Here is a 113,316-nt window from a genome sequence, read left to right on the forward strand (position 1 = left end):
GGGCGGTGGGGGTCCGGAGGAGGCGTGAAGCGTGATTTGTGGGCCTGAGGTGAGGGTGCCTGAGGCAACGCCGTTCACGGGCCCGTAAATCATGCAGCCCCGGAGGACCCCCACCGCCCCGCCCCCGACCCGACAACCCGCCCGCACGCGCATCCATCCGCACACGCCCCCTAACCACGGCCAGGACCGCACGAGACGCCTCAGGCGTCCGGTGCCTCCGTCACCCCGACCGGGCAGGACACCCCCGTCCCGCCGATGCCGCAGTAGCCCGCCGGGTTCTTGTCGAGGTACTGCTGGTGCTCCGGTTCGGCGGGATAGAAGGGGCGGGGCCCGGCGGGCAGGATTTCCGTGGTGATGGGCGCCGCATGCCCGGAAGCGGCGAGGGCGGACTGGTAGGCGGCCCGGGAGGACTCGGCCTCGGCGGCCTGGGCCGCGGTGTGGGTGTAGATCGCTGACCGGTACTGGGTGCCCGTGTCGTTGCCCTGGCGGAACCCCTGCGTCGGGTCGTGCGACTCCCAGAAGATCTTCAACAGCGCCCCGTACGACGTCACCGCCGGGTCGTAGAGCACGCGGACCGCCTCCGTATGCCCCGTCATCCCGCTGCACACCTCGTAGTACGACGGGTTCGGCGTGTGACCGCCCTGGTAGCCGACCAGCGTCGTCCACACCCCCGGCGCCTGCCAGAACTTGCGCTCGGCGCCCCAGAAGCAGCCCAGGCCGAAGTCGGCCGTCTCCAGGCCCTCCGGGTACGGCCCCATGAGCGGGGTGCCGAGGACGGTGTGCCGGTCGGTGAGGGTGAAGGCCGGTTCGGGGCGGCCCTTGAGCGCCTCCTCCGGCGTGGGGAGGTGGTTCTTCTGGCGGTGGAACAGCATGGAAGGCTCCTCGGGACCGGACAGGGGCAGGCTCTACGGAGACAACGCTCCCCCGGGAAGGGACATTCCGGCACCCATCAGCAGCCCCGCCAGCCCGGCCAGCCCCGCCAGCCCGGCCAGCCCCGCAAGCTCGGCCAGCCCCGCCAGCCCCGCCAGCCCGGCCACCCCCGTCACCCCCGCGGCGGCAACGTCGCCGGGCTGCCCCCCTGCGCCTCCCAGCCCGCCACCGCGAGCGCCCGGTACGCCGCGTACTCCGCCGCCGGGCTGGCCCCGTACGACCACGGGACGGCGCCCACATGCCCGTCCACGCGCCGCACCTGCTCCATCGCCTCCGCATAACGCTCCGCGCGTACGAGGAACCACACCAGCAAATGGCGTACGTGCGGTAGTACGGCATGGTCGGCGGGGGCCTGCTGAACGGCGTAGAGGGCACCGTCGATCGCCCGCGACACCACCGCACTGCGGTACAGGCCGCGCACCAGGTTGACGTCCGAGAGGTGGTCGTGGACCGCGAACAGCGGCAGCGCGGGCAGCAGGGTGCGCTCCGGCGCGGCCCCGGCGGCCCCCTCCGCGAAGGCGTCGGCCTGCTCGGCCGACCCGTGCCACGCCGCGCTCCAGTAGCGCAGGGCCACCAGATGCGCCCCCATGTGATGCGGCGCGCGCGCCACGACCGTCTCCCACACGGACTGGAACTCGGCCTCGCTGGCGCCCATACCCCGCGCGACGCCCAGCTCGACGATGTACGGGACCGGGTCCCCGGGGGCGAGCAGCGCGGCCTCGCCGCAGACCGTACGGGCCTCCTCCAGGATCATGCGGTAGTCCTGCGAGGACGGGTCCCGCAGTGCCTGCTGGAGGAGGAACTGCGCCTGCACCGCGGCGCCGCCCGGGTCCTTCGGGGCCACCACCCGCCAGTGGCGCAGCCACATGCCGCCCGTGCCGGGGGCCTCGGCCAGTTCCATCGCCGCGGCGCCCGCCAGCGTCTGCACGCGCTGCCAGCGCAGCTCGCTCGCGGCGTCGGTGGCGGCCAGGAGCCGCGCCGCCGGCTGCCAGTCCTGGGTGCGGCGGGCCTCGTCGAGGGCGGCGAGCAGCTCCGGGTCGGGTCCGGGCAGCCGTACGTCGAGCCGGTCGGCCGGTACGAATCCGTACGCCCCCTCGGGGTCGGCGGCGAGCCGTGCGCCCTGTGCGACCTGCTGCCCGACGCGCCGGCGACGCATCGCGGGAACGGCCGCAACGCCGCAGATCAGGACGAGGGCGATCAGGATGAACAGAAACTCCATGGTGCGTCCCGTTGGATGGTCGTAAGGGCGGTCTTATGGGGGCGGTCGTACGGGTGGTAGGAGAGGCGAGCGTCCCGACGAAAGGGACCGGAACCCTTCAACGGACGAGGCCGCCGGATCGTTCACCCACGGTGACAGCCGCCGATCGTTCACCGCCAGGTGGCGGCCGCCGGATCGTTCATCCTCCGGTGACAAGTGAACAGCAGTGTTCCGCGATACGGGGTACTACCCTCGGGCCAATGAGCGACAAGCACTCACAGCCGCACCCGGCCCAGAGCTTCGAAACCCTCGCGATCCACGCCGGGCAGGAGGCCGACCCGCTGACCGGCGCGGTCGTTCCGCCCATCTACCAAGTCTCCACCTACAAGCAGGACGGTGTGGGAGGACTGCGCGGCGGCTATGAGTACAGCCGCAGCGGCAACCCCACCCGCACCGCCCTGGAGGAGAACCTGGCGGCGCTGGAGGGCGGCAGCCGCGGCCTCGCCTTCGCCTCCGGGCTGGCGGCCGAGGACTGCCTGCTGCGCACCCTGCTGACCCCCGGCGACCACGTCGTCATCCCGAACGACGCGTACGGCGGCACGTTCCGTCTCTTCGCCAAGGTCGTCGAGCGCTGGGGCGTCGAGTGGTCCGTCGCCGACTCCTCCGACCCGGCCGCCGTACGGGCCGCGATCCGGCCCCGTACGAAGGTCGTCTGGGTCGAGACGCCCTCCAACCCGCTGCTCGGCATCACCGACATCGCCGCCGTCGCCGACGTGGCGCGCACGGCGGGCGCCCGGCTCGTCGTCGACAACACCTTCGCCAGCCCCTACCTCCAGCAGCCCCTCGCGCTCGGCGCGGACGTCGTCGTGCACTCCACGACGAAGTACATGGGCGGCCACTCGGACGTCGTCGGCGGTGCCCTGGTCACCTCCGACACCGCGCTCGCCGACGAGCTGGCCTTCCACCAGAACGCCATGGGCGCCATCTCCGGGCCCTTCGACTCCTGGCTGACGCTGCGCGGCATCAAGACGCTGGCCGTCCGCATGGACCGGCACAGCGCCAACGCCTCGCGCGTCGCCGAGCTGCTCGTCTCGCACCCCAAGGTCACCCAGGTCTACTACCCGGGGCTGCCGAACCACCCGGGGCACGAGATCGCCGCCAAGCAGATGCGCGCCTTCGGCGGCATGGTGTCCTTCCGGGTCGAGGGCGGCGAGGAAGCGGCCGTCGAGGTATGCGACAAGGCCGAACTGTTCACCCTGGGGGAGTCGCTCGGCGGCGTCGAGTCGCTGATCGAGCACCCGGGGCGGATGACGCACGCCTCCGTGGTGGGCTCCGCCCTGGAGGTCCCCGCCGACCTCGTCCGCCTCTCCGTGGGCATCGAGTCCGCCGACGACCTGATCGCGGACCTCACGCGCGCCCTGGGCTGACCCGGGACCGTACGAAACGCGAAGGGGCCCTGGTTCGTACGAACCGGGGCCCTGATCCGTACGAGCCGAGGTCCCGACCCGTACGAGCGCGCTCACCACCCCTCCAAGGCTCACCACCCCTCCAGGCTCACCACCCCTCCAAAGGAGGCGCCGTGTCCGACGGCGGGGCCACCCAGGGCTGTACGAGCGCGGCCCACACGCAGAAGGCCACCACGGCCACCACCAGCAGCACCCACCCCAGCCGCCGCAGCACCTGGCGGCGGCGCAGCAGTCTGCGGCCGCGCTCGGCGGCCCGTACGGCCAGCTCCGGGCGGACCACCGGATGCGGGGTGTCGAGCATCCGGCGGACCTCGTCCTCCTTGCGGTCGTGGACGCTCACGGGGCCGCCATCTCGGCGCGCCGGCCGGCCGCGGGGGCGTTGCTGCGCATCGCGGCGACGGCGCGGGTGCACAGGGCGCGCACGCGCTCCACGGGGAGGCCGAGCTGGGCCGCGATCTGCTCGTCGGCCACGCCTTCGTACAGTCGCAGGACGAGGATGAGGCGTTCTTGCCGGGAGAGCCCCCCCAGCACGCCGGTACGGGCGGGGCGGCGGTGCCAGGCGGCGTGCGCGAAGCGGGCGGTCAGCTCCTGGCGGGTGCGGTCGTACGGGTCCTCGCCGCGCAACTGGTCCCAGGCCGCGTACGTACGGGCCAGCGCGGCCGTCAGGAGCCGCTCGGCGGCCTCCCGGTGCGGCGCCTCCTCGCCGGTCAGCAGCGCGGCGGCGTGCAGCAGCCGCCCGCCCGCGCCCCCGACGAATGCCTCGAACTCCCGGGCGCGGCGGCGTTCCCGTGCCGCTTGCCGCTCTCCCACCGTTCCTCCCGTGCCCTCCAGCACACGGCAGGCCGCGCACCGGGTCAAGAGGCCGGACGGGGCGGCCCGGGGGCGGGGTCAGGAGTTCGGCGGCTCCTGGGGGAGCGCGTTGTGGATGACGGACAGGGAGGCGTTGAACCGGGTGAGCAGCGTGGTGAAGTCATTCCGCTCCTGCTCGGTCCACTCGTCCGTCACGATCGCCATCAGCTCGCGCCGGGAGGTGCGCACCTCCTCCAGGCGCGCGATGCCGCGCGGCGAGAGCTGGAGGACGACGGCGCGGCCGTCCTCGGGGTGCGAGGTGCGTTTGACCAGGCCGGAGTCCACGAGTGGCGCCACCTGGCGGGTGACCGTCGAGGAGTCGATGCCCATGCCGGCGGCGAGCGCCTTGACGCCCATCGGGCCTTCCTGGTCAAGGCGGTTGAGCAGCAGGTAGGCGGCGCGGTCCATGGAGTTGCGGGCCTGACCGACGCCGCCCAGGCGGGTCTGTTCCGCCCGGCGCGCGAAGACGGCCACTTGGTGCTGGAGCGCGTCGAGGACAACGGGGTCGATGGCCGCGGTGGTCTCTGACTCGGGGGGCACGCCCCGGGTCGCGGCGGTTGTCGTCATGTCCGAAGGGATGGGCATGGCCGGAGGCTCACTTCGTGCGGTGGGCTGAGGATGGGGGACACAGTACGCGGCCCGGGGGCCGCCCGTACCAGCGCTGCGCAAACCAATGGTTACGCACGGGCCGCGGCGGTCGCAGGAGGAGCGAGCTGCGAGACTTGCGGCCATGGCCCTAGAACTTGGTGACGAGGACGGCCCCGAGGGGGCCCCGCTGCCCGCGATCTCCCTCGACGACGTGCGCAGCGCGCAGAAGATGCTCTCGGGGGTGTCGCGGCCGACCGCGCTGGAGGGCAGCCGTTTCCTGTCCGGTCTGATCGGCGCGCCCGTGCACCTCAAGTGCGAGAACCTGCAGCGCACCGGGTCCTTCAAGGTGCGCGGCGCGTACGTGCGGATCGCCGGGCTCGGCCCCGCGGAGCGGGCGGCGGGCGTCGTCGCGGCGAGCGCGGGCAACCACGCGCAGGGGGTGGCCCTGGCGGCGTCCCTCCTCGGGGTGGGCTCGACGGTCTTCATGCCGGAGGGCGCGCCGCTGCCGAAGGTCGCGGCGACCCGCGAGTACGGGGCCGAGGTGCGGCTGCGCGGGCAGGTCGTGGACGAGACGCTGGAGGCCGCCCAGGAGTACGCGCGGCAGACGGGCGCCGTGTTCATCCACCCCTTCGACCACCCCGACATCATCGCGGGGCAGGGCACGGTGGGGCTGGAGATCCTGGAGCAGTGCCCCGAGGTGCGCACCATCGTCGTGGGCATCGGCGGTGGGGGGCTCGCGGCGGGCATCGCGGTGGCCGTCAAGGCGCTGCGGCCGGACGTACGGGTCGTCGGGGTGCAGGCGGCGGGCGCCGCGGCGTACCCGCCGTCGCTGGCGGCCGGGCACCCGGTGTCGATCGAGGCGCCGACGACGATGGCGGATGGGATAAAGGTCGGCCGGCCGGGGGATGTTCCCTTCAAAATCGTTGGCGATCTCGTGGACGAGGTCCGTACCGTTTCCGAGGACGAGCTCTCCAGCGCTCTGCTGCTGTGCCTGGAGCGGGCGAAGCTCGTCGTGGAGCCGGCCGGGGCGAGCCCGGTGGCCGCGCTGCTGTCGGCGCCGGAGGCCTTCGAGGGGCCCGTGGTCGCCGTGTTGTCGGGGGGCAATGTGGACCCGTTGCTGATGCAGCGGACGCTGCGGCACGGCATGGCCGCCGCCGGCCGGTATCTCTCGCTGCGGCTGCGGCTGACGGACCGTCCGGGCGCTCTGGCTGCGCTTTTGGATGTGTTGTCAGTGGTGGACGCTAACGTCCTCGATGTGAGCCACGTCCGGACCGATCCCCGGCTCGGGCTCGCGGAGGCGGAGGTGGAGCTGCACCTGGAGACCAAGGGGCCGGAGCACTGCGTGGAGGTGCGTACGGCGCTGCGAGAGGCGGGCTACAGCGTTCGGGCGTGAGGATCGCATGAGATCGCGCGAGATGCACGAGATGCACGAGATCGCACGAGACCGCATGAGGAGAGCGGCGGAACGTTCGTCGCGCACTCGTGTATCGCGATGTATCGCGTCTGGGGTATGGTCCGGTAGGTGTCGGCTTGAGGGCGGCCTTACGGGGGGACAAATGCCGTGAGGTGCGCCAACTCCGGCGAACCATAAAATCATCGTGGAACCATCCCAAAATCGGGGGTAAATCCATGCCAGGCGCCATTTACGCCGAAGGACTCGTGAAGACCTTCGGCGACGTGAGGGCACTGGACGGCGTCGACCTCGACGTCCCGGAAGGTACGGTCCTCGGCATGCTCGGCCCGAACGGGGCCGGGAAGACAACGGCGGTGCGGGTGCTCACCACCCTGCTCAAGCCCGACCGCGGCAGGGCCGAGGTGGCCGGCATCGACGTCCTGCGCAAACCCAACGAGGTCCGCCGCTCGATCGGTCTCTCCGGCCAGTTCGCGGCGGTCGACGAGTATCTGACCGGCCGCGAGAACCTCCAGATGGTCGGCCAGCTCTACCAGATGAGCGGCCGCGCCGCGAAGGCGCGGGCGGGGGAGCTGCTGGAGCGCTTCCACCTCACCGACGCCGCCGACCGGCCCGCCAAGACCTACTCGGGCGGCATGCGCCGCCGCCTCGACCTCGCGGCCGCCTTGGTCGTCAGCCCGCCCGTGATGTTCATGGACGAGCCGACCACCGGCCTGGACCCGCGCAACCGGCAGCAGCTCTGGGAGGTCATCCGGGAACTGGTGGCGGGCGGCACGACCCTGCTCCTCACCACGCAGTATCTGGAGGAGGCCGACCACCTCGCGCACGACATCGCCGTCGTCGACCACGGCCGGGTCATCGCCCGCGGCACCTCCGACCAGCTCAAGGCCCGTACGGGCGGCGAGCGCGTCGAACTGGTGGTGCACGAGCGCGAGCACATCGCCGCCGCCCAGCAGGTCCTGCGGGGCTTCGGCAAGGGGGAGGCCACGATCGAGGAGCACATCCGCAAGGTCACGGTGCCGGTCACCGGCGGCGCCAAGCTGCTCGCCGAGGTCATCCGGGAGCTGGACTCGCGCGGCATCGAGATCGACGACATCGGGCTGCGCCGCCCGACCCTGGACGACGTGTTCATCTCCCTCACCGGCCACGCCGCGGAAATCGACGAGGAAGCGGCTGACGGGGACGGCGAGGACGCCACCAAGGGCGCGAAGGGCGCCAAGGGCAAGACGGGCAAGGCGGGTAGGACGGGCAAGAAGAACGCCGAGGGCACTGAGAGCGCCGAGGGCGCGGCCGCGAAGGAGGGCACCAAGTGAGCACGGTCAGCGAGGTCTCCGCCCGCGGCGCAGTACCCCAGCCCCGCGGCGGCATCACCCAGTCCGTCCGCGACTCCCTGGTGGTCGCCAAGCGCAACCTGATCCGGATGCTGCGCATCCCGGAGATGGTGATATTCGGACTGATCCAGCCGATCATGTTCGTGGTGCTGTTCAGCTACGTCTTCGGCGGCTCGATCAGCCTCGGCGGCAACACGGACCCGAGCATGTACCGCCAGTTCCTGATGGCCGGCATCTTCGCGCAGACCGTCACCTTCGCCACGGCCGGCGCGGGCGCGGGCATCGCCGACGACATGCACAAGGGGCTCATCGACCGGTTCCGCTCGCTGCCCATGGCCCGCGGCGCGGTCCTCACCGGCCGTACGCTCGCGGACCTGGTGCAGACCGCGCTGACCCTGGTGGTGCTGGCGATCGTCGCGGTGATCGTCGGCTGGCGCATCCACGCGGGCTTCCCCAAGGCGGTGGCCGGCTTCGCGCTGCTGCTCCTGCTCGGGTACGCCTTCTCGTGGATCGGCGCGCTCATCGGGCTGTCGGTGCGGACCCCGGAGGCCGCCACCTCCGGCGGGCTGATCTGGCTCTTCCCGCTGACGTTCATCTCGAACGCCTTCGTGCCCGCCGACAACATGCCGATGGTGCTGCGCAACATCGCGGAATGGAACCCGTTCAGCGCCACCGTGCAGGCCGCCCGCCATCTGTTCGGCAACCTCCCGGCGGACTACCCGGTGGCCGCGGCCTGGCCGATGCAGCACCCCATCTGGGCGTCGCTGATCTGGTCGGTCGTGATCATCGCGATCTTCCGGACGCTCGCGGTGCGCAAGTACCGCTCGGCGACGGCCTGAGCCGCCGCCGCGGCGCGGTACGAGCTGCGGGCCGCGTACGGGCGCTGGGGCGCGTAGGGGCGCTGGGGCCGCGTACGGGCGCTGGGGCGCGTAGGGGAGCTGAGGCGGCGTATGGGCGCTGAGGTGCGTAACGGCTGACGGCGCTCGGGCCACGTGACAGCGCTCGGGCCCGGACCTTCGTGGTCCGGGCCCGAGCGCTGTGCGGTCCGGCGGATCAGCCCTGGTAGGGCTTGGCGGCGAGGATCTTCACCGTGGCCGTACGGCCGTTCGGCAGCTCGTACTCGGCGTCGTCGCCGACCTTCTTGCCGTTGACCCCGGTGCCCAGCGGGGACTGCGGCGAGTAGGTCTCGATGTCGGCGCTCGCGTATTCGCGCGACGCCAGCAGGAAGGTCAGGGTGTCGTCGGGGTCGCCGTCGAAGGCGATGGTGACGGTCATCCCGGGCTCGACGATGCCGTCGTCCGCGGGGGCCTCGCCGACCTTCGCGTGCTGGAGGAGCTGGGTCAGTTGGCGGACCCGGAGCTCCTGCTTGCCCTGCTCCTCCTTGGCCGCGTGGTACCCGCCGTTCTCGCGCAGGTCACCCTCTTCACGGGCCGCCGCGATCTTCGCGGTGACCTCGGTGCGAGCGGGACCAGACAGGTACTCCAGCTCGGCCTTGAGCTGGTCGTACGCCTCCTGAGTCAGCCAGGTGACGTTGTCGCTGGTCTGGGTCACAGGTGCTCCTCGTCGGTGCTGGGAATACAAATGAACGCCCTACTCAGAAGGGTGCGCCTTCAAAGGTGGGCGAAACCACGAGCCTAACAATTCCGGGCGGAAAGGGGGAGGAGGGAAGCCGTACGAAACGCGTCAGCGCAGGTCAACGCCGGGGCGTCGGAACGTCACCCGTTCGTTGTGGACTTGCAGCCGACCAGTTCCGCGGCGGTGGCGCGGGCCGTGGTGCGGATCTTGACGAGCGTCGTCAGATGGCTCTCGCGCTCGTTGAGCGTCACGTCCTTGCGGCCGACCTCGACCTGGTCCTTGTCGAGCGCGCGCACCGTGCACACGGCGGTCGCGTCGCGGTCCTTGCGGAGCTCCAGGACGGCCTGCGTGGAGTCGTCGGAGACGATCTTGGAGCGGATCAGCTCGCCGGTGACGTCGGACGACGTGATGTGGTGGACGCCGAACCAGACGATCACGCCGATCAGGGCGGCGCCCAGCACGGCGCCGATCACCTTCAGCTTCCGGTCGGCGCGCTGGTCGGCCGACCGGCCGTAGCGCCCGGCGGGCAGCTCCTCGCGCACCGCACTCATGATCGTCCTCCTGGTTGTGGAACCCGGAATGAATCGAGCCCCGCTTGGGTCACTATAGGAGGCATCTCTTTTGACCAGTGACTGAGGATCGAGCCTTGACTGAGCAGCTTCGATTGATGGCCGTGCACGCCCACCCCGACGACGAGTCGAGCAAGGGCGCGGCCACCATGGCCAAGTATGTGTCCGAGGGGGTGGATGTGCTGGTCGCCACCTGCACGGGCGGAGAACGCGGCTCCATTCTCAACCCCAAGCTCCAGGGCGACCCGTACATCGAGGAGCACATCCACGAGGTGCGCGCCAAGGAGATGGACGAGGCGCGCGACATCCTCGGCGTCAAGCAGGAGTGGCTGGGCTTCGTCGACTCGGGGCTGCCGGAGGGCGACCCGCTGCCGCCGCTGCCCGAGGGCTGCTTCGCGCTCCAGGACGTCGACGAGGCCGCCGGCGAGCTGGTCCGGCTCATCCGTACGTTCAAGCCGCACGTGGTCACCACGTACGACGAGAACGGCGGCTACCCGCACCCCGACCACATCATGACCCACAAGATCTCGATGGTGGCGTTCGAGCGGGCCGGCGACCCCTCCTACTACCCCGAGGCCGGCGAGCCCTGGCAGCCGCTGAAGCTCTACTACAACCAGGGCTTCAACCGCGAGCGCACGGTCGCGCTGCACGAGGCGCTCCTCGCCCGCGGTCTCGACTCGCCGTACGGGCAGTGGCTGGAGCGGTGGAAGGAGCACGGCCAGCGCGAGCGGACCCTCACCACCTACATCCCGTGCGCGGACTTCTTCGAGATCCGGGACAAGGCGCTGATCGCGCACGCCACCCAGATCGACCCCGACGGCGGCTGGTTCCGGGTCCCCATGGACCTCCAGAAGGAGGTCTGGCCCACCGAGGAGTACGAGCTCGCGCAGTCGCGGGTGCCGACTTCCCTCCCCGAGGACGACCTCTTCGCGGGTATCCGCAACAATTGACTCCATGATGAGTGCGACAGCTTCCCTGGCCGTCACCCACTTGGTGCCGCTCGCCGCCAGTGACCTGGACAAGAACAAGGTCACCCCCGGCGTCCTCGGCTTCATCGTCTTCGCCGTCATCGGCGGAGCCGTATGGCTGCTGATGAAGAGCATGAACAAGCACATGAAGAAGGTGGACTTCGAGGAGCCCGGCGCCGGCGGGACCACGACGCCACCGGGCGAGCCCGGAACCGCGCACTCCGCCGCCGACAGCGCCGCGCCCGCCGCGCCGAAGGGCGGCCCCGCCAAGCGCGAGGCGACAACCCCCACCAAGGGCCCCAAGGGCACCGCGAAGGGTGCCACGGCCTGACGGAGCCTCCCCCTCGCCTGACGGGGACGGGGCTTTCCCCGCCTGACGGACGGGGACGGACAACGGCCCGCCGCCCGCCTCCGGGCTGCCTGCCCCGCTCCGCCCGCCCCAGCCTGCCCGGCAGGGCGGCAGCCCAGCGGTAGCCCTCGGCGGGGCAGCGCGCCCTGGCGGGCCGGCTGCTGGGGGCCGCCCTCCTCCCCGAGGCAGTGGTCCTGACGAGGCCGTCGGCCTACCGGGGAAGCACCGCCATCACCTCGCGGGCGCGGCGGCTGGGGGCCATGCCCAGGCGCCATGCCTGCCAGCCGGTCTCGGGCTCGACGCCGCGCTCCAGGACCAGCGTGAACGATTCCGCACAGTCTTCCAGCGACGGGTCACCGACCCAGTCGGCGCCGCGCAGGTCCTCGCGCAACCGCGCCAGCTCCTCCTGCGCGACCGCCACGCCGACGACCGAGCCGCCGGGCGACGCGAAGGGGAGCAGGGTGCAGCGCAGGAAGCGCGCCCAGCTCTCACCGCGCCGGTCCCCGTATCCGGCGAAGAGCGCCGCGGCCTCCTCCACCAGCTCCAGGGCCTGTGCGGCCCGCCCGTTGCCGCCGTCGATGACCGCCAGCTCCAGGCACGACCATGCCTCGCCGTGCGGCACGCCCAGGCGGTGGAAGTCCTGCCGGGCGTCCTGCAGCAACTGCCGGGCGAAGCCGCTGTTGCGCAGCGAACCCGTCTTCGCCGCCCGCTGATCACGGGTCACCCGCGCGCAGTGGTGCCGGGCGCACGCCAGCCCGTACACGTCCCGCATCCGGCTGAACATGTTGCGGGCCCGCTCCAGCGCCCGTACCGCCGCGTCCTGGTCGCCCCGCTCCTCCAGCGACTGCCCCAGGTAGTACAGCGTCCACGCCTCGCCCCGCGCGTCCTCGTTCTCCCGATGCCGCGACTGGGCCTGCCGCAACTGGTCGACGGCGGCGGCGAAGTCGCCCGCCACCAGCCGGGCCCGGCCGAGCTGCGTCAGCGCCCAGGAGGCGCCCCGGCCGTCCTGCGTACGCCCGTACTGGTCGAGCGCCTCGCGGAACTCCTCCTCCGCCGGCCCCACCTCGCCCATCCGCAGCCGCACCTGGCCGAGCTGGAAGTGCGCCCACGCCTGCCCGTGCACGCTCTCGCTCTCCCGGTGCAGCTCCAGCGCCTCGTGCAGCATGCCCAGGGCCTCGGCTATCCGGGCCCGGTCGCGCTCGACCGCCGCCAGCGCGTGCAGCGTCCACGCCCGGTCGCCGCGCAGCTCCTCGGTGCTCTGAAGATCGAGCGCCTCGCGCAGCTTCGCCGCGGCCTCCTCCAGATTGCCCTGGTGCTGAAGGGTGATGCCCAGGTCGCGCAGGGCGCGGGCGGCACCCGCCGGGTGGTGGGCGTCGAAGTACAGATCCACCACCGAAGACAGCGTCGTACGGGACTTGTCCAGCTCACCGAGCTGACGGGCGGCGACACCCGTGCGCCACTGCACCGAACGCACCAGCAGCCCCCGGTCCGTGGCCTGCGTCAGCTCGCTCAGCTCGCCCAGCCGGTACAGATCGCCGCGCAGCAGGCAGTAGTCGCACAGCGCGCCCAGCAGATGCAGCACAACCGACTGGTCCACGCCCTCCGCGTGCCGCAGCGCGGCCGTGATGAAGCTGGACTCGTCGTCCAGCCAGCGCAGCGCCGCGTCCAGCGACGTGAAGCCGTGCGAGCCGAACTGGTCCGCGCGCGTGGACGTCTTGCCGTCGACCAGCCGTATGACGGAGTCCGCCAGCTCCGCGTAGCTGCGGATCAGCCGCTCCTGCGCGGCGATGCGCTCGCCCTCCTCCTCGTCGTCGCGCAGCCGGGCGAGCGCGAAGTCCCGCACCAGGTCGTGCACCCGGTACCGGCCGCCGCGGACGTGCTCGATCAGCCCGGCCCGGGCCAGCGCCGTGAGCTGCCGGCCCGCCTCCTGTTCCCCCGTGTCGAGCAGCGCCGCCGCGGCCGCGGGACCCAGCGACGTCCGCCCCGCGAGCGCCAGCCGGCGCAGCAGCCGCTGCGCGGCCTCCGGCTGGTCCGTATAGCGCAGCCACAGGGCCCGCTCCACCGTGCCGACCGGCCCGTACGCGTCCAGCTCGGCGGCGAGCGTCTGCGGGGAGCGCGGCCCCAGCGAGGAGCCCGCGATCCGCAGCGCCAGGGGCAGGCCGCCGCACAGCTCCCGTATGCGCGCCATCGACTTCTCGTCGTACGGGCCCGGCAGCGGCTCCTGGGCCGCCGCGCCCAGCAACTCCTCGGCCCCCGCCTCGTCCAGCGCCCCGACCGGCAGCTCGTGCACCCAGGCGACCAGGTCCGACGGGAGGGCCAGCGGGGTGGCCGAGGTGACCAGGACCAGGCTGTCGGAACGCTCGGGGATGAGCGTACGGACCTGGTCGACGTCCGAGGCGTCGTCCAGGACCACGGTGACGGGCAGCCCCGTCAGATGCTGGTCGTACAGCTCCGTCAACCGCTTGACGTGCTGCTCCTGCGAGGACCGCTCCCGGAAGAGGAGTTGGTCGCGGGGCGCGCCGAGCCGGTTGAGGAGGTGCATCAGCGCGTCGCGGGTCGGCACCGGCGGCTCGCCCGGCGCTCTGCCCGCCCGCGCGGCGCCCTCGCCGCGCAGATCCACCACGCACGCGCCGCGGAACTGATCACGCAGATGGTGCGCGGCCCGCACCGCGAGCGCGGTCCGGCCACTGCCCGGCGGCCCGTGCAGCAGCACGACCGTGGGCCTGGTCTCCGTGCTGGCCCGAGCCTGGTGCACCCACTGGGAGATCTGCGTGAGCTGGGCCCTGCGCCCCGCCAACGGCCCGTCTGCCTCCGGCAGATGCTGGAAGGACTGCTCCAGCACGCTGCGCCGCCGGGCCGCCGCGCTGCGGTCGTTGCCGCGCAGCTTGGGGACGCGCGGCGGCGCGGCCGCCGACTGCGGAGCGGTCCCGGCGCTGCGCCGCGTCGCCGCGGACACCATGCGGTGCTGGTCCAGGAACGGCCGGATGCCCCGCACCTCGACGGCCGTGAGCCACTGGAGCCGCAACTGCTCCATGCCGCCCGGCTGTCCGCGCATCCCCGCCCGCCGATGCGCCGCCGGCCAGTGCCCCGCCGTCAGCTTGACGAGCGTCGCCGCCACCCCGGCCACCGCGACGGTCGCCCCCGCGCCGAACGCCGTGCCCGCCGAGGTGCCGTACCCCAGGTCCGCCCCGAAGGCCGCCACCGCGGCCACGATCGTCACCAGCCCCGGCGTGGCCAGCGCGCCCCGCGACAGCCGCGCGGACAACGGCCGTTGCGTAGCCTCCGCCTCATCCAGCGCCCGCACATACGCGCCGTACTCCTCGGCGGCCTTCGCCGCCATCTCCCCCAACTCCGCCCGCCCCCGCCCGAGCAGCACCGCCCCATCGGTCCGCCCGCCCGACCGGCGCACCTCTTCCTCGACCGCCCGCCTCAACAGACCGTCGACTTCCGCCCGATGGCTCTCCCGCAGGGCCACCACTGAGCCCGGCATACGCTCCCCTTTCCGAGGCGACCGTTCAGTTCTCCGGTTCTTCCCCTCAAGTCTTCCGTCTCCACGGGAAATACGGCAGCCCTGTGGATAACTCAACGTGGCGAGCGGGCGGTGTCCGTGTGCGGCGCCCATGTGCGGTGCTGGGCTGGGGAGGCGCGGGATCATGCGCAAGGCGGAGGGCGCGGCGGCTTGTTGGCCGCGGCGGCCTTGTGCCCCCGACAGCGAAGCGTCAGGTCGTGTAGTCGGCGTTGATCCTGATGTATCCATCGGTGAGATCGCAGCCGTAGACCGTGAACTCTCCCGACGCGATGCCGAGGTCGATGGCGATCACGACCTCACTGCCCTTCAGGTGGGCGGTGGCGGCGGCCAGGACCTCGTCGGTCGCGGGCGCCGGGTAGGTCTCCACCTCGCCGAAGCGGATCGCCACGTTCGACGGATCGATGTCCAGGTCTTCCTCGCACTTGCCGATCGCCATCGCGACCCGCCCCCAGTTGGGGTCGGCGCCGTGCACAGCGGTCTTCACCAGCGGAGAGTTGACCACGGTCTTGCCGACCCGTTTGGCTTGCGCGGCGTCACGGGCGCCCGTCACCCGCACCTCGATGAGCTTTCCGGCGCCCTCGCCGTCGGACGCGATCTCGCGTACGAGCCGCAGTGCGGCCTCATGCAGAACAGCCTCGAACTCGGCCTCGTCCACCGGGCCCGCCAGGCCGTTGGCGAAGATCGCGGCGCTGTCGCTCGTGGAGGTGTCGGTGTCGATGCTCAACGCGTTGAACGTCCGGTCGATCACCCGGCGGAACACCCGGTCCAGCGTCGGCTGATCCAACTGTGCGTCAGTGAAGAAGAACACCAGCAGCGTCGCCATATTCGGCTCGATCATGCCGACACCCTTGGCGATGGCGCCGACCACCGCGTCACCGCACGGAAGCACCACATGCTTGGGGACGGTGTCAGTGGTCATGATCGCCTTCGCGGCCGCCTCCAGGTCTACTTCCGGCAGCGGCCACTCAAGGGCCGCGAGCCCGGACCGTACCCGGTCCATCGGGTACTGGCGCCCGATGACGCCCGTGGACGCGATCAACAGCTCTTCCGGCGGGAATCCGGCGGCTTGGGCGACGGACGCTCGTATCTCCTTGGCGTTCGCCATGCCCTCGGCGCCGGTGGCGACGTTGGCGTTGCGGGCGATGACCACGACACCGCGGGCCGTGCCCGCCGCCGTCGACTCGCGGCTCAGCACGACGCTGGGCCCGACAAATCTGGACTGCGTGAAAACTGCCGACACCACGGCGGGAACCTCCGACAGAACGACAGCGAAGTCGTCCGCCTCGTCCTTGATCCCCCATGCCGCTGTCCTACCGCGAAAGCCCCGTGGGCCCGGTGATGACATACCAACACACCTCTCATCCGACGTGCCGCTGTCCGCACGTGCGGCCACGCTATATGCGTAATACGGAAAATCTATGCAGTCCAATCCTGAGGGGGTTCGTGTCGGTGCTCGTTGGGATGACTACTGCTGGAAGTGGTCGTTCTGCGGCAATGGTCGCCCATGGTGCCCCGGGCTGCCCATGCATAGATATGCGTATCCGTGTTGCGGTGTGCGGGTTGTCGGCTCGCAGGCGTGCGACGCGTACGGGGTCCACTCCGCGGGGTTGGGCTGGGCGATCCCCGGTCATGCCACGATGTAGGGATGAATCGACTCGCCGACTCGCAGTCGCCGTACCTGCTCCAGCACGCCTCCAATCCGGTGGACTGGTGGCCCTGGGGGCAGGCCGCTTTCGAGGAGGCGCGGCGGCGCGATGTGCCGGTGTTGTTGTCGGTGGGGTATTCGGCGTGTCATTGGTGCCATGTGATGGCGCATGAGTCGTTCGAGGATGAGGAGACCGCGGCGTTCCTCAATGAGCACTTTGTTTCGGTCAAGGTGGATCGGGAGGAGCGGCCCGATATCGACGCGGTGTATATGGAGGCGGTGCAGGCGGCCACGGGGCAGGGTGGGTGGCCTATGACCGTGTTCTTGACGGGGGATGCGGAGCCGTTTTACTTCGGGACGTATTTTCCGCCGGAGGCGCGGCATGGGATGCCGTCTTTTCGGCAGGTGCTGGAAGGGGTGCGGGCCGCTTGGGCGGAGCGGCGGGATGAGGTGGGGGAGGTCGCCGGGCGGATTGTGCGGGATCTCGCCGAGCGCACGCTGGCCGTCGGCGGGGTGGCGGCGCCCGGGGCTGAGGAGCTGCATGGCGCGCTGATGGGGCTCACCCGGGAATTCGACTCCGTGCGGGGCGGATTCGGCGGGGCGCCCAAGTTTCCGCCGTCCATGGTTCTTGAGTTTCTGTTGCGGCATCATGCGCGGACGGGCTCCGTGGGCGCTTTGCAGATGGCCGGGGCCACGTGCGAGGCGATGGCGCGCGGGGGGATCTACGATCAGCTCGGGGGCGGGTTCGCGCGGTATTCGGTGGATGCCGAGTGGACGGTTCCGCACTTCGAGAAGATGCTCTACGACAATGCGCTGCTCTGCCGGGTCTACGCGCATCTGTGGCGGGCCACCGGGTCGGATCTCGCTCGGCGTATCGCTCTGGAGACGGCGGAGTTCATGGTTCGGGAACTCCGCACGGACCAAGGAGGGTTCGCTTCCGCGCTCGACGCCGACAGCGACGACGGGAGCGGCCGGCACGTCGAGGGCGCGTACTACGTGTGGACGCCCGAGCAACTGCGGGACGTACTCGGCGAGGCCGATGGAGACCTCGCGGCCTCGCACTTCGGGGTGACGGAAGAAGGCACCTTCGAAGAAGGGGCGTCTGTTCTGCAACTTCCCGACACCGACGGGCTCGTCGACGCCGCGCGGCTCGCGTCCGTACGGGAGCGGCTGCTGGCGGCGCGCGAGCAGCGGCCGCGGCCCGGCCGTGATGACAAGGTCGTCGCGGCCTGGAACGGGCTGGCCATCGCCGCCCTCGCGGAGACCGGCGCGTACTTCGACCGCCCGGACCTCGTCCAGGCCGCCACCGACGCCGCCGACCTGCTCGTACGCGTCCACATGGACTGGCACGCCCGCCTCGGCCGCACCTCGCTGGCCGGCGTCGCGGGCCGGCACGCCGGGGTGCTGGAGGACTACGCCGACGTGGCGGAGGGCTTCCTCGCCCTCGCCTCGGCCACCGGCGAAGGCGTCTGGGTCGACTTCGCGGGGCTCCTCCTGGACACCGTCCTCATCCAGTTCACCGCCGAGAACGGCGCCCTCTACGACACCGCCGCCGACGCCGAGGCCCTGATCCGCCGCCCCCAGGACCCCACCGACAACGCGGCCCCCTCCGGGTGGACCGCGGCCGCCGGGGCGCTCCTGTCGTACGCCGCCGTCACCGGCAGCGCCCCGCACCGGGAGGCGGCGGAACGGGCGCTCGGGGTCGTCAAGGCGCTCGGTCCCCGCGCGCCCCGGTTCATCGGCTGGGGGCTCGCGGTCGCCGAAGCGCTCCTGGACGGGCCCCGCGAGATCGCGATCGTCGGCCCGTACGACGACACGGCCACCCGGGAACTGCACCGCACCGCCCTGCTGTCCACCGCCCCCGGCGCCGTCGTCGCGCTCGGCGAGCCGGACGCCGGCGAGGTGCCGCTCCTCGCCGGCCGGCCGCTGCTGGCCGGCCGCCCGGCCGCGTACGTCTGCCGGCACTTCGCCTGCGACGCCCCCACCGCCGATCCCGTCGTCCTCGCGGAGCTGCTGCGTACGGCCGGTGACGAGCCGCCTCGGACCTGATGGGCGGGGGACGGGGACGGCTCTTCGCGGCGCGGCCTGCCTCCCTACACCCCCTCCTCCGTTCCCCTTGAACTTGACGTGCGCGTCAAGTTCTAACGTCATGGCGATCCCTACGTTTCCGCGAGGAGTTCGTACATGACCACCCATCCCATCCCCGCCACCCACCGCGAGGTCCGCCTCATCGCGTACCCGGAGGGGAAGCTGACCGACGAGCACTTCGAGATAGCCGAGGTCCCGGTCCCGCGGCCGGGCCCCGGGGAACTGCTCGTCCGCACCAAGACCATGGCCGTCGCCGCCGTGATGCGGACCCTGATGGCCGCGGAGAGCCCCGTGCCGCTGCTGCGGCCGTTCAAGCTGGGGGAGGCGCTGGAGGGGCCGGCCGTGTCCGAGGTCGTCGCCGGGTCCGGCACCGGGTTCGCCCCCGGCGACCTCGTCACCACGCAGACCGCGGGCTGGCGCGAGTACGCGATCGTCCCCGCGGCCGAGGCCGAGCGCGTCGACGCGGACCTGCTGCCCGACCCGGGCGCGTACCTCTCCCAGGGCCCCACCGCCTACATGGGCATCGTGCGGATCGCCGAGGTCCGCGAGGGCGACACGGTGTTCGTGTCCGGCGCGGCCGGCGGGGTCGGCACGCTCGCCGGGCAGATCGCCCGGCTGCGCGGCGCCAAGCGCGTCATCGGCTCGACGAGTTCGCGGGCCAAGGCGGACGTCCTGATCAAGGAACTGGGCTACGACGCCGCCGTCATCCGGGGCGCGGGCCCGATCGAGGAGCAACTGCGCGCGGCGGCCCCGGAGGGCATCGACGCGGTCTTCGACAACGTCGGCGGCGAGCAGTTGGAGGCGGCCGTGGCCGCCGCCAACCGGGGCGCGCGGGTCGCCCTGATCGGCGCGCTCTCCGGCCAGCTCGGACAGGGCGCGCTCGCCACGTTCGACACGCTCGCGCTGGTCGCGAACAGCATCACGCTGCGCGGTGGGGCCCTTTACGACCACCTGGACGCGATCCCCGAGTGGTACCGCGTGTTCGGCCAAGGGCTGCGGGAGGGCACGCTGACCTTCCCGCACGCGCGGCTGACGGGCATCGAGTCGGCCCCTCGTGCGTTGAGGGAGTTGACCGAGGGACGCCACATCGGCGCGGTGCTGGTGGAACTGTAGCCCTCGGCGAGGGAGGGCCGGATGCGGATCGGCGACGCGGCGGCGGCCGCGGGGCTCACACCGCGCGCCCTGCGCTATTACGAGCAGCAGGGCCTGCTGGCGGCCCGGCGGACGCCGTCGGGCCACCGGGTCTACGGGCCGGAGGACGTGCGGCGGCTGCGCGTCGTACGGGGGCTGCTGGGGGCGGGGCTGACCGTGGGGGACGTACGGTCCTTCGCCGAGGGACTGGACAAGGTGCCCGCCGAGGGGCTGGACACACCGCCCGCCGGCGCGGAGGGCGACGAGCGGTTCTTCGCCGCCACCGGGGCCGACGCCTGTCCCGCCGCGGCGGAGGTGATCAGGCACCGGCTGGCCGACCTCGACGCCCGTATCGCACAGCTCATGGAGTTGCGGCGGCGGCTCGCGGAGCAGGTGGGGGAGGAGACCGTCACCCCGGGCGCTCCGGGAGCCGGGCCGGGGGTCAGCTCGGGCGGCACCCCGGGAGCCGGCTCCCGGGGCGGCCCGAAGGGCGGGGCGGGCGCCTCCCCCGGCGCCGCGGGTGGCTCCCCCGGCGCCGCCTCACCCACTCGCGGTCAGAGAGTGAGCCCGCGGCTGAAGACGTCGAGTGTCTGTTCCATGAGCCCGGTCAGGTCCTCCTGACCGTCGTGGCGTGCCCAGTGCATCAGCGCCGCCTGGAAGCCGCCGAGCACCGCCCCCACGAAGACCGCCACATCGAGGTCGTCGGAGGGGCGGCCGGTGCGCTCGCAGAGCACCTGGGCCAGGATCTGGCCGGACTCGGCCATGCTCTCGTTGGAGCGGGCGCGGATGGCGGGCACCGCCTGGAGGAGCCTGGCGCGCTCGGCCATGTCCTCCTGCTCGTGCTCGAAGGCGTAGCGCAGCGTGGCCAGGACGCTGTGCCGGATCGACTCCATCGGGCTCTCGTCCGGCGGCCGGGCCTCCAGCGCGGCCCTCATCGGCGCGTCGTACTCGTCGGTGAGGACGATGTCTTCCTTGGTGGGGAAGTAGCGGAAGACGGTGCTGGGGGACACGTCGGCGGCGGCGGCGATCTGGTCGACGGGCGTCGCGTCGTAGCCCTGCTCCTTGAAGAGCCGGTAGGCGGCCCGGCGGATCGCCTGGCGGGTCTGGATCTTCTTCCGCTCGCGCAGCCCGAGCCTGGGCTCGGGTCGCGCCTCGGGTGTCGTGGGTACGGCGGCCATGGTGCTCATTGTCCGGCATCCGCGGGTCCGGAGGCCACGTCGTGGCCCGCGGCCCTGGGTGCGCCCGCGCCGGTCGTGGCGGCCGTGGCCTTGGCGCCGGCCGCGGTGGAGGCGGAGGCGGACGAGGCCCCCGCGCCGGTAGCGCCCCCGGCATCCGGTCCGTCCGGTCCATCCGGTCCATCCGGTCCGTCCGGTCCGTCCGGCGTCGTGATGGCCACCGTCCGCCCCGCGCGCCGCGGGTTGGGCAGGAAGGCCGCGATGAGCAGGGCGGCGGCCAGCGAGGCGAGGCCGGTGACGAGCAGCGCCAGGTTCATGCCGTCGATGAACGCGGCGTCCGCCGAGTGCCGCAGTGCGGCGTCGCCCAGCTCGGCGGCGACCACGTGTCCGCCGACGACGGACTCGCCCGCGGCGTGGGCCGCGTCGTGCGGCAGCCCGCCGGTGTCGAGGTGGGCGCGGTACGCGCCGGCGACCAGGGAACCGAGGACCGCGACGCCGATGGCCCCGCCGACCTGGCGCAGCGTCATCAGGAGCCCGGAGCCGCTGCCCGCGCGGTCGCGGGGGAGCGCGCCGAGGGCGTTGCTCATGGCGGGGATGAGGGCGAAGCCGAAGCCGAACCCGGCGATGACCAGCCACACCGCGACCGTGCCGTAACCGTCGCTCAGATGCGTGTTGCTCGCGAGCAGCGCGGCGAAGGCGAGCGCGAACAGCCCGGCGGAGATCACGACGCGCGGCCCGAAGCGGGTGACCAGCGGTCCGGCGCCGCGCGAGGCGACGAGGAGTCCGGCCATCATCGGCATCATCCGCAGCCCGGTGCCGAAGGCGTCGTTGCCCTGGATCACCTGGAGGTACTGCGGCAGCACGAAGAGCAGACCCATGAGGGCGAAGGTCACCAGGGTCGCGGCGATGGCGTTCCACCGGAAGCCGCGGTCGCCCAGCAGCGTCAGGTCGAGCATGGGCCGGGCCATCCGGCGCTCGCGCAGGACGAGGGCGACGAGCAGCACGACGGCCGCGGCGAACGAGCCGAGGACGACGGCGGAGCCCCAGCCGCGCTGCGGGCCCTCGATGACGCCGAAGACGAGGACGCCGAGGCCGAGGGCGGTGAGGGCGCTGGAGAGCGTGTCGACCCTGGGCGAGGCGGGGTCCTTGGTCTCGGGGAGCAGGAAGACGCAGGCCAGGATGCCAATGGCGACCAGCGGCACGTTGATCAGGAAGACCGAGCCCAACCAGAAGTGGTCGAGCAGCCAGCCGCCGATGATCGGGCCGAGCGGCATGCCGAGCGCGGAGGCGCCGGAGACCGCTCCGACGGCCGTGGCGCGCTCGTCGGGTCCGAAGAGCGAGGGCAGTACGGACATGGCGAGCGGCATGATCAGCGCGGCGCCGGCCCCCATGACGGCACGGGCGGCGATGACCAGGGCGGGGTCGTCGACGACGGTGCCCAGCAGCGAGCCGCCGAGGAAGATCACGAGGCCGGTGATGAGCATCCGGCGGCGGCCGAAGCGGTCGCCGAGGAGCCCGGCCGGGAGCATCAGGGCGGCGAGGACGACGAGGTAGGAATCGGCGATCCACTGCTGTTCGCCGGTGTCGGCGCCGAGCTGGGACGCCATGGTCGGCAGCGCGACGTTGAGGATCGTGCCGTCGAAGCCGAGTACGAGCATGCAGGCGACGATGGCGCCCAGCGCCCACCAGCGCCGGGGGTCGGGGCGGGGTTGCGTTGGCACGCCCATGGGAGGTCTCCGAACTTTCGAGAGTTGATGTCAAATGACAGTAGCATCAATTGACAGTAACTCTCAAAAGGGAAACGCTGTCAACTTGGCCGGTCTCGGCGCGCCATGGCGCGCCAGGGGCCCCCTGGCCGCCCCGCATGTCGTGGCGCGCCGGGGATCCCCTGACTGCCCCCGAACAGACGAAAGGCCGCGACCCGGATCGGGTCGCGGCCAACTGAAGGGGGCGGGAGCGGTTACGCGTGCGTATATGCCACCAGGGAGATGCCGACGTAGTGCACGACGAACGCGGCCAGTGTCAGCGAGTGGAAGACCTCGTGGAAGCCGAACCAGCGCGGCGACGGGTTGGGGCGCTTGATGCCGTAGATCACGCCGCCCGCGCTGTAGAGCACCCCGCCGACGATCACGCAGACGAGCACCGCGATGCCGCCGGCCTGGAGGAAGTCCGGCAGGAAGAAGACGGCGGCCCAGCCCATCGCGATGTAGCACGGGGTGTAGAGCCAGCGCGGGGCGCCGATCCAGAAGACGCGGAAGGCGATGCCGGCCAGCGCCGCTCCCCAGACGGCCCAGAGCAGCGCCTGGCCGCGGGTGCCGGGGACCAGCAGCATGGTCAGCGGCGTGTAGGTGCCCGCGATGATCAGAAAGATATTGGCGTGATCCAGTCGGCGCAGGACCGCGTCCACGCGCGGGCTCCAGTTCCCGCGGTGGTAGAGGGCGCTCACGCCGAACAGCAGGCAGGCGGTGAGCGTGAAGATCGCGCAGGCGAGGCGGCCGCGGGCGCTGTCGGCCAGCGCGGTCAGCGCGACCCCGGCGAAGAGCACGGCCGGGAACATTCCGGCGTGCAACCAGCCCCGCAGCCTGGGTTTGACGGCGGTCGGCGGGGCCGCGGGTTCTCCCGGAAAGGGGACGGCGGCGGCGTCGGGAGCGGCGGAGGTCATGCGGGCCATGCTAGCTACGGGACCGTAAGTTACGGGTCAGTTCTGCGTGGCGATGGTCACGAGTGCGCCCCCTGGACAGACGGCATTCCTGGTCGGATGATCAAATGAGTGCGGTCGGCACCGGATGAGCGGTCACGAAGCGTCCGGGTCGCGGCCCCCATGGGGCAACTAACGTCAAATGCGGACATCTTGCGGACATGTGCGGCAAGCGTCCGCTCAACCCTCAACTTCTGACGCCGGAACGACGCCGGAACAGCGTTCCCAGCGTCCCCGGCGGGACGGAGCGATCGTGGCGCGCAGCAATGCGGCTCCCAGCACCCCCACCCACCACCAGGAGCTCCTCTCCTGGGTCCAAGAGATCGCCGACCTCACCCAGCCGGACCGCGTCGTCTGGTGCGACGGCTCCGAGGCCGAGTACGAGCGCCTGTGCGAGGAGCTCGTCGCGAGGGGCACGTTCCAGAAGCTCGACCCGATCAAGCGCCCGAACTCGTACTACGCCGCCTCCGACCCCTCGGACGTCGCCCGCGTCGAGGACCGTACGTTCATCTGCTCCGAGAAGGAGGAGGACGCGGGGCCGACCAACCACTGGAAGGCGCCGGCCGAGATGCGCGACATCTTCACGGGGGAGCGGGGCATCTTCCGCGGCTCGATGCGCGGCCGGACCATGTACGTCGTCCCGTTCTGCATGGGCCCGCTCGGCTCGCCGCTCTCGGCGCTCGGCGTGGAGATCACCGACTCCGCGTACGTGGCGGTCTCCATGCGCACCATGACCCGGATGGGCCAGCCGGTCCTGGACGAACTGGGCGACGACGGCTTCTTCGTGAAGGCCGTCCACACGCTCGGCGCCCCGCTCGCCGAGGGCGAGGCCGACGTCCCCTGGCCGTGCAACTCCACCAAGTACATCTCGCACTTCCCCGAGGCCCGCGAGATCTGGTCGTACGGCTCCGGCTACGGCGGCAACGCCCTGCTCGGCAAGAAGTGCTACGCGCTGCGCATCGCCTCCGTCATGGCGCGCGACGAGGGCTGGCTCGCCGAGCACATGCTGATCCTCAAGCTGACGCCGCCGCAGGGCGAGCCGAAGTACGTCGCGGCGGCGTTCCCGAGCGCCTGCGGCAAGACCAACCTCGCCATGCTGGAGCCGACGATCTCCGGCTGGACCGTGGAGACCATCGGCGACGACATCGCCTGGATGCGGTTCGGCGAGGACGGCCGGCTCTACGCGATCAACCCCGAGGCCGGGTTCTTCGGCGTCGCGCCCGGCACCGGCGAGCACACCAACGCCAACGCCATGAAGACCATGTGGGGCAACTCCGTCTTCACCAACGTCGCGCTCACCGACGACGGCGACGTGTGGTGGGAGGGCATGACCGAGGAGCCGCCCGCCCACCTCACCGACTGGAAGGGCAACGACTGGACCCCCGAGTCGGGGACCCCGGCGGCGCACCCCAACGCCCGGTTCACCGTCCCGGCCGGCCAGTGCCCGATCATCGCGCCCGAGTGGGAGGACCCCAAGGGCGTGCCGATCTCGGCGATCCTCTTCGGCGGCCGCCGCGCCTCGGCCGTACCGCTGGTCACGGAGTCCTTCGACTGGCAGCACGGCGTCTTCCTCGGCGCCAACGTGGCCAGCGAGAAGACCGCCGCGGCCGAGGGCAAGGTAGGCGAGCTGCGCCGGGACCCGTTCGCGATGCTGCCGTTCTGCGGCTACAACATGGGCGACTACATGGGCCACTGGCTCAAGGTCGGCGCCGACAAGCCGGACGCGTCGAAGCTACCGAAGATCTACTACGTGAACTGGTTCCGCAAGAACGAGGAGGGCAAGTTCGTCTGGCCCGGCTTCGGCGAGAACGGCCGCGTCCTGAAGTGGATCGTGGAGCGCCTGGAGGGCCGGGCGGAGGGCGTCGAGACGCCGATCGGCGTGCTGCCGACGCCGGACTCGCTCGACACCGACGGGCTCGACCTCAGCGCGGCGGACCTCGACTTCCTGCTCAGCGTCGACCACGACGTCTGGCGCGAGGAGGCCGCGCTCATCCCCGAGCACCTGAACACCTTCGGCGACCACACGCCCAAGGAGCTGTGGGACGAGTACCGGGCGCTGGTCCGCCGCCTGGGCTGAGCGGGCCCGTACGGACAGCGGGCCCTATGACCCGTACAGCTCGTAGGGCTCGTACAGCCCGTACGGACAAGGGGCCGGGCCGGGACCGCGCGGGGGACGTGGTCCCGGCCCGGCCGGGTGGTGCCGCAGTGGCTCTGTGGGGTCGAGTGTCCTCAGACCGTCTCGGCGAGGCCGAGCGCCTCGGCGTGCACGGCCAGCCGCTCGGCGGCCAGCGCCGTGTTCGCGTCGTCGGCGCGGGAGGTCGCGACGACCAGCGCCTGTCCGGCGAGCATGTGCGCCCGCTGGTGGAGCGCGGCCGTACGGGCCCCGGAGCCGGGCGTCGTGGCCGCGGTCGGGACGGCGCGCAGCGGGGCGCGGCCGTCGCGCAGCCGGGCGGCGGCGCCGGCGATGCGCCGGGCCGCGTCGTCCAGCTCGGCGGCGGCGGGCCCGTCCGACTCGGCGCGCAGCTCGTCGGTCACGGTCAGCAGCGCGGTGAGGTGTCCGGCGAGCCGGATGTCCAGCTCCTCCTCGCGGGAGCGGTGGGGGCCGCGGCCGCGTGCGTCGGCGGGCTCGGCCATGGAGTGGACCGACTTGGTGCGGATCGGTTCGTACATGGGATGGCCTCCTGGCAAGGTTCAGGAGACCATCCTAACTTAGACGCAGTCTAAAGTTGTCCCGCTTACACGGACTGCGGTGACGGACCCCGTCCGTACTGCCGTGACGGCGCCTGTCAGTACTGCCCGTAGCCGTCCAGGAACTCGCCGATCCGCGTCACCGCGTCCGTCAGGTCCTCCTTGGCGGGCAGCGTCACCAGCCGGAAGTGGTCCGGCTCCGGCCAGTTGAACCCCGTACCGTGCACGATCATGATCTTCTCGGCCCGGAGCAGGTCGAGGACCATCTGCCGGTCGTCCTTGATCTTGTAGACCTTGGGGTCGAGCCGGGGGAAGGCGTACAGCGCGCCCTTCGGCTTCACGCAGGTCACGCCCGGAATCCGGGTCAGCAGCTCGTACGCCGTGTCGCGCTGCTCCAGCAGCCGGCCGCCCGGCCGCACCAGGTCGTCGATCGACTGCCGCCCGTTGAGCGCGGTCGCCACCGCGTGCTGCACGGGCATATTGGCGCACAGCCGCATATTGGCCAGGATCGTCAGGCCCTCGATATAGCTGGAGGCGTGCGCCTTGGGGCCGCAGACGGCCATCCAGCCCGCGCGGTACCCGGCGACCCGGTAGTTCTTGGAGAGCCCGTTGAACGTCAGGGTCAGCAGGTCCGGGGCGATGGCGGCGGTCGGGGTGTGCGTGACGCCGTCGTAGACGATCCGGTCGTAGATCTCGTCCGAGCAGACGATCAGGTGGTGGCGGCGGGCGATCTCGGTGATGCCGCGCAGCAGCTCGTCGTCGTAGACCGCGCCCGTGGGGTTGTTCGGGTTGATGACGACGATGGCCTTGGTGCGGTCGGTGATCTTGCGCTCGATGTCCGCGAGGTCCGGCATCCAGTCCGCCTGCTCGTCGCAGCGGTAGTGCACGGCCGTGCCGCCCGCCAGCGAGACCGAGGCCGTCCACAGCGGGTAGTCCGGCGCGGGCACCAGCACCTCGTCGCCGTCGTCCAGCAGCGCCTGCATCGACATCTGGATCAGCTCGGAGACGCCGTTGCCGAGGTAGATGTCCTCGACGGACAGCTCGACGCCCTTGGTCTGGTAGTGCTGCATCACCGCGCGGCGCGCGGACAGCAGCCCCTTGGCGTCGCCGTAGCCGTGCGCGTCGCCGAGCGAACGCAGCATGTCCTCAAGGATCTCGGGCGGGCACTCGAAGCCGAAGACCGCCGGGTTGCCGGTGTTGAGCTTGAGGATGCGGTGTCCTGCTGCCTCCAGCCGCATTGCCTCCTCAAGGACCGGACCGCGGATCTCGTAGCAGACATTGGCGAGTTTCGTTGACTGGATCACCTGCATGACGGCCACCATACGGCCGGGGTCACGGGGCCCGCCCCTCGATATCCCGGTGAGCGGGATCACGGCGGGAGGGCGAGGGGAGGGGCCCGTGGGGCGTTCTCAGTCGGCCGGCGCCCGCCGGACCGTACGGCCCGCCAGCACGTCCGTACGGCGTCCGTCTTCCATCACAAAGCGCCCATTGATCAACACATACGGAATACCGACCGGAAGGGTCCTCGGGGCTTCGAAAGTGGAGCCGGCGGCGACCTCGTCCGGATCGAAGAGAACAAGATCGGCGCGGTATCCGGTCCGTACCAACCCTCGGTCGGCCAGCTTCAGCCGCGCCGCGGGACGGGACGTGAGATGCGCCACGCACTCCTCCAGAGAGAGCACACCCAGCTCGCGCACGTACCGCCCCAAGTACTGCGGGAAGGTCCCGTACGCGCGCGGATGCGGCTTGTCGCCCTGGAGGATGCCGTCGCTGCCGCCGGTGTGCACCCGGTGCCGCATGATCTGCCGCACGTTCTCCTCATGGCCCACGTGCTGGAGGATCGTCGACCCGAGCCGGTCCTCGATCAGCACCCGGCGCGCCGTCTCCCACGGCGACTCGCCGCGCTCGGCGGCGCTGCGCGCGACGGTCCTGCCCACATACCCGGCGAGCGCGGGGTCAAAGACCCCGGAGATCTCGATGGCGTCCCACTCGATCGGCACCCCGTGGCAGCCGTCCGCGCCCTCGACCTCCATGGCGTACCGGATGCGCTCGGCCACGGCGTCGTCCCGCAGCCGCGCCAGGATCGCCTCCGGGCCGCCCTCGCTCGCCCAGCTCGGCAGCATCGCGACGAGCGTGGTGCAGCCGGGGGTGTACGGATAGGTGTCGAGCGAGATGTCGGCGCCGCCGTCCAGCGCGGCGTCCAGCAGCGCCAGCAGCTCGGGGGCGCGGCCCTCGTTCACGCCGAAGTTCATGGTGGCGTGGGCCAGGTGCAGCGGGCAGCGGGCCTCGCGGGTGAGGTCCACCATCTCCGCGTACGCCTGGAGCGCCCCGGCCCCGTACGAGCGGTGGTGCGGGCAGTAGTAGCCGCCGTACTCGCCCACCACCCGGCACAGCTCGGTCAGCTCAGCGTCCGAGGCGTACATGCCCGGCGTGTAGGTGAGCCCCGACGACATCCCGACCGCGCCCTGGGCCATGCCCTCCGCGACCAGTTCCCTCATCCGCTCCGTCTCGGCGGGCGTGGCGGGCCGGTCGTCCCAGCCGAGCGCCAGCATCCGCACCGTCCCCTGGGGGATGAGGTACGCGGCGTTGACGGCGATGCCCTCGCCGCCGAAGCCGTGGTCGAGGCGGTCGAGGTACTCGCCGACGCTCCGCCAGGAGAAGTCGATGTCACAGCCGTCGCCGTTCCACCCCGTGATCTGCGCGCGCACCTCGGCGAGGGTGCGGTCGTCGACGGGCGCGTACGACAGGCCGTCCTGCCCGATGACCTCCAGGGTGACGCCCTGCGCGGCCTTCGCCTCATGGGCGGGGTCGCGCAGCAGCGCCAGGTCGCTGTGCGCGTGCATGTCGATGAAGCCGGGGGCCAGGGCCAGGCCGCCGGCGTCCAGGACGCGGCGGGCGGTGGGCCGCTCGCCGTCGCCCTCGCGCACGACGGCGGCGATCCGGCCGTCGTCCACGGCCACGTCCGCCCGGAACGAAGCGCCGCCGGAGCCGTCGATGACCCGGACGTCGCGGATGACCAAGTCCATGGCCGGTCCTCTCGGAAAAGGTGCGGATCGGAAAGGTGCGGATCGGAAAACGCACGGATCAGAACGTGCGGATCAGAAAACGCACGGATCAGAAGGTGTGGATCAGAAAACGTGCGGGTCGGAGAACGCGCGGGTCAAAGAACGTGCGGACCGATCAGAAGAAGGTGCGGACGTAGTCGACGACCGTGCCGTCCGCCTCGACCAGCGGAATCATCTGCCATTTGTCGAAGGACGTGCAGGGGTGCGACAGGCCCATTCCGATCCAGTCGCCCACCTCCAGCTCCACGCCCTCGGCGACGCGCAGCCAGCCGTGCTGGTCGGACAGGGCGGCGACCTCGATGCCGGTCGCGGGCCGCTGCGCGCCGTCCCGCGCGGACCGTACGACCTGCGGCTCGGGCAGGTCGAGGTCGTACGCCGCGTCCCGCTTGCCCGCGTTGACGAACGCCTGGCCCGGCTCGGGGCGCGAGACGACCTGCGCCCACAGGCGGAACGCGGGGTGCAGCGCGCCCTCCTCGGGCACCCGGTTGAAGGGCGTCACAGCGCGGTAGCGGCCGTCGTCGTGCGAGATGTACGCGCCGGAGCGCAGCACCTTGAGCGCGGGCGCGGACAGCTCCGGCAGCTCGGCGAAGACATCGGCGACCGCGTCGAACCAGGCGCTGCCGCCCGCGCTCACGACGATCTGGTCCAGGCCGGCGAAGCGGCCCGCCTTGTCGAACTCGACGGCCAGCGCGGTCAGCCGGCGCAGCCACGCCCGTACGGTCTCGCCGTCCGCGGCCGGAACCTCGCCCTCGTAGCCGGCGACGCCGACCAGGCGCAGGGTGGTGGTGGCGGCGACCGCGTCGGCGATGGCGGCGCACTCGGCCTCCGTACGCGCCCCGGTGCGCGCGCCGTCGCCCGCGCCCAGCTCGACCACGACGTCCAGGCGGCGGGCGGCGCCCGCGGCGGTCAGCGCCTGGTCCATCAGCTCGACGCCGCGCGGCGAGTCGACGTAGCAGATGATCTCGAAGTCCGGGTCGGCGTCGAGTTCGCCCGCGAGCCAGCGCAGCGCGGCGGCGTCCACCAGTTCGTTGGCGAGGAAGAGCCGCTTCAGGCCGAAGGCGCGGCAGACGCGGATCTGGGCGGGGACGGCGACGGTGATGCCCCACGCGCCGTGTTCGAGCTGGCGCTCGAAGAGCTGGGGGGCCATGGAGGTCTTGCCGTGCGGGGCGAAGACCAGCCCGTGCCGGGCGGAGTAACGCTCCATCAGGGCGAGGTTGTGCTCCAGGGCCTCGGCGGAGAGGGCCAGCACGGGGGTGGTGAACCCGCCGTCGAACAGCGAGCGGCGCTCGGCGGCGAGGGCCTCGACCGTGGCGCCCTCGGCGTCCGGGGGCAGGGCCTTGAAGCGGTGGTCTACGCGGTCCTGGGCCAGGCGAGCGAGAGCGCTGTCGGCGGCCATGGAGCCTCCCGTGGAAAGTTGTGTTGCATTACGTGCAACAGCCATTGCGTATAACGCTTACTGCTGTTTAACATCCCGGCAAGCAGGAGGTCAACGGTGTGCATCACGTCAACGCGGCACACCACGCAGCCGACCCCGGCCCGCCGGCCCGCCCGGCATCCGACGCCACAGGACCCGAGGAGCGAGACAGATCGTGACCGCAGCCCCGAGCAGTCCGGACACCGACGTCGTATGCCTCGGCGAATCCATGGTCACCTTCCGCCCCGCCACCCCGGGGCCCCTCGCCGACGTGCCCTCCTTCGACCGCGGCATCGGCGGCGCGGAGTCCAACGTCGCCTGCTCCCTCGCCCGCACCGGCCACACCGCCCGCTGGATCAGCCGCGTCGGCACCGACGGCTTCGGCGCCCACCTCGTCACCACCATCGCCGCCACCGGCGTCGACACCGCCTCCGTCCAGTACGACCCGCACCGCCCCACCGGAATCTACTTCCGCACGGCGGGAGAGCGGGCCGTATCGGCGGACCCGGGCGCATCGGCCGCATCGGTCGTAACTGCTGTATCGACTGCACCCGCCACCGCGTCGACCGCTCCGGAGGCCGCCGTCGAGCCCGTCTCCGAAGTCGTCTACTACCGCGCCGGGTCCGCCGCCTCCGCCATGTCCCCGGACCTCATCCCCCGCGAACAGGCCTGGTCCGGCCGCGTCCTGCACCTCACCGGCATCACCGCCGCCCTCTCCGACGACTGCCGCGCCCTGCTCCGCGCGCTCACCGCCCGCACGCCCGGCCGCCCCCTCGTCTCCTTCGACGTCAACTACCGCGTCGGCCTGTGGCACGGCGCGGCCGAGGGCCCCGCCGTTCTTCTCGACCTGGCCCGCGGCTGCGACCTCGTCTTCGTCGGCGAGGATGAGGCGGAGGCGGCCTGGGGGCTGCGCGGCGCCGACGCCGTACGGGCCGCCCTGCCCGAACCGGAGATCCTGATCGTCAAGCAGGGCGGCGCGGGCGCCACCGCGTACGCGCGTACCGACAGCGGCGCGGACGACGTCGTCCACGTCCCCGCCCTCTCCGTCGACGTCGTCGCCTCCGTCGGCGCCGGCGACGCCTTCGCCGCCGGCTTCCTCTCCGGAACGCTGCGCGGCCTGCCCATCGCGCGGCGGCTGCGCCACGGCCATCTGATGGCAGCCGCCGCGCTCACCGTCCCCGGCGACCTCGCCGCGCCGCCCGCCCGCCGCCTCGCCGACCGGCTGGCCGCGCTCGACGCCGACGCCTGGGGGAGACTGCGACTCGGCCCCGGCTGGGCGAACCCGCCGGCGGCCGAGGCCGAGACCGTACGGGTGGAGGAGCGCACCGCATGACCGAACGCACGACCAGGCACGCGACCGATGGCACGACCGGCCACGACGGCCCCGGACGAGGCACGGACCGGAACCGGAGCGGGTCCCGCCGCGCCGCCCACGGAAACGGCGCCTCCCGCGGAAACGCCCACGGAAACGCCGCCTCCCGCGGCCGGGCCCCCCGCCCCCGGCGAGCCGCCCTGGGGGCGACATGAGCCAGACCGTCGACCGCGCCCTGTCCATCCTGCCGCTGCTGGCGGAGGGCCCCGCCAACCTCGAACAGGTCGCGAGCCGCCTCGGCGTGCACAAGTCCACCGCGCTGCGGCTACTGCGCACCCTGCATGAGCACGGCATCGTCTACCGCCAGCAGGACCAGCGCTACCGCCTCGGCGCCCGGCTCTTCGCCCTCGCCCAGGAAGCCGTCGAGAACCTCGACGTACGCGAGATCGCCCACCCGCACCTCGCCGAACTCAACGAGAAGTGCGGGCACACCGTGCACCTCGCGGTGTACGAGGAGAACGAGGTCCTCTACATCGACAAGGTCGAGAGCCGCTACCCGGTGCGGATGTACTCCCGCATCGGCAAGCCGGTCGCGATCACCGTCGCCGCCGTCGCCAAGCTGCTCCTCGCCGACCTGCCCGAGCCCGAGCGGCGCGCCGTCGCCGAACGGCTCGACTACCCCATGTACACGTCCCGTTCGACCCCCAACGCCGCCGCCTTCCTCAAGGAGCTGGCGACCGTACGCGAACAGGGCTGGGCCACCGACCTCGGCGGCCACGAGGAGTCCATCAACTGCATCGGGGCGCCCATCCGCGGCGCGGACGGGCGGGCCGTCGCCGCGTGCTCGGTCTCGGCCCCGAACGTCGTCGTCACCGCGGACGAACTCCTCACCCTCCTCCCGCTGCTGCGCCGCACCGCCGGCGCCATCAGCGCGGAGTACTCGGGCACCGCGCACACCCCCGAGAAGCCCCACCCCTCCCAGAAAGAAGACCGATCATGAGCGACAAGACCGCGATCACCCCGGCCACCCACACCACCCCGCCGGCCAAGTTCTCGCACGGCGTGCGCAAGGGGAACATCCTCCAGGTCGCCGGCCAGGTCGGGTTCAAGCCCGCCGTCGAGGGCGAGGCCCCCACCCCGGTCGGCCCCACCCTGCGCGAGCAGACCCTCCAGACGTTCGCCAACGTCAAGGCGATCCTCGAAGAGGGCGGCGCGAGCTGGGACGACGTCATGATGATGCGCGTCTACCTCACCGATGTCGCGCACTTCGCCGAGATGAACGAGATCTACAACGCGTACTTCGAGGCCGAGGGGCTGAAGGAGGCGCCGGCCGCCCGTACGACGGTGTACGTGGGTCTGCCCCCCGGCCTCCTCATCGAGATCGACGCCCTCGCCGTGCTCGGCTGACCGCGGACGGACCGGCCATCGCCGCGTTAAAGCCGCACCCCCGTGTCACGGCACGGCGCCCCGCACCGGCGGGGCGCCGTGCCGCGATCGCCCCTGCCCGGACATCCCTGACTGACAACGGAGTCATCACATGTTGCTCGCCGCGGCCCCCGCCGCCCCCTCGCCACCGCACACCGGCGGACTGCTCGCCCTCATCGGAGGGACCGGCGGGCTGCTGACCGTCGCGGCCCTCGGCATCGCGCTCCTCCTCGTACTGATCATCAAGGTCCGGCTCCAGCCGTTCGTCGCGCTGCTCGCCGTCTCCATAGCCGTCGGCCTCGCCGCCGGCCTCTCCGTCACCGAACTCTTCGGCACCGTCCAGAAGTCGAACGCCGTCTCGCTCATCGAGAACGGCATGGGCGGCACTCTCGGCCATATCGCGATCATCATCGGCCTGGGCACGATGCTCGGCTCGATCCTGGAGGTCTCCGGCGGCGCCGAGGCACTCAGCTCCCGGCTGCTGGGCCTCTTCGGCGAGAAGCGCGCGCCCCTCGCGATGGGCCTGACCGGCCTCATCTTCGGCATCCCGGTCTTCTTCGACGTCGGCATCTTCGTCCTCGCGCCGATCGTGTACGCGGCGACCAAGCGCAGCGGCAAGTCGATCCTCCTCTACGCCATGCCGCTGCTGGCGGGTCTGTCCATGACGCACGCCTTCCTGCCGCCGCACCCCGGGCCGGTGGCCGCGGCCGGTCTGCTCCACGTGGACCTGGGCTGGGTCATCGTGATGGGCATCGCCACCGGCGTCCCGGCCGTGCTGGCGGGCTGGGCGTACGCGGCCTGGATCGGCAAGCGCGTCCACGTGCCCGTACCCGCCGACATGGTCGAGGCGGCCGAGGAGGCCAAGGCCGCCGTCCGGGCGGAGCGGCGCGCGGCCGGCGCGGGCGACGGCGAGGGCGCGGAGAAGCCCGTGTCCATGGGCGCGCTCGCCGCGATCATCGGCACCCCGCTGGTCCTCATCCTGCTGGCGACGTTCTCCTCCATCGCCTTCGACCCCAGCACGGGCCGCTCGGTCCTGGAGTTCTTCGGCAACCCCTTCGTCGCCCTGACCATCGCCCTCTTCCTCGCGTACTACCTGCTGGGCATCCGGCGCGGCTGGTCCCGCAAGTCGCTGGAGACCGTGTCCACCGCGTCCCTCAAGCCGGTCGGCAACATCCTGCTGGTGGTCGGCGCGGGCGGGGTCTTCGGCGCGGTCCTCAAGGGCAGCGGCGTGGCGCAGGCGCTGGCCGACACGTTCGACAGCGCGGGCCTGCCGGTCATCGTCCTCGCCTGGCTGATCTCGGTGGTGCTGCGGGTGGCCCAGGGTTCGGCGACCGTCGCCATCGTCACCACGGCGGGCATCGTCGCCCCGATGCTCTCCGCGGGCGACTTCTCCCAGGCCCACCTGGCGCTCGTGATCATGGCGATCTCGGCGGGGTCGATCTTCGCCTCGCATGTGAACGACGGCGGCTTCTGGATGGTGGCCAAGTACTTCGGCATCTCCGAGCGCGACACCCTCAAGTCCTGGACCGTCCTGGAGTCGGTGCTGTCGGTGGCGGGCTTCGTGGTCGCGGCGGTGCTCAGCGTCTTCATCTGACGCGGTGCCGGGAGCCCGGCGGCGCGTACGGGCCCATGCGTACGCGCCGCCGGGCGGCCGTTCACCGGGTCAGGGGGTGCCCGGGCAGTACTGCTGCTGCTTGCCGATCACGCGGTACACGCAGTCCGCGCTCTCCAGGAGCTGGAGCACCGCGTCGCGGTTGCGGGCCGTCTCCCGGCCGATCACCTCGTCGGGCGGGTAGAAGCCGCCGCCCGCGCCGCTGGAGTTCGGGTACATCTCGAAGGTGTAGCCGAAGATCTTCTGGCTGCCCCAGAGCCAGTCGTCGATGGACCCGTCGGTGATGTAGAGGTCGCTGGACTGCTCGGGCGTGTAGCCGTTGCTCGCGGCCATGGACTTGCCGAGGGTGGCGAAGGCGTCCCGGTCGTCCTGGGTCATGCCGGGGGCGGTGTCGCTGTAGGTGTAGCCGTAGGGCCAGAGCACCAGTTCGCTGTAGGTGTGGAAGTCGATGGCGGCCTTGATCTGCTGCTTGCCGCCGACGACGCGGCCGCGTACGAAGTCCGCGACGACCTTGACCTCGGGCCCCGACTCGGGGGCGGAGCCGCGGTACGTCTCGGAGCCGGTGCTGCCGGAGGAGCCGCCGCAGCAGCCCCACTTGAAGTTCCAGTTGCGGTTGAGGTCGGTGCCGCGGGAGGCCCCGGAGTTGGGCTGGCGGTTCTTGCGCCAGCTCCGGTACGAGCCGGTGGCGATGTCGTACTCGCCGCCGTCCGGGTTCACGTCGGGCACGATCCAGATCTCGCGGCTGTCGACGAGCTTGGTGACGCGCGGGTCGGTGCCGTACTTGGAGCCGAACTCCTTGATCAGGTACAGCGCCATCTCGACGGTGAGGTGTTCGCGCGCGTGCTGGTGGTAGGTGAAGAGCACCTCGGGCTCGGCCTCGTCCGTGCCGGCGTTGTCGCTGATCTTGACGGCGATGATGTCGCGGCCCTCGTAGGACTTGCCGATGACCCGCTTCGTCATGATGCCGGGGTACTTGGCGATGTCCGCGTTGATCTCCGCTGTCGCCTCGGCGTAGTTGTGGTAGTTCGCGTCCCGTGGCGGGAAGTCGAAGGGCCGCGGCCGTTTGCCGTCCGTACGGTCCGGGGGCGCGGCGGATTCCTCGACGCGGTAGCCGAGCGCGCGTACGCGCTGGGCCTGGGCGGCGGTGGCGGTGATGGTGACGGAGTGCTCGCGCACCGCGTCGACGGCCGCGCCGGTCGCGGCGACGGCGGTGCGCTGGGCGGCCGTCGCCGGGCCGGTGACCTCGTAGGAGTGGGTGGCTTCCGCGGCGGGGGAGGCCGGTGGGTCGGGTGCGTCGGATGTCGCGCCGGTCGCGGCGGGGGCGGCGAGGGCGACGGTGAGCAGGGCGGCGAGGGCGCCGGCCCAGTGGCGGCGTAATCGGAGTCTCATGCGGTCTCCTGGGGGGTGTGGGTGCCGACAGATTCGAGCGGTGTCATGAACGGGTCAAGGGTGTGCGTAGGGAGGAAACAGGCCAACTTCCCCGGCACTTCTGTCCACTCGATTGCCGGGCGGCTTCCTGAGCCCCAACAATGCACACGTCAAAAAACGGAAGAACTGATGTACGGAGGGGACCCCCCATGAAGAAGCCTCTCGTCGGTGCGCTCGCGACGCTCCTCCTGACCGGAGCGACGCTCGCCTCCACCGGCGCGGCCTCGGCCCAGCCCGTTACCCAGGAGGCGAAGGCGCGGGCCAAGGCCGCCGTCCAGGCCCCGGTCGCCACCAAGACCAAGGCCGTCGACTTCGCCGGCACCGTCGCCCTCAGCAACTGCTCCGGATCGCTGGTGCGGCTGCCCAACTCGCAGGACAACGACCCCGGCCTCATCCTCACCAACGGCCACTGCCTGGAGACCGGCATGCCCGGCGCCGGCGAGGTGATCGTGGACCGGCCATCCAGCCGTACGTTCAGCCTGCTCAACGCGTCCGCCGGGAAGGTCGCCACGCTCAAGGCCACCAAGATCGCGTACGCGACGATGACCGACACCGACGTCACGCTCTACGAACTGAACACCACCTACGCCAAGATCAAGCAGCAGTACCGGATCGACGCCCTGAAGCTCAACCCCGACCACCCGGTCAAGGGCGCCTCGATCAAGGTCGTCTCCGGCTACTGGAAGAAGACCTACTCCTGCAACACGGACGGCTTCGCCTACCGGCTCCGCGAGGCCGACTGGACCTGGAAGGACTCGCTGCGCTATACGTCCGCCTGCCAGGTCATAGGCGGCACCTCGGGCTCGCCCGTCGTGGACACCGCCACCGGCAAGGTCGTGGCGGTCAACAACACCACCAACGAGGACGGCCAGCGCTGCACCCTGAACAACCCGTGCGAGGTCGACGAGAACGGCCAGGTCACGGTCCGCAAGGGCATCGGCTACGCCCAGGAGACCTACATCCTCGCCAAGTGCGTCGGCACCGGGAACAAGGTCGACCTCGGCCTGCCCGGCTGCTCCCTGCCCAAGCCCGTCGCCGAACGCGCGCGTCAGCACTGACGGGCTCCAGCACATGGGTGGGCGCCCCCGGACCGTGCGTGGGTACGGTCCGGGGGCGCCCGGTCTGATGGCGGTTATGGCAGGTCGTGCACGTGCCCGCCGACCTGGTCCGCGAACGCGTCACCGGCCGCCGCGTCCCAGTTGGTCGACCACGCCATCGCGCCGCGCAGCCCCGGGTACGTCTTCGACGGCTTGAACGAGCCGCAGCCCGTGCCCTTGGTCAGGCAGTCCAGCGCGGCGTTGACCACGCTCGGCGCCACATAGCCGGAGCCCGCGGCCTTGGCGGAGGAGGGGACGCCGATGCCCACCTGGGAGGCGTCGAGGCCGCCTTCGAGCTGGACGCAGGCGAGCGAGGTGAGGAAGTCCACCGAGCCCGCGGCGTACACCTTGCCGTCGCAGCCGTTCATCGAACCGCTGTTGTAGTACTGCATATTGACGACGGTCAGGATGTCCTTGATGGCCAGCGCCGTCTTGAAGTACCCGTTCGACGGCGACTGCATGTCCACCGTCTGCGGCGCCATGGTGATGACCGGGTGGCCGCCGGACTTGGCCGCGAGCGACTTGAGGGCCTGGCTCATGTACGTGGCGTCGAGCCCGTTCTCCAGGTCGATGTCGACGCCGTCGAAGCCGTACTTCTCCATCAGCGCGTGCACGCTGTCCGCGAAGTTCGCCGCGGAGGCCGCGTCGTTGACGGAGACGGTGCCCTTCTCGCCGCCGATGGAGATGACCACGGACTTGCCCGCGGCCTGCTTCGCCTTGATGTCGGCCTTGAACTGGTCCTCGGAGTAGTTCAGCGCGGGGTCGAGGTGGAAGTCGACGGCGCCCGGCTTCGCGGTGGCGTCGGCGAAGGCGACGGCGATGATGTCGTAGTTCTCATGGACATCGCCGAGCTTCTGGACCTTCGCGCCGTTGTCGAAGTTCTGCCAGTAGCCGGTGACGGCGTGTTTGGGCACGTTCCTGGGCGAGGCTGCGGGGGCGGCGGACGGCGGGGCCGCCGGGCCGGTGGGGGGCTGCGCGGCGTGGGCGGTCCCCGCGCCGGCGAATCCGGCGGCGGCCACCACTGCCGCCGCCAGACCCGTGAGGATTCTGCTGGTGAACATGGTCGATCGTGCGCGAACCACGACTGCCTCCGTGGGGGGAGTTGGGGGGTGTGGTGATGGTGCGCGCTCAGGGGCCCCTGGGCTTGCCGTACAAGGTGGTCCAGACCAATACGGTTGTCAAGACCTGTACAACGGAGGGGCCGTTGGGGTAGGGAGGGCGGATACGGCCGTGGCTACGGCAGCCCGTGCACGTGCGGGCCGACCGCGTTGGACCACGCGTTGCCGTTGCTCGCGTCCCAGTTGGTCGACCAGGTCATCGCGCCCCGGATGCCCGGGTAGGTCTTCGCGGGCTTGAAGGAGCCGCAGCCCGTGCCCTTGGCCAGGCAGTCGAGGGCGTTGTTGACGATCGAGGGCGAGACATAGCCGCTGCCCGCGCCCCTCGGGGAGGCCGGCAGACCCAGGCCCACCTGGGAGGGGGCGAGGCCGCCTTCGAGCTGGATGCAGGCCAGGGCGGTCAGGAAGTCCACGGTCCCCTGCCCGTAGACCTTGCCGTCGCAGCCGTTCATCGCGCCGCTGTTGTAGTACTGCATGTTGACGACGGTGAGGATGTCCTTGATGTTCAAGGCTGTCTTGAAATAACTGCCCCCCGTTGACTGCATGTCGATGGTCTGCGGGGCCATGGTGATGACCAGTCGCGGCCCGGCCTTCGCCGACAGGGAGCGCAGCGCCTGCGTCATGTACGTGGCGTTGAGCCCGTTCTCCAGGTCGATGTCGACGCCGTTGAAGCCGTACTTCTGCATCGCCGCGTACACGCTGTTCGCGAAGTTGTTCGCCGAGTTCGCGTCGTTGACGGAGACCGTGCCCTTCTCGCCGCCGACGGAGAGGATGACGGACTTGCCGGCCGCCTGCTTGGCGGCGATGTCGGCCTTGAACTGGGCCTCGCTGTAGTTCAGCGCCGGGTCGAGGCGGAACTCGACCGCGCCCGGCGTGCCCGTGGCGTCGGCGAACGCGACGGCGATGATGTCGTACTGGTTCTGCACGTCGCTGATCTTCTGGACGGTGGCGCCGTTGTTGAAGTTCTGCCAGTAGCCCGTCACGGCGTGCTTCGGCACGGACGGCCCGGGCCCGCCCTCCTTGGTGGTGGCCGAGACGGCCGCGGACTTCGGCGACTCACCGGCGCTGTTGGTCGCCGTCACCTGGAACTGGTACGAGGTCGACGGCGTCAGCCCCGTCACCACGGCCGAGGCGCCGCTCACCGACTGGACCCGGGCGCCGTCCTGGTAGACGTTGTAGCCGCTCGCGCCGGTCACCGGGTTCCAGGACAGGGCCACGGAGGACGCGGTGACCGTACCCGTCGCGAGGCCGCCGGGCGCACCCGGCACCGGCTCGCCCGGATCGCCGCCGCCCGGCCCGTCCAGGGTGAAGTCGTCGGCGAAGTAGGCGGGCTGCCCGTACCAGCCGTGGGTGTAGATGGTCACCGTCCTGGTGGACGGGCCGGTCTTGAAGCCGGTGCTGAGTTGCTGCCAGGAGGAGGCGGAGGAGGTCCACGTCGAGACGTCCGTGGTACCGGTGCCGCTCGCGCCGAGGTAGATGTACGAGCCCTGCACCCACGCGCTCAGCGTGTACGACGAGTTCGGCTGCACGCTCACGGTCTGCGAGCACTTGGCGTTGTCGGCCCCTTCGGGGGTGGCCTTGAGGGCGCCGCTGCCGCCGTGCACGGGGGAGCCGACGGCCGCGCCGCTCCCGCCCGAGCAGGTCCAGTTGTCCAGACCGGACTCGAAGCCGGGGTTCTTTGCGAGGTTGGCGGCGGCGGTGCGGGCGGCGGCGGAGGTGTGGGAGGCCGCGGCGGGGCTCGCGGCGGCCGCTTCGGTGCCGCCGTCGCCGATGACGGTGAGACCGGTCGCGGCGAGCGCGGCGGCGGCCAGCGCGGTGAAGGCGCGCAGGGGGCGCGGGTGGCTGAGGAGATTACGTCCCGTTCTGCGTCTGGATCGGGGGTCTTGGGTGCGGCGTGAACGGTCCACGACTGCCTCCGGTGGGAAGGGTGTTGAAGGAGGAGCTGAAGGGACGGTGGCCACCGCTTGGCCGTAAAGATGGTCCAGACCACTGGGCCAGTCAAGGGTTTGCGAGAACTCCGGCGGGCTGTTCTCTCGCGCCGCATTCGTGGATAAAGTGCTGATGCACCAGCCAAGGGCAGTAGCGAGGAGAGTCGATCTGCGGTCACCGGGGCGCCGGCGGCCGGAGTGAACGGGGAAGCCGACGTGCCCACCGCGATTGCAGTCACCAGCCCCGACCTGGTGCTCGTGCCCCCCGACGGCCAGACCCCGGCCGCCGCGGTGCTCCGGCCCCCGGACGCGCAGCCCCTCGACGACGCGATCGGGCAGAGCGCCGCCCTCCTCGACCGCTGCGGCTACGTCGTCGCGCTCTACCCGGACGCGCTCCCCGGAGCGTACGCGCGCCGCCTGCACACCGTCCGCTCCGTGCTCGAAAGCGACCGGATGGCGCTCCTGCCCATCGCGCTGCCGCCGCTCGCCGTCGCCGTGCTCGCCCGCCAGTTACGCCAGTTGTCGGTGTCCGACCTGAGCCCCGGCGTCCTCGCCTGCGCCGCCCGGCTCCTCGCCCACTACATCCACGCGGGCGCGCAACTCGACAGCGTCGCCGGACTCGACCGGGTCGACGTCGGGCTCGGCTCGCACGTCAAGTCCTGGCTGCCGGGCACCCGGTTCGCGGTGCTCGCCGGGCCCGCGCCGCGGCTCGTACCGGTCGGCGGCGCGGAGCCGCCCGCCGCGCCCGGCTTCGCCACCACCCTCGCCGTCGCCCGCGGCAAGCCGCGCAGGGCGGGCCACGAGGACTGGGTCACGGACGTCCTCGCACCCGCCTGGCGCGTACAGGGCGTCCAGGAGACCGCGCTGCCCGCCGAGTCGGCGCGCTGGTGGGGCACCCGCAGGGCCGTGGAGTTCGCGGCCGCCATCCCCGACGCCACCGTGCTCTACCAATTGGTGGCGTCCGTGCGCAGAGAGGAGTGCCGCTGGTGCGGCCTCGAACTGATCGGTGACCGCTGCGCGTTCTGCTCCGCCGCCGTGCCGCGCGCCGAGCCGCCCGGCCCGCGGGCCGCCGCCCTCGCCCCGCCCGTACGAGCCGCCCTGACCAGCCGGTAGGCCGCCGACCGCGAGCCGGCCCGTGAGCCGGCAGCGCTTCGCCGGCCGACGTCCCCGAACGAGGTTGCCCGTCCCATGAATTCACGCCAGCGCCGCGGAGTCATCCTCTTGCTCCTGTCGGTCCTGTGTGCCGTCGGCGCGTTCGTCGGGGTGTTCTCCGTTCTGCACGACGTGGAGTCGAAGGTGGGGCCGGAGACCACGGCGTACCGCCTCAAAGCGGACGTGCCCGCCTACAAGGCGCTGGACGCCGCCCAGTTCGAGCGGATCTCGATGCCCGAGCGGTGGCTGCCGGCCACCGCCGTCACCGACCTGGCCGAGCTGCACGGCAAGATCACCGTGACCCCGCTGCGCAAGGGGTCGCTGCTCCAGGAGGACATGATCGTCTCGCGGCCCGCGCTCCGGCCCGGCCAGCAGGAGATCGCCATCATGATCGACGCGGCGACCGGCGTGGCCGGGAAGATCAACCCCGCCGACAAGGTCAACATCTACGCGACCTTCGACGGCAAGGAACAGGGCACCAAACCCGAATCCAAGGTCATCGTGAGCGGCGCCCAGGTCCTCGCCGTCGGCAAGCTCACCGCGCTCGACCCCAACGCCGACCGCGGCTCGAACCCCACCACCCGGCGCGCCGGGGAGGCCGTCCCCATCACCTTCGCCCTGGACACCAAGGACGCCCAGCGCGTCGCGTACGCGGAGTCCTTCGCCTCCCACGTCCGCCTCGCCCTCGTCGCCCCCGGCGGCGACGACACGATCAGCCCGGCCGACCGCACCTACACCCTCGACGGCGACAAGTAGAGGCAGGGGACACGGTGACGATCAGAATCCTCGCGGCCGTCGGCGACCCGGACATCGCCCGCGCCATCAGCGGGACCCTCGGCGGGCTCCCCGGCGTCGAACCCATGGCGCCCGCCGCCGACGCCGCCCGGCTCCTCGACGCCCTCGCGGCGCTCGCCGCCGTCGCCGTCGAGGAACTGCCCGAAGTCGTCCTCGTCCACGAACGGCTCGGGCCCGCCCCCGCCCTGGAGACCATCCGGGAGGTCGCGTTGCGCTTTCCCGCCGTCGGCGTCGTCCTCGTCACCGCCGACGCCGGGCCCGCCCTCTACTCCGCCGCCATGGACGCCGGCGCGCGCGGCATCGCCGCGCTCCCCCTCGCGTACGACGAACTCGGCGCCCGCGTCCAGGCCGCCGCCCACTGGGCCGCGGGCGTCCGCCGCCACCTCGGCGGCGGCCCCGAGGCCGCGCCCGCCGGGCCCGGGGGGCGGCTCGTCGCGGTGATCGGCGCGAAGGGCGGCGTCGGCACCACCGTCACGGCCGTACAGCTCGCCCTCGCCGCGCACGCGGGGGGCCGCGGCGTGGCCCTCGTCGACATGGACCTCCAGTCCGGCGACATCGCCTCCTACCTGGACGTCCAGTTCCGCCGCTCCATCGCCGACCTCGCCGGCATCAGCGACATCTCGCCGCGCGTCCTCCAGGACGCCGTCTTCCCGCACCCCACCGGGCTCGCCCTGCTGCTCGCGCCGGCGGAGGGGGAGCGCGGCGAGGAGATCGGCGACCTCGCCTCCCGGCAGATCATCGCCGCCCTGCGCGCCCGCTACGACCTCGTCGTCGTCGACTGCGGCACCCAGATCACCGCCGCGGGCGCCGCCGTCGTCGAAACCGCCGACCTCGCGCTCCTCGTCACCACACCGGACGTGATCTCCGTACGCGCCGCCAAGCGCATGGTCCGGCTCTGGGACCGGCTCCAGATCCGCAAGGCCGAGGACACCACGACCGTCGTCAACCGCCACACCCGCGGCGCCGAGATCCAGCCGCCGCTGGTCGCCCGCACCACCGGCACCCGCACCGCCCGCACCCCGATCCCCGCGGGCTACAAGGAGCTCCAGCCCGCCGTCGACTCCGGCCGGATGCAGGACCTGGACGCCAAGTCGGCCGTCAAACAGGCGCTGTGGACGCTGGCGGGCGAGCTGGGGCTGATCGAGTCGCCGGGCGGCGGCGGGCGCGGCGCGCGCGGCGGCAGCCACGCCGACCGCCCGTCCGTGACGGCCGGGCTGCGGCGCCGGCGGGCCATAGGGGCCGGCAGCGGCGGCGAGGGGACGGGCGCCGACCAGCTCGCCCCGGTGCCCCCCAGTACCACCGGAAGGTTCCGCAAGCGCCTCGGCGGCGACCGGGGGCAGGTCGCCGTGGAGTTCGTCGGCGTGCTGCCGCTCATCCTGGTGGTCCTCGTCGTCGTCTGGCAGTGCGTCCTGGTCGGCTATACGTACTCGCTGGCCGGAAACGCGGCGGACAAGGGCGCGCGGGCCGGTGCCACGGGCGGCGCGGCGGCCTGCGCGGGCGCCGCCCGCCAGGACCTGCCCGGCGCCTGGTCCGCCGCGAACGTCGACTGCGGCCCGTCCGGCGGCATGGCGCGCGCCTCCGTGGACCTCAAGGTCCCCGCCCTCTTCCCGGGCGTCCTCGACTGGCCCTGGCCGGTGCGGGGCTCGGCGGCCGCGCCGAGGGAGGAGCCGCGGTATGGGGAGGGATGAGGGCAGCAAGAGGGGCAAGGGGGGCAAGGGGGGCAAGGGGGGCACGGCCCCGTACCGCCGGCGCGGCGGGGTCCGTGGCGACCGCGGCTCCGCCGCCCTCGAATTCCTCGGGTTCCTGCCGCTCCTGCTCGTCATCGGGCTGGCCGCGATCCAACTGGGCCTGGCCGCGTTCGCCGCCCAGCAGGCCGGGAGCGCGGCGCGGGCCGCCGCCCGTACGGCCACGCTCGACGATGCCGCGATGTCGCCGGAGGGCGCGGGCAAGGCCGCCGTGAGCGGCTGGCTCGCGGGCCGTACGGACGTCGGCGCGGCGCCGTGCGACGGCGGCGGGCAGACGACCGGCAGCGCCACCGTCGAGATCCCCGCCGTCCTCCCCTTCGACGTCGGTTCGGCCACCCGCACCGCCACCATGCCATGCCCCGCGGACCCCAGGAGCACCCCATGAGCCTACGGGCGCGGATCGCCGCCCCCGAAAGCCCCGCGGACGGCCGGGAGTCGAGCCACCTCGTCCCCGTCTACCGCGCCAAACTCCTTGAGGAGATCGACCTCGCCGAGATGTCGTCGCTGGCGGCGGCCGAGCGGCGCGGCCGCCTGGAGCGCGTGCTCGGCCACATCATCAGCCGCGAGGGCCCGGTGCTGTCCACGGCCGAACGCGACCGGCTGATCCGGCGCGTCGTCGATGAGGCGCTTGGCCTCGGTGTCCTCGAACCGCTCCTCGAAGACCCCTCCATTACGGAGATCATGGTCAACGGGCCCGACCAGATCTACGTGGAACGGTCGGGGCGGGTCGAGCCGGTCCCCGTGCGGTTCGCCTCGCACGAACAGCTCATGCAGACCATCGAGCGCATCGTCTCCACCGTCAACCGCCGCGTGGACGAGTCCAATCCGATGGTCGACGCCCGGCTGCCGTCCGGCGAGCGCGTCAACGTCATCATCCCGCCGCTCGCCCTCAACGGCGCCACCCTCACCATCCGGCGCTTCCCGCGCGCGTACACCCTGAACGAGCTGATCGGCATGGGCACGCTGGACCCGGCCATGGTGGCGCTGCTCGCCGCGCTCGTACGGGCCAAGTTCAACGTGGTCGTCTCCGGGCCGACGGGCTCCGGCAAGACCACCCTGCTCAACGCGCTCTCCGGGCTCATCCCCGAGGGCGAGCGCATCATCACCGTCGAGGACGCCGCCGAACTCCAGCTCCAGCAGGCGCACGTCATCCGCCTCGAAGCGCGCCCGCCCAACGTCGAGGGCAACGGCCGCATCACCATCCGCGACCTCGTACGGAACTCCCTGCGCATGCGCCCCGACCGCATCATCGTCGGCGAGGTCCGTGGCGGCGAGACCCTTGACATGCTCCAGGCCATGTCCACCGGCCACGACGGGTCCCTCGCCACCGTGCACGCCAACAGCGCCGAGGACGCGCTGATGCGGCTCCAGACCCTGGCGTCGATGTCCGAGGTCAAGATCCCGTACGAGGCGCTTCAGGACCAGATCAACAGCGCCGTCGACTGCGTCGTCCAGCTCGCCCGCGCCGCCGACGGCTCGCGGCGGGTCAGCGAGATCGCCATCCTCGACTCGCACGGGCACGAGGAGTACCGCATCGCCACCGTCTGCCGCTTCGACGCCGAGCCGCTGGGCGCGGACCGGACCGTACGCGGCCGATTCGGCCACTACCCGCTCCCCGAGCGGGTGGCCCAGCGGCTGCGGCTGGCCGACGAGCCCGTGCCGCCCGGCTTCGGCGTCGCCGCGTTCCCCGCCGAGCTGCACACCCGGCAGGCGCGGCGGTCCGCCGCCCGAGCGGCGGACCACGGGAGCCGGCCATGAGCGATCTCGGCGGCCTCGCACGGCTGACGATCGGCGCCACCCTGGTCTGCTGCGCGCTGGCCGTCGCGGGCGTCCAGGCGTACGCGGCCGGCAAGGCCCAGCGCCGCGCGCTCGTCGACCGGCTCACCGAGACCCCGGCGCCGCCGCCCGCCGGCCGCGTACGGCGCTTCGCGGCGTTCGACCGGCGGCTGCGGGCCACGCGCGCGGGCCGCCGGCTGGCCCGCCGCCTCGCCTCGACCGGACTGGACGTGACACCCGGCGAGTTCACCGTCTATACGGGGGCGGCGGCCGTCGGGCTGTGGCTGGTGGCCGCCGGGGCGCTCGCGCCGTTCTTCGGGCCGCTGGCGGCGGCCGTCGCCGTCTGGTCGGCCTTCGCGTTCCTCGGCTGGCAGCGGCGCAAGCGGATCGAGAAGTTCATCGGCCAGCTCCCCGAACTCGCCCGCATCCTCGCCAACGCCACCCAGGCCGGACTCGCGCTGCGCACGGCGCTCGGCATGGCCGCCGACGAGATGGAGGCCCCGGCCGCCGAGGAGCTGGCCCAGGTCTCCGACAAGCTCGCGATCGGGCACTCCATCGACGACGCGCTGGGCGAACTCGCCGAACGCCTGCCCTCCCGCGAACTGGTCGTCCTCGTCACCACGCTCGTCCTCGCCAACCGCGCGGGCGGCGCCGTCGTCAGCTCGCTGCGCAACCTCACGCAGACGCTGGAGGAGCGCAAGGAGACCCGGCGCGAGGTCCGCACCCAGCTCTCGCAGGTGACCGTGACGGCGTACGTCGTGCCGCTGATGGGCATTTGCACGCTGCTGCTGATGGACCGGATCGCGCCCGGCTCGATCGACCGGATGACCGCGTCGTTCCTGGGCAAGGCGGCCGTCGTGGCCGCCTTCGGGCTGTACGGGCTCGGCTTCTTCCTCATCCGCCGCATGTCGAAGATCGACGTCTGACCCCGAGGAGGCGCCGCCCCCATGGAACTCCTGCTGGCCCTGGTCATCGGCGCCTCCGTCGCGGGCATCTGCTACGGCATCGCGCTGTGCCGCAGCGAGGCGAAGCTCCCCGCCGACCTCGCCCTCGCGCTGGAGGTCGGCGCGACCCGTACGACGGCGGTCGGCTCCGCCGTGGACCGCCTCGGCATGCGGTACGCGCCGCTCGTGCTGCGGCTCATGGGGGCCAAGCGCATCGACCGGGTCCGGCGGCGCATCGACCGGGCGGGCAACCCCGGCGGCCTGACCGTCGACCGGTACGCGGCCCGGCGCGCCGTCTACGGCGCGCTCGGCTTCGGCGGCGCGCTGGTCATGCTCGTACGGGGCCAGCTCCTGCTGGCCCTGCTGCTGATCGCCTTCGGCCTCTTCTGGATCGAGGTCGGCATCTGGGCGGCGGTGCGCGAGCGGCGGGACGCGATCGAACGGACGCTGCCCGACTTCCTCGACGTACTGGCGGTGGTGGTGAGCGCGGGGCTCGGTTTCCGCCAAGCTCTCGACCGGGTCTCCGAGAAATACGAGGGCCCCTGGGCCGACGAATTGCGCATCACCCTGCGCCAGATGGATCTCGGAGTGAGCCGCCGCGAGGCGTTCGAGGAGCTACGCAAACGCAATGACTCCGAACAAGTGGCCCAGTTCGTCACCGCCTTGCAGCAGGGCGAGGAACTGGGTTCACCGATCGTGGAGACGCTCATCGGCATCTCCGCCGACATGCGCCGCACCGACGCCCAGCTCGCCCGCAGGCGCGCGGCACGGGCCGTGCCGCGCGCCACGATGGTCATCACGACCTTCATGGTCCCGGGCACGATGATCCTGCTCGTGGCGGGCTTCTTCCTGGGCTCGGGCATGGATTTCGGCTCCCTCACGGGGGATTGACCGCCGGCACCCACCGAGAGGACCCCACATGCCGCCCCTCGCCCAGCCCCTCGTTCCGTCCCCGCCCCCACCCCGCCCCCGCACCCGTTCGACTTCGGCCGACTTACGCCAAGCACCTTCGCGTCTGCAACCTCATGTGGGACAGTCATGGCCCGAGAACCCCTCCACGGGCGTGGCTGAGCGGGGGTGAGACCGATGAGCCGCGAGATGCGTACGAAACGCATGGGATCTGTGGTGTTTCAACTCCCCGAACGGGGAAGGCAATGGTGCCGGGTGCACTGTTCCGCGCCTGGTGTTTCGGCGTACTTTGCTCGTGTCACGAGCGCCACGACGAGCAGGACGAGTACGACGAGAACACACGCCGCGCACGCCGCGCACACCACGCGGACCGACTCGCCGGACCGGCCGAGGCGGCCCGGCCATGGAGGGGAACACGATGGGCAAGCGCTTCTGGGGAGTCCGAACGATCCGCCGGGGAGCACGGGCGAACCGGGGCCCGCGCCCCACGGCCTGGCGCGGCGACCGGGGCCAGACGTCGATCGAGTACCTGGGGATCATCGCGGTGGTGGTGGCGATCATCCTGGTCCTGACGACGACGGATTTCGGCGGCATGATCGCGAGTGCGATCTCGAACAAGATCTCCCAGGTCACCGGCATCTGACCGGGGCGCGCCCCGCGAGCTGGGCCAGGGGTGACGCCGGGCAGGCCATCCCCCTCTACATCACGGCCGTGGCCGCCCTCCTCTTCATCGCCCTGGCCTTCTTCGCCGTAGGCCAGGCGGGCGCCAGGAAGAACGGGGCGCAGACGGCGGCGGACGCCTCCGCTCTCGCCGCCGCCCAGGACTACCGGGACCAACTCCTCGACGGCTTCCTCAGGGACATCGCCGACGAGAGGGCCCGGGGCGCCTGGCTGAACGGCAGGGGAGCCGACGGGCCTGGCGCGTGCGGCGCGGCGGGGGCCTTCGCTGCGAAGAACGACGCCGAGGTCGATGCATGCGATCCGCTCCCGGACTTCGCGTCCACGGCGTTCACGGTCGAGGTCACCTCCCGGGAATCCGTGGGCCGGTCGGTCGTGCCCGGCACGGAGAACCGCAAGGCCCACGCCAAGGCCAAGGCCGTTGTCGAGCCCCGCTGCGCCATCGCTCCCGAGACTCCTGGCAGGCCCACTCCTGACGCACCTGACGCTTCGGACGCGCCGGGCCGCGGGTCGGAGGGCCCGGGCGGTGGCCCCGAGGCAGGGGACAAGGACGACAAGAAGCCCCTCATCCAGCTCGTCTGCGACGGCCGCCCGTTGTCCATCGACCCGGAACAGCCCGTCCCCCTTCCCCGAGCCAAGGACTTGTTCACCGTCCGCCTCGCCACCTGACGGTCGACCGACGAGCGAAGGAACGCCACTCATGAGCAATCGGCACACGACGAAGGCCCTAAGGAGTGCGGCCGCGGTGGCGCTTACGGCCACGATGGCCATCGCTGTGACCGGCTGTGGCGGTGACAGCGGCGGACAGAAGTCCGACAAGGGCGCGTCCAAGGAATCCACCGGCCCACGGGCCGACGGGGGCAAGAAACCGGCGGCTCAGTCGACCACGGCCATCGGCGAGATGAAAGGGCCGGACGGCATCGTCGTGACCCTCAACTCCGCCATTCGCGAGGACGGCGGATTCATCACGGTCAACGGCACGCTGACGAACCGCGGGAGCAAGGTGTTCAACGCCTACGCGTGGCGCTCCAAGGAAACGGAGATGAGATCGCAGTCATCGATCTCCGGCGCCTCGCTCGTGGACGCCGCCGGAAAGAAGCGCTACCTCATCCTCCGCGACACGGACGGGGAATGCCTCTGCTCGACCGGGCTCTACGGCATCAAGCCCAACGAAAGCCGCCCCATCTTCGCCCAATTCCCGGCACCCCCGCAAAGCGTCACGCAAGTGGATTTCCAACTCCCCTCCATGCCCACCGTCAACATCAAAATCACCGGGTGAGCCGTCCCCATGACCACGCCCCGGAACTCCCGCCACGGCGCGCTCCTCGCCGCCGCCGTCCTCGCCGCCGCCTTCCTGGCCGTGTACGTGCCGCCGCCCGTCGCACAGGCCGACAGCGGCCCCGGAGTGCCGGCCGACTCCAAGCCGCCGGTGAAGCTCGATGCCAACGACCCGGACCTCAAGATGCGCGCCGGCGCCAAGCTGGCTCCCGGGCGGGTGCTCGACATCAAGTCCGTGGTCGAGACCGACAACGGCGACGAGCGCCGCGAGGACACCAACGTCGATGTCACCTTCGCCCTGCAGGCCGAAGTCCTCTTCGCGAAGGACAGCGCCCGGCTCAGCGGCGAGGCCAACACCCGCATCCGGACCATCGCCGACGAGGTGAAGAAGCAGAACGCCACCACCCTCCGCGTCTTCGGCTTCACCGACAACCTCGGCTCCGCCGCCCACGGTCTTGTTCTGTCCAAGCAGCGCGCCGACGCGGTACAGCGCCGCCTCGCCGAATACCTGGGCTCGTCCTCCCTCTCCTACCAGATCCGCGGCTACGGCGAGGCATATCCCATCGCCGACAACTCCACCGAAGACGGCCGCAAGAAGAACCGCCGCGTAGAGGTCAGCTTCCCCCGCTCGAAGAGCTGACCGCGATACCCCGCCCCGTCACTGGGGGCTCTGGGTCGCGCCCGGCGGGATCATGCAGGGGGAATTGATGCCGATGGCTATCTCCTGATAGCCGCCGTTCGTCTTCGCGGATTCGATGCCGATGAAGAACCCTTCCTTGGCCGGCCGAGCCTCCAGGATCATGCTCTGCTTGGGGGGTTTGTACGTTCGCTCGGTGGTGATGGTGTAGCCCTGGTCCACCAGCGTCTTCCGTAGCTTCTTCGCCGCCTCGTTGTGCTGCTCCGGGGGGATCGTCACCCAGGCGCTGTACATCATCACGTACCTGTCGTCGGTGGCCTCCTCGCCGTTCTTTCCCGTGCACCCGAGGAAACTGACGTCGGGCTGACGCGAGTTGACGGGCTTCCCGATCACTTTGGCGAGACGCTTGGTGAAATCGCGCGCCCAGTCCTGAGCGTGCTCCTTGCTCATGCGCGGCAGCGGGTCGTTCTTGCCCTTTTCACCGGCTTCGGACATGCAGCCCCCTAGTGCGATAACGGTGAAAGCCGCTGCGGCAATCGCGCGGAACACTTTGAACATGCCACATCGGCCTGCGCGCTGCTGCGGCTTCATTTAATTCCCTGCGGAACGTTGGGGAAGGGGTTCGGGATGTTACCGGAGTAGCGATCCGGATTTCTGGCCGGGGTGGTGGTGATGGGCTCGCCGGTGATGATGCGTCCCTGATTGGTGAGGCTTTCGCTGGGTTGGCCGTTGATGTAGTCCCAATAGCCGCTGTGTCCGCTGGTGTCCACTTTGAAGTGCCGCGCGCCGAACGTGTCGTTCCGGGTGTCGCTGCCCAGCGAGGCGCCGGCGAAATTGTTGATGATGGGATCGTCTTTCGCCGCGCCGATAAACACGTGCTTGGGATCGATGTTCAGATCACCGGCGTGCTTCACGGTCATGCCGGGGCTGCCGACCGCGATGATGTTGTCGGCGCCGAGGCCATGCCCGCCCGCCGCGCCCGCGCCCACCGTTGTCGATCCGTAACTGTGGCCTATGACGGTGAGGTTGCTGTGGTGGCCCCCCTGCGCGGCTCGCGTCCCCTCGGTGAAGTGCCGAAGCGCCTCCCCGCCCTCCTTGGCCCGGCCCGTGGAGACCACGCCGAGATCGAAGTCGGAGTCGAAAACGTTCTCGTTGGGCGGGTCATAGTCGAGCCAGGAGATCACCGCGGTGGATTCGTTGGGATGGATCTTGCGTGCTGAGGAACGCAGGGCATTGATCCGGTCTATCTCGCCCCCCGCCCCCCTCAAATCCGAATTGACCCCCGGCACCAGCACGGCCGTGTTCTTCGCCGTGTCCGGGTTGCCCATGGCGACGATGGCTCTGCCGTCGCCCTCCTGGCGGAGTTTGAGCAGGTAGAGTTCCCGCCCTTTGGGCGCGCCGTCGGCGGCGTCGAGTTTCTTCTTCAGGGCCCGGAGGCCGTCCTGTTGCTTGTTGAACTGGTCGGCGTTGATGGTGTGGTCCGGCGGGGCCGGGTTGAGGTACTGGTCGAGGAGCAGGCGGTTGGCCTCGTCGCGGGCCACCGCGGGCAGGCCGTCCAGGGCGCCGATCTGTTTCGGGTACATCGCGATGTACGTCTGCTGCTCGTCATGGCTGAGGTGTTTCCACCACTCGGCGTTCTCCTTGACGTCCTTGCCGTCCGGGATGCCGTACGGGCCGATCCCCAGGTGCTTGGCCACGTCCCGGGCCTCCACCGCGGTCTGGCCGAGGGCGTCCTCCTCGTCCAGCAACTGGGCCCGGACGTCGCCGATCGCCTTCTCGCCGTCGTCGCTGGCCTTCTTCGCGTCCTTGATGGCTTGGTTGATCTTGTCCTGGTGGCCGGTCATGGCCTTGGTGTAGTCGGGCAACACCGTGGCCTGGTCGGGGTCGTGGTGCGCGTCGATCAGCCATTGGGGCAGCGAGACCTGGCCCGTGGTGTCGTCGATGACGTAGTCGTCCTGTTCCGCGCTCTTGATGGCGTTCTTCAGGTCCGTCTGCGCCTGCTTCATGTTCACGGCCGCGGTGTCCAGGACTGTGGCTATCAGCAGCGCGTCCACGTGCGCCGCCTCCAATTGGCCCTGGAGGGTGTCCAGAACCGGTTTTCCCGCCTTGGCGCTGTCTCCGTGCCAATTGGCCAGTGGGCCGGTGACGTGCCTGCGGTGATCTTTGTGCGCGGTTTCCAGCTTCCTCGCCAGGGACTCCCAGGCCGACTTGGCCGCCTCCAGGTCGGATACGTCGAGCTTGAGCAGAAGCTGATAGAGAGTGCTCATCGCTTCAGATCCCCCGAGAATGTCCGGTAGATGTCGTGGTCGTTCCATGTGTGCATGTCGGCGATGTCCCGGAGCAGTTCCTCGCTCTTGGCTATGCGCTTGCGCATGGCGCCCAGGGCCGTCTCCCATTCCTCGGCGCTCGTCTCCAGCGCCGCGCCGAACGACCAGCCTTTGAGCGCGCTCGCCGCGTCCTTGCTCTTGTTCACCGCCTTTTTCACCCGCGGTTCCAGGTCTCTCGCTATGCGCCCGGAGGCCCCCGCGCTCGCCCGCAGGTCCTGCGGAGGAATCCCCAGTTTGTCGCTCATAGCGCCCCCTCGCGTTTCAGCCGATGCCCGGCCCGCCATCGTCAGGCGCCCCGGCGGCGACGTCCGCACCGTTGCCGCTCCGGTCAACTCGGCTGCTCAGCAGCGCCCTTCGCCCGTATGGCGGGCATTCAACTTTGCCATTCCGCGACAACTGATAGCACGGACGCCACCCCTCATCACATGAGTACGCGTGCTCATGTACTCGATGCCCGCCCTCTGCTATCCCGCCCCGCCCTCCGCTATCCCCGCCCGCGCCCCCTGCTGCGCCTCCGCCCCCGTTCATTCCGCCCCTCACCGGCGTGCCCCGCGGTTCCCGTCACCCCGGCCAGCTTCTGTCCAAGTGCGAGAGGGAGCCCTGAACCGTCCGGATGAAGAGGCGCGGGCGGTACAGCACGTCGTCGCGGGTGAAGCGGAGGAGCTGGCGGATCTGCGGGGAGGACGTGAGTTCGTTGAAGCGGATGGTGTCCTCCTGGTGGGCCGCTCTGGAGCCGTGCCACGCGAATCCCTCGATCTCCACCGCCAGGCCCTGTTCGCGGAAGAGGAAGTCCACCCGCCGCCTGCGCCCCTGCGCCGTGACCACTTCCGCCTGGGATTCGGGATGCAGGCCCGCGTCGTGCATCTCCAGACGCGCCGAGGACTCGGCCGGCGAGCCCGACGACGGATCGGCCAGGGCGAGTGCCTGCCGGGCCGTGCCGGTGCGGGCGCGGCGCGGCCCCGTGGCGAGGGCCTCGGACACCTGCCGGAGATCGGCCATCCCCCTGGCGAACACCGAGTCGGCGGCGATGACCGCCGCGCGGCAGGGGAGCGTACGGAGCAGGTCGCAGGTGGTCCGTACGACCGTGGTGACCCGGATGCCGTCGACGTCCGTGATCTCCTCCTCGGTCAGCGGGAGGCGGTGCACCCGCATGCCGTACACCGTGACCGACGCCGCCGCTGCAACTGGATGGCCCGCAGCCGCAGCCGCAGATCGATGTCCTTGCCGGGCGCCGCCCACGCCCCTCGGTACATCGCGGTCCAGCCCGCCCGGCGCAGCAGCCGCGCGGCGCGCGAGGAGGTGAGGCCGAAGGCCGCGGCCTGCGAGGAGAAGAGGATGCCGCCCTGCGCCATCGCCAGGTCGTGCAAGGTGTCGTTGTCCGCCGTCATTGCTCAAGCACAGCGCACCGTCGCCAGCTCCGCGACCCCCTGTGGATAACTCCGGTCGCCGCCGGATCGGGGGTGTCCGGCACCGCGGTCGGCGGGCAGGATGGGGCTGCCGGGGGTATGGGTGAGGGAGGCGGGAAATGAGGGGCCGCAAGAGGGCGTTGGTGGCGGTGGGGAGCGTGGTGACGGGCCTCGGGCTCGTCGCCGGGCCCGCCGGCCCCGCCCGCGCCGATACCGTCGCCCGCGCCGATACCGTCGCCCGCGCCGACACCGTCGCCCGGGCCGACACCGTCGCCGGGACCGACAGCACCGTCGAGGCCGACAGCACCGTCGGGACGGGTGGCGACGCCGGTGTCGTCGATGCCCACGGCGGGGCGCCGGCCCCGTACCGAATGGCCCGGAACGCCGCTCCCGTCCACGGCTCGTCCGCCGGCGCCGCCGGCCCGCGGCTGCGGCCCGGCGCGCACACGTACAAGGACACCATCGCGCCGGGCGAGAGGAAGTACTACAGCGTCGATCTGGACGCCGTCTCCAACGCCTATGTATCGGCCGTCGCCGTGCCCCGGCCCGGCGCCACGATGGGGGTGCGCGACGGCATCGACGTCTCGCTCCGGACCGCCGACGGCATGCGGTGCGGCATCAGCCACCACCGCTCCTTCCTGACCACGGGCGGGGCATACCCCGTCAGCGACTACGCGGACCGAGTGGTCAAGCCGGGCGGGGCCTGCCAGGCGGCCGGTACGTACCACTTCGTCGTCGAACGCGGGGAGTCGGCGGGCGGGGACGCGGCGGCGGTCCCCGTCGAGCTGAAGTACGTCTCCGTCCCCCCGCCGAAGCAGCGGCAGACCGCGCGCCCGCCGGGCTCCGCGTCGGCCGGCCCGTCCGTGAGCACGCCTTCCGGCGCCCCCCGGAGCATCGTCGGAGGCACCGGGTTCAACGACGCTCCGGACACGCCGGCCGGAGTGTGGACGGACCTCGTCCGGCCCGGCGAGACGCGCTTCTACCGGGTGCCCGTCGACTGGGGCCAGCGGATATACGCCGACGCGGAGTTCGCGCCGCCCGCGCCGACAGCACCCAGGGGAGACACGGGAGCCGCGGCATCCACGGGACCCACGACAGCCACGGGAGCCACGGCATCCGCACCTCCCACGAGGCCGTACGTGATCAACGGCGTGCGGATGGGGCTGAGCAACACCGCGCGCGGCTACGTGGCCAACAAGACCACCGGCTATCAGGGGAAGCCCGCCACGCTCTCCCTCGACACCGCCCCCGCGGAGCCCGGCAACGCCTCCGGCACCACGCTCGCCGAGTCCACCAAGGCGATGCGGTTCGCCGGCTCGTACTACCTTCAGGTCAGCGTCAACGCGAAGGTCGCGGACGGGGGTTCGGGCGCGGTCCCGGTCACGCTCCGGATCGACGTCACCAAGGACCGCGGGCCGCGGCCGACGCCCGGCGCGAGCGCCGGCACCGCCGCGGGGGCCGATGCCGACCGGCGGACGGCCGGTGCGAGTGGCCGGGGCCACGAAGGCATGCGGGCCCTCGGGTACGCGGGCGTCGGGACCGGTTGCGCGCTGCTGCTCGGCCTCGGCGGCTGGACGCTCGCGCTGCGCCGCAGGCCCCGGAAGTAGCCCGTAACCGCCCTCCGAAGGGGCCCCGCTCCCCGGGCCGCCCGGACTGAAGGACCCGGCAGCACCCTCACACGCCGATCGCCACCCGCACCCCCGCCCGCAGCCCCCAGCGCTCCATCGCCCCCGCCTCCGCCTCCAGGACGTGGCGGGCGCGGGGCCGGGGCGCGCCGAGGCGGCCGGGGCGCATGGTGCGCACGGCGAGGACGGTCAAGTCCCGGTCGAGGTAGGCGACGTCGATGGGGAACCGCATCCGGAAGGTGTGCACGCTCGTGGCGGGGGTGAGGAGCAGCGCGCCCCCGATGCCGTCGCGCCCGAGGAGCCCGCGGGTGCGGGCGCGGTACGAGGCGGCGATCTCCAACGGCACCGCCACGCCGGGAAGATGGAGTTGGGTTCTGCCGTCCCGCCAGCGCGCCATGGCGTTCGTTCTATCAGACGCTCACGCGGCCCGCCGGGTCCGTAGGCTCGGAGCGTGCACGCGTTGCCGCTGTTCCTCGCCCTGCTGTACGGCGCCGCCGCGGGGGCGCTGCTGCCGCGCCCCCTGTACCGGCTGGCCGTCGAGCCCGACCGGCCGTGGCGCTCGGCGTGTCCGCGCGGGCACCCGATAGCGGGGTGGGCGGGCCGCGCGGTGTGCCCGAGCTGTCCGGCCGGCTCACGGACGTACGGGCCGGGGGCGAGCCCGCGGCCGTGGGGCCGGCCGGTGGTCACCGCCGTGGTCTGCGGGGCGCTGGCCGCGTCGACGGGGGCGCGGCCCGAGCTGGCGGTGTGGCTGCTCGCCGCCCCGGTCGCGGTGGCGCTGGCCGAGGTCGACCGCGCGGTGCGGCGGCTGCCGGACGTGCTCACGCTGCCGCTGGCCGCCGGTGTCGCGGCGCTGCTCGGCCTGGCCGCGCTGCTGCCCGGGGCCGCCGGGTCGTGGACAGGGGCGCTGCTCGGCGGGGCGGCGCTGGCGGGCGGGTATTTCCTGCTCTTCCTGATCAATCCGAGCGGTATGGGCTTCGGGGACGTGAAGTTGGCCGTCGCCCTGGGGTGCGCGCTGGGCTGGTACGGCTGGGGCGTCCTGTTCGCGGGCGCGTTCCTGGGGCTGCTGCTGGGATCGGTGTACGGGGTGTGGCTGATGATCTCCGGGCGGGGGCGGCGCGGTACGACGATGGCGCTGGGCCCGTACATGATCGCCGGGGCGTGGCTGGGGCTGCTGCTGGGCGGAGCGGCGGCGGCCTGAGGGAGGACGGGTGTCGGTTTGAGGGAGAACGGGCGTCGGCCTGATGAGCGACGGGGCGCGTGGGGCGAACGGATGAACGCCTCGGATGTCCCGGTTCAGTCTAAATTCGGCACGTAGTAAACGAATTGCCGCATAACGTAGTTCGTACGGGCGTATGTGCCCTACAGTCGCTTACGCACTGCTCACACGCGATCGCTGGAAGTGCATCGCGCGGGCCTGCCTGGAATCTCCTGCCCTGGGAGAGGTGGTCCCGCGTCAGGGAGACGAGCCACCAGCTTTCGCACGTGTGATGTCGGACCGATGTGACGATGGGGGACGCTCTCGGGTGGGACGGCTGAGGGGGAGCGCCGCGCGAGCCCGTTCTACGGCGTACGCCTTCTGGTGGCGGGGCGGACGGGGGGTCGGCCCGTCCCGGCGGAGCGCCCGGCGAAGATCTACGGCGGCCCGGCCCGTCAGCGCGACACGCGCCGTCACCCGCGCCGATGCACAGAGCACGCCCTCCGAGCGGTTATGGTGGAAACCCCCCCTCGGGCCGGTCCGTAACCCCCCCCCACGGACCGGCCCGCTTTTTCATGCCTCCGCGGGGCCTCGCAGACCGGCGCGGGAGGCCCCTTGATAGAGGCCCCTTAATACGGGGGGCGTCACTTATGCGCCCCCCGCGACGTTCTACGACCTCCCCGCCCAGATATTGACGCCCTCCGTGCTCACCGCGTAGGAGTCGATCTCCGCCAGCTCGTCCGGGGTCAGCTTCGGGGCGCCCAGGGCCGCCACGTTCGCCTCCAACTGGCGCACGCTCGACGCGCCGATCAGCGCCGATGTCATCCGCTCGTCCCGCAGCACCCAGTTCAGGGCGAGCTGCGCCAGCGACTGGCCCCGCCGGTCCGCGATCTCGTTCAGCCCGCGCAGCCGCCGTACGACCTCCTCGGTGAACAGCTCCGGATCCAGCGACTTGCCCTGCGCGGCCCGCGAGTCGGCCGGGATGCCCGCCAAGTACTTGTCGGTCAGCATGCCCTGCGACAGCGGCGCGAAGGAGATGCAGCCCATGCCCTCCGCCTCCAGCGTGTCGAGGAGCGCCACGTCCTCGATCCACCGGTTGATCATGGAGTAGGAGGGCTGGTGGATCAGGGCCGGTACGCCCCTCTCGCGCAGCAGCCGCGCCGCCTCGTGGGTCTGCTCGGAGTCGTACGAGGAGACGCCCGCGTAGAGCGCCTTGCCCTGCTGGACGGCGGACGCGAGCGCGCCCATCGTCTCCTCCAGCGGAGTGTCGGGGTCGAAGCGGTGCGAGTAGAAGATGTCCACGTACTCGACGCCCATTCGCTGGAGCGAAGCGTCGAGCGAGGACAGCAGGTATTTCCGGGAGCCCCATTCCCCGTACGGGCCGGGGTGCATCCGGTAGCCGGCCTTGGTGGACAGGACCAGCTCGTCGCGGTAGGGGCGGAAGTCCTGGGCGAACAGCTTGCCGAAGTTCAGTTCGGCCGAGCCCGCGGGCGGCCCGTAGTTGTTGGCCAGGTCGAAGTGGGTCACGCCCAGGTCGAAGGCGCGGCGCAGGATCGCGCGCTGGGACTCCAGGGCGCGGTCGTCGCCGAAGTTGTGCCATAGGCCGAGGGAGATCGCCGGGAGTCTGAGGCCGCTGCGGCCCGTACGCCGGTACTCCATGGAGTCGTAGCGTTCGTCCGCGGCGCGGTAGTACGAGGGGTCGCTCATGTTGTTCTGCCTATCACGGAGTTGTGACAGGGCGGGTTGGGAGAGGGCCGTGTGCGGGCAGTAGGGTTGCGCCCCTGGGGGCGATGGCCATGCACGGAGGGGCTAAAAGACGTGAACTTGCGTGACCTGGTGTACGGGCTCTACGCCCGCCGGGTGGAGAACCGCCTCGACCACGCACAGGTGCCCAAGCACATCGGCGTGATCCTCGACGGCAACCGCCGCTGGGCGCGGGCCGACGGCCGCACGGCCGAACAGGGGCACCAGGCGGGCGCCGAGAAGATCAAGGAACTGCTCGGCTGGTGCGCCGAGACCGATGTCGAGGTCGTCACGCTCTGGCTGCTCTCCACGGACAACCTCGTCCGCCCCGAGAACGAACTGCGCCCCCTGCTGGGCATCATCGAGAACACCGTGCGCGGGCTGGCCGCCGACGGCCGCTGGCGCGTGCACCACGTGGGCACCCTCGACCTGCTGCCCGACCGCACCCAGACCGTGCTCAAGGAAGCCGAGCAGACGACCTACGACAAGCGGGGCATACTCGTCAACGTCGCCGTCGGCTACGGCGGGCGGCAGGAGATCGCGGACGCCGTCCGCTCGCTGATCCTGGAGGCGGCGGAGCGCGGCAGCTCCTTCGAGGAGCTCGCCGAGATCGTCGATGTCGAGCACATCTCCAAGCACCTCTACACGCGCGGCCAGCCCGACCCGGACCTGGTGATCCGCACCAGCGGCGAGCAGCGGCTCTCCGGCTTCATGCTCTGGCAGAGCGCCCACTCCGAGTACTACTTCTGCGAGGTCTTCTGGCCCGCCTTCAGGAAGGTCGACTTCCTGCGCGCGCTGCGCGACTACGCCGCGCGCCACCGCCGCTACGGCGGCTGACGCTCCCCGCCGCGCGGCGCGCCGCCTCGGCGCGGCCGGCCGACACGCCGGACCGACCCGTCCGGCGGTACGGACCACCGCCGTACGGACTACGGCGTACGGGCTCCACGCGAAGCGGCCAGCGCGATGATCGAATCGTTCACCTGCTCGTCGCATATGCCGTTGCATGGGCGCGCACGTTGGAGGGAATATCCCTGACAGGTCGACGGCCTGTCCAAGGTCGTCGAACTGCCAGCGGGCGGCATGGGGCCGCCCGCCCGGGAGGCCCTTTGCACACGGACGACCGTGCGGATCGTACGGACGACGCGGAGGGCCGGCGTCCGGCCCTCGTAGGGCCAGGACCCGGTCCATTCCCGCGCGACGACGTCGCACCCCGACCTCTCCCGAGGGGGTTCGTCCACCCGTGGTGACCAGCAAGAAGCGCCGTGAGCACGACCGGCGCACCTATGTCCTCGACACCAGCGTCCTGCTGGCCGACCCAGGCTCGATGTCCCGCTTCGACGAGCACGAGGTCGTGCTGCCGGTCGTGGTGGTCACCGAGCTGGAGGCCAAGCGGCACCACCCCGAGCTCGGCTACTTCGCCCGGCAGGCACTGCGCCTGCTGGACGGCTACCGGGTGCAGTTCGGGCGGCTCGACGCGCCGATTCCGATCGGCGAGTTGGGCGGGACGCTCCGGGTCGAGCTCAACCACTCCGACCCGGGCGTTCTTCCGGCGGGCTTCCGGCTCGGCGACAACGACTCGCGCATCCTGGCGGTCGCGCGCAACCTCCAGGCCGAGGGGCACGACGTCACCGTCGTCTCCAAGGACCTGCCGCTGCGCATCAAGGCGTCGTCCGTCGGGCTGCTCGCCGAGGAGTACCGCGCCGAGCTGGCGATCACCGACTCCGGCTGGACGGGGATGACCGAGCTGGCCGTCGGCGCCGAGCAGGTCGACGAGCTGTTCGCCGCCGAGCGCGTGGACGTGCCGGAGGCGGCCGAATTGCCCGTGCACACGGGTCTGGTGCTCCAGTCCGAGCGCGGCAAGGCGCTCGGCCGGGTCGCGGCGGACGGTTCGGTCCGGCTGGTGCGGGGCGACCGGGAGGCGTTCGGCATCCACGGCCGCAGCGCCGAGCAGCGCGTGGCGCTCGATCTGCTGCTCGACCCGGACGTCGGCATCGTCTCCATGGGCGGCCGCGCGGGCACGGGCAAGTCGGCGCTGGCGCTCTGCGCCGGCCTGGAGGCCGTGCTGGAGCGGCAGCAGCACCGCAAGGTGATGGTCTTCCGCCCGCTGTACGCGGTCGGCGGCCAGGAGCTGGGCTATCTGCCGGGCAGCGAGTCGGAGAAGATGAGCCCCTGGGCGCAGGCCGTCTTCGACACGCTCTCGGCGGTCACCAGCACCGAGGTGATCGAAGAGGTGGTGGGCCGCGGCATGTTGGAGGTGCTGCCGCTCACCCACATCAGGGGCCGCTCGCTGCACGACGCGTTCGTGATCGTCGACGAGGCGCAGTCCCTGGAGCGGAACGTCCTGCTGACGGTGTTGTCGCGGATCGGCGCCAACTCGCGCGTCGTGCTCACCCATGACGTGGCGCAGCGCGACAATCTGCGGGTCGGCCGGTACGACGGCGTGGTCGCGGTCGTCGAGAAGCTCAAGGGCCACCCGCTCTTCGCGCACATCACGCTGAACCGTTCGGAGCGCTCGCCGATCGCGGCGCTGGTGACCGAAATGCTGGAGGACGGGCGGATCTAACGGAGTTCGCACCCTGGGCGCCGCGCGGCGAAGCGGAGGAGCTTAGCCGCGCGGCGCTGTGCTGCGCTGCCCTTTCCGAAAAACGGACCGGCCAAACAGGGTGTGAGCTTTCCCACGCAACCGGGAATTGCCTAGGAGCGTTGCGTTCCGGCAGAGTCTGGGTCCTGTCAGGCCCCGCATACGGCACACGAGCACCCCCAGCGGTGCGACACCACAAGAACTGAACAGCGTCGCCGTATGCCGCCCGAGCACCACGCGGACCTCCCTTCCCGGAGGGCCCACCGGGCCCGTGCCTCCTGTGACCAGCCGGCCCCACCGCTCTTCGGGGACCGGGACCAATCGGAGGCCAGCGCCAGGGGCACGATTGCGTCCGCACGGTCACCTATGCGGGCGATGCTGGAAGGAAACCGTGTGAGCCGGATTTCGGTCCGGGGATTCGCGGTGGCGTCGGCCACCGCGGTCACCACAGTCGGCGCCGTCGTCGGTGTCGCCTCGGGCAGCGAGCAGCAGGGCTCGGCCGACTCGGTCGAGGCCACCGCGGCCGATTCGACGATCCTCGCGGATATCCCCACTGGGCAGAACGTCCAGGCCCAGACCGCTTCCCTGACGCAGCAGGCGGACACCCAGTCCGCGGCCGCCGCGTCCGACGCCAAGAAGTCCGCCGAGGCGGCCGCCCGCAAGCAGGCCGCCAAGGACGCGCAGGCCAAGAAGGACGCCGCGGACGAGAAGGCCAAGAAGGAAGCCGAGGAGAAGGCGAAGAAGGAGCACGAGGAGAAGGAGAAGGAGACCAGCCGTTCCGGCGGTCACGACGACGTCTCCAACCTCTCCGTCAAGGGCTCCTACACCGTCGCCGAGGTCAAGGCCATGGCGCAGCAGATCGTCCCGGCCGACCAGTTCCAGTGCTTCAGCAACATCGTGAACCACGAGTCCACCTGGAACTACAAGGCCGTCAACGCCTCCTCCGGCGCGTACGGGCTCGTGCAGGCGCTGCCCGGTTCCAAGATGTCCTCCGTGGGCGCCGACTGGCAGACCAATCCGGCCACGCAGATCAAGTGGGGCCTCAGCTACATGAACACCACCTACCACAGCCCGTGCGGCGCGTGGGCGTTCTGGCAGGCCAACAACTACTACTAGGCCGCTCTGCCACCATCACTCGGCCCCCGACCTCAACCGGTCGGGGGCTTACGTGTGTCTACAGGGGAGACACCTGCCGTGCCCGAGGCCAGGTCACGGGTAACGTCGACCCGTATGGCCGCGGGGATGGGGTAGAGGAAGAGAATGTCCAGATTGCCAGAGTGGGTCGGCGGCTTGGGGGCCGGTCTGTCGCGGCTCGCCGAGCGGTTGGACCAGCGGCGCAGGGAGGCGTCCGAGGACGCCGAGCTGGGGCCGCCCGACCGGGAGGACCCCGGATACGGGGCCGAGCGCGGATACGGAGCCGAGGGCGCGTACGAGCGTGAGCGCGCGGGTTCCGCGGCGCCGGACCGTACGGGCGCCTCCGCCGAGCCGCCCCAGGGCCCCGGCGAAGAGCCGCGGCCGCGGGGCGCCGGGTGGGAGAAGGACCGGGACCGCACGGGCCCGGCCGCTGATGCGCCACGAGGCGACGCCGAGCCGCACGAACCGGAACACGTTCCCCCGCCGCCCGCCTACGCCCCGGCCATAGCGCCCCGGCCGGACCCGGTCGCCGCCGTCCCCTGGGGCGTGCGGGTGGCCGCCGAGGTCGGCTGGCGGATGCTGGTGCTGGCGGGCGCGGTATGGGTGCTGATGAAGGTCATCAGCGATGTCCAGCTCGTGGTGCTCTCGTTCGTCGCCGGACTGCTCATCACGGCGCTGCTCCAGCCGACCGTGGCGCGGCTGAAGCGGCGCGGCGTGCCGCGCGGCCTCGCCACCGCCACCGTCTTCATCGGCGGCTTCGTCATCATGGGCCTGGTCACCTGGTTCGTGGTGTGGCAGGTGACGGAGAACATCGACGACCTCACGTCCAAGGTGCAGCACGGCATCACGGATCTGAAGCACTCGCTGCTCAACAGCCCGTTCCATGTCACCGAGGACCAGATCAACAACATCGCCGACAACCTGAGCAAGGCCATCGGCAGCAACACCAAGGACATCACCTCGGCGGGCCTGGAGGGCGTTCAGGTCGTCATCGAGATGTTCACCGGCATCCTGCTGACGATGTTCTCCACTCTCTTCCTGCTCTACGACGGGCCGAAGATCTGGGGCTGGCTGCTCAAGCTGCTGCCCGGCGCCGCCCGCGAAGGCGTCGCGGGCGCGGGGCCGCGGGCGTGGGCGACGCTCACCGCCTACGTGCGCGGCACGGTGATAGTGGCGCTGATCGACGCGATAGCCATCGGCATCGGGATCTACTTCCTGGAAGTGCCCATGGCGGTGCCGCTGGCCGTGTTCATCTTCCTGTTCGCGTTCATCCCGATGGTCGGCGCGGTCGTCTCGGGCGCCCTCGCGGTGATCGTGGGGCTGGTGACGCACGGGGTGTTCACGGCGGCGATGGTGCTCGTGGTGGTCCTGGCCGTGCAGCAGATCGAGGGCCACGTCCTGCAGCCCTTCATCCTGGGGCGCGCGGTGCGCGTCCACCCGCTGGCCGTGGTCCTCGGCGTCGCGACGGGCTCGCTGATCGCGGGCATCGGCGGCGCGGTGGTCGCGGTGCCGCTGGTCGCGGTGACGAACACGGTGGTCGGCTATCTGCGCGCGTACTCCAAGGAGCAGGCGCTGCGCGCGGCCCCGGCGACGCACGCGCCGGCGGCGGGGGAGGGCCGGGCCTCGGCGCCGGCCGACCGGGTCGGAGCAGGGGGGACGCGGGAGTAGCGGCCGGGCGGCCTCTCCCGGACGCCGGGCGGGGCCGCCCCACGGTACGTACGGTCGTACGCACCGGGCGGGGCCGTCCCACGGTACGTACGGTCGTACGCGGGCCGGGCCGTCACGCGCGCGAAGCCGTACGTACGGACGCGAAACCGTACGGACGCGCACGGAGCCGTACGGGTGCGCACGGAGCCGTACGGGCGCGAAGCCGCATACGGCCGGGCCGGCTGAGGTCGTACGTACGCGAAAAGGGGCGGTCCCGCCAGCGGTGTGCTGGTGGGACCGCCCCACGCCCCTCGACATGGCGCCGTACGCGGCCCGTCAGCCGTTCAGCACGGCCTCGGAGTCGAGCGTGGCGCCGACGGCCTGCAGGACGGCGGCGATCTTGAACGCCTCCTGAATCGTCTCGCGGTCGACGCCGGCCTTGCGGAGCACCTGCTCGTGCGAGTCGAGGCACATGCCGCAGCCGTTGATCGCGGAGACCGCGAGCGACCACAGCTCGAAGTCGGCCTTCTCCACGCCCGGGTTGCCGATGACGTTCATCCGCAGGCCCGCGCGCAGGTTGCCGTACTCCGGGTCCGACAGCAGGTGCCGGGTCCGGTAGTAGACGTTGTTCATCGCCATGATGGCGGCGGCCGACTTGGCCGCGGTGTACGCCTCCGGGGAGAGGTTGGCCTTGGCCTCCGGCTCCAGCTCCGTGAGCACGCGCGGCGAGCGCGAGGCGATGGCGCAGGCCAGCACCGTGCCCCAGAGCTGCTGCTTGGGCAGCTCGGAGTTGCCGATCACCGAACCGAGGTTCAGCTTCAGGTCCTTGGCGAAGTCCGGTATGGCGGACTTCAGTTCATCGAGAGCCATTCCTGGTCACTCGCCCGCGAGCAGCGCGACCGGGTCGAGGGTGTCCTCGCCCTTGGTCCAGTTGCAGGGGCACAGCTCGTCGGTCTGGAGCGCGTCGAGGACCCGCAGGACCTCCTTGGGGTTACGGCCCACGGAACCGGCGGTCACCATCGTGAACTGGATCTCGTTGTTCGGGTCGACGATGAAGACGGCGCGCTGCGCGAAGCCGTCCTCGCCCTCGACGCCGCAGTCGCGCATGAGGTCGTGCTTGGAGTCGGCGAGCATCGGGAAGGGCAGGTCGCGCAGGTCGGCGTGGTCCTTGCGCCAGGCGTGGTGCACGAACTCGGAGTCGCCGGAGACGCCGAGGATCTGCGCGTCGCGGTCGGCGAACTCGTCGTTCAGCTTGCCGAACGCGGCGATCTCGGTCGGGCACACGAAGGTGAAGTCCTTCGGCCAGAAGAAGACGACCTTCCACTTGCCCTCGTAGGTCTTCTGGTCGATCTGCGCGAAGGCCTTGTCCGCGTCGAGGTCCACGCAGGCGGTCAGGTCGAACTCGGGGAACTTGTCACCGACAGTGAGCACGCGCTCTCCTTCAGACTTGCTGAGGAAACCCGTTACAGGAGTTTCCTGAGGGTTGGACGAGAGCCACAGTGCCACAAGAGGCATTGATCAGTGAAATAGCTAGACTGTGTGTTGTTGATCGGAGGTAGTTATCAGTGACAGCGTCCACGACGCCGGGAAGCAGACCCCGGCAGCCCAGCCTCGCCCAGCTCCGGGCCTTCGCCGCCGTCGCCGAGCACCTGCACTTCCGTGACGCCGCGGCCGACATCGGCATGAGCCAGCCCGCCCTCTCCGGCGCGGTCTCCGCCCTGGAGGAGGTCCTCGGGGTCCAGCTACTAGAGCGTACGACCCGGAAGGTGCTGCTCAGTCCGGCGGGCGAGCGGCTGGCGGCCCGCGCCCGCACCGTCCTCGACGCCGTCGGCGCGCTGATCGAGGAGGCGGACGCGGCGCGCGCGCCCTTCACCGGGCCGCTGCGGCTCGGCGTGATCCCCACCGTGGCGCCGTACCTGCTGCCGACCGTACTGCGCCTGGTCCACGACGCCTATCCCGCGCTCGACCTCCAGGTCCACGAGGAGCAGACCGCCTCCCTCCTCGACGGGCTCGCCCACGGCCGGCTCGACCTGCTGCTCCTCGCCGTGCCGCTCGGCGCGCCCGGCACCACCGAGCTGCCGCTCTTCGACGAGGACTTCGTGCTCGTCATGCCCCACGAACACTGGCTCGCCGGGCGCGGCGACATCCCGCGCGAGGCGCTCAAGGAACTCGACCTGCTCCTCCTCGACGAGGGCCACTGCCTGCGCGACCAGGCCCTCGACGTCTGCCGGGAGGCGGGCCGCACGGCCGGCGCCGCCGTCACCACCAGCGCCGCGGGCCTCGCCACGCTGGTCCAACTCGTCGGCGGCGGGCTCGGCGTGACGCTGCTGCCGCGCACGGCGCTGCGCGTGGAGACCGACCGCAACGACCAGCTCACCACGGGCTGCTTCGCGGACCCGGCGCCGTCCCGCCGGATCGCGCTGGTCATGCGCTCCGGGGCCGCGCGCCAGGGGGAGTTCGAGGAACTGGCGGCGGCGCTGCGGGAGGCGCTGCGCGAACTGCCGGTGCGGATAGCGGCTTGACGGGCTGGATAGCGGCCTGACGGGTGATCAGTGCTCTCAAGGGCGCCGGTTGTGGACGCCCGGGGTGTAGCCGAACGCGCGGCGGAAGACGTCGATGAAGGCGCTGGTCGAGGCCCAGCCGCAGCGGTGCGCGACGGCGGTCACCGGCATGTCGTCGGCGAGCATACGCAGCGCGTGGTAAAGGCGGAGCTGGGTGCGCCACTGCGGGAACGTCATGCCCAGCTCGCGACGGAACAGCCGGCTGAGCGTGCGCTCGCCGCCCCCGGTCGCGCTGCCCAGCTCGGCCAGCGTGCGCGGGTCGTCGGGGCGGCGGCGCAGCAGGTCGCAGACGGCCGCGAGACGCGGGTCGGAGGGTGTGGGCAACTGGACGAGCTGCTGGGGCGAGGCGCGCAACTGGTCGAGGAGGACCGCGCGCAGCCGGGCCCGCTCGGGGCTCTCGTCGTGCGGGCCGGCGGTGTACGCGAGGATCAGCTCGCGCAGCAGCGGGCTGACGGTGAGGACGGTGGGTGAGTCGAGGCCCAGGGGGTTGGTGTCGGGCTCCAGGCCGAGCAGGTGCAACGCGAGGTGGCCGTAGGCGCGGTGGGCGTGCACGCAGCCCGCGGGGACCCAGATCGCGCGGGTCCCGGGGGCGAAGCAGGTGCCGGCCTCGGTGGTGACGGCCAGCACGCCGGAGCCCGCGTAGACGATCTGGTGCTCGTCGTGGCGGTGCGCGTCGACCTCCTCCCCGGGCGCCATGGACTGGGCGCGGGTCGGGGCCACGGAAAGGTGGCGGATCTTCGGCATAGATTGGCACTTTATTGGAAGTGCGCCATGTGGTGCCGTGGCCACGATGAGGCCATGACGACCACAGCGCCCTCACCTGCCCCACCCGGCCGCCGGCCCATCACGCTGCTGTCCCTGGGACACGCCTGTGTGGACATCTACCAGGGCGCGGTGGCCGCCCTGGTGCCGTTCTTCGTCTCCGAGCGCGCCTATACCTACGCCGCCGCCTCCGGCATCGTCCTCGCCGCCTCCCTGCTGTCCTCCGTCGTCCAGCCGCTGTTCGGGGCCCTCGTCGACAAGTGGGCCATGCCCTGGCTGCTGCCGGTCAGCACGCTGCTGGGCGGCGCCGGGGTCGCCCTCGCCGGGGTCGGCGGCTCGTACGCCCTCACGCTCGCGGCCGTCGCCGTTTCCGGGGTCGGCATCGCCGCGTACCACCCGGAGGCCGCCCGCGTGGCGCGCGACGCCAGCGGCGGCAGCCATACCGCGATGGGCTGGTTCTCCCTCGGCGGCAACGTCGGCTTCGCCGCCGCGCCCCTGATGGTCTCGGCCGTCATCGCCACCGGCGGGCTGCACGCCTCGCCCCTGCTGGTCGTCCCCGCGCTCGCCGGCGCGGCGCTGTGCGTGGCCGCGCTGCGCGGCGCGCGGGCCCCCGGCGCGGCGGACGGCGGCCGGGCCCGTACGGAGGCCGCCGCCGGCCGGGACGACTGGGCGTCCTTCGCGAAGCTGTCGGGGGCCGTCGTGTGCCGCTCGATCGTCTTCGTCGGGCTCGGCGCGTTCATCTCGCTGTACGCGAGCCGGCGCACCGGCGGCGGTGATGTCGCGGGCACGGCCGCGCTGTTCGTGCTCTACCTCGGCGGCGCGGTGGGCACCGTGGCCGGCGGGCGGCTGGCCACCCGGTACGGGCGGGTGCCGGTCGTCCGGTGGTCGTACGCCCTGTGCGTGCCGGCCGTGGCCGGCGTGGTGTTCGTGCCGGGGCCGGCGCTCTTCGTGTTCACCGCGCTGACCTCGGCCGGGCTGTATGTGCCGTTCTCCCTGCACATCACCCTCGGCCAGGACTATCTGCCGCGGCGCGTGGGCACCGCGGGCGGCGTCACGCTGGGGCTGGCCGTCAGCGTCGGCGGCGTCGCCAGCCCGGTCATCGGCGCGCTCGCCGACGCCGTGTCCCTGCGGGCGGCTCTCGCGCCGCTGATCGCCCTGCCGGCCGTCGGGTGGCTCCTGCTGCGTACCTTGAGGGAGCCCGAACTGCCGGGCACGGTCCCCGGGCAGCCGCCGTCGGCCCCGGCACCGCCGGACCCCGCCGCCGACGCCGCGGCTCGTTCCTGAACCGCGGCGGCGGGGCGGGGCGGGGTGCGGGCCCCGCTCGGGGCCGGGACCCGGGGCCGGGATCGTACGGGCGGCGGGCCGCGTTCCGAGTCCGGCCGGTGTCAGTACGGGCGGAATGCCGCGTTCCGAGGTTCGACCGTCGTCCGTACGGGCGGAGGGCCGCGTTCCGGCTTCGGCCGGTGTCCGTACGGGCGGTGGACCGCGTTCAGGCCCGGCCAGTGTCCGTACGGGGCCCCGCGCCCGTACGTCCCTCACTCCGTGCGGAGGCCGTCCGGGCGCATCATCCGCCACAGCGGCGGCAGGCTGATCAGCGTCACCACGAGGATCACGGCGGCGCCGATGCCGGTCAGGGGCAGGAACACCAGCCAGTCCGCGACCGTGCGTTCGGCCAGCATCCTCAGCAGCACCAGCCCCAGGCCCAGTCCGCCCGCGATGGCCAGGGCCAGCCCCAGCACCACCGGGACCGCCGTCTGCCACAGCACGGACCAGGCCATCGTGGTGCGCCGGGTGCCGAAGGCCACCAGCACGGACAGCAGCCGCCTGCGCTCGCGCAACTGCTCCAGCATGGAGACCAGCATGCTGGCCGCGATCAGCAGCATCGTCGCACCCGCGGCGAGGAACAGCCCGGTGCGGACGGACTTGAAGCGCTTGTCGAAGTGGTAGTCCTCGATGGTGCGCACGCTCATCCTCGGATCGACCCGGGCCGCCGTGTTACGGGCGTACTCGGCCGCGTCCCGCTGGTGCAGGTCGAGCTGGACGCTCATCCGCAGCGTGGGGTTGAGCAGGTCCGCGGCGCGCACGGCCGAGGGGGTGGCGAAGATCCCCGACCGCCGGTCCCCGTGGGGGTCGGGGCGGGACTGGAGGGTGCGCGCCGACTTGGGCACGGTCCACGTCCTGGGGGCGGTCTTCTTCCCCTCCTCCTCCGGTCGCAGGTTGAGCTTCATGCCGGGCTTCTTCAGGTCGGCGGTGTCCGCCTCCGGTCCGTCGGCGCTCTCCACCAGGAAGACGTCGCCGTCCTCGCAGCCCCCGGTCAGCCGGGCGACCTGGCGCAGCGTCGGGCAGTCGCCGACCAGCAGGGTCTCGGTGGGCAGGAACTCCTCGCCCTTGCGCAGCGGGCCCGCGCGCTCCACGAACCCCTCGATCGTGCCGATGACCGCGCTCACGCCCTTGGTGGCCCGGAATTCGTCGAGCACCTTGCGCGCCGCGGTGGGGTCGTCCATCTGCACACTGGCGTAGAGCTGCGCGCGTTCGCTGTCCATGCCCGTCGCCTCGCGGTAGTCGCCCTGGACGCTGGAGAAGAGCATCTGGAGCGCGATGGTGCCCGCCACCGCCACGGTGATGCCGCTGACCGCGCGCGCCGCCGTGCCGCTGCTGAGCTGGAGCCGCCGGGTGGCCAACTGCCAGGCGACGGGGCCGCCCCGCAGCCGTCCCACCACGGCCTCGACCAGCCAGGGCAGCAGCAGGGTGATGCCGAACAGGGTCAGCGACGCGCCCGTGGCGATCTGGGCCGTCTTGACCTGGCCGCGGCCTTCGACGCTGCCGGCCAACGGCAGCAGCAGTGTCAGGCCGACGACGAGGACGGCCACCCGCCAGATCAGCCGGCGCCGTCGCTCGCCGGTGCCGCGCACCACGCCGAGCGGCTCGATGCTGACGGTGCGCAGCGCGAAGAGCGTGACGGCGACGGCGGAGGCCGGGATGGCCAGCACGACGATCGTGGCGAGCCAGGGCACGGGGGACACGTCGGCCGGGAAGACGTTGATGTCCCAGATCGTGACCGAGCCGATGGACTCCCGGCCGAGCAGGAAGAACGCGGCGCCCAGCACCAGCCCGAGCAGGGCTCCGAAGAGCGCTTCCCCGGCCGCGATCCGCCGTGTCATCTGCCGGTCGGCGCCCACCAGCCGCAGCGCCGCGAGCCGCCGGTCGCGCTGTTCGCCGCCGAACCGCACCGCCGTGGCGATGAAGATGGCCACCGGCATCAGCAGCACCACGCAGGCGATGATGATCACCAGGACGAGCTTCGCGTCCATCGGCCTGGTGTCGCCGTACCCCTCCTTGCTGCCGTAGTGGTCGGCGCGCATGCCCTGGTCCGCGGGGCCGAGATCGGCGCTGCCCGCGTAGTAGACGAGTTCGGAGGGTCCTACGACGCCGTTGTCGGCGATGGTGCCGACGACGCGGTAGGTCTTCAGCCGCTCCCGCAGCAGCCCGCTCCCGGAGTCGCGCAGCAGGTCGCGCAGGGCGGGGGAGACGACCATCTCGCCGGGGCCGGGCAGCTTCTGCACGCCGGGCGGCAGGGGCGGGTGGGCCCCGTCCGGCTGGATGAGGACGCCGTGGACGGCGTGGTCGCGGAAGCTGGTGTCGCTGTCCTGGTAGCGGAAGGAGCGGTCGGAGGCCCGCAGTTCCCCGTCCGGTTTGATGTAGCGCGCCTGGGAGCGCGCGTTGCGGGCGTCCAGGAGGTTGGGTATGGAGGACGCGCCCAGCAGCAGCGCGACGCCCAGGCCGACGCCGACGGCGGTCAGGATCGTACGGACCCATCCCTGGCGTCCGCCGCCCGCGGCGAACCGGACGCCCATCGTGAGGTCGCGGACCCAGGCGGCGAGTCCGCCGGGCGGCCCGCCCGGGGGCCGCCGGGCTCCGCTGTCCCGGTCGGCCCGCACGTCGTCGGTGAGCGTCATACGGCGCCCGCCATGTCACGGGCCTTGCCGTCGCGCACGACGACCTCGCGGTCGGAGTACGCGGCGACCCGCGCCTCGTGGGTGACCAGCACGACGGCGGCCCGGGTCTCGCGGGCGGCCTGCGTGAACAGCTCCATCACGCGCTCGCCGTTGAGCGAGTCCAGCGCGCCGGTCGGCTCGTCGGCGAAGAGCACGCGGGGCGAGGTGACCAGCGAGCGGGCGACGGCGACGCGCTGCCCCTGGCCGCCGGAGACCTGGCCCGGCCGCTTGCCGCCCACCTCGGCGACCTCCAGCCGCTCCAGCCACTCCAGCGCGCGGCCCTCGGCGTCCTTGCGCTTCACGCCGGTCAGCCGGAGCGGCAGGGCGACGTTCTCGACGCAGGTCAGTTCGGGCACGAGCTGGCCGAACTGGAAGACGAAGCCGAACTCGCCGCGGCGCAGGGCGCTGCGCTCGGCGTCCCCCATCTGGGACAGCTCGCGGCCGTCGAAGCGGACGGAGCCGGAGTCGGGGCGGACGATGCCGGCGAGGCAGTGCAGCAGCGTCGACTTGCCGGAGCCCGAGGGCCCCATGACGGCGACGACCTCGCCGGGGTGGATGGAGAAGTCCGCGCCGTCGAGGGCAGGCGTGGGCCCGTACGCCTTGCGGAGGTCCTGCGCGGTGAGGAGGGCGCCGTCGGGGGTCACGGGCGTACCTCCTTGGCGAGCTGGCCGAGCCGGGCGGCGGTCAATTCCAGCCACCGCAGATCGGCTTCGAGGTGGAAGAGGGCGTGGTCGCAGATGAGCTGGTCGGCCAGTTCGCCGGTGCGCTTCTGCTGCGTCAGGTCGCGCATCAGGCGCAGGTGTTCGGAGCGCTGCACGTCGAGCAGGTCGTTGGCGTCGCGGCCGGTCAGCAGCGCGAGGACGACCTTGGTGTAGAGGGTCGACTGGAGGTAGGGCTCGGGGGCCTCGGGCTGGGAGAGCCACTGGGCGACGTCGGTCACGCCCGCCTCGGTGATGGCGTAGCGCTTCCGGTCGGGGCCGCTGCCGTGCTCTATGCCGTCGACCTCCACTAGGCCGTTCTTCAGGAGGCGCGACATCGTCGAGTAGACCTGCCCGTAGTGGAGCGGGCGGTTCTGACCGAAGCGCTCGTCGAAGGCGCGCTTGAGGTCGTATCCATGGCGGGGGCCGGACTCCAGGAGCCCGAGCAGGGTGAGGCCGATTGACATGCGGAGCACTCTACACCACGTGTATACCTTGAGTGCATAGTTGGGTGTGAGGGGAGATTTAGCAGGTCAGACGTGTTTTTCGAGAGGAGGTGTACGTGCCGTGACTACGCGTCGGGGCTGGGCGGGGGAGCCCCCTCCTCGCCCCCCGTGTCCGGCCCGGCCTCCGCCGTCGCGTCCCGCTTCGGAGGCCGGCCGCGGCGCGGGATCGCGCCCGCGCCGCCGGGCAGCCGGCCCGCGTCCGCGAGCGCCTTGCGCAGCAGGAACTCGATCTGCGCGTTGGCGCTGCGCAGTTCGTCGCCCGCCCAGCGCGCCAGCGCGTCGTGTACGAGCGGGTCGAGCCGCAGCAGCACCTGCTTGCGCTGCCGCGGCCGCCGCTCCGGGGTCCGGTCCGTCACTGGTAGAGGGAGCCGGTGTTCAGGACGGGCTGCGCCGCGCGGTCGCCGCACAGCACCACCATCAGGTTGCTGACCATGGCTGCTTTTCGCTCCTCGTCGAGTTCGACGATGCCCTGCTCGCTGATGCGGCCCAGCGCCTCCTCGACCATGCCGACCGCGCCCTCCACGATCTGCCGGCGGGCGGCCACGACCGCGCCCGCCTGCTGGCGCTGGAGCATCGCGGAGGCGATCTCCGGGGCGTACGCGAGGTGGGTGAAGCGGGACTCGATGATGTGCACGCCGGCCGCCTCGACGCGGGCGCTCAGTTCGATGGCGAGCTTCTCGGTGATCTCCTCGGCGTTGCCGCGGAGTGAGAGGCCGTCCTCCTCGTGGGCGTCATAGGGGTACTCGATGGCGATGTGGCGGACGGCGGCTTCGGTCTGGGTGGCGACGAACTCCAGGAAGTCGTCGACCTCGAACATCGCCTGCGCGGTGTCCTCCACCCGCCAGACGACGACCGCGGCGAGTTCGATCGGGTTGCCGTAGGCGTCGTTCACCTTGAGCACCGCGGTCTCGTGGTTGCGCACGCGGGTGGAGATCTTCTCCCGGCTGGTGAACGGGTTGACCCAGCGCAGGCCGTCGGTGCGGATGGTGCCGCGGTAGCGGCCGAAGAGCTGTACGACGCGGGCCTCGCCGGGCGCCACCATGTTCACGCCCCGCATCGCGAAGAAAGAGGCCACCAGGAGCGCGATGCCGATGACGACCATCGGCACGGCCAGCGCCTGGCGGTCGCCGGACGCCAGGGCCCCGCCGCCGACGGCGAGCGCGGCGCCGATGAGCACGCCGAGGACGCTGAGCAGCAGCCCGAGCCCGCCGTTGATGTCGTGTGCCGGGGTCTCGCGGACGCGCGGCGCCGGCATGTCGGGCCCCTCGGTGCCGCCCGTGGGTCCCGCGGGGCCGGTGGCGGGCGCGGTATCGGCTGTGGACATGGAGATCCCCCTATTTCTGACACGGCGTTACGAGAGGTGCGGACGGTCCATCCGCACCTAGCAAACTGCTATCACTTTACACCCCGGTTCGGGTGTATGAATCTGGGACGACTACGGTTCCCAGGGGCCGCGTGCTGTATGTCACGTCTGGTAGGGGCTCGTTCGATGAGCTTTTGGTGACAGTTGCGGTGTTAGTTTCTTGAGCTGGGTTTGGGGGCGGACAGACTGGAGCTACGGGAGCGATGGGCCGAGCGGAAGCGCGGAAGGCGCAGAAGAAGGGCGCCCGCCGAGCAAAGGGCAGGGCGGGCAGGAACGGTAAGAAGGGCGGCATACGCCGCTTCTTCACCTGGAAGAAGCTGCTCGCCTACTTTGTGGCTGTGTGCGCGCTCATCGTGGGCGGCGCCATCGCGCTCTACTGGTACGTGGACGTGCCGAAGGGCAACCCCGCGGCCATGGAGCAGAGCAACGTCTACAAGCTGAGCAACGGCGAGGTGCTGGCCCGCAAGGGCGCCACCAACCGCGAGTCCGTGCCGCTCTCGAAGATCCCGCTGGACGTCCAGCACGCCTTCGTCGCCGTCGAGAACAAGAACTTCTACGACGACGACGGCATCGACATCAAGGGCACCACCCGCGGCATCCTCAACACCGTCATGGGCCGCGGCAAGCAGGGCGGCTCGACCATCACCCAGCAGTACGTCAAGAACTACTACCTGGGCCAGGAGCAGACCGTCACCCGCAAGGTGAAGGAACTGATCATCTCCCTGAAGGTCGACCGGGAGAAGGACAAGAACGAGATCCTCGCCGGGTATCTGAACACCAGCTTCTACGGGCGCAACGCCTACGGCATCCAGGCCGCCGCCCGCGCGTACTACGGCAAGGACGTCGACAAGCTCTCCATCGAGGAGGGCGCGTACCTCGCCGCGCTGCTCCAGGCCCCGAGCCAGTACGACTGGGCGGTCGCCGGGCCCGTGGGCAAGAAGCTCGCGCTGGGGCGCTGGAACGACTCCCTCAACAAGATGGTCGAGAAGGGCTGGCTCGACAAGGGCAAGCGGGACGCGATGAAGTTCCCGACGCCGATCAAGCCCAAGCCGGAGCCCGGGCTCTCGGGCCAGACCGGCTATCTGGTGAAGGCGGCCAACGACGAGCTGCTGCGGTCCGGCATGTCGGAGCAGGAGCTGGCCGGGGGCGGCTGGACCATCACGCTCAACATCGACCCGAAGAAGCAGGCCGCGCTGAAGGCGGCCGTCAAGGGCGAGGTCCTCGACAAGCTCGACCCCGAGAAGCGCAAGGCCGACCGGGACGCGCAGGTCGGCGCGGCCTCCGTCGATCCGAAGACCGGCAAGGTCCTCGCGCTCTACGGCGGCTCGGACTTCTTCAAGCACTACATCAACAACGCCACCCGCGAGGACTTCCAGCCGGCCTCGACCTTCAAGCCGATCATCCTGGCCGCCGCGCTCAAGGACGGCGCGAAGACCCAGGACGGCCTGCCGATCAACGCCAACACCATCTACGACGGCACGAGCAAGCGCCCCGTCAAGGGCAGCACGACGGCGTTCGCCCCGCCCAACGAGGACGACGTGAACTACGGTCCCGTCAACGTCCAGAAGGCGATGAACAACTCCGTCAACTCCGTCTTCGCGCAGATGGCGGTGGATGTCGGCCTCGGCAAGGTCAAGCAGACCGCCATCGACCTGGGCATGAACCCCAAGGCGGGCGGCTTCGACGTGCGGCCCGCCATGTCGCTCGGCGTGATGGGCGCGAGCCCCATGGAGATGGCCGGGATCTACGCGACGGTCGACAACCACGGCAAGAAGGTCACGCCGACGATCGTGAAGTCCGCGACGAACAACATCGGCGGCAAGGTCGAGATCAAGGACCCGATCGGCGAACAGGTCCTGCCGCGCGAGGCCGCCGACTCCCTCACCAGCGTCCTGACCGGCGTGGTCGACGAGGGCACGGGCTCCAAGGTGAAGAACGCGGACCACCAGGTGGCGGGCAAGACCGGTACCTCCGACGACAACAAGTCGGCCTGGTTCACCGGCTACACGCCCGACCTCGTCACCTCCGTCGGCATGTTCGGCGAGGGCGAGGGCGGCAAACAGGTGCCCCTCAAGGGCACCGCGGGCAAGGGGCGCATCAACGGTGGTGACTTCCCGGCCGAGATCTGGGCCGCGTACACCAACAAGGCGCTGAGCGGCGCGTCGCCGTCCAAGTTCGACCTCGTGGAGGGCTCGGAGCTGGAGTCCCCGCCGCCCACGCAGACGCAGACCCAGACGCCGCCGCCCACCCAGACGCAGACCCAGACGCCGCCGCCGACGCACACCCAGTCGCCGCCGCCGACGCGCACGCACACACCGCCGCCGCCGACGCACACGCAGACGACGCCGCCGCCGACGCACCACACGCCGCCGCCGTGGACGCCGTCCTCGCCGCCGCCGTCGCAGTCCACCGGCGAGGGCAGACCCGGGGGAGACGACGGCTGGGGCTTCTGAGCACGGGCCGGGCCCCGCCGATCCGAGGGGGTCGGCGGGGGCCCGGTTGTCCTTGGGGGGGGCGGGCGGGCCGTGCCCCCCGCCCCCGGCGGCCCCCCTGGGCTCGCCGGGGCCCGGCCCGTGCTCAGAAGCCCCAGCCGTCGTCTCCCCCGGGTCTGCCCTCGCCCGTCGAGGACCTCGCGGACCATGGTGCCCGGCTGCGTCCAGTCGTCGTCCTCGCGGTGCTGCCGGTACGCCTCGCGGACCATCTCGCCCGCCGCCGCCCAGCCCGCCGGGTCGCCGTAGGCCTCGGTGGCGGCCACCGGCCCGCCCTTGGAGTTCGGCGCGTACGGGGCCGACGCGTTGGACGGCACATACCGCATCGGGCCGTCCTTGGAGTAGGAGTTGACGGGCGCGTGCGGGCGGTTCGGCGGCAGTTGCGCGTAGTTGGGGCCGATCCGGTACCGGTGGGTGTCCGGGTACGAGAAGAGCCGGCCGAGCAGCATCTTGTCCGGCGACGGGCCGATGCCCGGCACCAGGTTCGAGGGCTCGAACGCGGCCTGCTCGATGTGGATGAAGTAGTCCTCGGGGTTGCGGTTCAGCGTCATCCGGCCGACCTCGATCAGCGGGTAGTCGCCGTGCGGCCACACCTTGGTCAGGTCGAAGGGGTTGAAGCGGTAGTCCGCCGCGTCCTCGAACGGCATGACCTGGACGTACATCGTCCACGAGGGAGCGTCGCCGCCGGCGATCGCGTCGAACAGGTCGCGGCGGTGGTAGTCGGTGTCCTCGCCGGCCAGGCGGTCGGCGTCCGCCTGGGTGAGGAAGTCGATGCCCTGGTCGGTCTTGATGTGGTACTTGATCCAGAACTTCTCGCCGCCGCCGTTGACCCACATGTACGTGTGGGAGCTGTAGCCGTTCATATGGCGGTAGCTCTTGGGGATGCCGCGGTCGCCCATCAGCCAGGTGACCATGTGCGCCGACTCGGGGGACAGCGTCCAGAAGTCCCACTGCATGTCGTGGTCGCGCAGCCCGTTGTCGAGGCGGCGCTTCTGGGACCGGATGAAGTCCTGGAATTTCATCGGGTCCTTGACGAAGAACACCGGCGTGTTGTTGCCGACCAGGTCGTAGTTGCCGAGTTCGGTGTAGAACTTCAGCGCGAAGCCGCGGGGGTCGCGCCAGGTGTCCGGGCTGCCCTGCTCGCCCGCGACGGTGGAGAAGCGGGCCAGCATCTCGGTCCGCTTGCCCGGCTGGAAGAGGCCGGCCTTGGTGAACTGGCTGATGTCGTTGGTGACCTCGAAGATCCCGTACGCCCCGCTGCCCTTGGCGTGCACCACCCGCTCGGGGACCCGCTCGCGGTTGAACTGGGCCATCTTCTCGATCAGATAGTGGTCCTGGAGCAGGATCGGACCGGTGTCACCGGCGATGGTCAGCGAGTGCTCGTCGCTCTCCACCGGAATGCCGACGTTGTTCGTCGTGTACGGGGCCTTGGGCACGGAGTCGGTCATTCGGAGCGCCTCCATAGGGTGCGCGGGGAACGTGGTGGCGTCGTGCTCTGTCCACCCAAGCAGTCAACTCCGCCGACGGCATGTCGGCAACAGCTTGGACCGCGTCCAAAACCGTACGTCGAAGACTTCTAGACACCCGCCGGTATGGGGAGCTCGAACCAGACAACCTTGCCCGCGCTCAGCCGCGTCGCGCCCCACCGCCGCGCCATCCGGTTGACCAGGTACAGCCCCCGGCCGCCCTCGTCGGAGGGGCGCGCCTGCCGCAGCCGCGGGAGCTGCGGCACGTCGTCGCCGACCTCGCAGCGCAGCACGTCCGTACGGAGCAGGCGCAGCGTGATCGGCCGCTCCGCGTACCGCACGGCGTTCGTCACCACCTCGCTGACCAGCAGCTCCACCGAGTCCGTCAGCTCCTCCAGGCCCCAGCGGGCCAGCGCCCGGCGGGCGAGGCGGCGCGCCTGGCCCGCCGTCTGGGCGCGCGGGTCCAGGAACCAGTACGCCACGTCGCTCGGCGCGATCCCGTCGAACCGGGCCGCCAGCAGCGCGATGTCGTCGTCCCGGTCGCCCGGCCCGAGCATCCCCAGCACCTCGTCGCAGAGCGGCTCCAGCGGCGGCGGGTTCGGGCCGGTCAGCCGGGCCGTCTCGGTCAGCCGCTCCCGCAACTGCTCGATGCCCGTCCACACGTCCCGAATCCGCGACTCCACGAGCCCGTCCGTGTAGAGCAGCAGCGTCGCGCCCGCCGGGGCGTCCAGCTCGACCGCCTCGAAGTCCACGCCGCCCACGCCGATCGGCGCGCCCGGCGGCACCCGCAGCACCTCCGCGCGCCCGCCGCGTTGCAGCAGCAGCGGCGGCGGATGCCCCGCGTTGGCGATCACGATGCGGTGGGCGACCGGGTCGTAGACCGCGTACAGGCAGGTGGCCATCCGGTCGGTGCCCAGCCGCTGCGCCTGCTCGTCGAGGTGGTGCAGCACCTCCTGCGGCGGCAGGTCGAGCCCGGCCAGCGTCTGCGCGGTGGTGCGGAGCTGGCCCATGATCGCCGCGGAGGTCATGGAGTGGCCCATGACGTCCCCGACCACGAGCGCCACCCGGTTGCCGGGCAGCGGGATCGCGTCGTACCAGTCGCCGCCGACCCGGGCCGTCTCGGCGGCGGGCAGATAGCGGCTCGCGAGCCGGACGCCCGTCGGCTGCGGCAGGGAGTCCGGCAGCATGGTGCGCTGCAGCTCGTCCGCGATGTAGACCTCGCGCCCGTACAGCACGGCCTTGTCGACGCCCAGCGCCGTATGCGTGGCGAGCTGCGCCGCGACCAGCAGGTCGTCGTTCTCGAAGGCGGGCCGCTCCGGGCGGCGTACGAACACGGCCGCGCCGATCACCCGGCGCCGCCCGCGCAGCGGCGCGAGGATCGTACGGTGCCCGTCCGGCACCCGGCGGGCGTCGCCCAGCAGCTCCGGCAGCGCGGCCCGGGCCGCCGTGGAGTCCCCGAACACGGGCCGTACGCCGCGCAGCACCTCGGCCAGCGGGCCGCCCATGACCACCTCGCACCGCTCGGTGGCGCCCCCGGCGAGCGACGGGCTCGGATCGGGCTGCGGAGGCAGCAGCGGCAGCCGTACGCCGTCCGTGTCGGCCTCCTCGGGTATCCGGTCGGTGCGCCGCAGCCGCAGCACGACGGGGTCCACGGGGCGCTCGTCGCCCACCGGCAGCGGGTCGCGGAGATAGACGAGGATCGCGTCCGCGAAGGTCGGGACCGTGGCCCGGCAGAGGCCGAGCACGATCTCGTCGAGGTCGATGCCGCGCGCGATGCGGCGCGTCGCGGCCCCCACGAACCGCAGCCGCTCGCCGCCGGTGCCGCTGGCGGTGGGCCGGCCGTCGCGCGGGCCGCGGGGGCCGCCGACCTCGGCGAGCGGGCGGCCCGCGGCGGCGGAGCGGGGCGCCCCGTGTCCGGCCGCGCCGCGGTCCGCCTCGCCCGGATGGCCCTGCGGCGGGGGCGTACGGTCGCCCGGCGCGGGCTCCGGCGCGGCGGGCCCGGCGGCGAGGGACGCCGGAACGTTTGAGCTCTCGTCGTCGGGGCGGGCGCCCCTGGTGGCGTCGGCTGAACCTGTCAGGTCCGCCGGGCCCGCCGGTCCGGTGCCGGCGCGGCCGTCCGGGCCGTGCGCCGCCTGGGCGCCGCCGTCCGGGCAGCCGCCGGCGCGCGCCGGTGCGGCACGGGGGTCCGGGACCGCGCCGTGCGCGTCGTCCGGGCCCGCGCTCGCGCCGGAGGCGGCGGGCTGCCGTGCTTCGTGGGAGGTCGGGTGCTCCGTCACGCGTGAGGTTCCATCCGTCCGGGGCCGTACGCCCATGAGCCGCGGGCGCACCGAGTGTCAGGCGCGTCGCAGATTGAGGAAGAGCTGGATCTCGGGGGGTACATCCGTGCTGGCCGGGGCGTACGCGTGGGAGTCTTCCCCGACGACATCGAAACCCGCGTCACGCACGACTCGGCGCAGTTCGTCCCTCAGGTAACCGGATACCCGGATGGTGTGGCCGAGGAACGGAATGGAGAAATCGTTCACGTCGGCTTCCACCATGCCGAGCGCCAGCAGCCCCTCGGGCCGCAGCATGCCGTGCAGCATCCGCAGCGCGTACGGGATCTCCGGGCGCGGCAGCATCAGCAGGGTGAAGAAGGCGGCGATGCCGTCGAAGCTGCCGAGCCGGTGGTCCCGCAGGTCGGCGATGTCCGCCTGGTGGAACTGGGCGCCGGGCACGTTGTCGCGCGCGAGCTTGAGGATGCCGGGGGAGATGTCGACGCCGACCACCTCGTGGCCCGCCTCGCTCAGCCGGCGGGCCGTGGGCAGGCCCGTACCGCAGCCGAGGTCGAGGACGCGGGAGCCGGGCGGCAGCGCCGACGCCAGCCAGTCGCCCGCCGCGAGCTGCCCCTCCTTGTGCGGGAAGGCGTCGTCGTAGCGGTCGCCGATGGCGTCGAACGCCTCGGCCTGGCCGGTGCGGTCCAGGCCCGCGCGGGCATATCCGTCATACCCCTGGTTGTCGTCACCGCTCACGGCTCCGCCCCTTCTGTGACCGCTTGTGGCCCTTGTCGGCCGCTCGTCAAATGCCGTGCGTCGTTCGAGAGTTGCCCGTGCTCGCACATGCGCTCCGCTCCCGCACGGGGTTCCGGAGGACGATCCTACGGTTGCCGTGCGGGGACGCAGCAAGAGGCTCACGCCTGGACGCGCGCCGGGGCGCGGTCCCAGTCCGCCGGAAGCTCCGGCACGGTCCAGGCCGGGTCCGGGCGCCAGTCCTCCCAGCCCGCCGAGAACGGCGGGCCCCAGTCGTGGATCATCTCGACCGCCGAGCGCCCCGCGGCCCGTACCCGGTCCGCCTTGGCCGGCGACATCAGGCCGACCCGCTGCGCCTGTTCGAACTCGTCCTCGTCCTTCCATTCCCAACTGCGGTCCGGGTAGACCGAGATGTCGAGGAAATGGTCCTCGGAGTCGACACCCCCGGCCCAGCGGGTCAGCGGCTCCTCAAGGTTCACGTACCAGTCCTTGAAGCGCCAGCCGCGCTCCCAGAACAGCCAGACCGACCACGGCTCGCCCGGCCGGGCGAGCTTGAGCACCCCGGTGCCGAACCAGCGCGAGCGCGTGGTCGTCCGCGGCTTGGTGTAGCGCGTGCCCAGCGGCTCGCGGTGGACCGGCGTGCCGTCGGCGAGCAGCGGCTTGACGCAGTCGGTGCCGGGCGCCATCCACACCGCCAACAGCTCGTCGGTGTCCCGGACGACGGTGACGGGGCGGCAGATGTGGATGCGATCACAGGCGTTGTCGCGGTAGCGCCACAGAATGTGCTCCCCCGCCGCCCAGTGCGCGGTGTCCGCCGTTCCCGTCGTCTCCATCGTCTCCGCTGTCATGCACAGATCTTAGGTGCCGCCCCCGCCGGCCGTCCGTGATCTGCGCCGCACGCGCGTCCCGGCCCCGCCCGGCTACGGCCGCGTCATGCGCAGCACGTCGAGGGCCTCGTCGAGCTGTTCCAGGGTCAGCAGCCCGCGCTCCACATAGCCGCCGTCGAGCACCACCTCGCGGATGGTCCGCCGCTCGGCGAGGGACTTCTTGGCGACCTTCGCCGCCTCCTCGTACCCGATGTAGCGGTTGAGCGGGGTCACCACGGACGGTGACGACTCGGCGTACTCGCGGGCCCGCTCCGCGTTGGCGGTGATCCCGTCGACCGTGCGGTCGGCCAGCAGCCGCGCCGCGTTGGCCAGCAGCCGGACGGACTCCAGGAAGTTCTTGGCGATCACCGGGAGCATCACATTGAGCTCGAAGTTGCCGGCGGCGCCCGCCGTGGCGACGGTCAGATCGTTCCCGGCCACCTGGGCCGCCACCATCAGCACGGCCTCCGGGATGACCGGATTGACCTTCCCCGGCATGATCGACGAGCCCGGCTGGAGATCCGGCAGCGCGATCTCGGCCAGCCCCGTGCGCGGCCCCGAGGCCATCCAGCGCAGATCGTTGGAGATCTTCGTGAGGCCCACCGCGATGGTCCGGAGCTGCCCGCTGGCCTCCACCAGCCCGTCGCGCGCGCCCTGCGCCTCGAAGTGGTTGCGGGCCTCCGTCAGCGGCAGCCCGCTGGCCCCGGCGACCTCCGCGATCACCGCCGCGGAGAAGCCGGGCGGGGTGTTGATGCCGGTGCCCACGGCGGTGCCGCCCAGCGGCAGTTCGGCCAGCCGCGGCAGGGCGGCGCGCAGCCGCTCCACGCCGTAGCGGACCTGGGCCGCGTAACCGCCGAACTCCTGGCCCAGGGTGACCGGGGTCGCGTCCATCAGGTGCGTACGGCCCGACTTGACGGTCTCCGCGAACTCCTCGGCCTTGCGCTCCAGCGACCCGGCGAGCTGGTCCAGGGCGGGGATCAGGTCGCGGGTGACGGCCGCGGTCGCGGCGATGTGGATGGAGGAGGGGAAGACGTCGTTCGAGGACTGGCTGGCGTTCACATGGTCATTGGGGTGCACGTCGCGGCCGAGCCGCTCGGTGGCCAGCGTCGCGATGACCTCGTTGGCGTTCATGTTGGACGAGGTGCCGGAGCCCGTCTGGAAGACGTCCACGGGGAAGTGGTCGTCCCAGCGGCCCTCCGCGACCTCGCCCGCCGCGGCCGCGATGGCGTCCGCCACGTCCCGCTCGACGACGCCCAGCTCGGCGTTGACCTTGGCGGCGGCGGCCTTGATACGGCCCAGCGCCTCGATATGGGCCCGTTCCAGACGCGCTCCGCTGATGGGGAAGTTCTCCACGGCGCGCTGGGTCTGCGCCCGCCACTTGGCGTGCGCGGGCACCCGCACCTCGCCCATGGAGTCGTGCTCGATCCGGTAAGCGTCCCCGTGCTCGTCGCGGGAGCTGTCACTGCCTTGGTCGGCCATCGTCAGCCACCTCCTGTGAAGAAGAGCGTTTGTCTGGTTCGCGGTGTTCCCCAACACCACTACTTGCCAGTAAATACCGGAGCGACGACTGAGACCGGGGAGGCTCCATGCAACGACGCAGCAGACCCAGGACGCGGTGCGCCGTCGCGGCCGTCGCCGCACTCGCGGCGGCGCTCGGCGGCATGGCCGCGACCGCTCCCGGCGCCCAGGCAGCGCCCGGCGCCCAGGCCGCGCCCGCCCGCGCCTCGGCCGCCACGCCCCTGCCCCCGGACCTGGAGAAGATCCGGGCGGCCGAGGCCGCCGAGCTCTACGGCGACCCCGCCGAGCGCCCCCTGGACCAGCGCAAGTCCTCGCTCATCTCGCTCGGCGACAGCGAGATCTCCGGCGAGGGCGTCGGCACGTACGAACCTGGCACCGACGGGCCCGACAACTGGTGCCACCGCTCGCCCGACGCGGCCATCCACCGCACGGGCATCCCGGCCGACGTCACGTACAACGTCTCCTGCTCCGGCGCGTACACCGGCAACATCGTCATCGGCGGGAGCAAGCAGTACCCGGACGAACTGGTGCAGAGCGACAGTCTCGCCATCAAGGCCCGCAACACGCGGATCAAGATGGTGCTGCTGGTCGCCGGCGCCAACGACGACCTCCAGTTCGGCCCGGTCATGACCGACTGCGTCGTCCGCTGGTTCACCCTCCAGGGCGCCTGCGAGCCCAAGTACCGGCCCGGGTGGCAGGCCCGCGTCGACGGCCTGGTGCCCAAGGTCGAGAAGACCGTACGGGACCTGCGCACCACCATGACGAACGCGGGCTACGCGGAGGGCGACTACAAACTCGTCGTCATGGGCTACCCCAGCCCCATCGGCCCCGACGTCGAGGACAACCCCCGCTACCCCGGCAAGCTGCCGGGCGGCTGCACCGGCTACACCTCCGACGCCGCCTGGGGCCGGAACACCGCCGTCCCCGCCTTCGAACGCGGCATGCGGAAGGCCGCCCAGGACACCGGCGCCCTCTACCTGGACAACTCGCGGCTCTTCCACGGCCACGAGGTCTGCATGGAGGACACCTGGGCGCGCGGCCTCCACGTCGACCTCACGAACCCCTTCCCGCCGGACTCGAACTCCGTCCGGCAGTCCTTCCACCCCAACGCGCGCGGCCACGCCGCCTTCGCCTCCTGCCTCACCCAGCTCTACGAGTCCGGCCGGCGCGAAGCGGGCTGCGCCGACCCGGCCTCCACGGGCAAGCCCAAGCTCTACAAGGGCGCCTGGGACGACGCGTACCGGCCGCTGAAGAACGCGGCCACCGGCACCTGCCTCGACGCGTACGGCGCGAGCAGCCGTAACAGCACCGAGGTCGGCGGCTGGGACTGCGCAGGGCAGCGCAACCAGAGCTGGTGGTACGACCCGGAGCGCGGCTCCGTGCACACCGCGCTGACCCAGGACCGCTGCCTGGACGTGCCCGGCGGGAAGTACGACGCCGGGGCCGCCCTGGTGCTGTGGAACTGCCACGGCGAGGCGAATCAGAAGTTCACCGAGTCCGCTGGCGCCATCCGGCCGGCCGCCGCACCCGGCCTGTGCCTCACCCTCGCGGCGGCCAAGGACCCGCTGCGGCTCCAGAAGTGCGACGGCTCGGCGCACCAGAGGTTCGTGTAGCGCGCCGCCCGTCCCCGGCCCGGAATCGCTGTCCGAGCCGGGGACGGGCGTACGTCACGACCCCTGGCGGACCGGGATGCTGGTGACGAACGGCTGCTCGGGCGCCGGGTCGGCGAAGAAGTCATTGCCCTTGTCGTCCACCACGATGAACGCCGGGAAGTCCTCCACCTCGATCCGCCAGACCGCCTCCATGCCCAGCTCCTCGTACTCCAGGACCTCGACCTTCTTGATGCAGTCCTGCGCGAGCCGGGCCGCGGGCCCGCCGATCGAGCCGAGGTAGAAGCCGCCGTGCGCCTCGCACGCGGCGGTGACCTGACCGGAGCGGTTGCCCTTGGCGAGCATCACCTTGGAGCCGCCCGCCGCCTGGAACTGCGCCACGTACGCGTCCATCCGGCCCGCCGTCGTCGGCCCGAAGGACCCGGACGCGTACCCCTCGGGCGTCTTGGCCGGCCCCGCGTAGTACACCGGGTGGTCCTTCAAGTACTGCGGCATCTCCTCGCCCGCGTCCAGCCGCTCCTTGATCTTCGCGTGCGCGATGTCGCGGGCGACGACCAGCGTGCCGGTCAGCGACAGCCGGGTCTTGACCGGGTGCTTGGTCAGCTCGGCGAGGATCTCGTCCATCGGCCGGTCGAGGTCGATCCGTACGGCCTCCAGATCCGGCCCGGCGCCCTCGGTGAGCTGTGCGTCGGTGGTCTCCGGCAGGAACCGCGCCGGGTCCCGCTCCAACTGCTCCAGGAAGACGCCCTCCGCGGTGATCTTCGCGACGGCCTGGCGGTCGGCGGAGCAGGAGACGGCGATGGCCACCGGGCAGGACGCGCCGTGCCGGGGCAGCCGCACGACCCGTACGTCGTGGCAGAAGTACTTGCCGCCGAACTGCGCGCCGATGCCGATCTTCTGCGTCAGCTCGAAGACCTTCCGCTCCAGCTCCTGGTCGCGGAAGCCGTGCCCGGCCGGGGAGCCCTCGGCGGGCAGCTCGTCGAGGTAGTGCGCCGAGGCGTACTTCGCGGTCTTCAGCGCGTACTCGGCGCTGGTGCCGCCGACGACGATCGCCAGGTGGTAGGGCGGGCACGCGGCCGTGCCCAGCGAGCGGATCTTCTCCTCCAGGAACTTCATCATGCTCGCCTCGTTGAGGACGGCCTTCGTCTCCTGGAAGAGGAAGGACTTGTTGGCGGAGCCGCCGCCCTTGGCCATGAAGAGGAACTTGTACGCGCCGCCGTCGGTCGCGTACAGCTCTATCTGGGCCGGCAGGTTGGTCCCGGTGTTCTTCTCGTCCCACATGGTCAGCGGGGCCATCTGCGAGTACCGCAGGTTCAGCTTCGTGTACGCGTCGAAGATGCCGCGGCTCAGCGCCGCCTCGTCGCCGCCCTCGGTCAGCACGTTCTGCCCGCGCTTGCCCATCACGATCGCGGTGCCGGTGTCCTGGCACATCGGCAGCACCCCGGCCGCCGCGATGTTGGCGTTCTTGAGCAGGTCCAGTGCGACGAAGCGGTCGTTGGCGCTGGCCTCCTGGTCGTCCAGGATGCGCCGCAACTGCGCCAGGTGGGCGGGGCGCAGATAGTGCGAGATGTCGTGCATGGCTTCGGCCGCGAGCTTGCGCAGCGCCTCCGGCTCGACCTTGAGGAACGTACGGCCGTCCGCCTCGAAGGTGGACACGCCCTCCGAGGTGACGAGACGGTACGGAGTGTCGTCCTCACCCAGGGGGAGCAGATCCGTGTAGGAGAACTCAGGGACAGGGGGCATTGCGGCCATTCCTCACTCGGCAGACTGCGAAAGCTGACGTCCTCGGCAGCGCCCACCAGAGTAGAACCCGGCGGGAGGGGGAGGGCTGTGAGGTAAGGCTCAGTAGGGCGCCGGGTTCAGACTGTCGCGATCTATCGCGTTTCGCTACCCTGTTGCCCGTGGATGAGTCTTCGCTCGAAAAGCGACCCCAGCAGCCGGAGCGGCCGACCGCGCCCCCTTCCGAGGACGGGCCCGCGGTCCGGCTCCAGAAGGGGCCCTCGCCCGAGGGGCGGCCGGCGGCGCGCCCGGCGGCCGTGGCCGAACCGGCGGGTGACGGGGAGTACCGCGCCTCCGACGCCGACCGCGACCGGGTCGCGGACATCCTGCGCGAGGCCCTGGCCGAGGGGCGGCTCACGGCCGACGAGCACGCCGAGCGGATCGGCTCGGTCTACGGCGCCAGGACGCTGGGCGAACTGGAGCCGATCGTCCGCGACCTGCCGACCGCCGCCGGCCGGCGCGCCGACCGCCCGGAGCCGGCCGCGAGCGCCCCCTACGACCCGCCGCCGCACTCCCGCACCAACACCGCCGCCGAGAACCTCATCGCCGTCTTCGGCGGCGCCACCCGCAAGGGCCGCTGGCGCGTCGGGCGGCGCACCAACGCCTTCGCCGTGTTCGGCGGCGTCGAGATCGACCTCACCGAGGCGGTCTTCGACCAGCAGGAGATCGTCATCAACGTCACCGCGATCTTCGGCGGCGTGGAGATCAAGGTCCCCGAGAACATCTCGGTGCGTTGCGCGGGTACAGGCATCTTCGGCGGCTTCGACGTCGTCAGCCAGGAGGCGACCGACCCCGACGCGCCCGTCGTCGTCATCACCGGGTTCGCGATATTCGGCGGCGCCGAGGCCAAGACCAAGCGCGGCAAGCGCCTGAAGAACCTGCGGAAATGACCGGCTCGACCGGCCCCGGCGGCCCCCGCCGGCCGCTCCACGCTCCGGCGAACCGCCGCCGAACGAGCGGCGAACCCGCCTCGACCAGCGGTCGAACGGATATCGAGCACAAGCGGAACGCACGCCGCGCGCGCCGTGCCGGTCGCGAAGGCAACGGTGTGCATAAGCCCACGCACAGCGGGTAAGGCTTGGTGCACATCGTCTCGCGTACGGACTGGGGATGTGCGTTGTCGTACGCAGGGAGGCGGGCAAGGGTGACTCAATCGGTCAAGCCGTCGTCAGGAGTAGACCGTGCTGCAACCGCATCAGCCCCTGCAGGACGCCGCCGTACCGTCCCAGCGGATTCATCCCCGGGATCAGGCCGGCCCCTGGCACTCGGAGGCGGTATGCCGTCGGGATGAGGCCGGACTGTTCTTCGCTCCCTCCAAGGAGCCCACGGCAGCCCGGCTTTCGCGCGAAGAAGCCGCCAAGCGGGTCTGCGCGCGCTGCCCGGTCATGGTCGAGTGCCGGGAACACGCACTGCTGCAGCCCGAGCCCTACGGAGTGTGGGGCGGGCTGACCGCGGCCGAGCGCCGCGTCGTACTGGCCCGCAGGCGCCGCCGCGAGGCGGAGCTCCAGCGCGCCACGAGGGTCGCCGCCGCCGGCTGACCGGCGGCCGCGTTACGGGCCGGGCCCCGCCGCACACGACGGCGGGGCCCGGCCCGTGGTGCCGTCCGGAACCGGTGCGCGGCGGCGTACGGCGAGGGGCGCGGGGGTACGGTGCCGCGGGCCGTACGGTCGCGGAAGCTCGTACGGGCGTGAGGCGGCCGTAGCCGGGCGCGGAGGGCCGACGACCGCCGCGCCGACGGGGCGTCAGCCCGCGCCGCTAGCTGGGGCGCTCGAAGTCGACCTGGCTGTAGGCGCGGAGCTTCGAGAGCCGGTGGGTGGAGTCGATCTGCCGGATCGTGCCCGACTTGGACCGCATCACGAGCGACTGCGTGGTCGCCGTCTCGGCGCGGTACCGCACCCCGCGCAGCAGATCGCCGTCCGTGATCCCGGTGGCGACGAAGAACACGTTCTCCCCGCTGACCAGGTCCTCCGTCTGGAGCACCCGGTCCAGGTCGTGGCCGGCGTCGATGGCGCGCTGCCGCTCCGCGTCGTCCTTGGGCCACAGTTTGGCCTGGATCGTGCCGCCCAGGCACTTGATGGCGCAGGCGGTGATGATGCCCTCGGGCGTGCCGCCGACGCCGAGCAGCAGGTCCACGCCGGTGCCCTCGCGCACGGCCATGATCGCGCCGGCCACGTCGCCGTCCGCGATGAACTTGATGCGGGCGCCCGCCTCGCGGATCTCCTTGACGATGCCCTCGTGGCGCGGCCGGTCGAGCACCACGACCGTGACGTCCTCGGGGGAGGACCGCTTCGCCTTCGCGATCCGGCGGATGTTGACGCCGACCGGCGCGTTGATGTCGACGAAGTCGGCGGCGTCCGGACCGGTGACGAGCTTGTCCATGTAGAAGACCGCGGAGGGGTCGAACATGGTGCCGCGCTCGGCCACGGCCAGCACGGACACGGCGTTGGCCATGCCCTTGGCGGTCAGCGTCGTGCCGTCCACGGGGTCCACGGCCACGTCGCACTCCGGGCCGGTGAGGTCGCCGACGCGCTCGCCGTTGTAGAGCATGGGCGCGTTGTCCTTCTCGCCCTCTCCGATGACGACGACGCCGTTCATGGAGACGGTGCCGATGAGCGCGCGCATGGCCCTGACGGCGGCGCCGTCGGCGCCGTTCTTGTCGCCGCGGCCGACCCAGCGGCCCGAGGCCATGGCGCCCGCCTCGGTGACCCGGACGAGTTCCAGCGCGAGGTTGCGGTCCGGGGCCTCGGGGCTGACCTCAAGGGGAGACGGCAAGTGATGTTCGGTCAACGGAGCGCACCTTTCTGTACGGCGACGGCCGTTAAGTGAGGGTGTGATGACTTTATCGGTTGATTGCCAATGTGAGCAGAGCGCCCTACGCATGAGCGCCACGGAGAGTGGCGAACGCGCCGAGTGCGAAGGGTGCGTGCGGCGGGGGCGCGGGGGCGGCGTGGCGGCCCCACTCGAGGCGGTCCGGCGGCCCCGCACTGGGCCGGTGTCCCGGCCGGAGCGGGCATGAGGGACTATGGGCGGGTGGCAGGCAGAAGCGCTAAGAAGCAGACGGTGCGGAACATGATTCTGTCGCTGGCGGTGATCGTTCCCGTCGCGGTGGTCAGCTATGTGTTCATCCCGCACGACCAGCACAACGACCCGATCAAGACGGTCAGCTACCGCGTCGAACTCGACACCGCCCGGCGCGCGGCCCCGTACCCGGTGGCGGCCCCGGTCGGCCTGCCGGAGGGCTGGCGGGCCACCTCGGTCTCGTACGACGGGGACGGCAAGGAGGGCGCGGCGTGGCACCTGGGCTTCCTCGACCCCGAGAAGCAGTACGTGGCGGTCGAGCAGAGCGACGGCCCGTCGGCGGTGTTCATCGACAGCGTCACCCGGCAGGCGGCGAAGACCGGTAAGACCGAGCGCGTCGACGGCGCGACGTGGGACCTCTACGAGGGCGAGAAGTACGACGCGCTGGTGCGCACGGAGCGCGGCGTGACGACGGTGGTCACGGGGACGGCGCCGCACGGGCAGCTCACGCGGATGGCCGCCGCGCTCAAGGCCGAGAAGACGAAGACGAAGCCGGACGGGACTCCGGACTCGCGCGACTCGGCCTGAACACGACGGCCACCGGGCTGCCGCCGGGGGAGCGGCAGGTCTGAGGGGGGTGCCGCCCGGCTCGCGCCGGGCGACCTCAGACATCTCTGTGCATCTCAGCAGATATCTCTGCATCTCAGCCGCGGCTCTGCTTCTGTGCCGCGGCTTTCTGCTCTCTGCGGCTCCGCTCTGTCGCGGCGCTGCCTCAGACGGTCTGGACGACCTGGTCGTACGAGAGGCGCGGGGAGCGCGGGAACCAGGCGTCCTTGCCCGGCTTGCCGATGTTGACGACGATCAGCGGGGTGTGGTCGTCGTCCAGGAACTCCTTCTGGATGCCCGCGGCGTCGAAGCCCGTCATCGGGCCGGCCGCGAGGCCGGCGGCGCGGATGCCGAGGATGAAGTAGGCGGACTGCAGCGAGGCGTTCAGCGCGGCGGCGGACTCGCGAACGGGGCGCTCGGCGAAGAAGACGTCCTTGGCCTGCGGGAAGTGCGGGAAGAGCGCCGGCAGCTCCTCGTGGAACTCGTTGTCGGCGGCGAGTATCGCCACCAGCGGGGCCGTCCGGGTCTTGGCCTGGTTGCCCTCGGCCATGTGCGACACGAGGCGCTCGCGGGCCTCCTCGGAGCGGACCAGCACGATGCGCAGCGGCGACTGGTTGAACGCGGTCGGGGCGTACTTGAACAGGTCGTAGATGGCCTGCATCTGCTCATCGGTCACCGGCTCGTCGGTGAAGGTGTTGGCAGTACGGGCCTCACGGAAGAGCAGATCCTGAGCGGCGGCGTCGAGGACGAGAGTCATGCGGTGAACACCTTCTGTTGCGTGCGGCTTCGAGCTGTCACGGACCACTGTACCCCTAATAGATTAATCTTCAACTAATACTGGAGGGGTGTGCCCCGGTTCACACGCGTCAGGGCATGGCGCGGTACGGCGGTGGCGCCGCAGGGGGCGGTGGGTGTCTTCGCGCGGGCGGGCTGCCGTACGGGCGCGATGCCGACCGCGTACGGGCGTAACGCGACGCCCTGCCGTACGGGCGCGCTACACGGGCACGCCACCCGCGCCGATGCCGTGCGCGCTCACGCGGCACGTACTGATTCGGTCTCTACCGGCGCGGAGGCCGGGAGGCCCGCTCAGTCCTGCCAGCCGGGGGCTTCCGCGTCGCCCGACGCGCCGGCCTCGGCCGCCTCGCCGTCCTCGTCACCGTCGGCCTGCGCCAGCGCGGCGTCCAGCCGGGCGCGCGCCCCGTCGAGCCAGCGGCGGCAGACCTTCGCCAGCTCCTCGCCGCGCTCCCACAGGGCGAGCGATTCCTCCAGGGAGGTGCCGCCCGCCTCCAGGCGCCGCACCACATCGATCAACTCGTCCCGGGCCTGCTCGTAGCCGAGAGTGGAGTCGTCGGTCTTCTCGCGCGTCGTCGCCATGGGAACCAGCCTAAGCGGGGGGTGTGACAACGGCCCGCACCGCGAACTCGCCCTCCGCGACCCGCGCCCGCAGCTCCTCGTCCGCCACCACGTCCTCGGGGGAGTGCACCACCGAACCGTCCGCGTGCTGCAGCACGGCGTAGCCGCGCCGGAGCGTCGCCGCGGGCGAGAGGGCCACGACCCGCGCCAGGGTGTGCGCCAGCTCGGAGTCGGCGCGGTCCAGGAGGTGCCCCAGGGTGCGCCGGCCGCGCTCCAGCGCCGCAGCGACCTGCTCCTCGCGCTCGTCGATCATGCGGTGCGGGCGCTGTATGACGGGCCGCGCGAGCGCCGAGGCCAGCCCGCGCTCCTCGCGGTCCAGCAACCCGCCGACGCAGCGCAGCGCCCGCTCGCGCAGTTGCTGGATACCGGCCTGCTCCTCGCCCACGTCCGGCACCACCCGCTTCGCCGCGTCGGTGGGCGTCGAGGCGCGCACGTCGGCGACCAGGTCGAGGAGCGGGGAGTCGGGCTCGTGCCCGATGGCGGACACCACGGGCGTACGGCACGCGGCCACCGCCCGTACCAACTGCTCGTCGGAGAACGGCAGCAGGTCCTCCACGCTGCCGCCGCCGCGCGCCACGACGATGACGTCCACCTCGGGCAGCGCGTCCAGCTCCTTGACCGCGGCCATGACCTGCGGGACCGCGTGCACGCCCTGGACGGGCACGTTGCGGATCTCGAAGCGCACGGCGGGCCAGCGCAGCCGGGCGTTTTCGAGCACGTCGCGCTCGGCGGCCGAGGCGCGCCCGCAGACCAGCCCTATGAGCTGCGGCAGGAACGGCAGCGGGCGCTTCCGGTCGGCCGCGAACAGCCCCTCGGCGGCCAGCGCCTTCTTGAGCTGCTCCAGCCGCGCGAGCAGCTCGCCCACCCCGACCGGCTTGATCTCGGCGGCCCGCAGCGAGAGCTGGCCACGCGGCGCGTACCACTCCGGCTTGGCGTGCACGACGACGCGCGCGCCCTCCGAGACGATGTCGGCCACCTTGTCGAAGACCGCGCGGTAGCACGTGACGGTCAGCGAGATGTCGTACGACGGGTCGCGCAGCGTCAGGAACACCACCCCGGCCCCCGGCCGCCGGGACAACTGCGTGATCTGCCCCTCGACCCATACGGCCCCGAGCCGGTCGATCCATCCGCCGATCAGCCGCGACACCTCACCGACGGGGATCGGCGCGTCCGCGGACGTGTTGAGAGCCATGCGCCCCAGGCTATCGGCGCCCACTGACAACGGACGGCCGCCGCCGGCGCCGAGGGGGCGCGGGCGAGCTTGCCCGCTATCGGCCCGCTATCAGTGGGCAGGAAGCTGTTAAACCTGGCGGCGTCCGCGGTATTGGAACGCCAGGACCGCCAGCCCCACCGCCAGCCAGACGGCCCCCACGACCTGGGCCGTGGCCGACGCCTCGACGATCACCGCGACCACCACCGCGAGACCCAGCAGCGGTACGAGGACGTGGCCGAGCAGGCTCGGGTTCTGGGACCGCTTGCGGATCCAGAACCAGCCGATGACCGAGGCGTGCAGCAGGCCGAAGGCGGTCAGCGCGCCGACGTTCACGATCGAGGACAGGTGGTCGAGGCCGTCGTCGCGGCGGGCCGCCCACACCGCCGCGATCAGCGTCACGACGGCCGCGCCGAGCAGCGCGCGGCGCGGCACGCCGCTCCCCGCGTCGACCTTCGACATCACGCCCGGCAGCCGCCGGTCGCGGGCCATGGCGAACAGCAGCCGCCCGGCCGCCGCCTGCCCCGCGAGCGCCGCGAAGGCCGCGCCGATCGCCTTGCTGGTCGCCACGAGGTCGTGCAGCCAGCCGCCGACTGCCGAGTCGACCGTGCCGTAGAACGCGTCCCCCTGCTCGGCGGGGTTCGCGGCCAGTTCGGCGGCCGTCATCGGGGCCAGCAGGCCCGCCAGGTACGTCTGCACGGCGAACAGGACGCCCGCGATGACCAGGCAGGTGATCACGGCCTTCGCGACCCGCGCGGAGCCGCCCGCGGCCTCCTCCGCGAACGAGGCGATCGCGTCGAAGCCCAGGTAGGAGAGGACCGCGACCGAGACGGCCGCGAGGACCGCGGTCATCGAGAAGGAGCCCTCGCCGGTGAACGGCACCGCCCAGCCGCGCTGGGCGCCGTGCGCGATCAGCTCGTACAGCGCCGCGGCGACGAAGACCACCAGCACCACGATCTCCAGGGCCAGCACCGCCGCGCCGACGACCGCGGCGGCCCGTACGTCCCACAGGTTCAGCAGCGTCGTCACGACCACCGCGATCGCCGTCCACACCCACTGGTGCACGGACGGCACCAGGGCGTGCATGGCGATGCCGGAGAAGAGGTAGGCCACGGCCGGGATCAGCAGGTAGTCGAGCATCGCCATCCAGCCGGCGATGAACCCGGCGCCCTCGCCGAGCCCCACGCGCGCGTATGTGAAGACCGACCCGGCCTGCGGCGCCACGCGCACCATCTGCGCGTACGAGTAGGCGGTGAAGGCCATCGCGATCGTCGCGACGATGTAGACGGTGGCGATCGCGCCGTGCGACTTCGCCTCCAGGGTCCCGAAGATGCCGACCGGGGCCATGGGGGCGATGAAGAGCAGTCCGTAGACGACGAGGTCCCGGAAGGACAGCGTCCGGCGCAGCGCGCCGTCCTCGCCCGCGGGGGCCGTCGAGCCTGTCGGCGTGGTGGTCATGGGGTGTGCCCCCTCGTCGGTCCGGTGTTTTCGTGGTGATCGGCGTTGATCGTCCCTTGTCGGAGATGATCGTGCCTCACCTTCGGCCAAGGCGGCGCGCCGGACGCTTGGGGCGCGCCGGGGCGCTCGTAGCCGAGATGCCTGGGCGCCGTGTCCGGGGCGGGACGCTCGTACTCGGGCGGCCGGGGTGCTCGTACCTCGGGGCGGGTAAGGCGGGTCGCACCCGAGCCGGGGCCCTCGCACCCGAATGGGCCGGGGCGCTCGTACTCGGGATGGCTGAGGCGTGTCGCGACACGCCGGAACGGGCCCGTCCGCGGGGTTGTCCACAGGGTGATCGCGCCATCTGGCAAGGCCCGTACGATGGATGGCATGACTGCTACGACAGCTCGCAAGGTCCTGCTCGCCGCCCCCCGGGGCTACTGCGCGGGCGTGGACCGTGCCGTCATCGCCGTCGAGAAGGCGCTGGAGCAGTACGGCGCGCCGGTGTACGTGCGCAAGGAGATCGTCCACAACAAATACGTCGTGCAGACCCTGGAGAAGAAGGGCGCGATCTTCGTCGACGAGACGGCGGAAGTGCCCGAGAACGCCATTGTGATCTTCTCCGCGCACGGCGTGGCCCCGGTCGTCCACGAGGAGGCCGCGCGGCGCAATCTGGCGACCATCGACGCCACGTGCCCGCTGGTCACCAAGGTCCACAAGGAAGCCGTCCGGTTCGCCGGCGACGACTACGACATCCTCCTCATCGGCCACGAGGGCCACGAGGAGGTCATCGGGACGAGCGGCGAGGCGCCCGAGCACATCACGCTGGTCGACGGCCCGGAGGACGTGAAGAACGTCCAGGTGCGCGACGAGTCCAAGGTGGTCTGGCTCTCCCAGACCACGCTCTCCGTCGACGAGACGATGGAGACGGTCGACGCGCTCAAGGAGCGCTTCCCGAAGCTGATCTCGCCGCCGAGCGACGACATCTGCTACGCGACGCAGAACCGCCAGACGGCGGTCAAGCAGATGGGCGCCGCCGCCGACCTGGTGATCGTCGTCGGCTCCAAGAACTCCTCGAACTCCGTGCGGCTCGTCGAGGTGGCGCTGGGCGCGGGCGCCCGCGACGCGCATCTGGTCGACTTCGCCGCCGAGATCGACGAGGCGTGGCTGGAGGGCGTCTCGACGGTCGGCGTGACCTCGGGCGCGTCCGTGCCGGAGATCCTGGTGCAGGGCGTGCTGGAGTGGCTGGCGGAGCGCGGTTTCGGCGACGTGGAGATCGTCACGGCCGCGGAGGAGAGCATCACCTTCTCGCTCCCCAAGGAGCTCCGCCGCGACCTGCGCGCGGAGGCGGCGTCCCTTTCCGACGGGTCCAAGGGGTGAAGGTGCTTGTCCGGGCCTAGCCTCGTGTCCATGAAGGTATTCGGTGTGGACATCGGCGGGTCGGGCATCAAGGGCGCCCCGGTGGACCTGGTGCGCGGGGAGCTGGCGGACGACCGCTACAAGGTGCTCACCCCGCACCCGGCCACCCCCGAGGCGGTCATCGACGGCGTCGAGGAGGTCGTGGGCCACTTCGGATGGTCGGGCCCGATCGGCGCGACGTTCCCGGGGGTCGTGGTCGACGGGTGGACGCGTTCGGCGGCCAATGTCGACAAGAGCTGGATCGGCCTCGACGCGGCGACGGCGCTGCGCGAGCGGCTCGGCGTCCCGGTGACGCTCCTGAACGACGCGGACGCGGCGGGCCTCGCGGAGGTGCACTTCGGCGCGGGCCGCGGCCACTACGGCACGGTGATCGTGCTCACTCTCGGTACGGGCATCGGCAGCGCGGTCTTCACCGACGGCAAGCTGGTCGCCAACACCGAGCTGGGCCATCTGGAGCTGGACGGCCGCGACGCGGAGACGCACGCCTCGACCCGGGCCAAGGACGAGGAGGGCCTGAGCTGGCACCATTGGGCGCACCGGCTCCAGAAGTATCTGGAGCACGTGGAGATGCTCTTCTCGCCGGAGCTGTTCGTGCTCGGCGGCGGGGTGAGCCGCAAGGCGGAGAAGTTCGTGCCGCTGATCAAGGGCGTCAGGGCTGAGATCGTGCCTGCTCAGCTTCAGAACAGTGCGGGGATTGTGGGGGCTGCGATGGCTGCCGCCGCTGCTGCCGCGGCTGACGCTGGTTCCGACGGGCCTGCCGCCGCTCCCGGTGCTGCCGGCTGACCAGCGCCGCCCTGCGTACGCACACGATGAGCACGGCCAGCACCGTGCCCGCGTAGAGCCACCCGGCGTGCACGGCGAGCGCGGTGACCACGCTCATGATCCGTCCGCCGGTGCCGCCCGAGTCGTCGCTGATGGCGATGGCCCCCACGGCGAACGCGATGGGGACGCCGACCGGGGCGATCATCAGGTCGGCGGGGCGTACCCACAGCGCGCAGGCGGCGGCGGTCAGCACGAAGAACACCCCGTAGACGCCCGGGGCGCCGTCCAGCAGCAGGGCGTCGAGAAAGCCGACCAGCAGCATCGTGAGGGTGGCGAGGAGCCCGCTGCCGAGCGCCGTCAGGCGCGGGCCGGGCAGCCGGGACAGCGCGGCGGCGGTCGCCGCGATGGGCGGCGGCGGCCGGGACTGCGCGCGGTAGACGGTTGCGCTCTCGCCACTGGGCTCGTCGGCCCCCGTCGGCCCCGCCGCTCCCGGAGCCGCGGGTGCGGCGGGGCGCGGCACGGCGGACGCGCGGCGATCGCTGCGGTGCGGGGTACGCGTGCTGGGTTGCTCCACTTCACCAACGTAGGGCGAAAAGTGGGAAGAATCCGGCGTTGGACACGCCGATTAAGCCACCTTGGGTCTCTGTTCGACCGTTCGCCCGCCCGGGGCGGGGGTGCGGCGCGGGCCCGTAGACTGGTTGACCGGCCCCGCGCGGGCCGGTCCCTTTACACATTCTCGCCACGGGAAGTCGCCAAGTGTCGCTCACGATCGGAATCGTCGGTCTGCCGAATGTCGGCAAGTCGACCCTGTTCAACGCCCTGACCAAGAACGACGTGCTGGCGGCCAACTACCCGTTCGCCACCATCGAGCCCAACGTCGGCGTCGTCGGGGTCCCCGACCCGCGCCTCGACAAGCTCGCGGAGGTCTTCGGCTCCCAGAAGGTCCTGCCCGCCACGGTCGACTTCGTCGACATCGCCGGCATCGTGCGCGGCGCCTCCGAGGGCGAGGGTCTGGGCAACAAGTTCCTCGCGAACATCCGCGAATCGGACGCGATCTGCCAGGTCATCCGCGCCTTCAAGGACGAGAACGTCGTCCATGTGGACGGCAAGGTCTCCCCGAAGGACGACATCGAGACCATCAACACCGAGCTGATCCTCGCGGACCTCCAGACCATCGAGAAGGTCCTCCCCCGCCTCCAGAAGGAGTCGCGGATCAAGAAGGACATCGCCCCGAAGGTCAAGGCCGTCGAGGAGGCCAAGGAGATCCTGGAGCGGGGCGACACCCTCTTCTCCCAGGGCATCGTCCAGGGCTCGAAGCGCACCGAGCTCCTGCACGACCTGCACCTCCTGACCACCAAGCCCTTCCTCTATGTCTTCAACGTCGACGAGGACGAGCTGACCGACGACGACTTCAAGGCGCGGCAGCGCGCCCTCGTCGCCCCCGCCGAGGCCATCTTCCTCAACGCCAAGCTGGAAGCGGACCTCGCCGAACTCGACGAGGACGAGGCCCTGGAACTCCTCCAGTCCGTAGGCCAGGAAGAACCCGGCCTCGCCACCCTCGCCCACGTCGGCTTCCGCACCCTCGGCCTCCAGACCTACCTCACCGCCGGCCCCAAGGAATCCCGCGCCTGGACCATCCCCCAGGGCGCCACCGCCCCCGAAGCCGCCGGCGTCATCCACACCGACTTCCAAAAGGGCTTCATCAAGGCCGAGGTCATCTCCTTCGACGACCTAGTCGAGACCGGCTCCGTCGCCGAGGCCCGCGCCAAGGGCAAGGCCCGCATGGAGGGCAAGGACTACGTGATGCAGGACGGCGACGTGGTGGAGTTCCGCTTCAACGTGTGAGCGGATGAAGTGACATCACGTCGCTCACGTGGCAAACACACAGGTCAGGAGGGGGTGGACTCGATTGAGTCCACCCCCTTCGTCCTTACCATGAGCCGGCTTTTCAGGGGTGCTCAGGGTTGGCGATGGAGCTCCAGGTTTTTTCGGCGGATGCCGGGGTTCGGCGACCTGGAGGTCCGTCGCTGTGGAGGGAGCGCCGGGCGCGGCACCACTGTGGCTTCACCCGGCGTCCCGTGAAGATTGTTCTCGTCTGTCTCAGGTCACGTTGATGCGTGCTCGGCGCGCATGTTCCTGACGTACCGGCGCAGGGCGTCGGCGCTGTGGAAGACGCGATAGTCGCTCGCTTCCATCGCTGCCTGCTCTGCGGGTGTCGTGTCGATGGCCAGGACCACAGACCCGCCCACCTCCTCTTGGAGACCATGAGGCCAGTAGGCGGTGGCGATGGCGATCGCCTCCCCCGTACTTGGATCGACCACCTCGCTGTCCAGGTCGGGCGCCGCGAATCCCGCTTCCTGGACTTCCTGCAGGAGCGCCGCGAGGCCGGGGACGTCGTCGAACGAGGTTGGTTCGGCCACCTCCACGGCAGTACGGGGAAGGCCGGAGCGTGAGGGAGAGACGAAATCCACAGGGGCTGGGCCATTGTGGAGTGCGTCCAAGAAGTCGTTTGCGGCGTATGACAGGAGTTCACGACGCGCGGCCAGGAACTCCAGGTAGTTTTCGATTCGCCATAGTTCCGGTTCCACTGGGATCCACTGGGATTCCAGCGCGCCCGGCATACGCATCGTGATCTCTGGAAGGTACTCTGCGGGATTCTTGGCCCCGACCCGTAGGTTGGTGTCCTGCGTGAGGAAGCAGAAGTTGGCCACTGCGTTGATCTCGGCGCGGCTGTACCCATACGCGCGCAAGCGAGCCTTGGGAAAGATGTGGTGCACCTGCAGGGAGTTCAGTCGGCCCAGCATGCCGTCCCGCAGCGGTACCCCGCTGTCCAGATCCTGCGCTCCGTGGACCCGCGTGAGCATGTACAGCAGGGGGTAGAAGCGCGATCCCATGCTGGCACCCGCGAAGTCGTCGGGGCTCACCTGCAGCCGGCCGCCGTGGCTGCGTCGCAGCACGTCGATGAGCAGGTCGACTCCGCCGTCGTCGAGCGCCTGCAGATCCTGATTGAGGGCAGTTTCCGTCGCTCCCGTGTGACGGCCCCACAGGAAGCTGTGGACATACCAGTAGAAGAGCCGGTCGCGGGTCGTCCCGTCAGGGAATCTTCCGTCGTGAATGTGGAGCAGACGGCTCATGACAGGAAAGGCGCCCCGGCCACCGAGGACCCTTCCGTGGTCGAGTCCCAGCCGTCCTCCCAGCGCGTTGAGCATGTAGTCGACGGAGTCGATGGTCGCTTTCAAGCCGGTCCGGAAGGCGGGGACTCCGACTTCTGAGAGTTTCGAGAACTGTGCCTCGCCAGTGAGTACCACGTTGACATTGCGCAACAGCCAGTCGAGCTTGAAGTCGAACCCTGCTGCGGACCAAGTCGTCAGGGCCTCGTTCATCGTCGGCCGGGCTTCCGGCCACGAGGCGCAGATCGCAGCCAGAGCCAGATCGCCTTTGGAGAGCTTGGTGCCTCCAGAATTAACCCTGTTAAAGATTTCGACGACGACATCGATGGTCTTGTCCTCACCTGTGACTTCGTCGATATGGACCTCTCGCTCCATGATCTGGGTGATGCGGTTCAGACGTTCGATGTAGGCCGACATTACCTCGGTGTCCCCGTCGGCCATTTGGTTCACCGCCTGCAGGTAGGTGCTCAGACCGTTGCGAAGGAGGGAGGTGACGTCCAACCACAAGGGGTTGTCCTTCATCTTCGCCGGTGCGTAGAATTCGAACGTCTCCGTATCCAGGTTGAAGTGCAGCCCCGTCAGCGTTGCCGGGTTCCCTTCGAAGAAATGGGGAGGCCGACCGCGGGTCACTCCATAGAGAGTGGTCACTCGCTGCTGCCCGTCCAGCAGAAGATTCACAGTGCCGTCCCTGTCGATCCGGCCCCCTCTGGTCTGTGTGCTTTCAGCCTTGGTGCCCCAGGTGAGAAAGCCGCCGATAGGGTAACTACGGTAGAGCGACTGGAAGAATCCGCGCACCTGGTCGCGGGTCCACACGTATCCGCGCTGGAATTCTGGCAGGGCGATGTCACCGGAGTCGATCTTGTCGAGGATCTGGGCAATGCGCATTGTCTTCCTGATCTCCAAGCCCCGGCGGCTTTCCCCCCACCAGGATGCGATCTCCATAAACTATCAGTTACGCCGAACAGCGGTCCCGGGAGCGGACCAGGGGCTCAGGCAGGTCACCGGCATCCTGCGCTCCCTCCCTGTTCCCATCGTCCTCATGGCCTCTGATGTGCCAACGCCATCCGCCTGGGCTTCGACTACGTCATGACACAGCGGCTCGCCCCGGCTCTCCGTGGCGCGCCAGGACGACATCACCGCGACGGAGGTGGAATCGCTCCAACCGACCGGCATGCTGCTCACTGACGCGCCGGATGTTCGCCGTACTTAAGCGAGGCTCCTGTCAGGATCTTTGGGCAGCACGACCGGTGGGCACAGGCGCGCAGGCTCGGCTGCTGCGGCCGTGATCGCGTTCGGATTGAGGGCGGGCGCAGCGGCTACGGCCGGGTCCAGCCGTTGGAGAACTCGCACTGGAGGTCCGTCGAGTGGCGCCGCCCCATGGGGGTGTAGCCGGGGTGGTCGCGGAGGTGGGCCAGGGCGTTGATCCACTGGTCCCAGGGGTCGTCGGGCTGGGTGAAGCGGTCGGCGTGGTGGGTGCCGAGGTGGGCGTCGAGGCGGAGGAGGGCGCCGAGGGCGGCGGGCTGGTCGCAGCGAAGGTCGGTGCGGGGGATGTAGTGGTCGAGGTAGGCGGTGAGGATCTCGGCGTCCGCATGGGTGCCGAAGCGGGCCAGCGCGAAGCAGTAGGCACGGCCGGAGAAGCAGAACTCGCTGGCCAGGAGCAGGTCGCCGACACGTTCCCGGAACCGTTCGCGGCGGTCGACGCCGATCAGCCAGGCGGCGGCGAGGCGTGAGCGCCACTCGTAGCCGAGGAGGGCTTCCAACTCGGCATCGGTGATCGTGGCCGCGTCGTCGATGAGGTGATGGGCGAAACGTTCGGCATGAGGCCACTCGAGCCGCAGGATTCGACCACTTTTCAGGACGAGGTAGCGCGCGTGGCCCGAGTCCTTCCTTGCCGCGTAGCGCTCGATGACATAGCCGTAGCCGATCTCCTCGGGCTGCTGGGACGGCATCGTTCACCTCTCCGGGTGCAGGTCGGTACGGTCAATCCAGGTGGGGGCGACGAAGATGTTGTCGCCGGTGGGGGCTTCTGAGGCTTCTAGCAGGGACCAGGTGCGGGACTCCTCGACCAGGTGCTCCCAGGGCGCGGTCCAGTCGAATTCCCAGTCCAGGGCGGGGCCGGAGACGCCGTACGTGCGGCCGGCGTCCACTCGCCAGAATTGGGAGTAGAGGATCACCTGGGCGTGGTCGGCCAGGTCGTTGATGATCTCGGGGAAGTGGGCTGAAGGCCAGCCGAGGGCGTTGTCCGCAGTGGTGGGTCGTAGGCGCGCGGTGAGCGGCGGGGCGACGGGGGTGCGTGCCCCGAGTTCGGTCAGGGCCCAGCGGATGCCGGCAGACTCGGTCCAGTCCGGAGGGGTCGCCAGTTCCAGGCAGGCGCGATAGGCGTGGCGCAGGGGCTCGATGGCGCCGTCGATCTCCAGGCTCGCCAGGGCCGTGGCCGCCCATTCGCGGACGGTCGGGTTGTCGCTGTCCAGCAGGCCGATGAGGCCGGGGCCGCAACGGGGATCGCCCACCTCCTCGAAGACCTCGATGGCGGTCAGCTGACCGAAACCGCCGAGGGAAGGCAGGCCGTCGATGACGGTGGGTATGGCGTCGACGCCGATCCAGATCAGCTCCGCGCGGGCGTCGTAGGACGCGTCGGCCTCGCCGTCGAGTTGCTGGACGAGTGTCTCGATGTGGGAGGTCATGACGCGGAATGGTCCCGGCGCCAGAAAGTGGGGATCCACCAGCAGAGCACCGAGAGGTCCTCGGGCCACGGGGCGCAGTCCTCGGCTGCCCAGTCCTCGAAGGAGTCCCGGGTCATATCGATGGGGCGCCAGGCGGGGTCGAGCGGCTCGTCCTCGGCCGGTGGGCGGACGTACCGGCGGCCGTGCGCGTCGCAGGCGCCGAAGTCCTGGTAGTTCCGCTGGGCCGCTACCAAGGAGACCTTGTTCGCGCCGCCGTCCATGGTCGGCCAGCGGAACTGGACCCCGTCGTCCTCCCAGAAGCAGACGGGGCAGATCTCGTATGAGCCGGGCATCTCGCCCAACACGCGGTGCCCGCAGCATGGGCAGGGGTAGCGGTCGCTCACCTGGGCAGTCTCCTTGCCGGTCCCGCCGGTGCGCCATGGATTTCTCGGCCTCCGCCCGCCCGGCCAGTCCGCAGCCAGTCCGCAGGACACCCGTAAACGGCCGTCGGAAGCCAACGCAGGCCAACCAAGAAACCCCAGGTCAGAGCCCTGGAGGGGGCTCTGTCGCACGTTAGGATTGGGCGGCAGACATTTCGCTTCAACGTCTGATGCGTCCGGCGAAAGGCCGTCTGACCTGCGGGGGAGTGGGTTGGGCGGTCTATGCCGCTGTTCGGTGCGACGCCAGGGCGGTCTCCAGGTGGGTGGCCAGTTGGGCTGGGGTGGGGGCTGAGTCGTTTTGTTGGGCTAGTTTTCGCGCGGCGGTGGTGTGGGGTGGGGTGGTGAGGAGGGTGGTGACGGTGGTGGCTACTCGGGCGTACAGCTCCTTGGTGTGGGCGGGGACTGTGCGGGCCGCGCCGGCTTCGGTGACGCGGCGGGCGTTGAGGGCGAGGTCGGGGGAGAACGGCACGACGACCTGCGGTACCGCCGCCTGCATCGCCGTCATGGTGCAGCCCGCGCCGCCGTAGTGGACCACCGCGTCGCAGCCGCGCAGGGCCAGGTGGAGCGGGTAGTCCTCCAGCACGGTCACGCCGGGGCCCGGGCGGGCGGGCAGGTCGTCCGGGGGTGCGAGCAGCAGCAGTTCGCGGTCGGGTGCGCGCAGGGCCTCGACGAGTCCGGGCAGCACGTGGGCGGCCTGGCCGTAGGCGCGGCTGAGGGAGTTGCCCCAGGCCAGGCAGACGCGGGTGCGCCCGGCCTTCTTCACGGGCGGCGCGGCGGGGGCCGAGCGGGCGCCGTTGTAGGGGACGTATCGCACGGGCAGGCGGGTGACCCCGGGGCCGAGTGGGGGGCGCATGCCCGGCGGGCAGGGGTCGATCACGTACTCGATCAGGTCGGGGCTCCACTCTCCCACGCCGTACCGCGGGAACGACCCCGACGGGTCGCCCGGCATCGCGCTCAGCTCCGGTTCCGGCTCCGCCGTGCCGTGCGGGCCCCACAGGTGCAGCACCGACGGCACGCCGAGGACCCGCGCCGCGAGCACGCCCTCCGGGCTGAGCCGGTCGTGCACCACCAGGTGGGGGCGGAAGTCACGGGCGTACGCGACCACCGCGTCGTGCGCGGCCGCGGCGGCCCGCAGGTTGTGCTCCCGGCGTTCGGCGCGGAAGGCGGCGAAGTCGAAGTCGTCGAGGGAGGCCAGTGGCCGGCCCGTCACGGGGTCCGGCGGCAGGTGGGCGTGCGGCCAACCGCCGGCCTTGGCCGCCCAGTAGTTCCACAGCCGGTTCTGCGTCAGCATGTCCATCGGCGGCTCGGCCAGCGGCACGGGGAGCAGACCCGCCTGCCGGACCGGGTCGCGCTGCGAGGGGGCGCAGGCGACCCGGACCTCGTGCCCGGCCGCCTGCAGCGCCCAGCCGAGCGGCACCATCGGGTAGTAGTGGCTCGGCCAGTCGGACACCGTGAACAGGACGCGCATCAGCTCTGCGTCCGCAGCTCGCTCAGGACCGTCCACAGGGAGCCGGGCGTCGCGAACGTCTCGCCGGTGAGGGCGTCGTCGGGGAAAGCGACGTCGTAGCGGTCCTCAAGGCGCATCAGCGTGTCGATGGTGGACATCGAGTCCATCCCGGCGGTGGACAGGCAAGTGTCGGGGGCCAGCACATCGTCCGGGCTCAGCAGCCGCAGCGCGCCGCGCAGCACCTCCTCGAAGCCGGGGTCCCAGGGGGCGCTCGCCGTGCTCGCGGATGTCGGGGTGGCCATGTTCCTGCTCCTTCGGTCGGTCGTGAGTCGGTCGTGTGTCGGTCGTGAACGGGATGGGTGTGCGGGGGTGGGGCTGCGTCAGGCCGCTGCCGTCAACTGTTCGCCCTGGGTGACGTGTTCGACGATGGCCGCCAAGGCGTTCTTGTCCGTCTTGCCGTTCGCGGTCAGCGGCAGCCGATCCAGGAGGCGGCAGTGGGGCGGCACCTTCGCCGCCTCCAGGCGTTCGCCGAGCCGGGCGATGATCTCCTTCGGTTCCAGGGCGGAGACCGCGAACAGCGTCAGCTCGCGGCCCTCACCCGGGGGCAGCACGGCCGCGCCGCGCACGCCGGGGATGTCGAGGGCCGCGGCCTCGATCTCCAGCGCGCTCATCCGCACCCCGCGCCGCTTGAACATGTCGTCGCGGCGGCCGTGGAAGTACAGGTGTCCGTCCTCGTCGAGGTGGCCGTAGTCGCCGGTGTGCAGGACCCGTTCGCCGGTGGCCGGGTCGGTGCGGAAGCGCTGGGCGCTCAGCTCCGGGGCCCGCCAGTAGCCGGCCATGACGTGGGGGCCGCGCACGACGATCTCGCCCGCCGCGCCCGGGGGCTGGGGGCGGCCCCGCTCGTCGAGGATGAGCACCTCGGTGCCGGGCAGCGGGCGGCCCACGGAGCGGGGGCGCGCCAGGTCGCCGTCGGGTTCGAGGATGGTGACCCGCTTGCACTCGGTGATGCCGAACATCGGCACGACCCGCGCCGAGGGGAACGCTCCGCGCACCGCGGCGATCAGCGGCGGCGTCAGGTCGGCCCCGGTGTTGGTGACCAGGCGCAGCGCGGCGGGGCCGCGCCGGTCGCGGGCGGCGAGCCGGACCAGCATCTCGGCGAGCGAGGGCACCAGCGGCATGACGGTGACGCCGTGCCGGTGCAGCGTGGCCATGAGCCCGGTGTGGGCGTCGGCGTCGGTGAGGACGAGCTCCGCGCCGGCGAGCGCGGACAGGAAGATCTGGTAGAGGCCGTAGTCGAAGGCGAGCGGTATGGCGGTGAGCACCACGTCGTCGGCGCGGTAGCCGAGCCGGGAGGCGATGGCGCGGGCGGCGAAGACGGTGGCGCGGTGCGGGCTCATCACGGCCTTGGGGCGTGAGGTGCTGCCCGAGGTGTAGATGAGCAGCGCCAGGTCGTCCGCGTCGCCCGGGGCCTCGGCCTCCGGGGCCGGAACTGCCCCCGCCGGGGCCGGAATCGTGGCCTCCGGGGCCGGAATCGCGCTCGCCGGGGCCGGAACCTCGGCCCCCGGGTCCGGAACCGCGGCCTCCGGCGCGTGCAGGGCGAGGTCGGTGACGGGGTGCACGGGGCAGTCCGCGTACGGGGCGACGGCGTGCTCCTCGCCGGGGGCGGTCAGGGCGATCCGCGGCGCGCAGTCGGCGAGGACGGAGCGCACGTGGAATTCCTTCATCGCCGGGTTGACCGGGACGAAGACCGCGCCGGCCCGGAGCGTGCCGAAGAGCAGGGCCACGAACTCCCTGACGTTTCCGAGCCGTACGGCCACCCGGTCGCCGGGCGCGACGCCCCGGCCGCGCAGCCAGGCGGCGGCGCGGTGCGCGGCGCGGTCGAGGGCGGTGTAGTCCCAGGCGCCGTGCCGGTCGCGGACGGCGGTCGCGGCGGGGTGGGCGCGGACGGCCTGGTCGAGCAGGTCCTGTACGCGGTGGGCGTCGGCCACGGTTCTCGTCCTCTCAGTGCTCGCGGTCGGGGTTCGGCCACTGGGGCAGGGCGGTGATCTGGACGACCGCGGCGGTCAGGCTGTAGCCCGCGCCGCCGCCGAAGAGCAGCACCTTGTCGCCCACGTCCAGAGCGCCGGTGCGCAGCAGCCAGTCGAGCCCCGCGGTCCAGTCGCCCGCGCCGATGTGTCCGGTGGTGCGGCCGTACGCCCAGGTGGTCAGGGACTCCTCCACGCCGAGCAGGTGGTGCCAGTGCCAGCCGTGCTCGAACAGGCCGGTGGAGCCGGTGACGACGCGGGCGATCTCGCACGGTTCGGCGCCGGCGTCGGCGAGCGCCTGGTGGCGCGCGCGGGCGATGAGGCGTCCGGTGCGCAGATCGGCCTGCTTGCCGTCGGCCGTCAGCTCGTACGCGGCGGTGCGCGCGGTCAGGTCGATGGGTGCGCCGGGGGAGGGGCGGAAGGGTTCGTCGCCGCGGGCGATGCCTTCGAGGGAGTTGTCGGCGACGGTGACGGTGGACAGGACGCGGGCGAAGCCGCCGTCGGTGGAGAGCACCATGGCCGTGCCGCCGTCGGCGTAGACGTTGTACTCGGCCAGGTTCCAGCGGTCGACGGCGGGCGCGGCGAACCGGTCGGCGGTGGTGATCAACGCCGCGTGGCCGGGGCGGACGCCCGCGGCGAGCTGCGCGCCGGCCAGTTCGATGGCGCCGAGGGCGCCGTTGCAGCGCTGCTGCACGTCGTAGGCGGGCACGTGGCGGCCGACCGCGCCGTGCGCCACGTACGAGGCGGTGGGGTGGATGTCGAGGCCCTGGAACCAGATGCTGGTGTGCAGGGCGAGCGCGAAGTCCCGTTCGGCCAGCCCGGACCGGGCGACGGCGGTACGGGCGGCGCGCACGGCCATGCCGGGGGGCGTGGCGTCGGGACTCTCGTCGTCATCGTCGAAGGCACACACGGAGACGTAGCCGCGCGCTTTCCGGCGCTCGGCGTCGTAGCGGCCGGCGGCGACCGCCTCCTCTACGGGCACCGGGGCGGGCAGGAACGTCCCGAGCGCGGCGATGTGAAGGTTGTCCCACTTCATCACGCGGCCTTCCGTGTCCCGCCCGAGGCACCCGAGGCGCCCGCGGCGAACTCTCGGACGCATTGGGCCATGTACGCGGTCATCTCCGGCGTCAGGTTGGGGTGGACGCCGATCCAGAACGTGTGCTCGGTGACGATGTCGCTGTTGGTGAGCGGGCCCACGGTGCGGTACCGCACGTCCTGGTAGGCGGGGTGCCGGGTGAGGTTGCCCGCGAACAGGCGGCGGGTGCCGATGCGGCGGGCCTCCAGGTGGGCGGTGAGCTGCCCGCGGGTGAAGCCCGCGTCCGGCCGTACGGTGATCGCGAACCCGAACCAGCTCGGGTCGCTGCCGGCCGTCGGCTCGGGCAGCAGCAGTCCGGGGGTGCCGTCGAGCGCGTCGCGCAGGGCGCGCCAGTTGCGGCGGCGGGCGGCGCAGAAGGCGTCCAGCTTGGGGAGCTGGGTGAGACCGAGGGCGGCCTGGAGGTCGGTGGGCTTCAGGTTGTAACCGACGTGCGAGAAAATGTACTTGTGGTCGTAGCCGTGCGGCAGCGTGCCCATCTGGTGGTCGAACCGCTTGAGGCACTTGTTGTCCTCGGCCGGTTCGCACCAGCAGTCGCGGCCCCAGTCGCGCAGTGACTCCACGATCCGGGCGAGCGCCAGGTTGCCGGTGAGGACGCAGCCGCCCTCGCCCATCGCCATGTGGTGCGCCGGGTAGAAGCTCACGGTGGCGAGGTCGCCGAAGGTGCCGGTCAGCCGGCCGTGGTAGGTCGAGCCGACCGCGTCGCAGTTGTCCTCGACGAGGAACAGGCCGTGCTCCTCGGCGAGTTCGGCGATCTCGGCGACCTCGAAGGGGTTGCCGAGGGCGTGCGCGATCATGATGGCGCGGGTCTTCGGCCCGATGGCCGCGGCGACCCGCTCGGCGGTGGTGTTGTAGGTCGCCAGGTCGATGTCGACGAAGACCGGGACGAGGCCGTTCTGCACGATGGGGTTCACCGTGGTCGGGAACCCGGCGGCGACGGTGATCACCTCGTCGCCGGGGCGCAGTCGCCGCTCCTCCAGGCGCGGCGAGGTGAGCGCGGTGAGGGCCAGGAGGTTGGCCGACGAGCCGGAGTTGGTCAGATGCGCCTTGCGGAGCTTGAACAGCCGGGCGAAGGCGCTCTCGAACTTCCGGGTGCGCACTCCCGCGGTGATCCGCAGGTCGAGGGCGGCCTCCACCAGGCCGGCCCGGTCCTCCTCGTCGAGCACGGCACCGGCCGGAAGCAACGGGGTGGCCCCGGGCTCGAACGGCTGGTCGGCACTCACCTCGTGGTGGTACTTGCGGACGCTTTCGAGCAGGAGCGCCTTCCCGCTGCTGGCCATCATCTCCCCCTCGCTTCGAGGAATTCGGGGACGTTCTGTCATAGACGTGCTGTCAGGGACGTGCTGTCAGGGACGTGCTGTCGCGCAGCACGGGTGGTTCAGGTGTGGGCTCTGGTCCCTATACGGTCGGCCGACGGCCTTGAGAAACCCTCGACTCCTCCCACAACGCGTGCAGCGCCTCCTCAAGGAGCCGGCCGGGCCGCCAGCCGAGCGCCGCGGTGGCGGCGGTGATGTCCACGCGCTGCCACTCGTGGCCCGCACCGCGCGCGGCCGCGCCGCCGTCGGGGACCGTCTCGGCGACGCGGGCCCGCACACCGCTGACGGCGATCAGGCTCCGTACCAGAGCGGCGACGGGGACGGCCCGCCCGCGGCCGATGTTCAGGACGGGCGGCGGCTGCGGTGCGGCCGCCGCGGCGACGACGGCGTCGGCGATGTCGCGTACGTCGATGAAGTCGCGGTGGGCCGTCAGGGGCGACAGGCGCAGCACGACGGGGCCGCGTTCGCCGATGCCCGCGGCGAGCCGCCCGGCGACCATGCCGAGGAGGCTGGAGCGCGGGGCGCCGGGCCCCACGGCGTTGGACAGGCGCAGTACGACGGCGTCGAGGCGGCCGTCGGCGCGGGCGTCCAGGACGGCGGTGCTGCCGAGCAGCTTGCCGCGGCCGTACGGGGTCAGCGGTGCGGTCGGGGTCCGCTCGTCCAGACAGCGCCCCGCGGGGACGGGCCCGTACTCGTGGACCGAACCGAGCTGCACGAGCCGGGTACGCGCCTCGGACCCCGCCAGGGCGGCGGTCAGAGCGGTCACGGCGTCGGCGTTGACACGGTCCATCTCGGCCGGCCCGGCGTCCCAGACGGCGCCGGCCGCGTTGACGACGAGCTGCGGCCGTACCCGGTCGAGCAGCGCGGCCACGGCGTCGGGCCGCGCGCCGAGCTCGGCCCGTACGTGCCGGACCCCGGGCGGCGTCCGGGCGGCGCCGCGACTGACAGCGGTGACGGCGTACCCGTACGCGTGCAGCGCCGCGCAGACGTGCCGCCCCACGAACCCGGTCCCCCCGAACACGACGGCGCGCGCGGGGCCGCCCGGCCCGGACGTCCGGGGCCGCCGCGAGGCCCCCGGCCCTGGGCCGGAGACGACCGTGCCGAACGGGCCGGCGGAACCCGCGCGCCACGCGGGGCCGTTCACCTCCGGACGCTCCGGACGCTCCGGACGCTCCGGACGCTCCGGACGCTCCGGACGCTCCGGACGCTCCGGACGCTCCGGGTGCTCCGGAACGCCACAGTCGGCACCGGCCACGACCTCCCCCACGACCTCCCCCACGGCCCCGCTCACCTGTCGCCGCCGGAGGCCCCGGCCAGGCGTTCCAATTGCGGGACCAGGGCCGAGGGTGCCGGGCGGGCGGCGTTGGCCTCGGAGAGGCGGGCGGCCGCCGCGCGGTGGGCGGGGTCGGTCAGCAGGCGGGTCAGGGCCTCGCCGATCGTGGCGGCGGTCGCCTCGTGGCCCGGGATGGTGAGGCCGGCCCCGGCCGTGGCGAGGCGGCGGCCGTCCGTCTCCTGCTCGGCGCCGAACGCCACGGACAGTTGGGGCACGCCGTGGGCCACCGCCGTCATCAGGGTGCCCGCGCCCCCGTGGTGGACCAGCGCGTCGCAGTGCGGCAGGACCAGGCGGAGCGGGTACTGCTCCAGCACGGTCACCCGCCTTGGCAGGTCGCCCAGCGCGGCCCGGTCGTCGGGGTGGGCGAGCAGCACCACGTCCGCGTCCAGGCCCTCGGCCGCCTTCACCATCTCCGGGACGGCGTACGAGGCCCGGCCGTAGATCTGGGTGACGGAGTTGCTCCAGATCAGGCAGACGCGGGGGCGGCCGCCGTCGCCTTCGGGGCGCCAACCGGCCTCCTGACCCGGGCCGTTGTACGGGACGTAGCGCACCGGCATGCGGCGGGCCCCGGTCGGCGGGGCCAGCTCGGCCGGGCAGGGGTCGATGACGTGCTCGATCAGCTCCGGGCCCATCGGCGGCAGCCCGAACCGCGCGAACTCGCCGGTGCGGTCCACCGGCAGCGGGTGCAGCGCCGGGTCGTCCTCATGGGTGCCGACCGTCCCCCACAGATGGGCGACGTGCGGGACGCCGACCGCGCGGGCGGCGAGGACGCCGTCCATGCTGAGCCGGTCGTGCACCACGAGGTGCGGCCGCCAGCGCCGCGCGAAGCGCACGGCGGCGTCGGCGCCGCGCGCCGTCTCGCGGCCGACCCGCGCGCCGGTCTCCCGGGCCAGCGCGTCGAAGTCGACGTCGTGCGGGGAGGCGAGCGGTTCCCGGGTGACCGGGTGCGGCAGCGGCACCCCGGGGTAGGGCCAGTGGCCGGCGCGGGCCGCCCGCAGGTTCACGAACCGGGACAGGAAGCTCATATCCAGGTCGCCGAGTACGGGTACGGGGGTGAGCCCGGCCCGTCCGAGGGGCCCGGCCTGCCGCGGCGGGCACACCACCCGCACCTCGTGGCCCGCCGACTGCAGGGCCCAGCCGAGCGGCACCATCGGGAAGTAGTGGCTCGTCCAGTCGGACACCGTGAACAGCACGCGCATCTCGCGCCGCTCCTTTCCCGGCGGGTCCTTCCCGCCCGGCGCCACAGCCTCCGGCCGCCGTTTCGAGCACCACTGGAGCGGCCCTCGACGCGGCGGGCCCACGCTGCCGGGACGACAGCCGATCCCCGACAACCGAAGGAGGCAGCCGGTCATGACCCGGGACAGCGAGGACGCCGCGGCCGACGCGGCGATCCGCACCGAGGCCCTGCGCAAGACATACGCCACCCCGCGCGGCGAGGTGCGGGCCGTGGACGGGCTCGATCTGACGGTGCGCCGGGGGGAGTTCTTCGGCTTGCTGGGCCCCAACGGCGCCGGCAAGTCCACCACGATGGGCATGCTCACCACCCGCGTCCGGCCGACCGGCGGCACCGCCCGCGTCGCCGGGTTCGACGCGTGCCGCAGCCCGCTCGGCGTCAAGCGCCGCATCGGCGTGGTGACCCAGGCCAACACCATGGACCGGGCCGTCACCATCCGCGAGGGCATGGAGTACCGGGGCCGCTACTTCGGGCTGACCGCGCGGGAGTCCCGGCGGCGCGCCGCCGAACTCCTGGACCAGTTCCGGCTCGGCGAGGTCGCCGACGCCATGGACGACCACGTCTCCGGCGGCCAGTCCAAGCGGGCGATGGTCGCCCGCGCCCTCATCCACCGCCCCGAGGTGCTCTTCCTCGACGAGCCCACCGCGGCCATCGACCCGCAGGCCCGCAACGGCCTGTGGGAGCTGCTGCGCGAGCTGAACGCGGGCGGCCAGACGATCCTGCTCACCACCCACTATCTGCAGGAAGCCCAGGAGCTGTGCGACCGCGTCGCGATCATCGACCACGGCACCCTGCTCACCTGCGACACGGTCGCCGGCATCACGGCGGCGGGCGGCGCCGACACCGTCCTGACGCTGGTCTTCGACGGCCCCGCCGAACCCGCCGTGGAGCGCGCCCGCAAGCTCGACGGCGTGCGCCGCGCCGAGGCGCGGGGCGCGGAGCTGCGGGTGTACGCGTCCGACGGCGAGGGCCTGCTCGGTGAGCTGATCACCGCGGGCGCCGACCACGGCCTGTCCGTGCGCAACGCGTCGACGCTGCCGCCCAGCCTGGAAACCGCCTTCCTCAACCTCACCGGACGGGAGTACCGCGAGTAATGAGCACCAGCACCCTGATCTCCACCGAACAGGCGGCGCGCCGCGGCAATGTGTCGATCGGCCTGGGCACGCTGCGCGCGCTGCTCGCCCGCGACCTCAAAGTCACCCGGCGCAACCTCGGTTCGCTGCTCCTGCGCGCGGTCATGCAGCCGCTCGCCTTCACCTTCGGCTTCGCGTACGTCCTCCCGGCGATCGGCGACTCCTTCGGCGGCGGCCACGGGCAGCCCGGGTTCTCCACCGTCCTGGTGCCCGGCCTCGTCGCCATCACCATCGCGGTGCAGGGCATCACCTCCGTCCTGATGCCGATGCTGATCGAGATGACGTACACCAAGCAGATCGAGGACCGGGCGCTGGCCCCGGTGCCGCTGTGGGTGATCGGCTTGCAGAAGGTGATCTCCGCCGCGGTGCAGACGCTGCTCGCGGCCGCCGTGGTCTTCCCCGTGGTGCTGCTCGTGCACGGCGCGGGGGCCAGGCCCGAGGTGCACGTCCACGACTGGCCCCTGTTCCTGGCCGTCCTGGTCCTCTCGTGCCTGCTGGCGGCGTCGTTCGGCCTGCTGCTCGGGACGCTCTTCGAGATCACCAAGGTGCAGAACCTGGTCGCGGTGGTGATCACCCCGATGACGGTCCTCGGCTGCGTCTACTTCCCCTGGGCGTCGCTGGACGCCCTGCCCTGGCTGCAGTACGCGACCCTGCTCAACCCGGTGATGTACGTGTCCGAGGCGCTGCGCGCCTGCCTCACGCCCGGCGTGCCGCACCTTCCCGTGTGGGCGTGCCTGCTCGCCCTGACCGGCGGCACGGTGCTGGCCGGCGGGTTCGGGCTGCGCCAGTTCGGTCGCCGCGTCACCGGCTGACGGCCCCCGCCG

Annotated in this window: 99 protein-coding genes and 2 pseudogenes; 44 read left to right on the plus strand and 57 right to left on the minus strand. The window is 71.7% G+C overall.

Features of this window, described 5'->3' with window-relative positions; translation table 11 throughout:
• Nucleotides 1–200: 200 nt before the first annotated feature.
• Both msrA and IF55_RS18610 read right to left on the minus strand, forming a co-directional pair.
• Nucleotides 201–872 (minus strand): peptide-methionine (S)-S-oxide reductase MsrA, encoded by a 672-nt coding sequence (msrA, locus tag IF55_RS18605; protein ID WP_030877819.1) that lies wholly within the window; start codon nt 870–872, stop codon nt 201–203.
• A gap of 170 nt (nt 873–1,042) precedes the next feature.
• On the minus strand, nt 1,043–2,149 hold the full coding sequence (locus IF55_RS18610; RefSeq protein WP_030877821.1) for a hypothetical protein: 1,107 nt from the start codon (nt 2,147–2,149) through the stop codon (nt 1,043–1,045).
• A gap of 239 nt (nt 2,150–2,388) precedes the next feature.
• On the opposite strand from IF55_RS18610, the gene IF55_RS18615 reads away from it, so the two are divergent.
• Nucleotides 2,389–3,555 (plus strand): cystathionine gamma-synthase, encoded by a 1,167-nt coding sequence (locus IF55_RS18615; RefSeq protein WP_030877824.1) that lies wholly within the window; start codon nt 2,389–2,391, stop codon nt 3,553–3,555.
• A 127-nt stretch (nt 3,556–3,682) separates the two neighbouring features.
• On the opposite strand, the gene IF55_RS18620 is transcribed toward IF55_RS18615, so the two are convergent.
• The 3 genes from IF55_RS18620 to IF55_RS18630 form a co-directional block, all read right to left on the minus strand.
• Nucleotides 3,683–3,934: a hypothetical protein gene (locus IF55_RS18620; protein WP_030877827.1), complete on the minus strand. Its 252-nt coding sequence runs from the start codon at nt 3,932–3,934 to the stop codon at nt 3,683–3,685.
• Nucleotides 3,931–4,404, minus strand: a complete 474-nt coding sequence (locus tag IF55_RS18625) for a sigma factor-like helix-turn-helix DNA-binding protein (RefSeq protein WP_030877830.1) — start codon at nt 4,402–4,404, stop codon at nt 3,931–3,933. The genes IF55_RS18620 and IF55_RS18625 overlap by 4 nt, the downstream gene beginning before the upstream one ends.
• Before the next feature lie 78 nt (nt 4,405–4,482).
• Nucleotides 4,483–5,010, minus strand: coding sequence for a MarR family winged helix-turn-helix transcriptional regulator (locus tag IF55_RS18630; protein WP_048832166.1), 528 nt, complete (start codon nt 5,008–5,010; stop codon nt 4,483–4,485).
• A 163-nt stretch (nt 5,011–5,173) separates the two neighbouring features.
• Here IF55_RS18630 and ilvA point away from each other — a divergent pair, with 163 nt between their 5' ends.
• From ilvA to IF55_RS18645, 3 genes are all read left to right on the plus strand, one after another.
• Entirely contained in the window at nt 5,174–6,424 is a 1,251-nt protein-coding gene (ilvA, locus tag IF55_RS18635) for a threonine ammonia-lyase (protein ID WP_048832167.1), read from the plus strand.
• 236 nt (nt 6,425–6,660) lie between these two features.
• Nucleotides 6,661–7,755, plus strand: coding sequence for a daunorubicin resistance protein DrrA family ABC transporter ATP-binding protein (locus tag IF55_RS18640; RefSeq protein WP_030877837.1), 1,095 nt, complete (start codon nt 6,661–6,663; stop codon nt 7,753–7,755).
• Complete coding sequence (locus tag IF55_RS18645) at nt 7,752–8,612, plus strand: ABC transporter permease (protein ID WP_030877840.1); 861 nt, start codon at nt 7,752–7,754, stop codon at nt 8,610–8,612. The genes IF55_RS18640 and IF55_RS18645 overlap by 4 nt, the downstream gene beginning before the upstream one ends.
• A gap of 214 nt (nt 8,613–8,826) precedes the next feature.
• Here the strand turns inward: IF55_RS18645 and greA are convergent, their stop codons facing one another.
• Complete coding sequence (greA, locus tag IF55_RS18650) at nt 8,827–9,324, minus strand: transcription elongation factor GreA (RefSeq protein WP_030877841.1); 498 nt, start codon at nt 9,322–9,324, stop codon at nt 8,827–8,829.
• A gap of 164 nt (nt 9,325–9,488) precedes the next feature.
• On the minus strand, nt 9,489–9,899 hold the full coding sequence (locus tag IF55_RS18655; RefSeq protein WP_030877843.1) for a DUF4307 domain-containing protein: 411 nt from the start codon (nt 9,897–9,899) through the stop codon (nt 9,489–9,491).
• Between the two features lie 95 nt (nt 9,900–9,994).
• On the opposite strand from IF55_RS18655, the gene mca reads away from it, so the two are divergent.
• Nucleotides 9,995–10,867, plus strand: coding sequence for a mycothiol conjugate amidase Mca (mca, locus tag IF55_RS18660; RefSeq protein WP_030877845.1), 873 nt, complete (start codon nt 9,995–9,997; stop codon nt 10,865–10,867).
• A 4-nt stretch (nt 10,868–10,871) separates the two neighbouring features.
• Complete coding sequence (locus IF55_RS18665; protein ID WP_063763998.1) at nt 10,872–11,216, plus strand: RAMP4 family protein; 345 nt, start codon at nt 10,872–10,874, stop codon at nt 11,214–11,216.
• 229 nt (nt 11,217–11,445) lie between these two features.
• Here the strand turns inward: IF55_RS18665 and IF55_RS18670 are convergent, their stop codons facing one another.
• Nucleotides 11,446–14,724, minus strand: a complete 3,279-nt coding sequence (locus IF55_RS18670) for a tetratricopeptide repeat protein (protein WP_030877849.1) — start codon at nt 14,722–14,724, stop codon at nt 11,446–11,448.
• A 229-nt stretch (nt 14,725–14,953) separates the two neighbouring features.
• Entirely contained in the window at nt 14,954–16,108 is a 1,155-nt protein-coding gene (argJ, locus tag IF55_RS18675) for a bifunctional glutamate N-acetyltransferase/amino-acid acetyltransferase ArgJ (protein WP_030877851.1), read from the minus strand.
• A 300-nt stretch (nt 16,109–16,408) separates the two neighbouring features.
• Between argJ and IF55_RS18680 the strand changes: the two genes are divergently transcribed.
• The 3 genes from IF55_RS18680 (at nt 16,409) to IF55_RS40090 (ending at nt 20,248) form a co-directional block, all read left to right on the plus strand.
• A complete protein-coding gene (locus IF55_RS18680) occupies nt 16,409–18,457 on the plus strand; it encodes a thioredoxin domain-containing protein (RefSeq protein WP_030877854.1) in 2,049 nt (682 codons plus the stop codon).
• 135 nt (nt 18,458–18,592) lie between these two features.
• On the plus strand, nt 18,593–19,609 hold the full coding sequence (locus IF55_RS18685) for an MDR family NADP-dependent oxidoreductase (protein WP_030877858.1): 1,017 nt from the start codon (nt 18,593–18,595) through the stop codon (nt 19,607–19,609).
• Nucleotides 19,610–19,630: 21 nt separating this feature from the next.
• A complete protein-coding gene (locus tag IF55_RS40090) occupies nt 19,631–20,248 on the plus strand; it encodes a MerR family transcriptional regulator (RefSeq protein ID WP_063763999.1) in 618 nt (205 codons plus the stop codon).
• Here the strand turns inward: IF55_RS40090 and IF55_RS18695 are convergent.
• From IF55_RS18695 to trhA, 3 genes are all read right to left on the minus strand, one after another.
• Complete coding sequence (locus IF55_RS18695) at nt 20,182–20,805, minus strand: TetR/AcrR family transcriptional regulator (RefSeq protein ID WP_037963389.1); 624 nt, start codon at nt 20,803–20,805, stop codon at nt 20,182–20,184. The genes IF55_RS40090 and IF55_RS18695 overlap by 67 nt on opposite strands.
• A 5-nt stretch (nt 20,806–20,810) precedes the next feature.
• Complete coding sequence (locus IF55_RS18700; protein ID WP_245661258.1) at nt 20,811–22,460, minus strand: MFS transporter; 1,650 nt, start codon at nt 22,458–22,460, stop codon at nt 20,811–20,813.
• Nucleotides 22,461–22,762: 302 nt separating this feature from the next.
• Nucleotides 22,763–23,464 carry a PAQR family membrane homeostasis protein TrhA gene (trhA, locus tag IF55_RS18705; RefSeq protein ID WP_030877866.1) on the minus strand — a complete coding sequence of 234 codons (702 nt, stop codon included), beginning with the start codon at nt 23,462–23,464 and terminating at the stop codon, nt 22,763–22,765.
• A gap of 289 nt (nt 23,465–23,753) precedes the next feature.
• Between trhA and IF55_RS18710 the strand changes: the two genes are divergently transcribed.
• A complete protein-coding gene (locus IF55_RS18710) occupies nt 23,754–25,577 on the plus strand; it encodes a phosphoenolpyruvate carboxykinase (GTP) (protein ID WP_030877868.1) in 1,824 nt (607 codons plus the stop codon).
• 152 nt (nt 25,578–25,729) lie between these two features.
• Here the strand turns inward: IF55_RS18710 and IF55_RS18715 are convergent, their stop codons facing one another.
• From IF55_RS18715 to IF55_RS18730, 4 genes are all read right to left on the minus strand, one after another.
• On the minus strand, nt 25,730–26,170 hold the full coding sequence (locus tag IF55_RS18715) for an SCO4983 family protein (RefSeq protein ID WP_030877870.1): 441 nt from the start codon (nt 26,168–26,170) through the stop codon (nt 25,730–25,732).
• 116 nt (nt 26,171–26,286) lie between these two features.
• On the minus strand, nt 26,287–27,498 hold the full coding sequence (locus IF55_RS18720) for a pyridoxal phosphate-dependent aminotransferase (RefSeq protein ID WP_030877872.1): 1,212 nt from the start codon (nt 27,496–27,498) through the stop codon (nt 26,287–26,289).
• A 99-nt stretch (nt 27,499–27,597) separates the two neighbouring features.
• Nucleotides 27,598–29,214, minus strand: a complete 1,617-nt coding sequence (locus IF55_RS18725) for an N-acyl-D-amino-acid deacylase family protein (protein ID WP_030877874.1) — start codon at nt 29,212–29,214, stop codon at nt 27,598–27,600.
• 154 nt (nt 29,215–29,368) lie between these two features.
• Entirely contained in the window at nt 29,369–30,649 is a 1,281-nt protein-coding gene (locus tag IF55_RS18730) for an amino acid deaminase (protein ID WP_030877877.1), read from the minus strand.
• 247 nt (nt 30,650–30,896) lie between these two features.
• Between IF55_RS18730 and IF55_RS18735 the strand changes: the two genes are divergently transcribed.
• The 4 genes from IF55_RS18735 to IF55_RS18750 all read left to right on the plus strand — a co-directional run bounded on the left by IF55_RS18735 (nt 30,897) and on the right by IF55_RS18750 (nt 34,998).
• Nucleotides 30,897–32,000, plus strand: a complete 1,104-nt coding sequence (locus tag IF55_RS18735) for a sugar kinase (protein WP_048832220.1) — start codon at nt 30,897–30,899, stop codon at nt 31,998–32,000.
• Between the two features lie 190 nt (nt 32,001–32,190).
• Complete coding sequence (locus tag IF55_RS18740; protein ID WP_030877882.1) at nt 32,191–32,979, plus strand: IclR family transcriptional regulator; 789 nt, start codon at nt 32,191–32,193, stop codon at nt 32,977–32,979.
• Entirely contained in the window at nt 32,976–33,386 is a 411-nt protein-coding gene (locus IF55_RS18745) for a RidA family protein (protein WP_030877884.1), read from the plus strand. The genes IF55_RS18740 and IF55_RS18745 overlap by 4 nt, the downstream gene beginning before the upstream one ends.
• 130 nt (nt 33,387–33,516) lie before the next feature.
• Nucleotides 33,517–34,998: a GntP family permease gene (locus IF55_RS18750; protein WP_030877887.1), complete on the plus strand. Its 1,482-nt coding sequence runs from the start codon at nt 33,517–33,519 to the stop codon at nt 34,996–34,998.
• A gap of 69 nt (nt 34,999–35,067) precedes the next feature.
• Here IF55_RS18750 and IF55_RS18755 read toward each other — a convergent pair whose 3' ends face one another.
• On the minus strand, nt 35,068–36,405 hold the full coding sequence (locus IF55_RS18755) for a M14 family metallopeptidase (RefSeq protein WP_030877890.1): 1,338 nt from the start codon (nt 36,403–36,405) through the stop codon (nt 35,068–35,070).
• Between the two features lie 188 nt (nt 36,406–36,593).
• Here IF55_RS18755 and IF55_RS18760 point away from each other — a divergent pair, with 188 nt between their 5' ends.
• Nucleotides 36,594–37,502 carry a S1 family peptidase gene (locus IF55_RS18760; protein WP_030877893.1) on the plus strand — a complete coding sequence of 303 codons (909 nt, stop codon included), beginning with the start codon at nt 36,594–36,596 and terminating at the stop codon, nt 37,500–37,502.
• Nucleotides 37,503–37,576: 74 nt separating this feature from the next.
• On the opposite strand, the gene IF55_RS18765 is transcribed toward IF55_RS18760, so the two are convergent.
• Together IF55_RS18765 and IF55_RS18770 are read right to left on the minus strand one after the other, a co-directional pair.
• Nucleotides 37,577–38,602: a chitinase gene (locus tag IF55_RS18765; RefSeq protein WP_030877896.1), complete on the minus strand. Its 1,026-nt coding sequence runs from the start codon at nt 38,600–38,602 to the stop codon at nt 37,577–37,579.
• Nucleotides 38,603–38,775: 173 nt separating this feature from the next.
• Entirely contained in the window at nt 38,776–40,563 is a 1,788-nt protein-coding gene (locus IF55_RS18770) for a chitinase (RefSeq protein WP_030877897.1), read from the minus strand.
• Nucleotides 40,564–40,800: 237 nt separating this feature from the next.
• Here IF55_RS18770 and IF55_RS18775 point away from each other — a divergent pair, with 237 nt between their 5' ends.
• The 11 genes from IF55_RS18775 (at nt 40,801) to IF55_RS18825 (ending at nt 50,501) form a co-directional block, all read left to right on the plus strand.
• The gene (locus IF55_RS18775; RefSeq protein ID WP_037963541.1) at nt 40,801–41,697 is read left to right on the plus strand and encodes a hypothetical protein; all 897 of its coding nucleotides are present in this window, start codon (nt 40,801–40,803) and stop codon (nt 41,695–41,697) included.
• 75 nt (nt 41,698–41,772) lie between these two features.
• Nucleotides 41,773–42,492, plus strand: a complete 720-nt coding sequence (cpaB, locus tag IF55_RS18780) for a Flp pilus assembly protein CpaB (RefSeq protein ID WP_030877901.1) — start codon at nt 41,773–41,775, stop codon at nt 42,490–42,492.
• 14 nt (nt 42,493–42,506) lie between these two features.
• The gene (locus IF55_RS18785) at nt 42,507–44,219 is read left to right on the plus strand and encodes a CpaE/TadZ family protein (protein ID WP_030877904.1); all 1,713 of its coding nucleotides are present in this window, start codon (nt 42,507–42,509) and stop codon (nt 44,217–44,219) included.
• Entirely contained in the window at nt 44,206–44,661 is a 456-nt protein-coding gene (locus IF55_RS18790) for a TadE/TadG family type IV pilus assembly protein (protein ID WP_037963392.1), read from the plus strand. Before IF55_RS18785 ends, IF55_RS18790 begins: the two co-directional genes overlap by 14 nt.
• Nucleotides 44,658–46,034, plus strand: coding sequence for a TadA family conjugal transfer-associated ATPase (locus tag IF55_RS18795; RefSeq protein WP_030877911.1), 1,377 nt, complete (start codon nt 44,658–44,660; stop codon nt 46,032–46,034). Before IF55_RS18790 ends, IF55_RS18795 begins: the two co-directional genes overlap by 4 nt.
• Nucleotides 46,031–46,978 (plus strand): type II secretion system F family protein, encoded by a 948-nt coding sequence (locus IF55_RS18800; RefSeq protein WP_030877913.1) that lies wholly within the window; start codon nt 46,031–46,033, stop codon nt 46,976–46,978. The genes IF55_RS18795 and IF55_RS18800 overlap by 4 nt, the downstream gene beginning before the upstream one ends.
• 21 nt (nt 46,979–46,999) lie before the next feature.
• Entirely contained in the window at nt 47,000–47,887 is an 888-nt protein-coding gene (locus IF55_RS18805; RefSeq protein WP_030877918.1) for a DUF5936 domain-containing protein, read from the plus strand.
• A gap of 436 nt (nt 47,888–48,323) precedes the next feature.
• Nucleotides 48,324–48,548 (plus strand): Flp family type IVb pilin, encoded by a 225-nt coding sequence (locus IF55_RS18810; protein ID WP_030877921.1) that lies wholly within the window; start codon nt 48,324–48,326, stop codon nt 48,546–48,548.
• A 47-nt stretch (nt 48,549–48,595) separates the two neighbouring features.
• Entirely contained in the window at nt 48,596–49,252 is a 657-nt protein-coding gene (locus tag IF55_RS18815) for a pilus assembly protein TadG-related protein (protein ID WP_063764012.1), read from the plus strand.
• Nucleotides 49,253–49,283: 31 nt separating this feature from the next.
• Nucleotides 49,284–49,862 carry a hypothetical protein gene (locus tag IF55_RS18820; RefSeq protein ID WP_030877923.1) on the plus strand — a complete coding sequence of 193 codons (579 nt, stop codon included), beginning with the start codon at nt 49,284–49,286 and terminating at the stop codon, nt 49,860–49,862.
• 9 nt (nt 49,863–49,871) lie between these two features.
• A complete protein-coding gene (locus tag IF55_RS18825) occupies nt 49,872–50,501 on the plus strand; it encodes an OmpA family protein (RefSeq protein WP_030877926.1) in 630 nt (209 codons plus the stop codon).
• An 18-nt stretch (nt 50,502–50,519) separates the two neighbouring features.
• Here IF55_RS18825 and IF55_RS18830 read toward each other — a convergent pair whose 3' ends face one another.
• From IF55_RS18830 to IF55_RS18850, 5 genes are all read right to left on the minus strand, one after another.
• Complete coding sequence (locus IF55_RS18830) at nt 50,520–51,089, minus strand: hypothetical protein (protein WP_157854289.1); 570 nt, start codon at nt 51,087–51,089, stop codon at nt 50,520–50,522.
• Nucleotides 51,086–52,765 (minus strand): alpha/beta hydrolase, encoded by a 1,680-nt coding sequence (locus IF55_RS18835; protein WP_048832168.1) that lies wholly within the window; start codon nt 52,763–52,765, stop codon nt 51,086–51,088. The genes IF55_RS18830 and IF55_RS18835 overlap by 4 nt, the downstream gene beginning before the upstream one ends.
• Nucleotides 52,762–53,070 carry a hypothetical protein gene (locus tag IF55_RS18840; protein WP_157854290.1) on the minus strand — a complete coding sequence of 103 codons (309 nt, stop codon included), beginning with the start codon at nt 53,068–53,070 and terminating at the stop codon, nt 52,762–52,764. Before IF55_RS18840 ends, IF55_RS18835 begins: the two co-directional genes overlap by 4 nt.
• Nucleotides 53,071–53,386: 316 nt before the next feature.
• On the minus strand, nt 53,387–53,977 hold the full coding sequence (locus tag IF55_RS18845; protein ID WP_048832170.1) for a PDDEXK family nuclease: 591 nt from the start codon (nt 53,975–53,977) through the stop codon (nt 53,387–53,389).
• Nucleotides 53,953–54,213, minus strand: a complete 261-nt coding sequence (locus tag IF55_RS18850) for a hypothetical protein (RefSeq protein ID WP_048832171.1) — start codon at nt 54,211–54,213, stop codon at nt 53,953–53,955. The genes IF55_RS18845 and IF55_RS18850 overlap by 25 nt, the downstream gene beginning before the upstream one ends.
• 137 nt (nt 54,214–54,350) lie before the next feature.
• On the opposite strand from IF55_RS18850, the gene IF55_RS18855 reads away from it, so the two are divergent.
• Nucleotides 54,351–55,838, plus strand: coding sequence for a hypothetical protein (locus IF55_RS18855; protein WP_157854291.1), 1,488 nt, complete (start codon nt 54,351–54,353; stop codon nt 55,836–55,838).
• A 67-nt stretch (nt 55,839–55,905) separates the two neighbouring features.
• Here the strand turns inward: IF55_RS18855 and IF55_RS18860 are convergent, their stop codons facing one another.
• Nucleotides 55,906–56,253: a DUF192 domain-containing protein gene (locus IF55_RS18860; RefSeq protein WP_030877942.1), complete on the minus strand. Its 348-nt coding sequence runs from the start codon at nt 56,251–56,253 to the stop codon at nt 55,906–55,908.
• Between the two features lie 54 nt (nt 56,254–56,307).
• Here IF55_RS18860 and IF55_RS18865 point away from each other — a divergent pair, with 54 nt between their 5' ends.
• Nucleotides 56,308–57,054 (plus strand): prepilin peptidase, encoded by a 747-nt coding sequence (locus tag IF55_RS18865; RefSeq protein WP_030877946.1) that lies wholly within the window; start codon nt 56,308–56,310, stop codon nt 57,052–57,054.
• A gap of 666 nt (nt 57,055–57,720) precedes the next feature.
• Here IF55_RS18865 and mgrA read toward each other — a convergent pair.
• A complete protein-coding gene (mgrA, locus tag IF55_RS18870; RefSeq protein ID WP_030877950.1) occupies nt 57,721–58,758 on the minus strand; it encodes an L-glyceraldehyde 3-phosphate reductase in 1,038 nt (345 codons plus the stop codon).
• Nucleotides 58,759–58,869: 111 nt separating this feature from the next.
• On the opposite strand from mgrA, the gene IF55_RS18875 reads away from it, so the two are divergent.
• From IF55_RS18875 to IF55_RS18890, 4 genes are all read left to right on the plus strand, one after another.
• On the plus strand, nt 58,870–59,631 hold the full coding sequence (locus IF55_RS18875) for an isoprenyl transferase (RefSeq protein WP_030877953.1): 762 nt from the start codon (nt 58,870–58,872) through the stop codon (nt 59,629–59,631).
• Nucleotides 59,632–60,034: 403 nt separating this feature from the next.
• Complete coding sequence (phoH2, locus tag IF55_RS18880) at nt 60,035–61,357, plus strand: RNA 5'-3' helicase PhoH2 (protein ID WP_030877955.1); 1,323 nt, start codon at nt 60,035–60,037, stop codon at nt 61,355–61,357.
• Nucleotides 61,358–61,768: 411 nt separating this feature from the next.
• Nucleotides 61,769–62,491, plus strand: coding sequence for an aggregation-promoting factor C-terminal-like domain-containing protein (locus tag IF55_RS18885; RefSeq protein ID WP_030877958.1), 723 nt, complete (start codon nt 61,769–61,771; stop codon nt 62,489–62,491).
• A gap of 144 nt (nt 62,492–62,635) precedes the next feature.
• Nucleotides 62,636–64,177, plus strand: coding sequence for an AI-2E family transporter (locus tag IF55_RS18890; protein ID WP_048832174.1), 1,542 nt, complete (start codon nt 62,636–62,638; stop codon nt 64,175–64,177).
• Between the two features lie 315 nt (nt 64,178–64,492).
• Here IF55_RS18890 and IF55_RS18895 read toward each other — a convergent pair whose 3' ends face one another.
• Both IF55_RS18895 and IF55_RS18900 read right to left on the minus strand, forming a co-directional pair.
• Nucleotides 64,493–65,026 carry an alkyl hydroperoxide reductase gene (locus IF55_RS18895; RefSeq protein WP_030877963.1) on the minus strand — a complete coding sequence of 178 codons (534 nt, stop codon included), beginning with the start codon at nt 65,024–65,026 and terminating at the stop codon, nt 64,493–64,495.
• Nucleotides 65,027–65,032: 6 nt separating this feature from the next.
• Nucleotides 65,033–65,587 carry a peroxiredoxin gene (locus tag IF55_RS18900; RefSeq protein WP_030877966.1) on the minus strand — a complete coding sequence of 185 codons (555 nt, stop codon included), beginning with the start codon at nt 65,585–65,587 and terminating at the stop codon, nt 65,033–65,035.
• 134 nt (nt 65,588–65,721) lie between these two features.
• On the opposite strand from IF55_RS18900, the gene IF55_RS18905 reads away from it, so the two are divergent.
• A complete protein-coding gene (locus tag IF55_RS18905) occupies nt 65,722–66,678 on the plus strand; it encodes a LysR substrate-binding domain-containing protein (RefSeq protein WP_030877969.1) in 957 nt (318 codons plus the stop codon).
• Between the two features lie 36 nt (nt 66,679–66,714).
• Here IF55_RS18905 and IF55_RS18910 read toward each other — a convergent pair whose 3' ends face one another.
• Nucleotides 66,715–67,461 carry an AraC family transcriptional regulator gene (locus IF55_RS18910; protein WP_030877972.1) on the minus strand — a complete coding sequence of 249 codons (747 nt, stop codon included), beginning with the start codon at nt 67,459–67,461 and terminating at the stop codon, nt 66,715–66,717.
• A gap of 54 nt (nt 67,462–67,515) precedes the next feature.
• On the opposite strand from IF55_RS18910, the gene IF55_RS18915 reads away from it, so the two are divergent.
• On the plus strand, nt 67,516–68,763 hold the full coding sequence (locus IF55_RS18915) for an MFS transporter (RefSeq protein ID WP_048832175.1): 1,248 nt from the start codon (nt 67,516–67,518) through the stop codon (nt 68,761–68,763).
• Nucleotides 68,764–69,014: 251 nt separating this feature from the next.
• Here the strand turns inward: IF55_RS18915 and IF55_RS18920 are convergent, their stop codons facing one another.
• From IF55_RS18920 to IF55_RS18940, 5 genes are all read right to left on the minus strand, one after another.
• Nucleotides 69,015–71,435, minus strand: a complete 2,421-nt coding sequence (locus IF55_RS18920; protein ID WP_030877978.1) for an FtsX-like permease family protein — start codon at nt 71,433–71,435, stop codon at nt 69,015–69,017.
• Nucleotides 71,432–72,118, minus strand: a complete 687-nt coding sequence (locus tag IF55_RS18925; protein ID WP_030877980.1) for an ABC transporter ATP-binding protein — start codon at nt 72,116–72,118, stop codon at nt 71,432–71,434. Before IF55_RS18925 ends, IF55_RS18920 begins: the two co-directional genes overlap by 4 nt.
• Nucleotides 72,115–72,639, minus strand: coding sequence for a PadR family transcriptional regulator (locus tag IF55_RS18930; protein WP_030877982.1), 525 nt, complete (start codon nt 72,637–72,639; stop codon nt 72,115–72,117). Before IF55_RS18930 ends, IF55_RS18925 begins: the two co-directional genes overlap by 4 nt.
• A gap of 104 nt (nt 72,640–72,743) precedes the next feature.
• Nucleotides 72,744–73,085: a type II toxin-antitoxin system antitoxin gene (locus IF55_RS18935; RefSeq protein ID WP_398243258.1), complete on the minus strand. Its 342-nt coding sequence runs from the start codon at nt 73,083–73,085 to the stop codon at nt 72,744–72,746.
• On the minus strand, nt 73,031–73,933 hold the full coding sequence (locus IF55_RS18940) for an SPFH domain-containing protein (protein ID WP_398243349.1): 903 nt from the start codon (nt 73,931–73,933) through the stop codon (nt 73,031–73,033). The genes IF55_RS18935 and IF55_RS18940 overlap by 55 nt, the downstream gene beginning before the upstream one ends.
• Nucleotides 73,934–74,244: 311 nt before the next feature.
• On the opposite strand from IF55_RS18940, the gene IF55_RS18945 reads away from it, so the two are divergent.
• A complete protein-coding gene (locus IF55_RS18945) occupies nt 74,245–76,494 on the plus strand; it encodes a transglycosylase domain-containing protein (protein WP_030877987.1) in 2,250 nt (749 codons plus the stop codon).
• A 149-nt stretch (nt 76,495–76,643) separates the two neighbouring features.
• Here IF55_RS18945 and IF55_RS37345 read toward each other — a convergent pair.
• The 5 genes and pseudogenes from IF55_RS37345 to IF55_RS18975 form a co-directional block, all read right to left on the minus strand.
• Nucleotides 76,644–77,978, minus strand: a pseudogene (locus IF55_RS37345) (catalase); the annotation flags it as partial.
• A gap of 128 nt (nt 77,979–78,106) precedes the next feature.
• Complete coding sequence (locus IF55_RS18960) at nt 78,107–80,272, minus strand: ATP-binding SpoIIE family protein phosphatase (protein ID WP_030877991.1); 2,166 nt, start codon at nt 80,270–80,272, stop codon at nt 78,107–78,109.
• A gap of 57 nt (nt 80,273–80,329) precedes the next feature.
• Nucleotides 80,330–81,004 (minus strand): class I SAM-dependent DNA methyltransferase, encoded by a 675-nt coding sequence (locus IF55_RS18965; RefSeq protein ID WP_030877992.1) that lies wholly within the window; start codon nt 81,002–81,004, stop codon nt 80,330–80,332.
• Between the two features lie 158 nt (nt 81,005–81,162).
• Nucleotides 81,163–81,849, minus strand: a complete 687-nt coding sequence (fomD, locus tag IF55_RS18970; protein ID WP_030877994.1) for a cytidylyl-2-hydroxypropylphosphonate hydrolase — start codon at nt 81,847–81,849, stop codon at nt 81,163–81,165.
• Nucleotides 81,850–81,921: 72 nt separating this feature from the next.
• Nucleotides 81,922–83,346 carry a class II fumarate hydratase gene (locus tag IF55_RS18975; RefSeq protein WP_030877996.1) on the minus strand — a complete coding sequence of 475 codons (1,425 nt, stop codon included), beginning with the start codon at nt 83,344–83,346 and terminating at the stop codon, nt 81,922–81,924.
• Nucleotides 83,347–83,453: 107 nt separating this feature from the next.
• Here IF55_RS18975 and IF55_RS18980 point away from each other — a divergent pair, with 107 nt between their 5' ends.
• Nucleotides 83,454–84,998 carry a ricin-type beta-trefoil lectin domain protein gene (locus IF55_RS18980; RefSeq protein ID WP_030877998.1) on the plus strand — a complete coding sequence of 515 codons (1,545 nt, stop codon included), beginning with the start codon at nt 83,454–83,456 and terminating at the stop codon, nt 84,996–84,998.
• A 54-nt stretch (nt 84,999–85,052) separates the two neighbouring features.
• Here IF55_RS18980 and IF55_RS18985 read toward each other — a convergent pair whose 3' ends face one another.
• Nucleotides 85,053–86,738: a fumarate hydratase gene (locus IF55_RS18985; protein WP_106980427.1), complete on the minus strand. Its 1,686-nt coding sequence runs from the start codon at nt 86,736–86,738 to the stop codon at nt 85,053–85,055.
• Between the two features lie 158 nt (nt 86,739–86,896).
• Between IF55_RS18985 and IF55_RS18990 the strand changes: the two genes are divergently transcribed.
• Together IF55_RS18990 and IF55_RS18995 are read left to right on the plus strand one after the other, a co-directional pair.
• Complete coding sequence (locus tag IF55_RS18990; protein ID WP_030878004.1) at nt 86,897–87,664, plus strand: DUF1707 SHOCT-like domain-containing protein; 768 nt, start codon at nt 86,897–86,899, stop codon at nt 87,662–87,664.
• A gap of 291 nt (nt 87,665–87,955) precedes the next feature.
• Nucleotides 87,956–88,312, plus strand: a complete 357-nt coding sequence (locus tag IF55_RS18995) for a WhiB family transcriptional regulator (RefSeq protein WP_030878007.1) — start codon at nt 87,956–87,958, stop codon at nt 88,310–88,312.
• 217 nt (nt 88,313–88,529) lie between these two features.
• Here IF55_RS18995 and glpX read toward each other — a convergent pair whose 3' ends face one another.
• Entirely contained in the window at nt 88,530–89,561 is a 1,032-nt protein-coding gene (glpX, locus tag IF55_RS19000; RefSeq protein ID WP_030878009.1) for a class II fructose-bisphosphatase, read from the minus strand.
• Between the two features lie 225 nt (nt 89,562–89,786).
• Here glpX and IF55_RS19005 point away from each other — a divergent pair, with 225 nt between their 5' ends.
• Complete coding sequence (locus tag IF55_RS19005; RefSeq protein WP_030878012.1) at nt 89,787–90,380, plus strand: DUF4245 domain-containing protein; 594 nt, start codon at nt 89,787–89,789, stop codon at nt 90,378–90,380.
• A 184-nt stretch (nt 90,381–90,564) separates the two neighbouring features.
• Here IF55_RS19005 and IF55_RS19010 read toward each other — a convergent pair whose 3' ends face one another.
• From IF55_RS19010 to IF55_RS19025, 4 genes are all read right to left on the minus strand, one after another.
• Entirely contained in the window at nt 90,565–91,155 is a 591-nt protein-coding gene (locus tag IF55_RS19010) for a malonic semialdehyde reductase (protein WP_030878013.1), read from the minus strand.
• A gap of 329 nt (nt 91,156–91,484) precedes the next feature.
• Nucleotides 91,485–91,772, minus strand: coding sequence for an exodeoxyribonuclease VII small subunit (locus IF55_RS19015; RefSeq protein WP_030878016.1), 288 nt, complete (start codon nt 91,770–91,772; stop codon nt 91,485–91,487).
• A 10-nt stretch (nt 91,773–91,782) separates the two neighbouring features.
• The gene (gene xseA, locus IF55_RS19020) at nt 91,783–93,003 is read right to left on the minus strand and encodes an exodeoxyribonuclease VII large subunit (RefSeq protein ID WP_037963403.1); all 1,221 of its coding nucleotides are present in this window, start codon (nt 93,001–93,003) and stop codon (nt 91,783–91,785) included.
• A 108-nt stretch (nt 93,004–93,111) separates the two neighbouring features.
• Complete coding sequence (locus IF55_RS19025) at nt 93,112–94,479, minus strand: APC family permease (protein WP_030878022.1); 1,368 nt, start codon at nt 94,477–94,479, stop codon at nt 93,112–93,114.
• Nucleotides 94,480–94,839: 360 nt separating this feature from the next.
• Here IF55_RS19025 and IF55_RS19030 point away from each other — a divergent pair, with 360 nt between their 5' ends.
• Together IF55_RS19030 and ppgK are read left to right on the plus strand one after the other, a co-directional pair.
• Nucleotides 94,840–95,838 (plus strand): 4-hydroxy-3-methylbut-2-enyl diphosphate reductase, encoded by a 999-nt coding sequence (locus tag IF55_RS19030; protein WP_398243249.1) that lies wholly within the window; start codon nt 94,840–94,842, stop codon nt 95,836–95,838.
• A gap of 30 nt (nt 95,839–95,868) precedes the next feature.
• A complete protein-coding gene (gene ppgK / locus IF55_RS19035; RefSeq protein ID WP_037963406.1) occupies nt 95,869–96,660 on the plus strand; it encodes a polyphosphate--glucose phosphotransferase in 792 nt (263 codons plus the stop codon).
• Nucleotides 96,661–96,721: 61 nt separating this feature from the next.
• On the opposite strand, the pseudogene IF55_RS41475 reads toward ppgK, so the two are convergent.
• Nucleotides 96,722–96,961: pseudogene (locus tag IF55_RS41475) on the minus strand (DUF6542 domain-containing protein); the annotation flags it as partial.
• Nucleotides 96,962–97,395: 434 nt separating this feature from the next.
• Between IF55_RS41475 and ychF the strand changes: the two are divergent.
• Entirely contained in the window at nt 97,396–98,484 is a 1,089-nt protein-coding gene (ychF, locus tag IF55_RS19040) for a redox-regulated ATPase YchF (RefSeq protein WP_030878030.1), read from the plus strand.
• Between the two features lie 260 nt (nt 98,485–98,744).
• On the opposite strand, the gene IF55_RS19045 is transcribed toward ychF, so the two are convergent.
• From IF55_RS19045 to IF55_RS19095, 11 genes are all read right to left on the minus strand, one after another.
• The gene (locus IF55_RS19045; RefSeq protein ID WP_211270007.1) at nt 98,745–100,751 is read right to left on the minus strand and encodes a GmrSD restriction endonuclease domain-containing protein; all 2,007 of its coding nucleotides are present in this window, start codon (nt 100,749–100,751) and stop codon (nt 98,745–98,747) included.
• Between the two features lie 374 nt (nt 100,752–101,125).
• Complete coding sequence (locus IF55_RS19050; RefSeq protein WP_030878036.1) at nt 101,126–101,758, minus strand: DUF6000 family protein; 633 nt, start codon at nt 101,756–101,758, stop codon at nt 101,126–101,128.
• A gap of 3 nt (nt 101,759–101,761) precedes the next feature.
• Entirely contained in the window at nt 101,762–102,493 is a 732-nt protein-coding gene (locus IF55_RS19055; RefSeq protein WP_030878039.1) for a HEAT repeat domain-containing protein, read from the minus strand.
• Complete coding sequence (locus IF55_RS19060) at nt 102,490–102,876, minus strand: CPCC family cysteine-rich protein (RefSeq protein ID WP_030878041.1); 387 nt, start codon at nt 102,874–102,876, stop codon at nt 102,490–102,492. The genes IF55_RS19055 and IF55_RS19060 overlap by 4 nt, the downstream gene beginning before the upstream one ends.
• Before the next feature lie 256 nt (nt 102,877–103,132).
• A complete protein-coding gene (locus tag IF55_RS19065) occupies nt 103,133–104,380 on the minus strand; it encodes a nucleotide disphospho-sugar-binding domain-containing protein (protein WP_030878044.1) in 1,248 nt (415 codons plus the stop codon).
• Nucleotides 104,380–104,661 (minus strand): phosphopantetheine-binding protein, encoded by a 282-nt coding sequence (locus IF55_RS19070; RefSeq protein ID WP_037963410.1) that lies wholly within the window; start codon nt 104,659–104,661, stop codon nt 104,380–104,382. The genes IF55_RS19065 and IF55_RS19070 overlap by 1 nt, the downstream gene beginning before the upstream one ends.
• Before the next feature lie 78 nt (nt 104,662–104,739).
• Nucleotides 104,740–106,347: a class I adenylate-forming enzyme family protein gene (locus IF55_RS19075; RefSeq protein WP_030878051.1), complete on the minus strand. Its 1,608-nt coding sequence runs from the start codon at nt 106,345–106,347 to the stop codon at nt 104,740–104,742.
• A gap of 13 nt (nt 106,348–106,360) precedes the next feature.
• Nucleotides 106,361–107,419: a ketoacyl-ACP synthase III family protein gene (locus tag IF55_RS19080; RefSeq protein ID WP_030878054.1), complete on the minus strand. Its 1,059-nt coding sequence runs from the start codon at nt 107,417–107,419 to the stop codon at nt 106,361–106,363.
• Nucleotides 107,419–108,759: a lipopolysaccharide biosynthesis protein RfbH gene (gene rfbH / locus IF55_RS19085; RefSeq protein WP_037963418.1), complete on the minus strand. Its 1,341-nt coding sequence runs from the start codon at nt 108,757–108,759 to the stop codon at nt 107,419–107,421. The genes IF55_RS19080 and rfbH overlap by 1 nt, the downstream gene beginning before the upstream one ends.
• 115 nt (nt 108,760–108,874) lie before the next feature.
• Nucleotides 108,875–109,936 carry an NAD-dependent epimerase/dehydratase family protein gene (locus IF55_RS19090; protein WP_051776108.1) on the minus strand — a complete coding sequence of 354 codons (1,062 nt, stop codon included), beginning with the start codon at nt 109,934–109,936 and terminating at the stop codon, nt 108,875–108,877.
• A 143-nt stretch (nt 109,937–110,079) separates the two neighbouring features.
• Entirely contained in the window at nt 110,080–111,324 is a 1,245-nt protein-coding gene (locus IF55_RS19095) for a nucleotide disphospho-sugar-binding domain-containing protein (protein ID WP_037963422.1), read from the minus strand.
• Between the two features lie 151 nt (nt 111,325–111,475).
• Here IF55_RS19095 and IF55_RS19100 point away from each other — a divergent pair, with 151 nt between their 5' ends.
• Both IF55_RS19100 and IF55_RS19105 read left to right on the plus strand, forming a co-directional pair.
• Nucleotides 111,476–112,453 carry an ABC transporter ATP-binding protein gene (locus tag IF55_RS19100; RefSeq protein ID WP_030878066.1) on the plus strand — a complete coding sequence of 326 codons (978 nt, stop codon included), beginning with the start codon at nt 111,476–111,478 and terminating at the stop codon, nt 112,451–112,453.
• Complete coding sequence (locus tag IF55_RS19105) at nt 112,453–113,304, plus strand: ABC transporter permease (RefSeq protein ID WP_048832182.1); 852 nt, start codon at nt 112,453–112,455, stop codon at nt 113,302–113,304. The genes IF55_RS19100 and IF55_RS19105 overlap by 1 nt, the downstream gene beginning before the upstream one ends.
• Nucleotides 113,305–113,316: the final 12 nt, after the last annotated feature.

The sequence above is a fragment of the Streptomyces varsoviensis genome, from assembly GCF_000718635.1.
GTDB classification, from domain to species: domain Bacteria; phylum Actinomycetota; class Actinomycetes; order Streptomycetales; family Streptomycetaceae; genus Streptomyces; species Streptomyces varsoviensis.

What these genes read in the sequence shown, in the direction of transcription:
- IF55_RS18945 (WP_030877987.1), top strand. Translation starts at nt 74,245, where the DNA reads ATGGGCCGAGCGGAAGCGCGGAAGGCGCAGAAGAAGGGCGCCCGCCGA.
- IF55_RS19055 (WP_030878039.1), bottom strand. Translation starts at nt 102,493, where the DNA reads ATGACCTCCCACATCGAGACACTCGTCCAGCAACTCGACGGCGAGGCC.
- IF55_RS18820 (WP_030877923.1), top strand. Translation starts at nt 49,284, where the DNA reads ATGAGCAATCGGCACACGACGAAGGCCCTAAGGAGTGCGGCCGCGGTG.
- IF55_RS18890 (WP_048832174.1), top strand. Translation starts at nt 62,636, where the DNA reads ATGTCCAGATTGCCAGAGTGGGTCGGCGGCTTGGGGGCCGGTCTGTCG.
- IF55_RS18715 (WP_030877870.1), bottom strand. Translation starts at nt 26,170, where the DNA reads ATGTACGAACCGATCCGCACCAAGTCGGTCCACTCCATGGCCGAGCCC.
- IF55_RS18800 (WP_030877913.1), top strand. Translation starts at nt 46,031, where the DNA reads ATGAGCGATCTCGGCGGCCTCGCACGGCTGACGATCGGCGCCACCCTG.
- xseA (WP_037963403.1), bottom strand. Translation starts at nt 93,003, where the DNA reads ATGGCTCTCAACACGTCCGCGGACGCGCCGATCCCCGTCGGTGAGGTG.
- IF55_RS18895 (WP_030877963.1), bottom strand. Translation starts at nt 65,026, where the DNA reads ATGGCTCTCGATGAACTGAAGTCCGCCATACCGGACTTCGCCAAGGAC.
- IF55_RS18985 (WP_106980427.1), bottom strand. Translation starts at nt 86,738, where the DNA reads ATGCCCCCTGTCCCTGAGTTCTCCTACACGGATCTGCTCCCCCTGGGT.
- IF55_RS18760 (WP_030877893.1), top strand. Translation starts at nt 36,594, where the DNA reads ATGAAGAAGCCTCTCGTCGGTGCGCTCGCGACGCTCCTCCTGACCGGA.
- IF55_RS19070 (WP_037963410.1), bottom strand. Translation starts at nt 104,661, where the DNA reads ATGGCCACCCCGACATCCGCGAGCACGGCGAGCGCCCCCTGGGACCCC.
- IF55_RS18680 (WP_030877854.1), top strand. Translation starts at nt 16,409, where the DNA reads ATGAATCGACTCGCCGACTCGCAGTCGCCGTACCTGCTCCAGCACGCC.
- IF55_RS18860 (WP_030877942.1), bottom strand. Translation starts at nt 56,253, where the DNA reads ATGGCGCGCTGGCGGGACGGCAGAACCCAACTCCATCTTCCCGGCGTG.
- IF55_RS18910 (WP_030877972.1), bottom strand. Translation starts at nt 67,461, where the DNA reads ATGCCGAAGATCCGCCACCTTTCCGTGGCCCCGACCCGCGCCCAGTCC.
- IF55_RS19105 (WP_048832182.1), top strand. Translation starts at nt 112,453, where the DNA reads ATGAGCACCAGCACCCTGATCTCCACCGAACAGGCGGCGCGCCGCGGC.
- IF55_RS19015 (WP_030878016.1), bottom strand. Translation starts at nt 91,772, where the DNA reads ATGGCGACGACGCGCGAGAAGACCGACGACTCCACTCTCGGCTACGAG.
- IF55_RS18975 (WP_030877996.1), bottom strand. Translation starts at nt 83,346, where the DNA reads ATGGCCGACCAAGGCAGTGACAGCTCCCGCGACGAGCACGGGGACGCT.
- IF55_RS18810 (WP_030877921.1), top strand. Translation starts at nt 48,324, where the DNA reads ATGGGCAAGCGCTTCTGGGGAGTCCGAACGATCCGCCGGGGAGCACGG.
- IF55_RS18665 (WP_063763998.1), top strand. Translation starts at nt 10,872, where the DNA reads ATGATGAGTGCGACAGCTTCCCTGGCCGTCACCCACTTGGTGCCGCTC.
- IF55_RS18640 (WP_030877837.1), top strand. Translation starts at nt 6,661, where the DNA reads ATGCCAGGCGCCATTTACGCCGAAGGACTCGTGAAGACCTTCGGCGAC.
- IF55_RS18755 (WP_030877890.1), bottom strand. Translation starts at nt 36,405, where the DNA reads ATGAGACTCCGATTACGCCGCCACTGGGCCGGCGCCCTCGCCGCCCTG.
- IF55_RS18655 (WP_030877843.1), bottom strand. Translation starts at nt 9,899, where the DNA reads ATGAGTGCGGTGCGCGAGGAGCTGCCCGCCGGGCGCTACGGCCGGTCG.
- IF55_RS18980 (WP_030877998.1), top strand. Translation starts at nt 83,454, where the DNA reads ATGCAACGACGCAGCAGACCCAGGACGCGGTGCGCCGTCGCGGCCGTC.
- IF55_RS18750 (WP_030877887.1), top strand. Translation starts at nt 33,517, where the DNA reads ATGTTGCTCGCCGCGGCCCCCGCCGCCCCCTCGCCACCGCACACCGGC.
- IF55_RS19095 (WP_037963422.1), bottom strand. Translation starts at nt 111,324, where the DNA reads ATGCGCGTGCTGTTCACGGTGTCCGACTGGACGAGCCACTACTTCCCG.
- IF55_RS18795 (WP_030877911.1), top strand. Translation starts at nt 44,658, where the DNA reads ATGAGCCTACGGGCGCGGATCGCCGCCCCCGAAAGCCCCGCGGACGGC.
- IF55_RS18670 (WP_030877849.1), bottom strand. Translation starts at nt 14,724, where the DNA reads ATGCCGGGCTCAGTGGTGGCCCTGCGGGAGAGCCATCGGGCGGAAGTC.
- IF55_RS18745 (WP_030877884.1), top strand. Translation starts at nt 32,976, where the DNA reads ATGAGCGACAAGACCGCGATCACCCCGGCCACCCACACCACCCCGCCG.
- IF55_RS18930 (WP_030877982.1), bottom strand. Translation starts at nt 72,639, where the DNA reads ATGTCAATCGGCCTCACCCTGCTCGGGCTCCTGGAGTCCGGCCCCCGC.
- IF55_RS18615 (WP_030877824.1), top strand. Translation starts at nt 2,389, where the DNA reads ATGAGCGACAAGCACTCACAGCCGCACCCGGCCCAGAGCTTCGAAACC.
- IF55_RS19100 (WP_030878066.1), top strand. Translation starts at nt 111,476, where the DNA reads ATGACCCGGGACAGCGAGGACGCCGCGGCCGACGCGGCGATCCGCACC.
- IF55_RS19010 (WP_030878013.1), bottom strand. Translation starts at nt 91,155, where the DNA reads ATGACTCTCGTCCTCGACGCCGCCGCTCAGGATCTGCTCTTCCGTGAG.
- ppgK (WP_037963406.1), top strand. Translation starts at nt 95,869, where the DNA reads ATGAAGGTATTCGGTGTGGACATCGGCGGGTCGGGCATCAAGGGCGCC.
- ilvA (WP_048832167.1), top strand. Translation starts at nt 5,174, where the DNA reads ATGGCCCTAGAACTTGGTGACGAGGACGGCCCCGAGGGGGCCCCGCTG.
- argJ (WP_030877851.1), bottom strand. Translation starts at nt 16,108, where the DNA reads ATGTCATCACCGGGCCCACGGGGCTTTCGCGGTAGGACAGCGGCATGG.
- trhA (WP_030877866.1), bottom strand. Translation starts at nt 23,464, where the DNA reads ATGACCTCCGCCGCTCCCGACGCCGCCGCCGTCCCCTTTCCGGGAGAA.
- IF55_RS18700 (WP_245661258.1), bottom strand. Translation starts at nt 22,460, where the DNA reads ATGCTCGTACTCGGCTTCGACGGCACGATCCTCAACGTCGCGCTGCCG.
- mgrA (WP_030877950.1), bottom strand. Translation starts at nt 58,758, where the DNA reads ATGAGCGACCCCTCGTACTACCGCGCCGCGGACGAACGCTACGACTCC.
- IF55_RS18835 (WP_048832168.1), bottom strand. Translation starts at nt 52,765, where the DNA reads ATGAGCACTCTCTATCAGCTTCTGCTCAAGCTCGACGTATCCGACCTG.
- IF55_RS18845 (WP_048832170.1), bottom strand. Translation starts at nt 53,977, where the DNA reads ATGCGGGTGCACCGCCTCCCGCTGACCGAGGAGGAGATCACGGACGTC.
- IF55_RS40090 (WP_063763999.1), top strand. Translation starts at nt 19,631, where the DNA reads ATGCGGATCGGCGACGCGGCGGCGGCCGCGGGGCTCACACCGCGCGCC.
- IF55_RS18730 (WP_030877877.1), bottom strand. Translation starts at nt 30,649, where the DNA reads ATGGCCGCCGACAGCGCTCTCGCTCGCCTGGCCCAGGACCGCGTAGAC.
- IF55_RS18630 (WP_048832166.1), bottom strand. Translation starts at nt 5,010, where the DNA reads ATGACGACAACCGCCGCGACCCGGGGCGTGCCCCCCGAGTCAGAGACC.
- IF55_RS18610 (WP_030877821.1), bottom strand. Translation starts at nt 2,149, where the DNA reads ATGGAGTTTCTGTTCATCCTGATCGCCCTCGTCCTGATCTGCGGCGTT.
- IF55_RS18840 (WP_157854290.1), bottom strand. Translation starts at nt 53,070, where the DNA reads ATGAGCGACAAACTGGGGATTCCTCCGCAGGACCTGCGGGCGAGCGCG.
- IF55_RS18740 (WP_030877882.1), top strand. Translation starts at nt 32,191, where the DNA reads ATGAGCCAGACCGTCGACCGCGCCCTGTCCATCCTGCCGCTGCTGGCG.
- IF55_RS19045 (WP_211270007.1), bottom strand. Translation starts at nt 100,751, where the DNA reads ATGGAGATCGCATCCTGGTGGGGGGAAAGCCGCCGGGGCTTGGAGATC.
- IF55_RS18695 (WP_037963389.1), bottom strand. Translation starts at nt 20,805, where the DNA reads ATGGCCGCCGTACCCACGACACCCGAGGCGCGACCCGAGCCCAGGCTC.
- IF55_RS19005 (WP_030878012.1), top strand. Translation starts at nt 89,787, where the DNA reads ATGAGGGACTATGGGCGGGTGGCAGGCAGAAGCGCTAAGAAGCAGACG.
- IF55_RS18855 (WP_157854291.1), top strand. Translation starts at nt 54,351, where the DNA reads ATGAGGGGCCGCAAGAGGGCGTTGGTGGCGGTGGGGAGCGTGGTGACG.
- IF55_RS18920 (WP_030877978.1), bottom strand. Translation starts at nt 71,435, where the DNA reads ATGACGCTCACCGACGACGTGCGGGCCGACCGGGACAGCGGAGCCCGG.
- IF55_RS19065 (WP_030878044.1), bottom strand. Translation starts at nt 104,380, where the DNA reads ATGCGCGTCCTGTTCACGGTGTCCGACTGGCCGAGCCACTACTACCCG.
- rfbH (WP_037963418.1), bottom strand. Translation starts at nt 108,759, where the DNA reads ATGATGGCCAGCAGCGGGAAGGCGCTCCTGCTCGAAAGCGTCCGCAAG.
- IF55_RS18825 (WP_030877926.1), top strand. Translation starts at nt 49,872, where the DNA reads ATGACCACGCCCCGGAACTCCCGCCACGGCGCGCTCCTCGCCGCCGCC.
- IF55_RS18850 (WP_048832171.1), bottom strand. Translation starts at nt 54,213, where the DNA reads ATGACGGCGGACAACGACACCTTGCACGACCTGGCGATGGCGCAGGGC.
- IF55_RS19025 (WP_030878022.1), bottom strand. Translation starts at nt 94,479, where the DNA reads ATGACCACCACGCCGACAGGCTCGACGGCCCCCGCGGGCGAGGACGGC.
- cpaB (WP_030877901.1), top strand. Translation starts at nt 41,773, where the DNA reads ATGAATTCACGCCAGCGCCGCGGAGTCATCCTCTTGCTCCTGTCGGTC.
- IF55_RS18725 (WP_030877874.1), bottom strand. Translation starts at nt 29,214, where the DNA reads ATGGACTTGGTCATCCGCGACGTCCGGGTCATCGACGGCTCCGGCGGC.
- fomD (WP_030877994.1), bottom strand. Translation starts at nt 81,849, where the DNA reads ATGACAGCGGAGACGATGGAGACGACGGGAACGGCGGACACCGCGCAC.
- IF55_RS18765 (WP_030877896.1), bottom strand. Translation starts at nt 38,602, where the DNA reads ATGTTCACCAGCAGAATCCTCACGGGTCTGGCGGCGGCAGTGGTGGCC.
- IF55_RS19080 (WP_030878054.1), bottom strand. Translation starts at nt 107,419, where the DNA reads ATGAAGTGGGACAACCTTCACATCGCCGCGCTCGGGACGTTCCTGCCC.
- IF55_RS19050 (WP_030878036.1), bottom strand. Translation starts at nt 101,758, where the DNA reads ATGCCGTCCCAGCAGCCCGAGGAGATCGGCTACGGCTATGTCATCGAG.
- IF55_RS18685 (WP_030877858.1), top strand. Translation starts at nt 18,593, where the DNA reads ATGACCACCCATCCCATCCCCGCCACCCACCGCGAGGTCCGCCTCATC.
- IF55_RS18940 (WP_398243349.1), bottom strand. Translation starts at nt 73,933, where the DNA reads ATGCCGGCGCCGCGCGTCCGCGAGACCCCGGCACACGACATCAACGGC.
- msrA (WP_030877819.1), bottom strand. Translation starts at nt 872, where the DNA reads ATGCTGTTCCACCGCCAGAAGAACCACCTCCCCACGCCGGAGGAGGCG.
- IF55_RS19030 (WP_398243249.1), top strand. Translation starts at nt 94,840, where the DNA reads ATGGATGGCATGACTGCTACGACAGCTCGCAAGGTCCTGCTCGCCGCC.
- IF55_RS18735 (WP_048832220.1), top strand. Translation starts at nt 30,897, where the DNA reads ATGGTCACCTTCCGCCCCGCCACCCCGGGGCCCCTCGCCGACGTGCCC.
- IF55_RS18805 (WP_030877918.1), top strand. Translation starts at nt 47,000, where the DNA reads ATGGAACTCCTGCTGGCCCTGGTCATCGGCGCCTCCGTCGCGGGCATC.
- IF55_RS18790 (WP_037963392.1), top strand. Translation starts at nt 44,206, where the DNA reads ATGGGGAGGGATGAGGGCAGCAAGAGGGGCAAGGGGGGCAAGGGGGGC.
- IF55_RS18720 (WP_030877872.1), bottom strand. Translation starts at nt 27,498, where the DNA reads ATGCAGGTGATCCAGTCAACGAAACTCGCCAATGTCTGCTACGAGATC.
- IF55_RS18830 (WP_157854289.1), bottom strand. Translation starts at nt 51,089, where the DNA reads ATGAAGCCGCAGCAGCGCGCAGGCCGATGTGGCATGTTCAAAGTGTTC.
- IF55_RS18915 (WP_048832175.1), top strand. Translation starts at nt 67,516, where the DNA reads ATGACGACCACAGCGCCCTCACCTGCCCCACCCGGCCGCCGGCCCATC.